The sequence below is a fragment of the Pseudonocardia spirodelae genome (assembly GCF_037727765.1).
GTDB classification, from domain to species: Bacteria; Actinomycetota; Actinomycetes; order Mycobacteriales; family Pseudonocardiaceae; genus Pseudonocardia; species Pseudonocardia spirodelae.
Window position 1 is genome coordinate 1 of sequence record NZ_JBBJUP010000005.1, and the last position, 112,708, is coordinate 112,708.

Genomic DNA, 112,708 nt, shown 5'->3' on the forward strand with positions numbered 1-112,708 from the left:
GCGACGGCCGGGGCCGTCGCGTCGGCGCCGCCGCCGCGCGCCATCTCGCGGGCGACGAAGTCCTCGATGTGGAACAGGTCGTCGCCGGCGCGGCGGACGATCGTGAGCAGCGTCGACATCGAGGCGACCTCCTCGACCTGCTCCTTCAGGAACCACTGCACGAACTGCTCGCCGAGGTAGTCGCCCTCGTCGCGGGCGGTGCGGGCGAGCGTGGTGATCTGCTCGGTGACCTGCTTCTCCTGGGTCAGCGCGAGCGACACGACCTCCTCGACGGAGGCGAAGTCGTTCTGCACCTCGCCCACCGGCGGGACGACGGCCTTCAGCTCGTTGTCCATCTGGTACTGCACCATCATCAGCGCGTGGTTGCGCTCCTCGAGGGCCTGCGCGTAGAAGTGCGCGGCCAGCTGCGGGAGGTCGGCGTCGTCGAGCCAGACGGCCACCGCGAGGTACTGCTGGCTGGCCGTGAACTCGCTCCGGACCTGGTCGCGGAGCAGGGCGTGGAACTTCGATTCGTCGGTCATGTCGTCCAGGTTAGCGACGTCCGAAATGTTCTGGAACAGCTCAAGTCCAGGTGTCCGTCTCAGTTGGACAGGGTCACCTTCGTGCTGGTGAGGGGCACTTTCCCGGTCAGAACGGGAGCACGTCGCGGAGCAGCGCGTAGCCGACGAACGCCACCACGTCGATGAGCAGGTGCGCCCCGACGAGCGGCCACAGTCGTCCGGTGCGCTGCCAGTAGCGGGCGAACACCAGGCCCATCACGAGGTTCCCCGCGAACGCACCGACGCCCTGGTAGAGGTGGTAGCACCCGCGCAGCACGGCCGCGAGCAGCGCCGATCGGTTCTCGGAGAACCCGAGCCGGCGGAACCGGGTGAGCAGGTAGCCGATCATGACGACCTCCTCCGCCCAGGAGTTGGCCGCGGCCGACAGGATCAGCACCGGGATCTGCCACCACTGCTCGGTCAGCGTGCTCGGCGCGACGTCGGGGGTGATGCCGGCCAGCCTCCCGGCCAGGTAGAGGCCCAGGCCGGGGACGCCGATCAGCGCGGCCAGCCCGGCCGCGTGCGCGGCGTCGCGCCACGGACGGCGACCGTCCAGCCCGACCCTGCGCAGCGCGATCCCGGCCCGCAGCAGCAGGTACACCGCGAGCGCGCCCCATCCGGCCAGCTGCAGGGCCCGGACCAGCTGGAACGCCAGGTCGATCCACGCGTCGGTGGACGCCGGGGCGTTCAGGGCGACCTGCTGGTCGGCCAGCGGCGCGGGATTCAGCAGCGCCTCCAGCAGCGACAGCGCGCTGCGCAGCGCCGACAGGCCGAGCGTCACCGTCAGGACGACGGCGATCTCCAGGCCGATCAGCCGCCGCTCGCGCCGGTCGGTGGCCGTGCCCGGGAACGACGGCGGTGCCGGCCGCAGCCACGCGCGCAGCGTGCTGCGGCGGGCGGGGACGCTCGTCATGCGGCGATCATCGCACCGGTGGGGGGTGGCTCCGCGCCCGCTGCCGTTCCGTCCGCCCGCTGTCGTCCCGCACCGCCCGCCGCCCCGCCCGCGCACGGCGGGCCGGTTCGCGCGCGACGTCTGCGTCCGCTCGTGCTGTGGCGTGCGCGAGGCCGGAGGTCGTGCGCGGACGACCGGTCGGTGCCGGGCCGGGGAGTGGGGACACCGGCGGGGACCGGGACGTGCGCGGTGGGTGGGTCCGGTGCGGCGCTCGTCCGGTGGTCGACGCTCGACCGGTGCGTTCGCGCGCAGATCCACCGTTCGCGCGCGCTGCAGCGCGCGCGAACACGGGATCACCGCGCGAACACGGGATCACCGGACGGGTGCCGGATCGGGGTGGGCGCCGGGTCGCGGGGCCCGGGCGGCGTGACGCAGCGCTCGCCGGGCGCGGATCCCGGGCGCGTCGCGGTGCGTACCCTGGTCGGCGTGATGCGGCTGCTGCTGTCCCCGAAGTGGATGGCCTGGCACGTCCTCACCCTGGGCGCGATGGTGGCCTGCACCTGGCTCGCCGTCTGGCAGTGGGGGCGCGCCGGGTCCGCGATGGGCTCCGCCCTCAACGTCGGCTACGGCCTGCAGTGGCCGCTGTTCGCGGTCTTCTTCGGCGTGATGTGGTGGCGGTTCCTCCGGATGGAGATCGCCGACCTGCGTGCCGCCGGGTCCCCCGCGACCACCGGCGGCACCGCGGCCGTGGAGACCGGGGCCGGCGCGGCACCGGCGTCCGAGCCGGAGCCCGCACGCGAACCGGCCGGCGGGACCGCCGTCGTCCGTGCCGTGCCCGGGCCGGAGGACGCCGCGGCGGTCCCGGAGGCGGGCCCGTCGCCGTTCACGTCCCGCCCGGCGGGCGCGGCCCCGCCCCGGAGCACCGACCCGCAGCTGCGGGCCTACAACCAGGAGCTGGCCCGCCTCGCGGCCCGGCACCGGGAGGAGTCCACCCCGTGACCGTCGCGACCGCCCTGAGGGCCTACCGCATCTCCGCCTGGGTGACCGGCGTCGGCCTGCTGCTGCTGACCTTCTACGCGATGCCGGCGAAGTACCTGTTCGGCGACCCGCGCCCGGTCGCGCTGATCGGCATGGTGCACGGCTTCCTGTACATGATCTACATCGTGTGCTCGCTGATCCTCGCCGAGCGCTGCCGCTGGAAGCCGGTGTTCGCCGTCGTCATCCTGGCGGCCGGCACGATCCCGATCGCCTCGTTCGTCGCCGAGCGCAAGGTGACCCGCAAGGTGCAGGCCGAGCACCTGGCGCCCGCCGGCCCCTGACCCTCAGGCGCTCCGGGTCCGCGGGCAGCCGACGAGCTCGGCGAACCGCACCTGGAGCTGCTCGGGGGTCGACGCGGGCGTGGAGAAGGCCAGCCGTACGTCCTGGGTACCGGTCCTGGTGGGCACCCGCACCCGCAGGCCGAACCGGTCCACGCCCACCGGGCGGACCCGGCCGCCGGTGAACCCGAGGCCGTCGGGAAGGTGGCGGCGCAGCGCGCACAGCATCTCCGGGTGCGCCCGGTCGAGGTGCTCGAGCCACGCCTGCTCGACGCGGCAGAACGGGTCGGGCTCCGCCGCGGCCAGCTCGGCCGGGGAGACCGGGCCGCAGCCCTCGGCGTCGGAGTACACCACCGACGACGGGTGCAGCCGCAGCAGCGTCGCGCCCAGACCGGCGTCGAGCAGGTTGGGGTGCGGCGCGCGCTCGGCGAGCCGCAGCGCGCGCTCCCGGCCGGTCGCCGGGTCCGGCTCGTGCAGGCTGCCGACCAGCCACAGCAGCTCGCGGACCGGCTCGTCGAGCGGGACCGGTGTGGTCCCGGTCAGCTCCAGCATCACCGGCAGGCCGTCGATGCTCAGCCGGGCCCGCTCCCGGAGGACGTGGTCGTCGGGCAGCAGCACGTCGGTCGTGCCGTCGGGCCACGCGTGGTGCATCAGCGGCGCGCACGGCTCCGGCTCCCCGGTACCGACGATCGCGGCGCGTCCGCCCCGGGTGACCAGGCTGCGGGCGCGCTCGGCGACGGCGGGCGTCGGGGGGCGGCGCACTCGGGTCGTTCCCACTCTCACCTCCGGTTAGGTAACCCTCACCTAATCAGCAGTGAGTACCGCCTGTCCAGTGCGCCGCGACACAGTGGGGAACCCCCTCTGCGGGGGTCCCGTGACCCGACCGTTAGCGTCTGTCGGCGTGATGACCGTGCCCTCGGGTTCCTCAGCCGACCCGTGGCCGATCCGTCCGCTGCTCGCCGCGCTGGTCGACGACACCAGCCTGCTGCAGCCGAGGACCGTCGCACCGGGCGTCGACGCCGTCGTGTCGCGCTACCTCGCCGCCCGCGACGGCCACTACGGAGGCCTCGTCGGACGGCTGGTCTGCCCCGCGTCCCAGCTGCCCGCCGTCGTCACCGAGCTCGCGCGCTCGGCGCCGAGCCGGCCGGCGGAGCTGGCGCTCGTCGTCGACACCGGCCTCGGCGCCGTCCCGAAGGCCCTGTCGACGGTGTTCTCCCGCTCCAGCCTGCTCACCCCGAGCACCGTCGAGTGCGCCGCCCCGCCGGACGTCGACGGCATCTGGCTGGAGCGCGTGTCGGAGTTCGTGCCCGACGAGGTGACCCCCGTCGTCGAGCCGCGCCGCCCCGTGGAGGGCGACGAGGAGGGAACGGTCGCCTGGCTCGCCGCCGTCCGCAAGGTCGCCGAGCACGGCTGCACCCCCAAGATCCGCCTCGGTGGCCCGCGGGCGTCCGACGTGCCCGAGATCGCCGACGTCCACCGCTTCCTGCAGGCCGGCCTGGAGAGCGGGACCGGCGGGATCTCCGCGCAGGGCATCGACCGGATCGTGCGCGAGGACCCGTCGGCGTCGCTGCCGCGCGGCCGCCACGGGCTGCTCAACCTGATCGCCGCCGTCGCGCGGATGACCGGGGTCAGCGCCTCGCCCGACCCGGTCGAGGACGCTCTGACCTGCACCGACGGCGAGAAGCTCGCCCGTGAGCTCGACGAGCTGCCCGAGGCCGCCGTCGAGCAGGTCCGCACCGTCCTGCCGCGCTGCGGGGTCGACCCCGAGCCGGTGCCGATCGCGGACCTCGTCGCGCTCGGCCTGCTGGACTGAACGGGCCGCGGATGCGGATCGGGTTCCTGGGGCCCCGGGCCACCTTCACCGAGCAGGCCCTGCTGACGCTGCCGGAGTCCCGCGACGCCGAGCTGGTCCCGCTGCCGGGCGCGCCCGCGGTGCTGGCCGCCGTCCGGGACGGCTCGGTGGACGCCGGCTGCGTGCCGATCGAGAACACCGTCGAGGGCGCCGTCCCGCCGGTGCTCGACGGGCTCGTCGAGGACCCGCCGCTGGTGATCGCCCGCGAGGCGCGGATCGCCGTCCGGTTCGGCCTCATGGGCCGGGCGGGCACCGAGCCCGCCGCGATCCGGTCGGTCGCGTCGCACGGGCACGGCATCGCCCAGACCCGCGGCTGGCTCGCCGCGCACCTGCCCGGCGCCGAGGTCCGGGTCAGCTCCTCGACCGCCGAGGCCGCCGCGCAGGCGGCCCGCGGTGAGGTCGACGCCGCCGTCGCCGCCCCGCTCGCCGCGGCCCGGCACGGCCTGCAGGTCCTGGCCGACGACATCGCCGACAACCCCGGCGCCGTCACCCGGTTCGTGCTGCTCACCCGGCCCGGCCCGCCGCCGTCGCCGACGGGGTGGGACCGCACCACCCTGGCCGCGACGACGACGAACCGGCCCGGCACCCTGCTCGGGCTGCTCACCGAGCTCGCCGTGCGCGGGATCGACCTGACCCGCATCGAGTCGCGGCCGGTCAAGGACCGGCACGCCGAGTACTGGTTCCACCTGGACTGCTCGGGCCACGTCGCCGACCCGGCGATGGGGGAGGCCCTGGCCGCGCTGCACCGTCGCTGCGACCGGCTGATCTACCTCGGATCGTTCCCGCGGTCCGACGACCCGCCCGCGGCCCCGCCGGCCGGGGTGGGGAGCCCGGTGGCCGCCCTCGGAGCGGCCACCGCCGACGACTACGCCGCGTCCGAGCGCTGGCTCGACGCCGTCCGACGGGGGACCGACACGTGACCGGGCAGACCGAGCAGGCACACGACGGCGCGGCCTCCTTCGCCGCCGCCGGCAGCGGCGGCCGGACCGCCCAGGTCCCGCCCGACGACGGCGCCGTGCGGCTCGTGCTCGTGCGGCACGGCCGCACCCCGTCCAACGTCCGGCACCGCCTCGACACCGCGCTGCCCGGCCCGTCGCTCGACGAGCTGGGCCGCGAGCAGGCCGAGGAGGTCGCCGCGCTGCTCGCCGGCTGGCCGGTCCGCGCCCTCTACGCCTCGCGGGCGACGCGCGCGCAGGAGACCGCCGCCCCGATCGCCCGGGCGCTGGGCGCCGCGGTGGAGCCGCTGCACGGCCTGCACGAGGTGTTCGTCGGGCACCTCGAGGGCCGGGTGGACGACGACGCCCGCGCCGTGTTCGACGAGGTCTTCGCGGCCTGGTGGGACGGCGACGTCGACCGCCCGATGCCCGGCGGCGAGTCGGCCCGCGACGTCTGGGACCGCGCGCTGCCCGACCTCGCCGCGGCGCTCGACGGCGTGCGCTCCGGCGCGGTCGTCGTCGTCAGCCACGGGGCGGCCATCCGGATCCTGTCGCTGGCCCTGCTCGGCGGCCACGACGGCTCCGGCGACGGGCACGACGACCCCGGCTACGGGCGCGACCGCCCGGTCCCCAACACCGGCCGCGTCGTGCTGCGCCGCGACCCCGCGGGCTGGATCCCCGAGCTGTGGGACCCGATGCCGCCGCGGCCCCCGGCCGGCTGAGGGCCGTTCAGCCCCAGCCGAGCTCGTGCAGCGTCTGCTCGGGGATGCCGAAGTGGTGGGCGATCTCGTGCACCACGGTGATCGCGACCTCGTCGACGACCTGCTGCTCGTCGTCGCAGAACTCCAGGACGGCGTCGCGGTAGACGGTGATCCGGTCCGGGAGCTCGCCGGTGTAGTCCGCGGTGCGCTCGGTCAGCGCGACGCCCTCGTAGAGCCCCAGCAGGTCGGGCTCCTCGGCGTTGCGCGGCTCGACGAGCACGACGACGTTGTCCATCGCCGCGGCCAGCTCCGGCGGGACGAGGTCGAGGGCGTCGCCGACCAGCTCGTCGAACCGGTCGGCGGGCATCGCCACCGGCACGTCAGTTGCCCGAGAGGCCGGGCAGCCCGGGCGGTATGTCGAGGTCGGGCCGCCCGGTGCCCGCGTCGGGCGCCGCGGGCTGCTCGGCGTCGGGCTGCTCCACCGGGGCCTGCGAGCCGGGCGCCGGGGTCTGCCCGGCCGGGGCGGCGGGGGTCGCCGGGGTGCCCGGCGCCGACGGGGCCGCGGCCGGGGCGGGCTGCCCGGCGACGGTCAGGTTCCCCTTCACCGAGCCGGTGATCGCGGCGAAGCCGCTGTTGTCGGGCAGCAGCGTCCCGATGTTGCAGTTGACCTTGCGGCTGCCGGCCTTCCAGGACTCCTCGGACAGGTTGCCCCAGTAGACGGTCAGGCCCTTGTCGGTGATGACCTTGTCGTTGCCGGCGAAGGTGTTCGCGGCGTCGGTGCAGGCGGGCTGCAGGAACTTGTCCTGGTCCTCCACGGCGGGCCAGGCGTCGGGGAACTCGGTGCCGAGGTCGACGATGCCGACGGCCTCGACCGCGTGCGGTCCGGCGCAGTCGGTGGGGTCGCCGACGGTCCGGCCGTCGATCGCCAGGCACGTCCCGGCGGGCTGGACGGCGGACTGGTCCTGCGCGGCGACCTTGCCGGTGATCGGGAACATCGCCCCGCTGCGCGAGGCCATCTGCAGCCCGCACCGCATGCCCTTGTCGCCGCCGTCCCAGCGCTGCTGCGACGGCTTGAGCGCACCGACCCGGAACTTGCCGTCGGGGTCGAACTTGCCGTTCAGGTACTTCGTCACGACCGGCGTGCACCGGTCCGCGACGAGCTTCTGCCACGCCGCGTCGGCGGGGAAGGCGGTCTGGTCGGCCAGCGCGACCCGGCCCGTCTGCTCGAACAGGTGCGGGCGCGCGCAGTCGACGGCGGCGGTGTCGGTGGCGTCGGCCCGGGTCCAGTTCAGGCAGGTGCCGGGGGTGTCCGGCGGCGGCGGCAGCGGGGGCGCCTCCTCGGTGCGCGGCACCCCGGACGAGGCGAACGAGCCGAGCACCGGCACCTGGGCGCCGAGCAGCGAGTCCACCGAGGCCACGGTCAGCATCAGCAGCGCGCCGGCGAGGATCCCGATCCCGACCCGGCGGACGGCCGAGAGCCCGCTGCGGCCCGCCGGCGCGGCCGGCTCCGGGGCGACGAGCGCCGTCGCGTCCTGCCCGTCGCCGTCGTCGTCGGGACCGCCGTGGCGGCGCCGTGCGGGCGCGGCGGGCCGGGACAGCACCGACGTGGGCGCGCCGTGACCGGTGCGGGAGTAGCGGCCGTCGTACCCGTCGTAGGCGTCGGCCGGACCGGCGTCGTCGGGCCGGTCGGAGCCGGCGGGGGAGCGGGGATCCATGACGTCCCCATGATGCAGCCGGGCCGGGCCGGGCTTCACCCGAGCGGTGTCCCGGCGCGGTCATCGGTCGGCGGGATGCTGTGAACGTGCAGGTCGGTCCGGTGCGACGGGGTGTGGGCGACCACTCGTCCGGTGTGCGGGCGACGAACCGCGTCCGAATCGTCATCCGGGATCCGCGCGTGCCCGCCGCCGCGTCCCGGTACGGTGCCGCCCGGGGGACGCGAGTGAGGGGGGATCCACCGATGAGCGACGGACCGCGCTCCGGGGGCGGCCCGGAGGACAGCACGCCGCCGTCCGGCACGCCGGCGCAGCAGGCGGGGTCCGGGCAGCCGACGGCGCCGTGGGCGAACCCGCCCGGCGACGCGCCGCGCGGCCGGATCCGGCAGCAGGACGGCAGCACCACGCCCCGCGAGCCGACGCTCGCGGAGAAGCGGGCGCGCGAGCAGCGGCTGCGGGCCGACCGGGAGGCCGTGCGCCTCAAGGAGGCCCGCTCGAAGACCACCAAGCGGGTGCTGGTCGGCGCGGGCGCGACCGTCGGCGTCGTCGCCCTGATCGCGGCGGTCTACGCGGCGTCGGGCCCCGACGACGACGTGGTCGCCGAGGCGCGCTGCGTCGACGACCAGGGCGTCGTCGTCGACGACGACAACTGCCAGAACTCGGCAGGCCAGGGCCAGGTCTCGACTGGCGGCGGCGGGTTCGCCTTCGTCCCGATCTTCCTCGGCGGCGGCGGCCGCCAGTACCACTACAACTACGGCGGCGCCGGCGGCATCGGGCAGGTCGCCACCGGCGGCAGCGTGAACACCCCGCCCAGCGGCACCACCGTGCGCAGCGGCACCAGCGGCTCCACGATCGGCTCGACCACCCGCAGCGGGACCATCTCCCGTGGCGGGCTCGGCATCGGCGGCGGCTCGTCGTCGAGCGGGAGCTGAGGCGTGCGACGCGAGCGCGGCACCCCGCGTCCGGACTGGCAGCGCACGGTCGCCGAGCAGGGCCTCACCTTCGGCACCCCGGGCCGGGACGGCTCCGGCGGCGCGCGGCCGTACTGGGACGAGTCGGTGCACTACGTCTTCGAGATGGACGAGATCCTCTCGCTGGAGGCCGACGTCGAGGTCCTGCAGTCGATGTGCCTGGCGGCCGTCGACCACGTGGTGACCACCGAGCGGTTCCGCGACTTCGCGCTGCCCGAGTGGAGCTGGGAGGCGGTCGCGCAGTCCTGGCGCCGCTCCGACCCGCACCTCTACGGCCGGTTCGACCTGCGCTACGACGGCTCCGGCCCGGCGAAGCTGCTGGAGTACAACGCCGACACCCCGACCTCGCTGCTGGAGGCGTCGATCCTGCAGTGGCACTGGCTTCAGGACGTGCACCCCGGCGACGACCAGTGGAACTCCCTGCACGAGAAGCTCGTCGAGCGGTGGGGGGAGATCAAGGGGCTGCTGCCGTCGTCGGAGGTGCACGTCACCTGGTCCGGCGCCGAGTCCACCGGTGAGGACCACATCACCGTCGGGTACCTGCAGGAGACCGCCGCCGAGGCGGGCCTGGACACCGTCGGTCTGTCCATCGAGGACATCGGCTGGGACGTCGCGCTCGACCGCTTCGTCGACCTCGAGGAGTCCCCGATGTCGACGGTGTTCAAGCTCTACCCCTGGGAGTGGGTGCTGTCCGACGAGTTCGGCAAGCACGTCACCCGCAGCCTGCCCGAGACCATGTGGCTCGAGCCGCTGTGGAAGACGCTGCTGTCGAACAAGGCGCTGCTCGCGGTGCTGTGGGAGATGTACCCCGGCCACCCGAACCTGCTCCCCGCCTCGCTGCAGAACCCCGGCATCCTCACCGAGTACGTCCGCAAGCCGCTGCTCGGCCGCGAGGGCGCCAACATCCAGGTCGTGGCGCCCGGGTACGAGACGGCCACCGGCGGCGTCTACGGCGACGAGGGCTTCGTCTACCAGATGTTCGACCCGCTCCCCGAGTTCGACGGTTACCGCCCCTGCCTGGGCGCGTGGCTGGTCGGTGACACCTCCGCCGGTCTCGGCATCCGCGAGACCGCCGGCCTGATCACCGACGACGGCGCGGCCTTCGTGCCGCACCGCATCCCCTCCTGACGCCCCCCCGTGACCCCGCTCCCCGCCCGGAAGGTTTGACCCGTGATCCTCGCCCAGGCGCTCGACGCCACCTACTGGAGCTTCCTCGGCCGCGGTGTCGGCGCGATCCTGCTCTACGCCGTCATCGGCACCCTGATGATGCTGATCGGCTTCTGGGCGATCGACCTGACCACGCCGGGCAAGCTGCCCGCGATGGTCCGCGCGGGGCTGCCCAACGCCGTGCTGATCACCGCCGCCGGCATGGTGTCGATGGCGTTCATCATCGTCACCGCCGTCTACGGCTCGGTCGGCTCGCTGCTGCAGGGCGTGGTCTCGTCACTGGTCTTCGGCCTGGTCGGGATCATCGCCCAGGTCGCCGCGGTGCGGCTGCTGGAGTGGGTCACCGGCATCGACATCGGCGAGGTCATCCAGGCCGAGGAGCCGCGGGCGGCGGCCCGGGTCGTCGCGGCCGCGCACCTCGCGCTCGGCCTGATCGTGGCGGTCGCCGTCTTCTGAGCCAGGCCGCTCAGGCCAGGGCGGTCAGCACCTCGACCCGCGCCTGCGGCGGCGGCATCGCGGCGATCTCCGCGCGGACCTCCCGCGCGGCCGCCGCGAGCTCGCCGTCCAGGACGAGGCGGCGCAGCGCGTCGGGGCCGAACGGCCCGCCGAGGCCGGCACCGCGGGCGGCGACCAGCTCGGCGTTGTGCCGCCGGTCCCCGGGGCCGGGCAGCGCCAGCTGCGGGACGCCCGCGGCGAGCGCCGCGAGGACCTGCCCGGAGCCGCCGTCGTGCAGCACGGCGGCGCAGGCGGGCAGCAGCTCGTCGAGACCGACCCGCCCGACCGTGCGCACGCCCGGCCCGACCCGGCGCAGCAGCCGCGCCGGGGGCCGGGCCAGCACCAGCTCGCAGTCCAGGCCGTCGGCGCGGGCGGCCTCCAGCGCGCGCAGCGCCGAGGACTGCAGGTCCCCGCGCACCGGCCCGCCGCCGCGCAGCACCAGCACCCGCGGGCGCACCGACGGCCCGTCGAGCCAGGCGGGCAGCGCGCCGCGGGCGCCGTCGGGGCGGCCGGGCCGTACGGCGAGCGCGTCGCGCGCCCCGACCAGGCTCGACGGCGCGATGGTCAGCGCGATCGCGGGCGCCGGGACGCCGCGCAGCCCGTGCCGGAGCCGGGCGCGCTGCAGCGGCCGGGAGTCCAGCAGCGTGCGGACCAGCGCGAACCCGTCGAGCAGGGCGGTCTCGTGCAGCACGGCCGGGACGTCGTGGCGGGCCGCCGCCAGCGCTCCGGCGACGGCCAGCGGCTCGTGCACCACGACGTCGGGCCGCCACTGCTCGGCGACGGTCACCAGCGCGTCGGTCAGCTCCTCGTTGACCGGCCCGAACAGCGACTTCACGGCCGCGTCGCCGCCCCGCCCGGCGAGCTCGGCGCGCGCGGTCACCGGGTGCGCGACGAGCGAGCGGGCGGCGAGCCTGCCCACCCGCAGACCCCGGCCCACGTCGATGAACGGCAGCGGCCCGGACACCGGGTGCACGTCGCCGCCGCCGGCGAGCAGCACCTCGTGGCCGGAGTCCCAGAGCGCGTGGGCGAGCGGCAGGAGCGGGGTCAGGTGTCCCGACAGCGGGGCCGCCACCACCAGAACGCGCACGGTCGAAGGGTAACCGCCGCGACGCCGGTCGGGGGCGGCCTCGCGCCCGTTCCGTACGCTCACGGTGTGATCGTCGAGAACGCACCCCGCCTCGTGGCGACCGACGTCGACGGCACCCTGCTCGACGACCGCGACACCGTCACCCCCCGCACCGTCGCCGCCCTGGAGCGGGCGGTCGCCGCCGGCGCCGGGTTCGTGCTCGTGACCGGCCGCCCGCCGCGCTGGATCCCGCCGGTGCTCGCGCGGCTGCCCGCCGGGCTCGTACGGCTGTGCGTCTGCGCGAACGGCGCCGTGCTCTACGACGCCGTCGAGGACACCGTGCTCGGCGCGCACACGCTCGCGCCCACCACGATCCGCGAGCTGGCCGGGCTCGCCGGGGAGCTGTTCCCCGGCTGCGGCTTCGGGGTCGAGCGGGTCGGGGCGTCCGACGAGTTCCTCACCGAGCCCGGCTACGTCCACGCCTGGGGCGAGCACGACGGCGGCTCCACCGACCGCGAGGACCTGCTCGGCCGCCCCGCGACGAAGGTGCTCATCCGCGCGCCCGAGCTGACCAGCGAGCAGATGATGGGGGCGCTCGCCCCGAAGGTCGCCGGGCTGGCGGACCTGACGTTCTCGCACCCGTCCGGCCTGATCGAGGCCTCCGCCCCGGGGGTCACCAAGGCCACCGGTCTGGCCGAGGTCGCGCGCCGGCTCGGCGTCACCGCGGAGCAGACGGTCGCGTTCGGGGACATGCCCAACGACCGGGAGATGCTGCGCTGGGCCGGGCTCGGCGTCGCGATGGGCAACGCCCACCCCGACCTGGTCGGGCTGGCCGACGAGGTGACCACCCCGCACACCCACGACGGGCTCGCCGAGGTCCTCGAACGCTGGTTCTGACCGGGCGCCGGTACCCGTTCACCCGGGCGTCGACGAGCGGTCACGGGCAGGTCCCCGGCCCGCCCCGACCCCGCCCCGCCACCTGCCCGCGCGTACCATCACCGGCTGTCATCGCCCGCGAGCCGGGTGCCCGCGCCCGCGCCAGGAGGCCCCCACCCGTGGCTGACACGGCAGAGACCCTGGACCGTCCCGGTCCGCACCCGAGTGCCGACGTACCGCCCTCCGGGGAGGTCGCGGTCCTCGCGTCCGTGCAGGGCGCCCTCGCGACCGACGCCACCGTCCGGGTCGCGCGCGGCATGTCGCTGTTCGGCGAGCACGCCGCGGGCTGGCTCGCGATCGGCCTCGCCGGCGCGGCGCTCGACCGCCCGCGCCGCCGCGAGTGGCTCGGCTCGGCCGCGGCCGTCGCCGTCGCGCACGGGGCGTCGATCGGCATCAAGCGCGTGGTCCGCCGCCGGCGGCCCGAGCACCCCGCCGTCCGGGTCCTGGTGGGCACCCCGAGCCGGCTGAGCTTCCCGTCCTCGCACGCCACGTCCACCACCGCCGCCGCCGTGCTCTACGGCGGCCTGCTGGGCCGCCGCTCCCGCCCCGCGGCCGTGGCCGGCGTCGGGCTCATGGCGCTCTCGCGCCTGGTCCTGGGCGTGCACTACCCGACCGACGTCGCCACCGGCACCGCGCTCGGCGCGGCCGTCGCCGGTACCGCGCGGCGCGTGATCTCACGCAACCCCACCATCGGAGGGTGAGCGCATGACCAGCACCGACCCCACGAAGGTCGACCACGACGACTCCGGCACGGAGCGTGTCGCGAAGGCCGCCGACCCGGCCACCCCGGTCGTCCCGGACGTGCCCGACGACGCCGGCCCCCCCGAGGGCCACGAGGCCGACGCCGCCCCCGAGCACGCCCCGCACGTGCCGATGGACCCGTCCGAGCGCACCACCGCGATGGTCGCCCGCGGCCTGTTCAAGACGATGCGCCCGCGCCAGTGGGTGAAGAACGTCCTGGTCTTCGCGGCGCCGTTCGTCAGCGGCCAGTTCTTCGACGTCCCGGTCCTGATCGACTGCCTGATCGCCTTCGTCGCGTTCTCGCTCGCGGCCTCGGGCGTCTACCTGGTCAACGACGCGCTCGACGTCGAGGCCGACCGGGCGCACCCGACCAAGCGCCGCCGTCCGATCGCGTCCGGCATCGTCCCGGTGCCGCTGGCGTTCGCCGCCGCGGGCGTGCTCTTCGCCGCGTCGATCGCGCTGTCGTTCGCGGTCACCTGGCAGCTGATCATCGTGCTCGCCGTCTACGTCGCGGTGCAGCTGTCGTACTGCCTGTGGCTGAAGCACCAGCCGGTGCTCGACATCTGCATCGTGGCCTCCGGCTTCCTGATGCGCTCGATCGCCGGCGGTGTCGCCACGGGCATCCCGCTGTCGCAGTGGTTCCTGCTGGTCACCGGCTTCGGCTCGCTGTTCATGGTCGCGGGCAAGCGCTACGCCGAGATCAACCTCGCCGAGCGCACCGGTGCGAAGATCCGCAAGTCGCTCGAGAACTACACCGCGTCCTACCTGCGCTACATCTGGTCGCTCTCGGCCACGGTCATGATCGTCATGTACGGGCTGTGGGCGTTCGAGATCCGCGAGGACCACAACTCGGTGTGGTCGGTCCTGTCGATCGTGCCGTTCGTGATCGCGGTGCTGCGCTACTCGGTGGACGTCGACCGGGGCACCGGCGGCGAGCCCGAGGAGATCGCACTGGGTGACCGCGCCCTGCAGGTGCTGGCCGTCGCCTGGATCGCGATGCTGACGCTGGCCGTCTACAGCTGAGCCCCCGTCGCCCCCGGGCCCGGTTCCCCCGCGGAGCCGGGCCCGTGGTGTGCCGGGCTCAGCGGCCGGTGTGCCAGGCCCAGGTCGCGGCCAGGCCCTCGGCGAGCGGGGTCGGTGCGGGCAGGCCGAGCGCGGCGATCCCGCGCGTGGGGTCCAGGCAGCTGCGGCGCAGCTCCCCGGCCCGCGCCGGGGCGAACTCGGGCGCGAAGTCGGCCGGGGCGAGCCCGGCGATCCCGCCGATGGTCGCGGCCAGCTCGACGATCGTGGACTCGGTGCCGGTGCCGACGTTGAACACCTCGCCCGCGAGCTCCCCCGCGTGCAGCCGGTCCGCCGAGGCCAGCGCTGCGCGGGCGACGTCGCCGACGTAGAGGAAGTCGCGGGTCTGCCCGCCGTCGCCGAAGACGGTCGGGCGCAGCCCGGCCCGCGCCCGGTCGCAGAACAGCGAGACGACGCCCGCCCCGCCCGCCGGGTGCTGACGCGGCCCGTAGACGTTCGCGAAGCGCAGCACCAGCGCGGGCAGCCCGTGCGCGCGCACGAAGAAGCGGGTGTAGTTCTCGGCGGCGAGCTTGCTCATCCCGTACGGCGACTCCGGCCCGGCCGGCTCGGCCTCGGTCGTGGGCAGCGGTGCGCCGTCGCCGTAGATGGCGCCGCCGGTGGAGCAGACGACCACGGCGCGGGCGCCCGCGTCCCGGGCGGCCTGCAGGACGCTGAGCGTGCCGAGGACGTTCACCGAGGCGTCGTGCACCGGGTCGGCCATCGACGTGCGGACGTCGATCTGGGCGGCCAGGTGGAACACCGCGTCGGGCCGGAACGCCGTCGTCGCGCGGGCGGTGGCCGCGGTGTCGCGGATGTCGAGCTCGGTCAGGCCGGTGCCGGGCGCGAGGTTGTCGCGCTTGCCGGCGGACAGGTCGTCGACGACGAGGACGTCGTCACCGCGGGCGAGCAGCGCCTCGACGAGGGTGGAGCCGATGAACCCGGCTCCGCCGGTGACGAGCGCCCGCATGCCTGCCTCTCCTCGGGGGCGGCCGGGACGTGCTCCGGCCGCAGGGACACACGGTAACGGCGGGTCCGGGCGGGGTCTCAGCCGGTCGCGCCGACCGGGGCGGCGCCGCAGGCCGTGATCCGGTAGAGGGTGCTCCCGCCGCCCGACAGGACGGGCTCGAAGCCGGGGGCGGTGTCGACGTCGTCGATGCCCGGGTAGGTGTCGGCGCGCGGGTCGTAGGGCCACCAGGACACCGGACCGTCGATCACCCAGCGGGTGCCGGTCGCCCGCACCGCGTCGCAGACGGCGGGGTCGGCCGCGGCGTCGTCCAGCCGCCGGCGCAGCAGCTCCTGCTCCGGGGTCCACGTCCCGGACAGGTGCGGGAACAGCACCTCGCGCCCGGTCAGCGGGAACAGCAGCCCGTTGCCGGTCCACGGGTTCGCCGCGACCACCGCTCCGGGCGGGGTCTCCTGCCCGACCCGCTCCAGGAACTCCCGCTGCCCGGGCTGCAGCACCCGGCCGGTCTCGTAGCGGTAGGCGTCGGCGACGACGGCGGCGTGCAGCCCGATGCGCAGGCCGCCGGTGGCGAGCACGAGGACCGCCGCGACGAGGGCGACGACCGGCACCGCGGCGACCGGGGGGAGCCGCCGTCCGGGGTCGGTGCGCCCGCCGCGCAGCACCCCCGCGGCGCGGACCAGCAGCCCCGCGACCCCGAGCACGCCGAGCGTCGCGAGCGGCACCCCGGTGACCGGGACCATGGCGGCCAGCCGGTGCGAGTCGTTGTACCAGGCCCCGGTCAGCGCGGTGACCAGCTCGCCCTCGCGGGCCACGGCGAGGACGTAGAGGAAGGCGGACGTGAGGTGCGCCGGCACCAGCCAGGCGGTCCGTGCGCGGCGCAGCGCGAGCACCGCACCGACCACGACGAGCACCGACACGACGACCAGCTCGGGGCGCTTGTTCGTCCCGTTCCACAGCACCCCGAGCAGGGCCTCGCGGGCCCCCATCGAGGCCTTCCAGTCGAAGGCGCGCACCCCGTCCAGCAGCGGCGACCAGGCCAGCAGCCAGAGGACCGCGGCGAGCGCGGCGAGCGCCCCGGCGACCGGGGCCGCGGCGGCGAGCGGGCGGCCCCGCCGCAGCAGCCGCACCGTGGCCCGGACGGCCGCGACGGCCAGTGGGGACAGGGCGAGTACGACCAGGCTGACCGCGGCGTTGGGGTGGGCGAGACCCAGCGCGGGCACGGCGGCGACGCCCAGCAGCAGCGCCTGCACCCGACCGACCGTGCTGCCACGGGTGAGCCCCAGCACGGTGGCGACCGCGGCCAGCCCGGCCGGGACCAGCGCGAGCCCCAGCAGGTTCGGCCAGAGCACCCCCCAGTTCAGCAGCAGCCACGGCATCGCCGTGAACGCCGTCGCCAGGACCGGGGCGACCAGGACGGCACCGGGCCGCGGCCCGGCGACTTGGCGGACCAGCAGCGTGCACGACAGCGGCCACACGACCGCCGCCGCGGTGAACGCGGCGATGTTCGACGCGACCGGCACCGAGGCGCCCGTCCCGAGGACGACGAGCGAGACCAGGTCGTGCCACGCCGCCGGGTAGGCCGAGGGCCGGCCGGGGTTGTTCAGGGCGCCGAGGGTCAGCGACGACGCGTCGCCGGTGAGCAGGATCCGGGCGACGGCGCTGTAGTGGTAGATCGCGTCGTAGGTGGGGGACACCGCGTCGACCGCGCCGAACGCGAGCATCACGGTCAGCCAGCCGATCGCCACGGTGACGACGAGCCCCACCAGCAGCGCCGGACCGGCCAGCGGGCCGTCCGGGCCGCCGCGCAGCAGCCGGGCCCACCACCGGTCCCGCCCGTCGGCCGGCCCCGCTCCGCCGGACGCCCGGCGACGGCGCCACGGCGTCCGCACCGCCAGCGCCACGGCGGCGACCAGCACCGTCACCACCAGCACCGGCAACGCGCCCCACGGCACACCGGCCCGTCCGGCCAGGACGGCGGTCGTCGCGACCAGCGCGACCGAGACCAGGGGCGCCGCGCCCCAGCAGGAGACGCCGCGGATCCCCGCCGCGCGCGCGACGAGCGCCCCGGGCAGCACGCACCACGCGGCCGCCACCAGGGCGACCGGCACGGCGGCGGCCCAGCTCATGCGCGAGCCCGCTCCGCTACGGCCCGGGCGCCGTCGCCCCGGGCGCCGATCGGACGCCGCATCCGGCGGAGCATACGAGCACCGGGGCCGCGCACCGGCCGCGCGGGTGCCGTGTCACCGGGGGCGACACGATCGGGTGGCGGCACGCGGACGGGCTTCAGTTCCCGGCCGGGCGCGCCGTCCCGACCTCGTCGGACGCCGGTCCGCCCGCGGCCGGCCGGTGCCCGTTGGTCCCGGCCGCGCGCTGCTCGAGCGCGTCGAGCCGCTGCTCGAGGTCCTCCTCGCGGCGGGTCAGCTCCGCGTCGCGGACGGCGATCTGGCGGGCCAGGTTCGTCAGGTGCTGGCTGATCTCGCGGTCGCGCAGGTAGGTGTTGAGCATCCCGAACACGAACGACACGACGAGCAGGTAGACCAGCAGGTCGGTGCCGCGGCCGATGCCCAGCGCGCGGGCGAGGAAGGTGACGTCGTCGGGCCGCAGGATCGCGTAGATGTTCAGCACGATGAACGCGCCGAAGGCGATCCGCTTGCTCGCCCGCACACCGACGCTCTGCCCGCTGCGCACGAAGTAGACGAGTGCACCGACCGCGGCGGCCAGGAGCAGGATCTGCAGGATCACGGTGTTCGCCTCCTGGGTCATCGCTGTCGTACCGACAGGTCGAACAGGATGTTGACCCCGTTGAACAGCGACTGGCCCTTGGATCGGGAGTACTCGGTGTAGCGGATGGTCACCGGGACCTCGCGGATCCGCCAGGACGACCGGGCCAGCGACGCGACGATCTCCGACGCGTGGGCCATCCCGTTCATGGTGATCCGCATGTCCTCGACGACCGCGCGGTTCAGCGCGCGCAGGCCGTTGTGGGCGTCGGTGAGCTTGAGCTTGCGGCTCGCCGGGGACAGGGCCGCGACGGTCCGCAGGACGAGCCGCTTGAGCGCCGGGACCGGTTCGGTGGACTCCAGGAACCGCGACCCGAGTACGACGTCGGCCTCGCCGCTGCGCAGGATCGCGGCCATGCGGGCGGCGTCGTCGACGTCGTGCTGGCCGTCGGCGTCGAAGGTGACGATCCGCTCGGCGCCGCGGCGCAGCGCGTAGTCGATCCCGGTCTGCAGCGACGCTCCCTGACCGAGGTTGATCGGGTGGCGCACCAGGTGCGCCGGGGTCGAGGCGATCCGCTCGGCCGAGGCGTCGCGGCTGCCGTCGTCGATGCAGACCACGTGCGCGAACCGGGTGAGGACCTCGGCCACGACGTCGGCGATGACGGTCTCCTCGTTGTACACGGGGATCACCACCCAGGTGCCGGTGTCGGCGACCACGTCCACTCCCTCGTTACGCCCGTGGCGTTCACAGATGCGTCACAGAGGCTATCGCCCCGGTGACGGCGGCGGCCGGACGGTGGGTGCCGATCCGGGCGAAGGTGAGTATCCGTACCTTCGCGAGAGTGGATCCGAGGACGTTGCTCGAACTCATGCTCGCCGACCTGGACACCGCGCCCCAGGAGTACCGGCCCACGAACTTCTGGCGGACCGGGCTGGAGAAGGTGGTCGCCGACCTGCGCGACCGCGGCTTCGCGGAGTTCCGCCGGCACCCGTCGGCGACCTACTTCTACGCCCCGCGCTACGCGCCGGTGTCCCGCCCGGCCGCCGCTCTGTCCCGCGCGTTCGGGCTCGTCGGCGGGCCCGGCACCCTGCTGCGCGAGCGCATCGACCAGGTGCCGGTGGCGCGGTCGCACCACGCCCTGGTGACCGCGCTCGACCCGGCGGACCGGTCGCCGTCGCTGAGCGGGTTCTCCGAGTCGACGGCCGGTGGCCCGACCGAGCAGCTGGTCTTCGACGGCCGCCGGTTCAGCCGGTCCTCCCTGAACTACCTGCGCGGCCTGGTCATGCTCAAGCGTGCGGTGCCCGACCTGGACGTGTCGACGGTCCTGGAGATCGGCGGCGGGTTCGGGACGCTGGGGGAGATCCTCGTCCCGCGCAACGAGGGCGTGCGCTACGTCGACGTCGACATCCCGCCGGTCGCCGCCGTCGCCACGCACTACCTGCGCGAGGTGCTCGGTGCGGACCGGGTGCTCGACTACGCGGCCACCCGCGAGGCCGAGAAGATCGAGCTCGGCGCGATCGAGGAGCCGGCCACCGTGCTGTGCTCGTGGCAGCTGCCGCGGCTGCAGGGGACCGTCGACCTGTTCGTCAACTTCATCTCCTTCCAGGAGATGGAGCCCGAGGTCGTGCAGAACTACGCGAACCTGGTCACCGACCTCGGCGCGCGCTGGCTCCTGCTGCGCAACTCCCCGACCGGCAAGCCCGACGTGCGCGAGCCGATGCTGCGCCACCGCTACCTGGAGATGTTCGACCGCTTCGAGCTGGTCGACTCCGACGCCGGGCTGTACGGGCAGGACTCCGAGGGCACGGTGTCCGAGGTGATGGTCCTGGCCCGCCGCTAGCCTCGGGGCCATGCGCACCCCCGATCCGATCCAGATCGACGGCCACCGCGTGGGCCCCGGCGAGCGGCCCTTCGTGATCGCCGAGGTCTCCGGGAACCACAACGGCTCCCTGGACCGCGCGCTGGAGATCGTCGACGCGATCGCCGGGACCGGCGCGCAGGCGGTGAAGTTCCAGACCTACCGGGCCGACACGATCACCATCGACGCCGACGGCCCGGCGTTCCGGATCCGCGACGACCACGGCCTGTGGGGCGGCCGGAACCTCTACCAGCTCTACGAGCAGGCCCACACCCCGTGGGAGTGGCACGAGCCGCTGTTCGCCCGGGCCCGTGAGCACGGCCTGGTGCCGTTCTCCAGCCCGTTCGACCCGACCGCGATCGAGCTGCTGGAGTCGCTGGACGCGCCGGCGTACAAGGTCGCGTCGGCGGAGCTGGTGGACCTGCCGCTGATCCGGGCGATGGCGGCGACGGGCAAGCCGATGGTGATCTCCACCGGGATGGCGACGCTGGCCGAGATCGACGCCGCCGTCGCCGCGGCCCGCGACGGCGGCGCCCGCGAGATCGTGCTGCTGGCCTGCACGGCGTCGTACCCCGCGGACCCGGTGGACGCGAACCTGCAGACGATCCCGGCGCTGCGCGAGGCGTTCGGCGTCCCGGTCGGGCTGTCCGACCACACCCCGGGCATCGGCGTCCCGGTCGCGGCGGTCGCGCTCGGCGCCGTCGCGATCGAGAAGCACGTGACCCTGCAGCGCGCCGACGGGGGCGTCGACTCCGACTTCTCGCTGGAGCCGCACGAGCTGGCGTCGCTGGTGACCGAGACCGACGTGGCCCGCCGCGCGGTCGGACCGGCCCGCTTCGGGCCGCGGGAGTCCGAACGCGACACCCTGGCGCTGCGCCGCTCGCTGTGGGTCGTCGCCGACGTCGCCGCGGGGGAGAAGGTGACCGCGGAGAACGTGCGGTCGATCCGGCCGGCCGGCGGGCTGCACACCGATGCGATCGGCACCGTCGTGGGCCGGACCTTCACCCGCGACGTCGCCCGCGGCACCCCGCTGACCTGGGACCTGATCTGACCGCGCCGGCCCCCGGGCGGACCGGGGCCGGCGACGGCTCAGTGCAGCGTCCCCAGCGCGGCCTTGCCGAACGGCACCAGCTCGGACTCGCGGCCCTCGAGCACCTTCCGGGCCCACTCCGGGTCCGCCAGCAGCGCGCGCCCGACGGCGACGAGGTCGAACTCGTCGTCCTCCAGCCGGTCGAGGAGCTTCTCGACGCCGCTGACCCCGGCGTGCGCGTCGCCGCCCGCGAACATCTCCGGGGCGAAGACCTGGTCGAGGCCGACCGAGCCGACGGTGATCGTCGGCAGGCCGGTCACCTTGCGGGCCCAGCCGGCGACGTTCAGCTCGGCGTCCCACTCCGGGAACTCCGGCTCCCAGTAGCGGCGCCCGGACGCGTGGAACGCGGTGACCCCGGCGTCGGCCAGCGGGGTGAGGACGGTACCCAGCTCGTCGGGGGTGTGGGCCAGCTTCGCGTCGTAGTTGCCGCCCTTCCACTGCGAGAACCGGAACACGACGGGGAAGTCCGGCGAGACCTGCCCGCGCACCGCGGCGACGATCTCGGCGGCGAACCGGGCCCGCTCGGCCGGGCCGCCCGCGTAGTCGTCGGTGCGGCGGTTGGTGCGCTCCCACAGGAACTCGTCGATCAGGTAGCCGTGCGCGCCGTGCAGCTCGACGCCGTCGAAGCCGATCCGCTCGGCCTGCCGTGCGGCCTCGGCGAACGCGCCGATGATCCGGTCGAGCCCGGCCGCGGTCAGCGCCTCGCCCGCGCCCTCGGTGCCGTCGAGCCCGATGCCCGACGGGCCGACCGACGGGGCCTCGGGGAACGGCGGCCTGCCCGCCTCGCGGGTGATCCCGACGTGCCAGATCTGCGGCATGATCCGGCCGCCCGCCGCGTGCACCGCCGCGACGACCTTCGCCCACCCGGCCAGCGACGCGTCGCCGTGGAAGCGCGGGACGGCGGCGACGTCGCCCGCGGACGGGTCGTCGACGTAAGTGCCCTCGGTGATGATCAGACCGGTCCCGGCCGCGGCGCGGCGCGCGTAGTAAGCCGCGACGTCCTCGCCGGGGACGCCGGCGGGCGAGAACGCCCGGGTCATCGGGGCCATGACGATCCGGTTGGGCAGCTCCGCGGAGCCGAGGGAGTAGGGACGGCCGAGAAGCCGTGCGGCACGCGTGGACACGGGACGCTCCTGGGTGCTGGACGCCTCCGGGCACGTCGGCGGGTCCGGGCGGGCGGTCGAATAGGTACCCGTCAAAGATACATATGCGGTGGCGAACTGCAACAGTGACGGGTACTTTTACGGTCGTCGGTAGGATCCACCGGGACCGCAGGGGGAGGGGCGCGTGCTCGACATCCGGTTCTCCAGCGTCCTGCGGGCGATGCTGTACCTCGCGGCCGCCGCCGAGGGCGACGAGCCCACGGTCAGCTCGGGCCGGCTCGCCGACGCGCTGGACACCAACCCCAGCCTGGTCCGCAAGCTGCTGGTCCCGCTGAACGCCGGCGGGCTCGTCGAGTCGACCCGGGGCCGCAGCGGCGGTGCCCGGCTCTCCCGCCCGGCCGCGGAGATCACCCTGGCCGAGATCTACCGCTGCGCGGTGGGGGAGAAGCCGCTCTGGGCGTGCCGCCCGGAGAGCGAGCACGTCTGCCCGGTGACGACGAACGCCGCGGAGTACTTCGCCCGGCTGACCGCCGAGGTGGAGGGGGCGGTGCTGCAGTCGCTGGGGCACCGGACCCTCGCCGACGCGCTGCGCGAGATGCGGGGCCTGGACCGCACTCCCTAGCGAGGTGGGACGTGCAGATCGCCCTCGGGGCGGGGGATCACGTGCTCGCGCAGTGCCGTCATCGGTCGTCGTCCTCGTCGCCCCACCCGCGCGCGGCCAGCGCCTCCCCGAGCGCGTCCGCGTGGCGCAACGTCCGCACCAGGAACGGCACGGCGAACGCCGTCGGGGACCGGTCCGCCCCGCGCGCCTTCGCCGCGGCCCTGACCTGCCCCGCGATGCCGGACAGGGTCCCGATCGACTGCATCGTCAGGCCGACGAGAAGGCCGAGCTGGGCCGGGTCGACGCCGAACCGGCGCAGCGGGCCGAGCCCGCGTTCCACCGCGCCGACCAGGTCGTCCACCCGCGTGGTGAGGGTGAACAGCGTCGCTGCGCCGAGGGCGGAGACCAGCCGCAGCACGACCACCAGGGTCCGCTCCGGGCCGATCAGCCACCACTGCACGGCCCCGAGCAGCACGGCCAGCGCGACGAGCATCCGCAGGACCGGCCACACCCGTCGCCACGGGATCCGGGCCACCACCCACCCGGCGGCGACCAGCGCGCAGAGCCCGCCCAGCACCCGCGGGTCGTCGGTCAGGACCGACCCGGCCGCCAGGGCGACCACCGCGAGCAGCGACGCCCCGGGCGGTGCCCGGTGCAGCGGGCTGGTGCCCGGCTCGTAGAGCCCGAGCGGGGTCACGAGCAGAGTGCCCGGTAGTACGCGACGGCCGGGCCCGGCTCGTCGTCGGCGACGACCCGGCCGCCGTCGAGCACGACGACGCGGTCGAACCCGTCGAGCAGGTCCAGGTCGTGCGTGGCGAGCAGCACCTGCTGGCGCAGCCCGGCCAGGCGCTCGGCGAAGGCCCGCTTGTTGCGCAGGTCGAGCAGGGTGGTCGGCTCGTCGCACACCAGCACGTCCGGGTCGAGCACGAGCACCGCGGCCAGCGCGAGCAGCTGCTTCTGCCCACCGGAGAGCTGGTGCGCGGGGTGCTCGACGTGGTCGCCCAGCCCGAAATCGGCGAGCGTCGCGGCGGCGAGCCGGGCCCGCTCGGCGCGGTCGCGCACGGTCCGGCGCAGCGAGAACGCGACGTCTTCGCCGGCGGTCGGCATCACGATCTGGGAGTCCGGGTCGGAGAAGACGAACCCGACCCGGCGGCGGACCGCGGCGCCGTCGCGGACCGGGTCGCGGCCGTCGACGCGGACGGTGCCCGAGCTCGGTGCGACGAGTCCGTTCACCGTGCGGGCCAGCGTGGACTTGCCGGAGCCGTTCGCCCCGACCAGCGCGACCCGGGGCTCGGCGAGGGTGAGGGTGACGTCGTCGAGGACGGTGCGCTCGCCGTAGCGGTGCCCGACCCGGCCGAACTCGATCACCGGACCACCCGCCAGCTCGTCGCGACGCCGAGACCACCGCCGGAGGACAGCGCGGCCAGCCCGGTCTCCCCGCGGCCCTGCACGACGAGCCGGTGGAACAGCCGCACCACCAGCACCGCGCCCGACGCGCCCCACGGGTGGCCGAGCGCGATCGCGCCGCCGTCCGGGCTCACCCGCTGCTCGTCGATGCCCGCGGCGTCCAGGCAGGCCAGCACCTGCCCGGCGAAGGCCTCGGTGAACTCGACGGCGTCGGGCGCGGCGGGACGCTCGCGCAGCGCGGCCAGCGCGGGGACCGCGCCGAGACCCAGGTCCGCGGGCGGGCAGCCGCGGGTGGCCGCGGAGACCAGGGCGAGGCCGGGCACACCCAGTTCGCGGCGCCGCCGTTCCGGAACGAGCGCGACGGCGGCGGCGCCGTCGTTGACGCCGCAGGAGTTCGCGGCGGTGTGCACGCCGCCGTCGGTGAACGCGGGCCGGAACCGGGCCAGCCGCGCGGGGGTGAACCGGTCGCGGGGCCGCTCGTCGATGGCGATCCCGCCGATCCCGACGGTCTCGGCGTCGAACCGGCCCGCGTCGCGCGCGGCGACGGCGCGGGCGTGACTACGGGCGGCGAACGCGTCGAGCCGCCCGCGGGTCAGCCCGGCGCGGGCGGCGACGTCGTCGGCGGCCGGGCCCATGTCCGGGTCCGGGTCGCCGGCGGGGGCGAACGGTGCGCGGGTGTAGGACGTGCCGTCGGACCGGGTGCGCACCGGTGCGGTGGACGGCGACTCGGCGCCGCCGGCGAGGTACAGCGTCCCCTCCCCGGCACGGACCGCCGCGGCGGCGGCCAGGATCGCCGACAGCCCGCTCGCGCACTGGCGGTCCACCGTCATGCCCGGCACCCCGTCGCCGAGACCGGCGGCCAGCGCCGCGACCCGGGCGGGGTTGCCGCCGGGGCCGAACACGTTGCCGAGCAGCACGTCGTCGACGTCCGCGGACCCGGTGTCGCGGGCGAGCGCGGCCAGCACCGGCGCGGCGAGCGCGTCGACGGTGTGCCCGCGCAGCGCGCCGCCCGCGGTGCCGATCGGGGTGCGGCGGGCCGCGATCACGACCGGGGTGCTGTCGGCGGGGGCGCTCACTCCGGCTCCCCGAGCGGGACGGCGTCGAGGGTGCCGTCGCGCAGCCCGCCGGCGATCTCGGCGCGGGCGGGCTGCCCCGATCCCAGCCGCGGCAGCGCGCGCGTCAGCAGCCAGCGGCGCGGGCGCTTGGCCGGGGACAGACCGTCGCGGGCCGCGGCCCGCAGCGCCCGCCGGTCCGGGCCGCCGTCGCGGGCCTCGACCACGGCGGTGACCAGCATCCCCAGCGTCGCGTGCGGCGTCCCCGCGACGACGACGTCGGTGACCCCCGGCACCGCGCGCAGCACCTGCTCGACCTCCTCGGCGGCGACCAGGGTGCCCCCGGTCGAGACGGTCGCCGCGGCGCGGCCGAGGACGATCAGGCCGCCGTCGGCGGTCAGCTCCGCGCGGTCCCCGACGGTCGTCGGCCCGGGCCCGGACGGGTGCAGGACGCCGGCCCCGAAGCGGCCCAGCACCGACTGCGGGCTGTCCACCCACAGCAGCCCGTCGCGGACGGTGAGCCGGACGTCCTCGACCGCGCGCAGCGGGCCGTCGTCGCGCCGGGTCGCGATCAGCGAGTGCTCGGCAGAGCCGTAGTACTCGAGCAGCGTGGTCCCGGGCAGCAGCCGGGCGCAGCGCTCCCGGACCGCGGGCGCCACGTGGGCGCCGCCGCAGACGACCACCCGCGGGACCGGGCCGCCGGGCCGGCGCTCACGGTCGTCGAGCAGCGCGCCGAGCTGGGCGGGCACCACGTGCACCGTCCCGCCGTCGGGCAGGTCGGCCGGGTCGAGCCGGCCGCGGGTGTCCAGGCCGAGGCCGTGGTGCAGGGCGTGCAGCGCCCCGAACAGGTAGAGCGTCGACGACGGCGGTCCCGGCACCAGGACCGGCCCGGGCAGCGCGCCCAGGGCGTCGAACCCGAGCCGCCAGGAGCGCCGGTCACGGGCCAGCACGGCGGGACCGCCGGTGCTGCCCGAGGTCGTCGGGAGCAGGAACACCCCGGGGGTGCGCGGGCCGCCCGGTCCCGTCGCGGCCCCGCCGTCGGTGCCGACGACGTGGTGCGGCGCGGTGTCGGCGAGGACCGCGTCCCGCTCGCGGACCGTCCAGCCGGCGTCGGCGACCAGCGACGCCGCGCCCAGCCGGTCCGCCGCGAGCAGGTACGGCAGCACCGCCCAGCGGGCCCGGGTGGGGGTGTCGAGGACGACGCGCTCCCCGGCGCGCACCCCGAGCCGGGCCAGGCGCTCCCCGGCCGCGGCGACGGCGTCGGCCAGCCCCCGGGGCAGCCACGGTGCCGGAACGACGGGCGCGGAGGCGTCGGCGTCGCTGGCGTCCGCGGCGTCGGCGCGGGCTCCGCTCACCGGACCCGGGGCTCGCCCGCCGCCGGGCGGACGGGCAGCAGGTCCGGCAGCGCGCGGTGGACCAGCGAGGCGATCAGCGCGGCCAGCACGACCTTGACCAGGTCGCCGGGCACGAAGACCAGGGACTGCACGATCCCGCCGGTGACGTCGCCGATGTAGACGCCCAGCCAGGGCATGCCGACCACGTAGGTGCCGAGCAGCCCGGCGAGGCAGGCGAGCAGCAGCACCGGCAGCGAGCGGGACCGGGCGCGCTGCACGATCAGGCCCGCGACCAGCGCGGACAGCAGCCAGCCGATCAGGAAGCCGCCGCTGGGCCCGAAGAACGCGGCCCCGTTGCGCCCGCCGGACAGCAGCGGGAGCCCGACCGCGGTGAGCACCAGCAGCAGCGCGACCGAGGCCGTGCCGAGGCGCCAACCGAGGATGACGCCCGCCAGGATCGGGCCGACGTTCTGCAGGACGATCGGGACACCGGCCACGCCGGCGAAGCCGGGGAAGAGCCCGAGGACGGCGATGAACGCGGCGAACACGACCACGCGGGCGAGGTCGGCCGCGGGGAGTGCGGGGCGGGATCCGGACACGCGCGAAGGGTAGGTCACCGCACGTCGCCGGAGGGGTGTCGTGCGGGTTGCATCACGGCACCCGAACGGTCACAGCGTGCGGTGCAGTGTCCGGAACCCGTCGGCGTCGGGGCCGCGGCCGTCGTCGGCGTACCCGGCGCGGGCGAACAGGTGCGCCGAGGCGTCGTTGGCCCCGTGCACGACGGCGGTCACCGGCGTCCCGGCGCCGGTCCGGGCCCGCAGCGCCGCCTCGCCGGCACGCAGCAGGGGGACGGCCAGGCGCTCCCCGCGGCGCTCCGGCGCGACGGTGACGGAGACCTCCCAGCCGTCGGGGTCGCGGTCCCAGCGGACGGTGCCGACCGGCCCGCGGTCGTCGGCGACGACGAGCAGCAGCCGGTCGTCGCGGTCGAGGGAGGCGGCGAGCCAGCGACGGTGGTCGTCGGGGGCGACCTCGCCGTGGCTGCGCGACCAGCGACGCGTGTCGGGGTCGTTGCGCCAGGCCAGCAGCAGCCCGGCGTCGCCGGTCCGGGCCGGGCGGGCCCGCAGCTCCCCGGCGGGCCGCTCCCGCCCGGCGGCGGCACCGGCGGCCGCGGCGACGGCGTCCACGACCCGGCCCGCCCCTGCGCCGTCCACGACCCGCGCGGCCCGGGCGGCCAGCGCGCCGCGGGCCGCCGGGTCGGTGAGCAGGTCGCGCAGCACCGCGGCGGCCCCGTCCGGGACGGCGAGGTCACCGGTCCCGCCCAGCCCGGCGGCGGCCCCGGCGGCGACGACGGTCCGGTAGCCCTCGGCCTGGTTGTCCGCGGCCCGGACCAGCGCCATCGGTACGCCGACGCAGCACAGCTCCCACACCGTGGTCCCGGCCGCGCTGACGACGAGGTCCGCGTCGACCATCGCCGCCGGCAGGTCCGGGACCGGCGGTACCGCCCGGAACCGCACCGGCCCGGCCCCGGGCAGCACGAGCGACTCCCGGGCCCCGGCGGGGACGACGACGTCGACCTCGGCCGGGACACCCGCGGCCGCCAGTGCGGCGACGACGCGGGGCAGCAGGCCGGCCGCGTCGGTGCCGCCCATGACGACGAGGACCCGCGGCGCCCCGTCGCCCGCGACCCGGGTCGCGCGACGGTCGCGGGCCCGGCGCGCCGAGGCCCGCAGCGGGGCGTAGGCGGGTCCGCGGAGCAGCAGGCCGGAGCCGTCGTCGGGGCGGGAGTGGTCCCCGGCGCCGAGGTTCGGGTCGACGACCACGTCCCCCGGCCGCCGCCCGGTGGTGAAGTCCTCCACCGTGGACAGCACGACCCCGGCCCCGGCGAGTGCGGGGAGCAGGTCGGGGCCGAGCAGGTAGTGGTCGACGTGCACGGCGTCGATCCGGTGCGCGCGGGCCAGCGCGACGAGCTCGTCGGCGGAGTCCGCCGGGGCGAGCACCGTGCCGGGCGGCCCGTCGCCCCGCCCGGGGGAGGGCGTGAGACCCGCCCACAGCCAGTCCAGCCCGTCCAGGCGGCCCGACCAGAACACCTCGTGCCCGGACAGCAGGGCCGCCTCGGCGACCGCCGCGCACCGGACGGCGTGCCCCACCCCCGTCGACGGGCCGGCGTCGCAGCGCAGGAGCAGACGCATCCCGCTCACCCCTCGGCGAGCGACTTCTGGCGGACGTGCGCGTTGCGCCCCACCAGGTCCGGCCGCGAGCGCAGCACCGCGACCACCGACCGCCAGCCGGTGCGCCCGCCCAGCGCCTCCACCAGCCCCTGCAGCGCGTACAGGTCGTCGGGGGTGTCCAGGGTGACGCGCAGGTCGTCCGCCGCGGGTGCGACGACGACACCCAGGCAGCGGAACCGGTCCGGGTCGCCGTAGAGGCCGGACGTCACGTGGATGCGGTCGTACCCGGTCGCGGTCCCGGCGAGTGCGCGCAGGGCGTCGACGCGGGCGAGCTCGACGTCGAGGCCGCGGGGCAGGGTGCGGACCAGGGTCGTGGCGACGTAGTCGTGCCCCGGTGCGCTGCGCCAGGTCGCCGCGACCAGCGCGACCAGCTCCGGGTCGAGCAGCGGGCAGTCGGCGGTGAGGCGCACCACGGCGTCGCAGGGGTGCTCGTCGACGACCTGCACGAAGCGGGCGAGCACGTCGTCCTCGGAGCCGCGGACCACCGGCACGCCGATCGCCGCGGCGCGCTCGGCCACCGCGTCGTCCCCGCCGGCGGTGGACGTCGCGACCACGACGGAGTCGACGCCGTCGGCGGCGCGGGCGGCGGCGACCACCCGGTCCAGCACCGGCGTACCGCCGAGGTCGGTGAGCACCTTGCCGGGGAGCCGCGTCGACCCCGTCCGCGCCTGGATGACCGCGTTGACCCGCACCCGTACCTGCTTCGATTCGTCCGGTTGAGCGCGTGCCATCATGCCGGGCGGGAGAAATTCCGTGGATGTGGAGGCGTGATGTCGGTACTCAAGGGCTCGTCGGTCCTGGTCACGGGCGGGACGGGGTCCTTCGGGAAGGCGTTCGTCCGCACCCTGCTCGACCGCTACGAGCCGCGGCGGCTGGTGATCCTGTCGCGTGACGAGCTGAAGCAGTACGAATGCCGGTCGCTGTTCGAGAACGACCCGCGGCTGCGCTGGTTCCTCGGCGACGTCCGGGACCAGCCGCGCCTGCGCCGCGCGATGCACGGTGTCGACTACGTCGTGCACGCCGCCGCGCTCAAGCAGGTCGACACCGCGGAGTACAACCCGTTCGAGTTCATCCGGACCAACGTCGAGGGCTCGCAGAACGTCGTCGAGGCCGCGATCGACGCCGGGGTGAAGAAGGTCGTCGCGCTGTCGACGGACAAGGCGTCGAGCCCGATCAACCTCTACGGCGCCACCAAGCTGTGCGCCGACCGGCTGTTCGTGTCGGCGAACCACTACGCCGCCGCGTACGAGACCCGGTTCTCCGTGGTCCGCTACGGCAACGTGCTGGGCAGCCGCGGTTCGGTCGTGCCGCTGTTCAAGCGCCTCGCCGCGGAGGGGCAGTCGCTGCCGATCACCGACAAGCGGATGACCCGGTTCTGGATCACGCTGCCCGACGCCGTGCAGTTCGTCATCGACTCCTTCGACGCGATGCAGGGCGGCGAGCTGTACGTCCCGCGGATCCCGTCGATGCGGATGACCGACCTCGCCGAGGCCATCGCCCCCGGCGCCGCGACCCACGAGATCGGGATCCGGCCGGGCGAGAAGCTGCACGAGGAGATGATCGCCGCCGACGACTCGCGGCGGACCCTCAAGCTGGCCGACCGCTACGTCGTCGAGCCCTACATCGCCGGGTGGGGCTACACCTCCCCGGCCGACGGCGAGCCGGTCCCGGACGGGCAGGCCTACCGCTCGGACACCAACGACCTGTGGCTGTCCCCGGAGCAGCTGCGCGCGATGGTCGAGGCGCTCGACTGATGCTCCCGTACGGCCGGCAGTCGATCTCCGACGACGACGTCGAGGCCGTCACCGCGGTCCTCGGCACGGACTGGCTCACCACCGGCCCGGCGGTGACCCGGTTCGAGGACGACCTCGCGGCCGTCACCGGGAACCCCGCGGTGGCCGTCACGAGCGGCACCGCGGCGCTGCACGTCGCCTACGCGGCGGCCGGCGTCGGGCCGGGGCAGGACGTCGTCGTGGCCCCGCTGACGTTCGTCGCGACCGCGTCGGCCGCCGCGCTGCTCGGCGCGAACGTGGTGTTCGCCGACGTCAGCGAGGACACCGGCAACCTCGACCCGGACGCCGCGGGGGCCGCGCTCACGCCGGCCACGACCGTCGTCGCCGGGGTGGACTACGCCGGGCACCCGATCGACGCCTGCCCGCTGCGCACGCTCGCCCACGACGCGGGCGCGCTGCTACTGGAGGACGCCGCGCACTCCGTCGGCGGCACCTGGCACGGCCGTCCGGTCGGTGACCTCGCCGACCTGACGACGCTGAGCTTCTTCCCGACCAAGAACCTCACCACGGCCGAGGGCGGCGCCGTCGTGTCCCCGCGTGAGGACCTCGTCGCGGGCGCCCGCTCGTTCCGCAACCACGGCCTCGTCCGGGACCGGGTCGTGCAGCGCTTCCCCGACGAGGGACCGTGGCACCAGGAGGTGCACGCGTTCGGGCTGAACTACCGGCTGCCCGACCTGCTCGCCGCGCTCGGGTCGTCGCAGCTGCGGCGCCTCGACGCGTTCCGCCGGCGCCGCGCGGACATCCACGCCCGCTACGACGCCGCGTTCGCCGACGTGGCCGAGGTCCGCACCCCGGCGCGGCGCGACGGCGCCGACCCGGCCTGGCACCTCTACCCGCTGCGGGTGCTCGACGGCCGTCGCCGCGCGCTGTTCGAGCACCTGCGCGCGAACGGCATCGGGGTGCAGGTCAACTACATCCCCGCGTACTGGCACCCGGTGTTCGCCGACCTCGGGTACCGGCGCGGGCTGTGCCCGAACGCCGAGGCCTACTACGCCCAGCAGCTCTCGCTGCCGCTGTTCCCGGACCTGACCGACGCCGACGTGGACCGGGTCGCCGCGCTGGTCCGGGAGTTCCTCGGACATTCGGTGTGAGCGTGGACGCCAGCCGCGAGGTCCTCGGGCGCGGTTCGCTCTACACCCTCGGCAGCGTGGCGCCGATCCTGGCGAACGTGCTGGTCACGCCGTTCGTGACCCGGCTGCTGGGCGGCCCCGAGTACGGCGTGGTCGCCGTCGGGCTGATCCTGGTGCAGGTCGGCGCGATGGTCGCCGGGTTCGGGCTGGCCTCCTCGATCACCCGCCACGGCATCCTGGAGAGCTCCGGCACCGACGGTGCCCGCGCCCTCGTCCTGCAGGGCAGCGCGCTGTCGCTGGCCCTCGTCGCCGTCGCGGTGCTGACCGGGCCGTGGTGGAGCGGCCCGGTGCTGGCGGTGCCGTGGCGCGCGGGGCTGGCCTTCGCCGGGCTGGCGGCCGCCGGGTTCGTCGTCGTGCTCAACGCGCAGGCGTTCCTGCGGGTGCAGGACCGGCCGGTCCCGTTCGTCGTCATGTCCGGGGTGGCGACGCTCGGCGGCCCGCTCGCCGGGCTGGCCCTGGTGGCGTGGCGGGCGAGCGACGCCGACGACTACCTGTTCGGCCTGTTCCTCGGCTATCTCGCCGCCGCCCTGACCGGTCTCGTGCTGGCCCTGCGGGGCGGGCGCCCGCGCACGGCGCGCGGGGACTTCGTCCGCGCCCTGCGGATCGGGCTGCCCGCGGTCCCGCACCTGGTGGCGCTGCTGCTCGTGCAGAACGCGCTGGTCCTGATCGTGAACCGGCACTTCGGGATCGCCGACGGCGGCCGCATGCAGGTCGCGCTGCTGCTCGGCTCCGCCCCGGCGATGATCGTCTCGGCGCTGAACAACGCCTGGGCGCCGGTCATCTACCGCACCGCCCCCGAGCAGCGCGGCGCCGCACTGGAGCGCACCGCCCGCGACGTCGCCGTGGTCACCGCCGCGCTCGCGGGCGGGGTCGCGCTGCTGTCCCCGTTCCTGCTGCGGATCCTGGCGCCTGCGTCGTTCGAGCCGTCCCTGCTGGTGCCGGTCGCGGCGGTCGCGACGCTCGGCGCGGTGGTCAGCGTCGGCTACCTGGCGAACGTGCACCTGGTGTTCGCGTCCGGACGCAGCGGCGGGCTCGCGTTGGCCAGCCCGGTCAGCCTCGTGATCGGGGTCGCGGCCGCGGTGCTGCTCGCCGGGACGGGCTCGCTGACGGCCGTCGCCCTCGGCTTCCCGCTGATCTACCTGGCGCTCGCGGTCGGGACGTCGCTGCTGCGGCGCCGGGTCTCGCCGACGCGGTGGCGCGAGGCGGTGCTCGCCGGCCCGCTCGCCGCCGGGGTCGTGGTGTGCGGGGCGGGCGTCCTGCTGCCCGCCGACGGGGTGCTGTGGCTGTCGGTGCGGTTCGGGCTGGCCGCGCTGCTGGGTGTGGTCCTGCTCGTCCTGGTGCGGCGGATCTTCGCTCCCGCCAGGGGGTGACCGTCAGCCGCCGGACGGATCCGCGTGCTGCTCGGCGGCGTGCCACTCGTCCACGTGCGGCGGCTCCTCCGTCGCGACCGGGACCGCCAGACCCTGCGGCAGCGGCCGGGGAAGGGCCGCGAGCGGGTTGCGCAGCCACAGCATCGGGTTCGTCGCGATGCCGCCCTCGGTCATCGCCTTCCGGCTGGCCTCCGAGCGCTTCGTGAGACCCAGCACCATCGCGGCCTTCGCCAGCGGCGAGGCGGCGTAGTACTGCAGGCCCGGCCCGAGGCTCGGGGTGCGGCCCCAGCCGAGCACCCCCCGCAGCGCGTCCGGGTCGAGCAGGTGCTCCGCACCGAGCTCGCGGCGGGCCAGGGCGGTGGCGGCCGTGTCTGCCTCGGCGGCCCCCTCGACGGGCCGCGACCCGTCGTCGGGGTCGGAGGTGTGGAACTCGGGCCACGTCGACCGCAGCTGCTCCACGGCGGTCGAGGACTGGGCACCGAACGTCAGGGGGTCACCCCACACCGCGGCGGGGGTGCCGACGGCGGCGGCGTACAGCACGGCCGTCGACAGCCGGTTGGACGATACCCGGCTCGCGTTCCCCACCAGATGCATGATGCGCAGCAGGAACCGGGGGTCGTTGCGACGCCCCGCCGTCACCAGGGTGTGCCCGGCGTCGGCCCAGGCCGAGGTGATCTCCGGATCCGAGAGGTCCTCGTGGTGCATGCACACCGTCGAGGGGCCGTCGACCTTCGCGACCTGGCGGGCCAGCTCGCCGTGTGCACCGGTGACCCGGGCGAGGCGGGTGCCGTGGAACGGGACGAAGACTGGACCCAGCCGCTCCGACCGCGTCCAGCCCTGCGACCGCAGCTGCCGCTCGAGGTACAGCAGGGGCGCGCCGATCGGCGTGGTCTCGCGGTCCTCGTCGGAGGGGGACCAGCCCCGGCAGCCGTGCGACCACACCAGCAGCCGGCGCTGCCGGGGGTCCGTTCCCACCCGCGGGAAGTCGGCGAAGTGCGCCGGGACCGGCGAGCTCGCGGTCCAGCCGTGCTGCAGCAGGCCTGCGATGTGGCGGGGCCGGCGCAGCCCGGCGTAGGCGGCGAGGACGGCCGAGTGACCGTAGTAGTGGTTCTGGATGTCCAAGGCCGTGCTCCGGATCGCTGCGGGCGTCGCCCCGTTCGAGGCCGGGCGATCCTAGCGGGACGGGCGGTCGCTACCGTCGGCGTGTGCGTGCGCCGACCGTCGACGTGATGCTCCCTTTCTACGGCGACCCCGAACTCCTGCAACGTGCGGTGCGCAGCGTCCAGCAGCAGCACCGAACCGACTGGCGACTGACCGTCGTGGACGACGGCTACCCGGACGAGTCCGTCGGCCGCTGGTTCGACGCACTCGGTGACGACCGCGTGCGCTATCGGCGCAACCCGGAGCGCCTCGGCGCGCAGCCCAACAACCGGTACTGCATCGACCTGGTGGAGCTGCCGTACTTCGTGATGATGGGCGCCGACGACCTCATGCTGTCCGACTACCTCGACACGGTGCTCGGCCTGCACGAGCGCTGGCCGGCCGCCGCCGTCGTCCAGCCCGGTGTCGCGGTCATGGACTCCGACGAGCGGCCCGTCCGCCCGCTCGCGGACCGGGTGAAGGCGATGATCGCGCCAGGTGGGACCGGGCCACGGCTGGTCTCCGGCGAGGATCTCGCGGTTCGTCTGCTGCGGGGGAACTGGCTCTACAACCCGTCGCTGTGCTGGCGGACCGACGCGGTCCGCGCGGCCGGTGTGCCCGAGTCCGCGGACGTGTTCGACCTCGCCCTGCCGGTGGACGTCGTGGTGGCGGGCGGTTCGATCGTGGTCGACGACCACGTCTGCTTCCGCTACCGGCGCCACCGCTCCAGCGACTCCGGCTCCGGCGCGGCCGCGGGCAACCGCTTCGCCGAGGAGCGCCGCTACTTCCGCGCCGAGGCCCTGCGGATGGATGCGCGAGGGTGGCACCGCGCCGCCCGGGCGGCCCGCGGGCACCTGTCCTCGCGCCTGAACGCGGCCGTCCAGCTGCCGGGGGCGCTGGCCCGGCGTGACTCGGCCGCGATGCGCGCGCTCGGCGGGCACCTCCTGACCCGGTGACCGGCCCGCGTCACCCGAACAGGCGGTCCAGCCAGCGGCCGTAGGTCTGGTCGTACCGGCCGTCGGTCACCGCCGCACCCTCGGTGAGCCGGCGTCCGATCGTCGCGCGCAGCTCCGGGGCGACGTCCCGGTCGGCGTAGACCTGCTCGTAGTAGTCCGGCCGTACCCGGGCGACGGCGACGAGCTCGCGGTCGCCGACGACGCGCGGCAGGTCGGTACCCCAGGTCGTGCGGGGCATCTCCGGAGTGGGACCCGTGGCGACGACGACCGTCGGCCGGTCGGCGAGCAGGGCATCGGTCGCGCTCGTCCCGTGGGCGATGCGCTCGTCGTTCAGGCCGATGTAGTCGGTCGCCCGCCAGCCGGAGAAGTAGGGGACGGCACCGGCGTCGGTCATCGCCACGGTCCGACGGTCCGGGGCGAGACCGGCGTCGGCGAGGCCGAGCCCGATGGCGATGTGCGCCCGGCGCAGGTCCTGCCCGTAGTTGACCATGCTGGGCCCGTTCGGGTGGAGGAACCCCGCCGTGCAGGTCCAGGCGACGGCGAGCACGGCCAGGACCGCGGCGACGACCCGCTGCCGCACGGAGTCGAGTGCCCATCCCGCGGCCAGGCACAGCAGCGGGAAGCCGTGCCACGCGAAACGGGACAGGTAGTCCATCGCCGGCGCGGTGATGGCCGGGACGGCGTAGAGGGCGAGGCAGCCGGCGAGGGCCAGCAGCGCCGACGTCCTCGTCGCACGCGGTACGACCGCCCCGGCGGCCAGGAGGATCAGCGGGAGCAGGAGCAGGCCGGTCGTCGTGATCCAGCGCAGGTCGGTTGCCGCCTCGACCCCGACCTTCACGTAGAAGGTGTTGGGGAGCGGATGACCGAAGTAGGACCACCGCCAGGCGGTGTAGGCCACGCCGACGACGAGGGCCGAACCCAGGCAGAGCCAGGTGCCCGGGTGTCCCCGGCGCCGCACGGCCCAGACCAGCAGCGGGGGAGCGAGAGCCAGGATGCCGTCCGGTCGCAGCATGCCGGCGACCAGGAACAGGAGCGGCGGCTCCCACGGGCGCACGGGGGTGTCGTCGTCGCGCAGCAGCCGCGCTGACAGCACCACCCCGCGCAACACCACCAGGGCGAAGGGCGCCGTCTCCAGCCCCGCGTCGACGTGGATCCAGGTGGGGAGGAACAGCACGAAGGCGCCGACCGCGACCGCGGCCCCCGCCCTCGTCCGTGGCTCCGTGACGAGGATCCACCCGATCAGGGCGGCGCAGATCGCCGAGGTCACCTTCGAGACCAGCGGCAGCGGGACCCCCAGCCAGACCCACGGGACGTGCCAGAGCATCCAGAGGAAGTTCGTGTAGCCCTCCACGGGGTCCTGGCCGGGGTTCCACGTCGGCCCGAACCCGTGCGCGAGGTTCGCCGAGTAACGGTAGGTGATGTAGGCGTCGTCGACGGTCACCGACCAGCAGGCCCACAGCCCGGCTCCGAGGACCACCAGGGCCGCGACGAACGCCGGACGCCGGCCACGGGGCCGCCCGGGACGCGCATCCGTGGCGGGTCCCGCATCCACGGCGGGTGCACGCAGCATGCCGACAGTGTTCCCCGAACGGGTGGTCGCCGGGAGCCCGCCGCGGTCGGCGTCACACGGTCAGCCCACGAGGTGGCGGCTCAGTGCCCGCAGGTCCGACGAACGGCCCGTCCGCAACGCCACCGGCATGAGGCTCGCCGCGTTCAGCCGGGAGGTAAGGTGCCGCCGGGCCGCGCGGCCCGCGCGGTGCCAGCCCCGCTCGTCCATCTCGCGTGCCGTCGACGCGAAGAACGCTCGTTCCTCGGCGAATCGGGTGCCGTCGAGGGCCCTCACCGCGGAGTCGCTGCCGGTGTGCCTGCGGTACCGGAAGCAGGGCCGGTCGTCGAGCACCATCGACCAGCCCGCGCCGACCACGTCCAGGATCATCGCCAGGTCCTGGACCACGTCCAGGCCCCTCCGGAACCCGTGTTCCGGCAGCGCCGACCTCCGCCAGCACAGGGACGGGAAGTAGGTCCAGTTGGCCCGGAGCAGGCTCGTGGCGAGCTCCTCGCCGCGGAGCTCCGTGCGGCCCCGGTGGCGGGGCCGGTAGTACGCCTTGATCCGGTCCGCCAGCGGGACGACGTCGCGTCCGTGCTCGTCGATGACGGTGACGCCCGGCTGGACGATCCCCGCGTCCGGCGCGGCGGCGATCGCCTCCTTCACGACGTCGAGGTAGTCCGGCGCCATGACGTCGTCGGCCCCCATGACGGTGAACCAGTCGTGGGTGACGTGGGACAGGCAACGCCGGTAGTTCGCGTTGGCCCCCTGGTTCGTCTCGTTGCGCAGGACCCGGATGCGGGGATCGCCGACGTCGGAGATCCAGGAGCACGCCGACGGATCGGGGTAGGCGTCGTCCACCACCAGCAGCTCCCAGGCCGGGTCGTGCTGGGCGCGGACGCTCTCCACCGCGAGTCGCAGCAGCCGGGCGTCCCCGTAGAAGGGCAGCAGGATGTTCAGCGTCATCGGTCCCCGTCTCCTCGCCGATCTTGGCGATACCCTGTCCAGAGTCAACGAGGTCTATCGCATCCCGATGCGGCGAACTGACGAGAACGCCCGGCGCGTCCGGGTGAACGGCGGTGTCGCTCCGCAACGATGAGTTCCGCGGGCCCGGCCGGTCGGATCCGGCATGAGCACCCCCACGCAGACCCCGACCACCCTCAACAACATCGGCGTCGTCATGTTCACCGTCGCCGACCAGGACGCGGCGCTGGACTTCTACACCCGCGTCCTCGGTTTCGAGGTGCGCAGCGACACCCGGTTCGGCGAGAACGGCGAGCACCGCTGGCTGGAGGTCGCCCCGCCCGGCTCGACCGCCCGCCTCGCGCTCAACCCCCCGATGTACGACGAGCCGGGCGGCAGCGCGATCGGCGTCGAGACCCCGGACCTGGCGGCCGAGCACGCCCGGCTGACCGGGCTCGGCGTCGCGGACCTGGAGCCGCTGCCGGCCGCCGACGACACCCCGGGCGTCCCGCGGCTGTTCATGCTGCGCGACCCCGACGGCAACGTGATCACCGTCGTCGAGGTCTGAGCCTCACGGCACCGGTGCGACGCCGGCCCGGACCAGCACCGCGTACGGGCCGACGTCGCGGCGCTGCCAGGCCGGGTCGTCGAACAGCTGCGGGGCGAACACCGCCGGCGCGGCACCCTGCCGCGGGTCGGGGAAGCGGTCCTCGGCCAGCGGCAGCCGCAGCGTCCCGTCGGCGGCCCGCTCCAGCACGAACACCGACGGTGCGCGGGCGGGCCCGCCGTCGAGCGCGGCCAGCAGGGCGCGCGGGTCGCTCGCGGCCGCCCACCGGCGCACCTGCGCGGTGCGGGCCGGGAAGTCCGCGAGCGGGTTCGCGTACTGCGGCTGCGACGCCTGGTAGGTGAAGTACGGCGTGTAGGTGGGCAGCGTCCGGTTCGCGCTCGCGACGACGACCTCCCGCGGCGTGCGCCCGGTCAGCCCGTCGATCGTGGCGCGCAGCTCGCCCAGCCAGGCGTCGGCGTCGGCGGGGTCGCGGCTGCCGTCCGGGCGGGTGCCGTCGGGCCGGTAGTCCTGGGCCGCACCGGCCCAGGCGTACTGCTGCGGGACGGCCTGGACCTGCCCGACCACCACCGCCGCGGCCAGCACCGTCACGACGGCGGCCGGCGCGGCCGCGGCCCGCAGGTCGAGGGTGCGCAGCCACCGGCACAGCTCGGCGGCGCCCCACACGGCGCCGCAGGCCAGCGCCGCGGTGAGGATCGGCTGGATCCGGAAGGCGAGCAGCGTGGTGCCGGCCGCGAGCGCCACGGTCGACAGCAGGTACCAGGCGTAGCCGCAGGCCGCCGTGAGCCCGAGCGCCCGCGCGACGGGCGAGCTGCGGAACCGCACCACGATCCACACCGTGCCGAGCAGGCACAGGGCGCCGAGCGGTGTCGCGTCGAGCATCGGCAGCGGCCAGCGGGACCCCGTCTCGGCGAGGAAGTGCTGTCCGGCGCCGTAGGTGGGCCGCCCGGCCGAGGCCAGCAGGTACGGCAGCCAGTGCACCAGCGTCAGCGGCAGCGCGGCGACGAGCACCACGGCGACGGTCACCGCGAGCGACGCCGGCCGGGCCCGCCGGGTGAACAGCCCGTCCGCGGCGAGCACGGCGAGCACGAACCCGGCGAACACCAGGATCTGGGTGTGGGTCACCGCGGCCAGCCCGAGGACCAGCCCGACCAGCACCGCGGTGCGCACCCACGGGCCGCGGCGGCGGACCAGCCGCAGCCCGAGCACGGCCAGCGGGGGCACCAGCGCCGCGGTCAGCCACGAGTACGGCGAGTACGCGGCCTGGGTCGCCAGGCCCGCCAGCGCGGTCGCGACGCCGGCGCCCAGCGCCCGCCGCCGGGTCGTCACCAGCGCCCACAGCGCGTACGCGAGCACCGCGGTGACGGCCAGCGTCGCGATCGAGTACGCCTTGTGGACCTCCCACCCCTCGACACCGGCCAGCGCGGCGACCCGGCCCCCCACCCAGAACCACGCCGCCGGGTAGTACGGCGGCAGGTCGGCGTAGGCGAAGTCGGCGAGCCGGGCGGAGTCGGCGAAGCGGGTCAGGTACTCGACCCGGAACTGCTGGTCGCCTCCCACCCCGAACAGGTAGTGCGGGGTGTTCACCAGGAACAGCGTCAGCGGCAGCGCCGGGACGGCGGCCAGCCCGGCCCAGGCCAGCGGCGCGGCGAGCGCGGTGCGCCTGCTCCAGGCCGCCGCCACGAGCACCGCGGCCACCAGCGCGCCGCCGGTCGCGGTGAGCGCCAGCCCGACGTTCGACCCGGCCGGGACGGGGATCCGGGCCGCGAGCACCTGACCGGCGGCGACGACCGCGACGGCCACGACCGGGCCGAGCACCAGGTCGGCCACCGCAGCCGTGCGACGCGGGCCGGGCACCGTCAGACCGGCTTCTTGACCGCGACGACCAGGAACGCCTTCGAGATCGCCCACAGTGGGGGGAACCGGCGCAGCGCCGCCACACCGAGCGTGTACAGCGCGGAGCCGCCGCCCTCGGCGAGGCTCACGTCCCCCGGCACGGTGAACCGGGCGTCCAGCTCGGGGCGCTGCGCCAGGAGCCGGCGCATCCGCAGGTAGCCGGGGGCGTAGCTGGCGTCGGTGTAGTCGTCGCCCCGCCCGGACAGGCGCAGGTAGCGGTTCGCCAGCGGCAGCGGCAGCCAGGCGAGGAACGGCAGCGAGTAGTGCGCCTCGATCGGCCACCACCTGTTCGGCACGAGGATGTAGGCGACGCCGCCGGGCCGCAGGCAGGAGGCGATCCGCTCCAGCGCGTCGGGCTGGTCGTCGAGGTGCTCCAGGACGTTGTCGAGCACCGCGACGTCGAACGCGCCGGCGTCCTCGCCGTGGCCGAAGTCGCCGATGCCCTGGACACGGAACGTGAAGTTGTCCGCGCCGCCCTCCTCGGCCAGGCGGGTCGCCTCGGCGGCCAGCGCGGCGTTCGGCTCGATGCCCACGACCTCGCGGCACAGCCCGGCGAGCTCGAGCGCGGTGTAGCCGTAGCCGCACCCCAGGTCGACCACCCGTGCGTCACGGAACGGCAGGTCGAGGGCGGGTCCGGTGGTCAGCGCGATCTGCTTCGCGAAGCCGGTCGCGAGCCGGCGCCGCTCGACCATGCGCAGGGAGCGTTCGTACTCGGGGAGGTCGGTCACGTGGGGGCTCCGTGGTGGCGTCGGGGGGTCACCCACCGTACTGGTGATCAGGGCACCGCGACCGGGGCGGTCGGGGCCGTACCGTCCAGCGCCTGCGCGTCGGGCAGGGCGGGCGGACCGGGTGTGCAGGCGGTCAGGCGCCACAGCTCCTGACCCCCGCCGGTGGCGACGAGCTCGAATCCCGGCACCGGCGCGATGTCGTGCAGCCCGGGGTACCAGCGGGCGCCGCCGTGGTTCGGCCAGAACGTGATCGGGCCGGTCAGCAGCCAGTCCACCCGCAGGTCGGCGGCCGCGGTGCAGATCGTGGGGTCGGTCCCGACGTCGCGGAACCGGGTCGCCAGCAGGGTCTGCTCGGGCGACCAGTTCCCGATCAGGTGCGGGAACAGGACCTCGCGCCCGGTCAGCGGGTAGAGCAGTGCGTTGCCGGTGAACGGGTCGGCCGCGACGACGTCGTCGGGGCCCACGATCGTGGCCACCTGCTGCAGGAACTCGCGCTGGCCCGGCTCCAGGATCGCGTCCGACGGCCGCTGGTACGGCCCGGCGAGCACGTCGGCGTGCGTGCCGACCGACAGCCCGCCGGTCGTCGCGAGCACCACGGCGACCAGCGCCGCGGCCAGCGCGGGCAGCACCCCGCGGCGGCGGGCGGGCCCGGCGGCGGACGGGATCCGCAGCGCCACCCGGCGCAGCAGGCCGGCGACGCCGCACAGCCCGACGGCGGCCAGCGCCACGCCGGTCACCGGGACCATCGCCGCCAGCCGGTAGGAGTCGTTGTACCAGGCACCGGTCAACGCGGCGGAGGCCGAACCGTCGTCGGCCGCGGCCAGGACGTACAGCGCGCCGGAGACCAGGTGCGCGGGGACCAGCCACGACGTCGCGACCCGGCGGAGCGCGACGACCGCGCCGATCACGACCAGCGCCGACAGCACCACGAGATCGGGACGGCCGTTGCTGGCGTTGGCCAGCACCTGCAGCACTGCGGTCGGGACGTCGGTGAACGCGGGCCAGTCGAACTGGCGCACCCCCTCGGTCAGCGGCGAGGCCGTCATGAACCACAGCACCGTCGCGACGACCGTGACCACGCCCGCCGCGGCCAGCAGCGGCTGCCAGAACCGGCGGGTGGCCAGCCGCCGCCGGGCGAGGACCCCCACCCCCCACAGCACCGGGAACAGCCCGAGCACGGCCAGGCTGAACAGCGCGTTGGGGTGGGCGAGCCCCAGCGCGGGCAGCGTCAGCACCAGCGTGACGGCGGCGCCCGCCGGCCCGATCGCGCTGCGCGCGGCCACCCCGACCACGGGCAGCAGCAGCGCGAGGTACCCGGGCAGCAGGGCCACCCCGAGCAGGTTCGGCCAGAGCACGCCGAAGGACATCAGCGCCCACGGCAGCGCGGTGAAGCCGGTCGCCAGCACCGGCGTGACCAGGGCGGACGCCGCGGACGGACCGGTCACCTGCCGGGTCAGCGCGAGCGCCGAGAGCGGGAACACGACCCCGGCGACGACCCAGGCCGTCACGTTGGTGGCGACCGGGACGTCCGCACCGGAGAGCATCGCGACCAGCGAGACGAGGTCGTGCCAGCCCGCGGGGTAGAGCGCGAGCGCCGAGGTCGGGTTGGTCAGCGACCCCAGCGTCAGCGACGACGCGTCGCCGGTGTGCAGGATGTGGGCGACCGCGTTGTAGTGGAAGACGGCGTCGTAGGTGGAGGACAGGCCGTCCACCGGGCCGAAGCCCTGCACCACCGTCAGCCAGGACAGCCCGGCCGCGACCGCGACGCCGAGCGCGGCGGCCGCACCGGCGCGGCGCCCGTCGAGCCCCTCGCGCTGCGCGGAGGTCCGCCACACCTGCGGCAGCGCGGTCGTGAGCGGGTCCGGGGTCCGTGCGAACCGTCCGCGGGGTGTCCGCACGCGCTGCAGTGCCGCGCGCAGCCGGCGACCCGGTGTCCAGGAGCGCAGCGCGGTCCGCCACCCGCGGTGCAGGGCGCTGCCCGCGGGGCGGCGCGCGACGAACGCCCGGAACAGCACCGCGACGAGCGCGATCACGACGGCTACCGCGACCGGCGCCCACGGCCCCCACGGCACCCCGGCGGCCGAGGCCAGGACCGCGGAGGAGGAGATGGTCGCGGTCGACACGACGGGGGCGAGACCCCACGTCAGCAGGCCGCGCACACCGGCCGCCCGCAGGACGACGGCGCCCGGTCCCACCACCCAGAGCACCGCCCCGAGGGCGGTGGGCAGGGCGGACAGCCAGGTGGGTCCGGCCATCGAGGTCGCGGCTCCTTCCCCGGCTCCGGACCCCGGTGCCGTCGACGGCCCCGCCGGTCCGTCCCCGGCGCTGGCCGGAGAGGAAGCCTACCGGCGCTCCGGCGGCGCCGCCGGGCCCGTGCCCGTCCGGGTGATCACGACCCCACGACCCGCCCGGCGTCGCAGGCGGTGATGCGCCACAACGCGTTCTCGCCGTCGTCGGCCAGGAGCTCGAACCCGTCGGCGTCGGCGAGGTCGTCCAGCCCGGGCCACTGCTCGGAGAGCGGGTCCGGCTGCCAGAACGTCGGCGGCGCGGTGAGCACGTACCCGACCCCGGTCTCGGCGACGGCCGCGCACACCGCCGGATCGTTCGACGCGTCCCGCAGGCGCTCGGCGATGATCTGCTGGTCCGGCGACCAGACGCCGGTCAGGTGCGGGAACAGCACCTGGCGGTCGGTCAGCGGCCACAGCATCGCGGTGCCGGCCCACGGGTTCTGGGCGACCACGGCGTCCGACGGCAGCAGCTCCCCGGCCTCGCGCAGGAACCGCGCCTGCTCCGGGCCGACCAGGACCTCCTCGGGCGTCTGGTAGATCGACGCCAGCGCCTCGATGTGCGCGCGCTGGTAGAGCCCGCCCGAGGTGACGACGACGGCGATCACCCCGGTCGCGACCAGCAGCGCTGCCCGCGGGCGGGGCAGTACCGCGACGCCGGGCGCCGCCCTGGTCAGGCCGTCGCGCACCAGGCAGGCGGCCCGGCGGGCCAGCGAGCACAGCGCGACCAGCCCGAGCGCGGCCAGCGGAGCGGCGGTCACCGGGACGAGCGCCGCGATGCGGGGCGCGTCGTTGTACCAGACCCCGGTCCACACCGAGGACCACGTGCTGGCCCCCACCACGTACAGCGCGCACACCAGCAGGTGCGCCGGGACCAGCCACGACGTGCGGACCCGGCGCAGCGCCCAGACCGCGCCCGCCACGGTGAGCACCGCGACCGACCACGCGGGTGCGTTGCCGTCCGGGCTGTGCAGCACCGCGTTCCACACCGCCTCGCCGGTGGTGACCTCCGGCTCCCAGTAGTAGCCGCGGATGCCGTCGAGGGCGGGGGAGACGAACATGAACCAGCCGACGCCGCCGAGCGCGGCCAGCACGACGGGGACCGCGGTGAGCGCCCGCAGCGCGCCCAGGGGCCCGGCCCGCAGCCCGCGCCGCACCGCCCCCGCGAGCCCCCACAGGATCGGCGGGGCGGCGACGACCACGGCGCCGAACAGCGCGTTCGGGTGCGCGAACCCCAGCGCGACGACGGCGGCCGCCGCCGGGAACCAGCGCGCCACCCGTCCCGGCGACCCGGGCCCCGGCCGGGCCGGCGACGCCGGGTCCGGGCCGGCGCCGGGCCGGGCGGCCAGCGCGGTCGCCGCCAGCGCTGCCGGGACCAGCGCGACACCCAGCAGGTTCGGCCAGAGCGCGCCGTAGGTCACCAGCGTCCACGGGAACGCGACGAACCCGAGCGCCAGCACCGGCGCGGCGAGCGCGGCGCCCGCGGAGCGCCCGACCAGCGTGCGGGTCAGGAAGAGCACCGACAGCGGCCAGACGAGCAGCGTGGTCACCAGGGCCACGACGTTCGACGCGACGACGATCTCGCCCGGCCCCGGCGTGAGCGGCACGACCAGCGAGACGACGCCGTGCCAGGCCGCCGGGTAGAAGCCGGGGGAGTTGACCAGGCCGCCGACGGTCAGCGACGACGCGTCGTGGGTCGCGAGGATGCGGGCGACCGCGTTGTAGTGGAAGTTCGCGTCGAAGGTCTGCGACAGCGCGTCCGGCCGGTCCATCCCGCGGATCGCGGCCCGGAACCCGAGCGCCCCGGCGGCCGCGAGCCCGACGAGCGCCGCCGCCCCGGTCCAGCGCCGGTCGGGCCCGCCGCGCAGCAGCGTCGCCGTCGCGGCGGTGGCGCGGGCGCGCAGCAGCGACGGGCGCGGCAGCAGGGCGCGGCGCAGCACCAGCCGTCGCGCGCCCACCACGACCAGGGCGAACACGGCGGCGGCGACGGCCGGGACGGTGCCGTCCCACGGCCGCCCCAGCAGGCTCGCCCCGACCGCCGAGCCGGCGATCACGCCCACCGACAGCATCGGGGCCGCGCCCCAGGCGGCGGTCCCGCGCAGCCCCGCGGCCAGCCCGACGACGAGCCCGGGCAGCGTGACCCAGGCGGCGGCGACGGCCACGAGGGGCAGCGCGGACAGCCAGCTCACGCCATCGTCTCCTCGGGGCCACGGTAATGCCGGATACGTCCGCTTCTCCGGTCTGCCCGCGAGGGTACCGAAGCCGCCGGGTGCCCCCGATCACGCCTGCCCTACCCTCGACGGCCGTGAGCCTCGAAACCGTCAGCCTCGACAGCAGGGACCTGAACGGCTACGACCTGGTCGTCGTCGGGTCCGGGTTCTTCGGCCTCACGGTCGCCGAGCGCGTCGCCGAGGGCCTCGGCAAGCGGGTCCTCGTGCTGGAGCGCCGCGACCACATCGGCGGCAACGCCTACTCCGAGCCCGAGCCCGAGACCGGCATCGAGATCCACCGCTACGGCGCGCACCTGTTCCACACCTCCAACGAGCGCGTGTGGGACTACGTCAACCGGTTCACGAGCTTCACGAACTACCAGCACCGCGTGTTCGCCCGGGTCGGCGAGCAGGTCTACGCGTTCCCGATGAACCTGGCGCTGATCAACCAGTTCTTCGGGCGCGCGCACACCCCCGACCAGGCGCGCGACCTCATCGCCGAGCAGGCCTCCGAGGTCGACACGAAGGCGGCCGCGAACCTCGAGGAGAAGGCGATCTCGCTGGTCGGGCGCCCGCTCTACGAGGCGTTCGTCAAGGGCTACACCGCCAAGCAGTGGCAGACCGACCCGACCGAGCTGGACGCGTCGATCATTACCCGGCTCCCGGTCCGCTACACCTACGACAACCGCTACTTCAACGACACCCACGAGGGCCTGCCGGTCGACGGCTACACCGCGTGGCTGGAGCGGATGGCGGACCACGAGAACATCGACGTCGTGCTCGGCACCGACTACTTCGCGGTGCGCGAGCAGTTGCCGGCCGGGGTGCCGGTCGTCTACACCGGGCCGCTGGACCGCTACTTCGACCACGCCGAGGGCGAGCTGGGCTGGCGCACCCTGGACTTCGAGATGTCGGTCGAGCCGACCGGCGACTTCCAGGGCACCTCGGTGATCAACTACAACGACGCCGACGTCCCCTTCACCCGGATCCTCGAGTTCCGCCACATGCACCCGGAGCGCGACTACCCGAAGGACCGGACGGTGATCGTGCGCGAGTACTCGCGCTTCGCCGAGTCCGGGGACGAGCCGTACTACCCGATCAACACCCCCGACGACCGGGCGAAGCTGGAGCGCTACCGCGAGCTGGCCCGCAAGGAGACCGCGAACCGGGGTGTGCTCTTCGGCGGGCGGCTGGGCACCTACAAGTACCTCGACATGCACATGGCGATCGGGTCGGCGCTGACGATGTACGAGAACCGTCTCGTCCCGCACCTCACCGACGGCCGGCCGCTGTCGGGGACCGAGTCCGAGGACTGAGCCGAGGACTGAGCCGAGGACCGAGCCCCGGGCGTCCCCGGGCCGCGGCTCACGCCCCCGCGCGGGGCGCGGCACCCGGGGACCAGCCCAGCTCCGCGGAGACGGCGGCCGCCGCCGCGGCCACGGCCCGGCCCACCTCGTCGAGCCGGTCGGCGACCCGCCCGGTCGGGCCGGACACGTTCAGCGCGGCGACCACCCGGCCCCGGAAGTCGCGGACCGGGGCGGAGGCCCCCGCGACGCCCGGCTCGAACTCGTCGCGGGAGCAGGCCCAGCCGCGTTCGGCGGCCTCGCGGACCGCCCGCCACAGCTGCGGGACCGTGTGCACCCGCGACCCCGGGTAGTCCGGGACCAGGTCCTCGACGGCCCCGAAGCGCACGAACAGCTCGTCCGGCGTCGCGTCGGAGAGCAGCACCCGTCCCGCCGACGTGCACGGCAGCGGCGCGCGGCGGCCCTCCCAGCCGGTCGTGCGGTAGGAGTGCCCGGACACCGTCCGGACGGTGAGCAACGCGTCGTCGCGCAGCACGCACAGGTGCACCGTCTCCTCCAGCTCCACCGCGAGCCGGTGCAGCACCGGTTCGGCGACGGCGCCGAGCCGGCTGTCGGACCCGCGCGCGACCAGCGAGAACAGCCGCCATCCGAGCCGGTAGACGAGCGTGTCGGCGTCGCGCTCGACCAGGCCGTGCCCGGCCATGGCCTGCAGCGCCCGCGACACCTGGCTCTTCTCCCGGCCGGTCGCCCTGGCCAGCGCGGCGACGCCGAGACCGCCGGTGCGCCGGGCCTCGTCCGACGCGAGCGCCTCCAGCAGGGCGATGTCGCGGCCGAGCCCGTAGCCGGTGTGCATCCCGCAACGGTAGCGACGACGGTTGCCGTGAGCGCAACCCCGATCTCGATCGGGGCCCACGGCTGGCCGCCCCGCGCCCGCGTTCCTACATTCGTCGATCAACCGGCCCGGGACGCGTCTCCCCCCGACCGCGTCCCGGGCCGGAACCAGCTCCCCGCCGCCGACCCACGGACCCATGAGGATCACCGACATCACGCTGGACCGGCTGCGCCTGCCGCTGGAACCGCCGCTGCACGCCGCCTGGGATCCCGCGCCCCGCACCGTCTTCGACGCGACCGTCGTGCGCGTGCACACCGACGAGGGTGTCGTGGGCATCGGCTCCGGCGACACCATGGACGGCTTCGACGCCTACCGGCACCTGTTCGTCGGCACCGACCCGCTCGCGATCGCCCGGCACGTCCGCGTGCTGGAGACCTGCGCCCTGCACGGCGGCTTCTACTGGCCGCTCGAGGCGGCGCTGTGGGACCTGGTCGGCCGGGTCGCCGGGCTGCCCGTCGCGACGCTGTTCGGCGGGACGTACGACGCGCTGCCGGCCTACGCGTCGTTCTGCGTGCTGCGCCCGCCGGCCGAGCGCGCCGAGGTCGCGCTGCAGGTCGCCGCCGAGGGCTTCCGCGCGTGCAAGATCCGCATCGACCGCGACCGGGTCGACGAGGGCGTCGCCGCGGTCGCGGCGGTCCGCGAGGCGCTCGGGCCCGGCTTCGCGATCATGGTCGACCTGAACCAGGCCTGGCGGATGGCCGGCGACGTCGCGCCCGCGACCGACCTCGCCGCGACCCGGCGCCTGGTGCGGCGCCTCGCCGAGCTCGACGTGTTCTGGGTCGAGGAGCCCCTGCCCTACGCCGACGCCGACGGCATGCGCACCCTGCGCGCCGACAACCCCGGCCTGCGGATCGCGGCGGGGGAGATGCAGCGCTCCTTCGGCGAGCTGCTGCGCCTGCTCGACGACGACGTCCTCGACGTCCACCAGCCCGACGTCGTCCTCGCCGCCGGGATGAGCCGGGTCCGCACCCTGGCCGAGCTGGCCCTGCTGCGGCACCGCGCGTTCACCCCGCACAGCTGGACCAACGGCATCGGCGTGCTCGCGAACCTGCACGTCGCGGCCGGGGTGGGCGGCGGGCCGTACTTCGAGTTCCCCTACGACCCGCCGGACTGGACGCCGGCACGGCGGGACTTCCCGATGTCGGCGCCGCTGACCGTCGGTCCGGACGGCACGCTGGCCGTGCCCGCCGCACCCGGGCTCGGCCTCACCCTCGACGAGGAGGCGATCGCACGGTGGCGGGACCGGTGAACGGGTTCACGGTCGAGGCGACCTGCGCGGTGGAGTTCGGCCCCGGCGCCGTCGCCCGGGTCCCCGCACTGGTCGACGGGCTCGGCGCGACCGCGGCGTTCGTGGTCACCGACGCCGGGCTGCGCGCCACCGGCATCGTCGACCGCGTCGTCGCCGGCCTGCGCGCGGCCGGGCTGTGGTCGGAGGTGTTCGACGGCATCGGCCCCAACCCGTCGACCACGGCCGTCGAGCACGGCGCGACGGCGCTGCGCGCGTTCGGCGGCTGCGTGGTCGTCGCCGTCGGCGGCGGCTCCGTCCTCGACGCGGCCAAGGGCATCGCGCTGCTCGCCACCCACCACGGCGCCCGCGCCACCGACGACCTGTGGTCCTCGCCGACCCCGGGGCTGCCGCTGATCGCCGTCCCGACGACGGCCGGGACCGGCGCGGAGACCAACGGCTTCGGCGTCGTCGAGGACACCTGCGCCAAGCGCAAGGTCTACCTCGGCCACGCGTCGGTACGGCCGCGGGTCGCGGTGCTCGACCCGGAGCTGACCGTCGGCCTGCCCCCGGCCGCGACGGCCGCGACCGGCTTCGACGCGCTCGTCCACGGCGTGGAGTCGCTCGCCTCCCGCGGCGCGAACCCGATCTCCGAGGCCGCCGCCGCGCAGTCGGTCGCGCTGGTCGGGCGCTGGCTGCCGGTCGCCGTCGACGACGGCACCGACCTCGAGGCCCGCGCACGGCTGCTGCTCGGCGCGCACCTCGCCGGGCAGGCCCTGACCGTCTCCGGGCTCGGCCTGGTCCACGGCATCGCGCACGCCGTCACCGCGCACACCGGCACCCCGCACGGTGTCGCGCTGGCCGCGGTGAACGAGCAGGTCATGCGCTGGAGCGCGGACGCGGCGGCCCCCGCCTACGCCCGCGCCGCCGCCGCACTGGGCGTGTCCGACGCGGTCGCGGGGACCGCCTCGCTCGTCGACGGCATCCGGGTCCGCCGCCCGCTGCGCGAGCTCGGGGTGGACCGCGACCTGCTGCCGGTGCTGGCCGCCGCGGCCGTGCGGGACCCGGTGACGGCGAACGCGCCGCGGACCCCGACCGGGGACGACGTGCGGCAGATCCTCGACCAGGCCTGGTAGGGCGCCGCAGGCGTGGGCCCGCGGCGGCGACCGCGTCGAGATCCCCGCCGCGCCCGCCCGCCTCCCCGGCCCCGCACGGCCCGCGGCTACGCTCGGGCCGACTCCACCCGGCCCGGGCGGACCGGCAGTGCCGCCGCCCGCGACCACCGCGAACAGAGGCAACTCCTGCGATGACCACGACGGACCAGCGAGGTCAGGTGTCCCCCACCACCCCGGCCACGACCAGCGGCGAGACGCTGCTGCAGCGGGTGGTCCTGCCCCGCCCCGCCGACCCGACCGCCGTCCGCGCGCTCTACCTCGACGAGCGTCCCGGCACCACGCTCGCCCCCGTCGAGCCGCTGCCCGGCGAGAAGGACCGGCCGCTGTCGCTGACGGTCTCCACGATCGGCGGCCGCCGCACCCGCATCCTGGACCGCACGGGCGTCACCGTCCCGGCGGCCAACGAGGTCTCCTTCGGCGCCTACTTCAACGCCTTCGCCGCCGGCTACTGGCGCGCCTGGTCCACGCTGACCGCCGTCGAGCTGCGGCTGGACCTGGAGGGCTCCGGTCGCGTCGACGTCTACCGCACCAAGGCCGACGGGTCGCAGATCGTCGTCGCCGGCGAGGTCGTCTCCGGGCGCCGCCGGGTCACCCTCGAGCTGGACCTGCGCCCGTTCGAGGACGGCGGCTGGTACTGGTTCGACCTGTCCACCGACGACGCCGAGCTCACCCTGCACGGCGGCGGCTGGCACGCCCCGCACGACGCCCCCGGCCGGGCCGCCGTCGTCGTCGGGATGCCGACGTTCAACCGGCCCGCCGACTGCGTCGCCACGCTCACCGCCCTGGGCTCCGACCCGCAGGTCCTCGAGGCGGTCACCGCGGTGATCCTGCCCGACCAGGGCACCCGCAAGGTCCGCGACGAGACCGGCTACGAGCAGGCCGCGGCCGCGCTCGGCGACCGCCTGCGGATCATCGACCAGCCCAACCTCGGCGGCTCCGGCGGCTACGCCCGGATCATGTACGAGGTCCTGCACGGCACCGGCCCGCACGCGGGCGGCATCGACTGCGAGCAGGTCCTCTACATGGACGACGACATCCTGCTCGAGCCCGAGTCGGTGCTGCGCGCCGTCGCGTTCAGCCGGTTCGCCCGCGAGCCGATGCTCGTCGGCGGCCAGATGCTGTCGCTGCAGGCCCGCTCGCAGCTGTCCACGATGGGCGAGGTCGTCGACCGCAACCAGTTCCTGTGGCGGCCCGCCCCGGACACCGAGGCCCACCACGACCTCGCCGCCCGCACCCTGCGCCAGACCCGCTGGCTGCACCGCCGCGTCGACGTCGACTACAACGCCTGGTGGATGTGCCTGATCCCGCGCCGCGCCGCGGAGCAGCTGGGCCTGCCGCTGCCGCTGTTCATCAAGTGGGACGACGCCGAGTACGGCCTGCGCGCCCGCGCGGCCGGGTTCCGCACCGCGACCGTCCCGGGGGTCGCGATCTGGCACATGTCCTTCATCGAGAAGGACGACTCCTCGGACTGGCAGGCCTACTTCCACTACCGCAACCGGCTCGTCGCCGCCGCCCTGCACGGCCCCGACGACCCGCGCGCGATGCTGAAGGAGACCTTCAAGCGCACGCTGCGCCACCTGATGCTCATGGAGTACTCGGCGGTCGCGCTGCAGATCAAGGGCTTCACCGACTTCCTCGCGGGCCCCGAGGCGCTGTTCCCGAAGCTGCCGGTCGTGCTCGACGAGATCCGGGCGCTGCGCGCGCAGTACGACGACGGCCGCCCGCTGGACTCCGCGACCGAGGTCCCGCTCGCCGACCTCGACGCGCTCGGTGCGCAGCTGTTCCCCGAGCCCCCCGCGGGCCGGGTGAGGGCCGCGGTCGGGCTGGCCCGCGGGGTCCTGCGCAACCTGCGCACCCCCGACCCGTCGCTGCGCGACCGCCCGCAGCGCAACGTGCCGTGGCGCAACGCCCAGTGGTTCGTCCTCGCCGGCCTCGACTCCGCGACCGTGTCCACCCCGGACGGGCGCGGTGTCACCTTCCGCCGTCGTGACCCGGCCATGTTCCGGCAGATGGTCGCCGAGTCGTTCCGGCTGCACCGCGCCGTCGCCGCGGACTGGGAGGGCCTGCGGGCCCGCTACCGCGCGGCCGCACCCACGCTGACCGGCAAGGACGGGTGGAAGCAGATCTTCGAGTGAGCTCCGCCCGCCGGGGCCCGCTGCTGCTCCTGCTCGGCGTCGTCACCTGCCTGCTCGGCCTTGCGGCCGCGCTCGCACCGGTCGACGCCGAGGACCCCGTCGTGACCTGGCCGCGGGCGGGACAGGCGCCGGCGTCGACGGTGCTGCCGCTGTCGCCGTACCGGCCGCTGCAGTTCGCCGCGACCGTGCCGTGCGCCGCCGCGGCCGCGCTCGGTGAGGGCGACGTGCTCCGCACGATGCCGGCCGCCGAGGAGAACCCGGTGACGGCGCCGGGCTTCGTCGCGAGCGTGTCCGGCGGGACGCTGACGCTGCGCACCGGCGACCGGGTGCTCGCCACCGCGCCCGCCGCGTCGGGGTGCGTGTTCGAGGTGAGCTCCGCCCCCGGTGGCACCGTGCTCGCCCGCGACGGCGCGATCCTCGCCGAGCGCCTCGACCTCCCCCCACCGCAGGTCGCGGAGCTCGCCACCGACGTCACCGGCCCCGCGGCGGCCGGGCTCGCCGTCACCCTGCACACCGACGCCCGCTACGAGTCCACGCCGACGCCGCTGAAGACCGCGCTGCTCCTGGCCCACCTGCTCGCGCTGGCCGCGACGCTGGCGCTCGCCGTCCGGACCTGGACCGGCACCCGGCCGGTGCTCGCCGCCCCGGTCCGACCCGGGATCGCCGACGTCGTCGTGCTGCTCGTGTCCGCCGTCTGGGCGGTCCTCGGACCGCTGAACATCGACGACTCCTGGTACGCGCTGATGGCCCGCCAGGGCGCGGCGACCGGGACGATCGGCAACGCGGTCTACCAGCTGAACGTCACCGAGGCACCGTTCGTGACCAGCCAGTACCTGCTGCAGGCCGCCGGGTCCGTGCTCGGCTGGGGGCTGGGCCCGCTGCGGGTCGTCCCGGTGCTGCTGGGCCTGCTGACCTGGGTGCTGCTGCGCTGCACCCTCGCCGTGCTGGCGGGGCGGGCCGGCACCCGGCCGGGCGTGGTCGCGGCGCTCGCCGTCGCGCACCTGGCGTGGTTCCTGCCCTACGGCATCACGCTGCGCCCGGAGCCGGCCGGCACCGCCGCGGCCGCCGGGGTGCTGCTGCTCGTCGCCGCCGCCCGGCGGACCGGGGCGGTCGGGCTGCTGGCACCGGCCGTGGTCGTCGCCGTGCTGGGGGTGACGACGGCGCCGACCGCGCTGGTCGCCGCCGTCCCGTTGCTGCTGGCACTGCCGCTGGTGTGGTGGCACCTCGTGCACGCGCCGTGGACGACCCGGCTCGCCACCGTCGCGGTCGCGCTCGCCGCGGCGAGCGTCGTCGTCCCGCTGGGGCTCGCCGACCAGACCCTCGCCGACGTGCGCGAGTCCTTCGCCGTGCACCGCTGGTACTACTTCCAGTACCAGTGGTACTCGGAGTACGTCCACTACGCCAACCTGCTCGGACCCGACGACCAGGGCACCTGGGGACGACGCCTGCCGGTGCTGCTGACCGTCGCCGTGCTGGCGCTCGGCGCGGTACGGCTCGCGACCCGGCGCGGGGCCCGCGGCCCGGTCGGCGACGCGCTCGGGTTCGCACTCGCCGCGACCGCGCTCGCCCTCGTCGCGGTGGCGGTCAGCCCGACCAAGTGGGTCAACCACTTCGGCGCGGTCGCCGCGCCCGCGACGCTGCTGCTCGGCATCGCGCTGGCCCGCGGGCCGCTGCCGCGCCGCGCGCCCGCCCGCCTCGTCGCGGCCGGGACCGCGGTGCTCGGCCTCGTCGCCGCGGTGGTCTACGCGGGCCCGAACCTCTGGCGCCCGGTCTCGGACTGGGGCCAGCCCTTCGGCGACCACGCGGTCGTCGACGCCCCGATCCACCAGCAGGTCCTGGCCCCGCACCTCGGGCCGCTGTACCTGCGCAACCCGCTGCTGTGGCTGCTCGTCGCCCTGGGCGCGCTGTGGTGGGCCCGGCGGCGCGGCCGCACCGCCCGCCCGGACCGCACGGTGCTGCGCACCGCCGCGGCCGGCGGGGTCGCGCTGATGCTGGTCGTGTTCGCCGTCGCCCCGGTGCAGCAGGCGCCGGGGGCGTCGGTCGCGTCGATGAACCTCGCCATGCTCGCCGGCGACGGCTGCGGCCTGGCGGGCGCGGTGACGGTCACCGTCCCCGACGGCGCCGCCGCGCTCCCCACCGAGCCGCCGCGGCTGACCGGGGTGATGCGGGAGGGGCAGGCGCCGGACCGCCCGGCGCTGCCCGGGCCGGTGTGGCACACCGACGACGCCGGCACCGGCACCCTCGACGCCGGCTGGTTCCCGCTCCCCGCCGGGACCACGCAGCTGCTCGTGCCGGCCACGGGCGACCTGCGCGACGGACAGACGGTCCGCGTGCAGACCGCGGCCGGCACCGTCGCGGCCACCCTGCCGGGGGAGAAGGTCGCCGACTGGCGCGACCTGCGGGTCACGCTGCCCGCCCCCGCCGACCGGGCCCGGCTGCTCGTCGACGACACCCTCGACGGCGCCGACACCTGGCTGGCCGTCGGTGCCCCGCACGCGGCCCGGGACCGCGTCGCCACCGCCGTGCTGGGCGGGGACCCCGTCTTCGCCGACCAGGCAGCGGCGCTGCTGTGGCCGTGCCAGGACCAGATCGTGGTCGCGCACGGGATCGCGCAGGCACCGCGGTGGCGCCTGCGCACCGGGGACGACCTCGAGGGCGCCACCGAGGCGAACGCCTTCCTCGCCGCGAACGGCGGCGTGCTCGCCGGGATCGGCCGCACCGCGACGTTCGACGAGCTGCCCTCGCGTCTCGACCCGCCCGCCGGGCGCGCGATGTTCGACTGGGGCCACGTCGAACGCGTCCGCTACGCCCACCCGACCGACGGCTGGGACCTCACCGTCGGGACGCAGCGGCGGTGGGGCTGGGAGCGGCTGCCGACCCTGGCCGACAGGGACTACACGGGGCGGGACTTCCTGGGCTGAGCCGGGGGAGACCCCGAGGCCCCGGCGGGCCGGAGCCGGTGGACTCGGCCCATGCCCACGACGACGACCTGGCGCCGCATCACGGTCTGGCTGCACGTGCTCACCTCGGTCGGGTGGGCGGCACTGGCCGCCTCGCTCGCCGTCCTGCAGGTGTCCGGCGCCGACCCCGCCGACCGCGGCGCCGCCCTCTCCGGTGCCCACCACCTCGACAGCGTGCTGCTCGCGCCGCTCGCCGCCGGGTCGGCGCTGACCGGCATGGTGCTGGCCGCCGCGACGCCCTACGGCTTCCTCCACCACCGCTGGGTCGCGACGAAGCTCGCGATCACCCTGGTCCAGCTCTACCTGGGGATCGGGGTGATCTCGGTCCGGCTCGACGCGGCGCACGCCGACCCGGCCGGGCCGCTGCCCCCCGAGCTGCTGCCGCTGACGCTGCTCATGGTCGCCGCGATCGCGTTCCAGGCGTGGCTGTCGGTCGACAAGCCGTGGGGCCGGACCCGCTGGTCGGCGGGCCGGCCGCGGCCGGTGACCGGGCCGCGGTGGATGTTCGCGGCGGCGAGCGCGGCCGTCGTCGCCGACCTGGTCGCCGGGTTCGCCCTGGGGCACCCGGCGCCGGTCGCGTCGGTCGTCGTGCTCGTCGCGGTGCTGGTCGGCCGGACCCGCGCGACCCTCAGCCGAGGTCGTAGAGCCGGGTCCACGTCTCCCGCGACGTGAGGCGCGGCTCGGCGGCCTTCCACTCCCGCGCGACCTGCGGGCCCTCGTGCCACAGCCGCCGCACCGTCCGCACACCGCGGGTGGTGAGCTCGTGCAGGCGCTCCCGGTCGCGGGTGCGGATCCGGACGCCGGTCTCGGCCATGTCGGTGACGATCGCGCGCTCGAACAGCGAGACGTGCCACCAGTGGGCCTCCCCGGCGGGCACCATGCCGGACCGGATCGGGGTCCGGCCGGTGGCCTGCAGCAGGGCCCGCTTCACCCAGGTCCGCACGATCCTCGACGGCTTCCCGCCGGCCAGGTGCACGACCGACTCGCGCACGTCGAGCCCGGCCCGGTTCAGCGGCACCGCGACCGTCTCGGGGTAGGCGGCCCGGATCCGGCGGATCTCCGCGGCGGCGGCCGCCGAGCCGTCGTCGAGCACCTCGGGGCCGCGCAGGAAGTCGTCGACCGCGGTCAGCAGCGTCGCGGCGAGGCCGTACTGCATCGCGACGAGGTACTGGGCCAGCAGCTCGACGACCGTCGCGGCCACGGTGCGCCGGTCGAACCCGGTCCGCAGCGCTGCGGTGATCAGGCCGTTGCGCTGGTTGAAGTAGCGGTGCCACTCGTCCCAGTCCTTCCAGCCGAAGTCGGCGTGCCACACGCCGGCGCCGGGCAGGGAGACGGTGGCGAAGCCGCGCTCGCGGGCGCGGTAGCCGAACTCGACGTCGTCCCACTGGAAGAACAGGGGCAGCGGGTAGCCGATCTCGCGCACGATCGCGGCCGGGATCAGGCAGGACCACCAGCCGTTGTACTCGGTGTCGACGCGCTGCTCCTGCACGATCGGCAGCAGCCGCTCGTCGCGGCCCAGGAGGTACCCCTCCTCCAGCGCGCCGGGGACCGGCCTGCCGACGCGGAGCTTCTCCGGCTCGGCGTACTCGGCGGTGATGTGGACGTGCCCGGGGTGGAGCAGGTTCAGCATCTGCCCGCCGACGATCGTCGGCGCCGTGGTGCAGGCGGCGAACCCGGTCAGCCGGACGACGATCTCCGGGTCGAGCAGGACGTCGTCGTCCATGAGCAGGACGTCGTGGTCGTCGGCCGGGTCCCCGGCGGTCGCCTCGTACAGGCCGCGGGTGAACCCGCCGGCCCCGCCGAGGTTGGGCTGGCGCAGGTAGGCGAGCCGGTCGCCGAACGCGGCGGCCAGCGGGGCGAACCGGTCGCGCGACTCCAGCGGGTCGCTGCCCTGGTCGACCACCCGCACGGTGGCGACGCGGGCCAGTGCGGCCGCGTCGTCCAGCAGCGCCTGCAGGGTGTTCAGGCAGTCCTCGACGCGGTTGTAGGTGCAGATCGTGATCGAGGTGGGCCGGGCCGGGCGGGGGACCGCGACGGTCCACTCGACCCCGGACACGGTCATCCCGGCGGTGTCGGTGGCGAACTCCAGCCACAGCCCGCCGCCGTCGACGAAGCGGTCGACCGCCCCGGTCAGCTCGACCGTGGACTCGCCGTCCACACCCGCGGTGTCCACGGCGCGGGCGACCTTGTTGGTGTCCGACGCCATCAGCCAGACCCGCCCGCGGCCCGAGGCGCGCAGCGTCACCCGCACCTCGGGCACCGCGGTCCAGCGCTGCCAGTAGGTGGCGTGCAGCCGGCCCCAGTAGGTGTTGGTGGTGACGTGGGTGGCGGGGGTCAGCTCGATCCGGTCGCGCTCGCGGCGCGCGGCGCCGCGCAGGACCTCGGCGTAGAGGGCCTCGGGCACCAGCGGCGTCGGGCCGGTGAAGGGGCCACGCTGCACGACCAGCCGCCCGGGACGGGAGCCGTCGCCGGTGTCGGCGGCGGGGGCGGTCGCGCCCCCGCGGGCGGGTCGGGCGGTGTCGAGCATCGTTCTCGCCTTCGGTGTCGGATCGGACACGACTGAGTGTGCCGCCCGGTCAGCCCGGCAGCGGCGCCGGGTCCGACGAGGGGTCCCCGGCCCGGCCGACCTGCTGCCAGCCCCACATGGTCCGGGTGCCGTCCTGCACGGGGGCCGGGACCGCCCGCGGGTCGTAGGGCTCGACGAGCCGGATCTGGCCCCAGTCGAAGTCCCACTCGCCGGGCAGGTAGCTGGGCACGAAGCGCTGGGCGCCGGTACGGACCAGCCAGCCCTGCGGACCGCCGGACCGGCTGCGGCCCCACTCGTCGGCAACGGTGCGCTGCTGCGGGTCGGCGAGCATCCGGAACGCCGGGACGTCGGCGATGCCGCGGTGCACCCCGAAGCGCTGCAGGCACGGGTGCACGAACGAGGTCGCCCAGTCCAGGTAGGTCGTGCGGCCGGCGGCGAGCGCGGTCAGCGGGGTCAGCCGTGGCACCCGGGGCTGCGCGACGGCCACCCACGAGCTCGGGCCGATGCCGACGTCGGTGACGACGACGCGCACCCGGTCGGCGTCGGCGGCGGGACGCCCGGTCAGGTCGAGGCGCAGGTCGCGCCAGCCCTGGCCGCCCGAGGCACCGCCGGAGTAATCGGAGGTCGTGGTGACCGCGCCGCCCGGCTCGACCTCGTCGACGATCCCGCCGTCGCGGGCGAACTGCAGGGTGACGGTGTTCCCGCCCCCGACCGTCCCGCCGACGCCGAGCACCAGCGGGGCGCTCCCGTCGCGGGCCGCGGCGGGCAGGGCGTACCAGCCGGACCGGTACTCGCCGACGTTCTCCGGGTTCGGCGACCAGCTTCCGGTCACCGGGCCGCCGAGCGGGCCGGTTCCGGTGACGCCGGGACGGTCGTCGCCGTCGCCGGTGTTGTCGCGCAGCGACCCCGGGCCGGTCGGCGGCAGGCCCGTGGGGGAGAAGCCCACGGCGAGCGGGCCCGCATCGGGCACCCCGGCCGGCTCCGGGGCGGGCGGCAGGACGTTCGCGTCCGGGTCGGTCTCGACCCGGATCCGCCCGGCGAGACCGCAGTCCGCACCGGTGGGGTCGGTGAGCACGTCGGCACCCAGGGAGTACGAGCCCGCCTGCTTCTCCATGCCCTTGGCCAGCGACGCGATCTGGAACAGCACCATGAACGCGCACATCACCGCGATCGGCGCGGACCCGAGCCGCACCGCGTGCGCGGTGCGGATGCGTCCGGTACGGCGTCCGAGGGTCCGGCGCACCGGGCGCGGCACCCCGGAGGTCGAGCGCAGGTGCTCCACCCCGGCGACGACGAGCGACACGAACGCCAGGACCAGCAGCAGTGTCGTCGCCTGGACGCCGTTCACCGAGACGGGTTTGTCGAACCACGGCACGCCCCAGTTGGAGACGTACCACCAGGTGTTGGGCCCGCGGAACGCCAGCGCGGTCACGGCGAGCACGGCGGCGAGGAACAGGGCCTGGTTGCGCCGCGAGCGCAGCACCCCGGTACTCGTCGCGAGCGCGGCGAGCGCGGCGACGCCTGCCGCGAGCGCGGCGAACGCCCCGAAGTGGTGGGTCCACTTGGTGGGGGTCAGCGCGAGCACCGCGAACGACAGCGCGGTCGAGGTCAGCAGCCGCCGGGAGAAGCCGAGTGCGGCGCCCGGGATGCGGCCCCGGCGCAGCAGCACGATCGTGCAGACGATCATGCACAGCCACAGCAGCAGCACCGGGAACCGGCGCTGCATCGAGCCGTCGCGGCTGTCGCTGAATAGCAGGTCGTAGCGGGCGAGCTCCTGGTACCAGGGCAGGTTCGGCCCGATCTCCTGCCGGACCCGGGTGGCCTCGGCGACCGTGGCGACGGTCTGGTCGCCGAACACCGCGGCGAGCACGATGAGCCCGGCGGCGAGCAGCGGGCCGAACGTGGCTGCCCAGCCGCTCCTGCGGACCCGCTCGGTGAACAGGCGCAGCAGCGGGCGCGCCGCGGCCAGGAACGGCGCCAGCGCGATCAGCCCGGTCGGGGTGGCGGCGACGGCGAACGCGCCCGCCACCAGCGCCCCGGCGACCGGGAGCAGCCGCCGCGTCGCCAGCGCGCGTTCCAGCATCACGAACGACACCAGTGCCGCGATCACCACGACGGTCTCCGGGCGCAGCCCGTTGTTGAACGGCAGCCAGAAGCACAGGAACACCCCGGCCGCGGCCCAGCCGGCCGAGCGGCTGCGCCGGACCCGGGTGCCGAGGCGGGGCAGCAGCGCGCGGCTGATGAGGAACCAGGACGCGACGCCCATCGCCAGCGCCGGGACGCGCAGCCACAGCACCGACTCCGAGACTCCGCTCCAGAGCGAGTACAGCTGGTAGAACCAGCCGAACGGGGCCTCGGGGACGTCGAACCAGCGGTGGTAGTTGCCGATGTAGCCGGCGGTGTCGTTGCCGCGGGAGATGTCGAGGATGTAGCCGTCGTCGCTGGTCATCGAGCCGATCAGGGCCCACGCCACGAGCACGGCGACGACGACGGCGTCGCGCGCGGTGTCCCGGCCGCGCAGCCCGACGGCGAGCCGGCGCCCGTGCACGACGCGGCGGGCGTCGGCGTCGTCGATGCGGCGCAGGAGGAACAGCGAGCCGAACAGCGCGACGATCGCGAGGCCGCCCGCGACGAGCTTGAGCACCGAGGCGTCGGAGTCGTAGCGGTTGTCGGTGTCGAACCGCACGCTCGTCGCACCCATCGGGTCCAGACGTTCGTCGAGGTCGGAGTAGAGGCCGGTGACCTGCGGGCGGCCGTCGCCGGCGAACTCGTACAGCGAGGTCCCGGCCAGGGTGGCCGCGGTGGCGTCGGAGTCGGAGGTGACGCGCAGCGCGCACGCCCCGCCGGGCGGGGGCAGCGGCGCGGTCGCGATGCGCTGACCGCGGTTGTCCAGCGTCAGCGTCCCGTCCGCGACGGCGACGCGCAGCCGGACGGTGTCGCCGTCCGGGGCGCCGACCGGCGTGGTCGACAGCACGGTCGCGCCGCCGGGCGTCCGGTCGTCGAGGCTGCGGATCGCGGCGCAGTCGATCGTCGCGTCGAGGCGCTCCGGGCGGTAGGCGACCAGCGGCGCGTTCACCGGGGCGGTGCCGGTCACGGCGTTGGGCCAGGACACCGTCGCGGTGTTCTGGACGACGGGCAGGAACGGGATCGCGATCGCCAGGACCGCGGAGAGCAGGCCCAGGCCGGCGGCGAGCAGACGGTCGGTCGGACGCGACCGGCGTTCGTGGGGTCCGGCCCCGCTGCGGGGATCGGCCTCCGGGGCGTCGGTCAGCACCCGACCGAGGCTAGACGGCACCCCGTGATCATCCGTGACACCCCCGTGACCACCGACCGCTCACCCGTCCGGCCCAGTTCCCCCTCTCGGGGTCTCAAGTCCGGTCACTCCGGGTTCTGGTCACTCGGAGTAGCCAGTTGCGACATTCGGGCGCTGTTCGGGTGTCACCGGTGACGGTGGTGATCGTCTCTCGTTGGCCCCGTCGTGAGCATCTGCACCGCATCGCACACGACGGCCGCCGACCCGGCCGCCGTGGCGTCCGTCATCGACGGGAACGCCCCCGATCAGCGGGGTTCGTCCGTCCGATGTGGAGATGGCGGCGGCGGTGAGGTGCTCGCGCTGACCGGTCTGCGGATCGTCGCGGCGCTCTGGGTCGTGGCGTTCCACTTCCACTTCACGCCGATGGCGGGCGTGGAGCGGGTGAACGACTGGCTCGGCCCGTTGGTCACGCAGGGTGCTCTCGGGGTGGACCTGTTCTTCGTCCTGAGCGGCTTCGTGATCGCCTGGACCTACCTCGACCAGCTCGGCCCGCGGCTGCGCGCCGGCGACGCCGGACGGTTCGTATGGGCCCGCGCGGCCCGCATGTGGCCGGCCTACGCGGTCGTCTTCCACCTCTTCGGTGTGTGGCTCGCCGCGCGGATGGTGTTCGGCTCGACCACCGACGTCGCGTACCAGGCCGTCCAGCCGTCCTACGGTGTCGCTGCCTGGCTCGAGCAGCTGGTCCTGGTCCAGATGTGGACCGAGCCCTACCTCGACGGCGCATCCTGGGTCGGCCCGACGTGGTCGATCAGCGCCGAGTGGCTGGCCTACCTGCTGTTCCCGGTGCTCGCGCTGGGCTTCTTCCGGCTGCGGAACCTGCCGTTCGCGGTGCTGGCGGCGGGCTCGCTGCTGTGCGTCGCGCCGGTCGCCGCGGCCTTCCTGGTCGTCGGCTCGCCGTACTACCCGTACAGCTGGCTCGTCCGGATCCTCGGCGGGTTCTCCGCCGGTGTCCTGGCGATGCTCGCGGTGCGACGGCTGCGCGACACCGAGCGGCTGCGCGCCACGGCGTCCTCGGCGGCGACGTTCGCCGCGGTCGGGGTCCCGTTCGTGCTGCTCGCGGGGACCGTCGCCGGCGGCGGGCTGCACGGCCTGGCCGTCCTGCTGTTCCCGGTCCTGGTCGGGGCCCTCGTGCTCGCCGACCGCGGACCCGTGCACCACCTGCTGACCCGCGGACCGATGGTGCACGGCGGGCGCATCTCCTACGCCCTCTACCTGGTCCACATCCCGCTGTTCGAGATCTTCTGGTTCCTGAGCGACTCCGGTGTCCTCCCGCGCGGCGGGGAGACCGGGCACCTGATCGCGCTCACCGTCTTCGTGGGGACTCTGCCCGTGGCACACCTGCTCTACTCGCTCGTCGAACGCCCCGCCCGCCGCTGGATGCGTGCCCGCCCGCCGGTCCGCACGGAGGACCCGCGCACCGAGGCCCCGCACGTCCCGGCCGCACCGCCCGTGCCCCCCGCGCCCCGCTTCGTCGACACCGACGAGGCCCGGCGCGACCCGGAGACCTCGGTGCTGCCGGTCGTCGCCGCCGAGCCGGTCACCTCCGTCCTGCCGGTCGTCCCGGCCGCCCCGGCGGTGCGGTCCGCCCCGGTCGAGGACGTCCTGCCCGAGACCGAGGCGCTGCCGGTGATCCCGCGGCGCCGCGTCGCGGGCCCGGCCGTCGCGACGTCGTCCGGGTGGACGCCGTCCGCGGCGCCGCTGCCGGCCCCCGGCGGCGACGCCGACACCCTCGCGATGCCGGTGGTCCGCCGCGCGGAGCCCGCCCCGGCCGTCGCCGCCCCCGCGGCCCCGGTCGCCGAGCCCGAGCCGACCGCGCCCGCCGCGGCGCCGGCGCCGGCCGAGCCGGTCGTCGTCCCCGCCCCGGCGACGCCCACCCGGGCGCCGCGCCGCACCGAGGAGGCCCCGGCCGAGGTCCCCGCCGCCGCGGAGGCCCCCGCCACCGGGGTCGAGGTGCCCGCCCCGACCGGCTCCGCGCGCTGGGTGCTGGAGCGCCTGGCCGCCGCCCGGGCCGCCGACTTCGACGGCGCCGGCGGCACCGACGTCGCGGCCGACCTGGTCGCCGTCGCCCGGATGCGCAGCGGGGGGCCGGGCACCGGCACCGAGCTGTTCACCCCGCTCGTCGAGAACCCCGGCGGACCGTCGGGTGTCGCCCGCATGGAGCGTCTGCGGTCGCTGCAGCTCGCCGCCCGCGAGCTGGCCGACGACCGCGGTGTCGTCCCCGCGCCGCGGGCGATCCGGTCCGCCGCGGCGCTGCCCGGCAGCCGGACGGGCGCCGAGCACTGCGGCCGCGGCGCCCGCCGCCGCGACGACGCCCACGCCAGCGCCGCGACGCCGATCGTCGCCGCCTCCGGTGCCGCCGCGCGGCGCCGCCGCAAGAAGCCCTCGCACGGGGCCTGACCGACCACCGCTGGGGAGCGGGGAACACGACCGTGCCCCGGGCCGCGACCGCGGTCCGGGGCACCGTCGCGTCACGCGGGCGGTCGTCGGCGACAATGGGGACCCGAGCCGTCCCCGCGACCCGATGGACCGATGATCCCCACGACGCCACCCCGCGCCGAGCTGCCCGACCCCGCGACCACCGCGCCGCCCGAACGGGCCGCGCTGCAGTGGTACCTGCGCCTGGTCCGTCACCACCTCGGGCGCGGCCCCTACCTCGACGTCGCGGGATCCGGTGGCGCGCTGCTCGCCGGCCTCACCCGGCTCGGCCCGGCCTCCGGCCTGGCCGGTTCGGACGCCGAGGCCGACGCGATGCGGCACGGCGCGCCCGGCTGCCCGGTCTACCGCGGCGTCGACGCGCTGCCGGCGCCCGCCGCGTCGCTGACGGCGGTGGAGGTGCTCGACCGCCTCCCCGACGCCGGGCTGGACGGCGACACCGGCCCGGGCGGCTGGTTCCGCGCGCTCGAGCCGGGCGGGCACGCGCTCGTCGTCGCGGCCGACGCGGAGGGCCGCGGCCGGCAGCTGTCCGGTGCGCGCTGGGTGCCGCCCCGCGTCCCGCGCGGGCACGTCCGGATCCGGGAGATCCTCGTCGAGGCCGGGTTCGAGATCGTCCGCGAGGGCTCCGACGGCCTGACCCGCGGTCCCTACGGCGGCGTCCCGGCCTGGGCCGACCCGCGCACCGCGCCCGCCCGCGCGCAGCGGTCCGCGGGCCGTCTCACCCTGGAGGCCGGGGCCGGTGAGCGCGCGGTGATCATCGCGAGGCGGCCCCGCCCGTCGTAACGTGCAGGGCATGAGCGACGTACTCCCCCTCGGCCCCGACGAGCTGCTCACCACGACGCGGTCGGTCCGCAAGCGCCTCGACCTCGACCGCCCGGTCCCGGTGGAGGTCGTCCGCGACAGCCTCGAGGTCGCGCTGCAGGCCCCCAGCGGATCCAACCAGCAGGGCTGGCACTGGATCGTCCTCACCGACCCGGAGAAGCGCCGCGCGGTCGGTGAGTACTACCGCAAGGCGTTCACCGCCTACCGCAGCTCCTCGCTGTACCCGACCACCCGCAGCAGCGGCGACGCCGACCGCGACGCCACCCAGCACCGCGTCGCCGACAGCGCCCAGTACCTCGCGGACCGGATGGGCGACGTGCCCGTCCTGGTCATCGGCGCCCTGACGGCGAAGGCCGAGCTGCCGGCGTCGAACCAGGCCGGGATGTGGGGCTCGCTGCTGCCCGCCGCGTGGAGCCTGCAGCTCGCGCTGCGCGCCCGCGGCCTGGGCAGCGCCTGGACGACGCTGCACCTGCAGTACGAGAAGGAGATCTCCGAGCTGCTCGGGATCCCCGACGACGTCCGCCAGGGCGTGCTGCTGCCGGTCGCCTACTACACCGGCGACACGTTCAAGCCCGCGAAGCGCCAGCCGCTCGACACCGTCCTGCACGTGGACGGCTGGTGAGGACCTAGATCGGCAGCTTCCGGAAGAGCGGTCGGGGCACGTGGCGCAGGGCGCTCATCACGAAGCGCATCGGCGCCGGTGCCCAGACCAGCTCCTTCTGGTTGCGCACCGCGTCGACGATCACGTCGGCGACGGCCTGCGGGGTCGTCGCCAGCGGGGCGGCGTCGAGGCCCTCGGTCATCTTCGAGTGCACGAAGCCCGGGCGCACGATCGTCACGGTCACGCCGTGCTCGCGCAGCGCCTCGGTGAGCCCGGTGTAGAACGCGTCCATCCCGGCCTTGGTGGAGCCGTAGACGAAGTTCGAGCGGCGCGCCCGCTCCCCGGCCACCGAGGAGATCGCGACGATCGAGCCGTGCCCCTGGGCCCGGAAGCGCTCGGCGAGCGCGACGCCGGTGGAGACCGTCGCGGTGTAGTTGACCTGGGCCAGCTCGACGGCGTGGTCGACGTCGTTCCAGGCCTTCTCGTTGTCCCCGAGCAGCCCGAACGCGACGACCGCGACGTCGATGTCCCCGCCCGCGAACGCCTTCTTCACGACCTCGGCGTGGGTCGCGATCTCCTTGGCGTCGAACTCGAGGGTCTCGACACCGCAGCCGAGCGCCTCGAGCTCGGTGCGGGCGGCGTCCAGGCGGGGGCCCGGGCGGGCCGCCAGGACCACCCGCAGCGGGCGGTCGGCGGCGAAGGCGCGCACGGTGGCGAGGCCGATCTCGGAGGTGCCGCCGAGCAGGAGGATGCTCTGCGGGTTGCCCACGGCGTCGATCATCGGGTAACAGAACTCCAGGTCAGAGGGTCAGGCGCAGGCGCCGGGACATGTCGGAGGCGAAGACGCCCGCCGGGTCGGCGGCGTCGCGGATCGCCTTCCACTCGGCGAAGTGCGGGTAGCCGGCGGCGAAGGCCTCCGGGGAGGTCCGCGACTCCTTCGCCAGGTAGAGCCGCCCGCCGGCGGCCAGCACCATCTCGTCGAGCTCGGTGCAGAAGCGCGACAGGCCCGGTGCGATCGGGAAGTCGACGGTGATCGTCCAGCCCTTGGTGGGGAAGGACAGCGGTGCGTCGTTGCCCTCACCGAAGCGCTTGAACACGTTCAGCCCGGACTTGTGCGGGGACTGCGCGATCCGCTCCACGATCCGGCGCAGCGCCGCCTCCTCGCCCATCGGGACGACGAACTGGTACTGCAGGAAGCCCTTGGAGCCGTAGACCCGGTTCCAGTCCCCGAACACGTCGAGCACCTGGTAGAAGGCCGTGATGTTCTGCACCGAGCCGCGCTGGCGCCGGGGAGCCTTGCGGAACCACAGCTCGGAGAACGCGGTCAGCGACAGCTTGTTGGCCAGCCCGTTCGGGAAGACGTCCGGGAAGGTCAGCAGCTGCGGCGCGTCGAACTTCAGCGGGTCGGCCCGCAGCTTGTCCGGCAGCTGGTCGACCGTCGCGAGCGAGCCGCGGGTGAGCACCGAGCGGCCCATCCGGGCGCCGGTCGCGGTGGTGTCGAACCACGCGGCGGAGTAGCCGTAGGTGTCGTCGGAGCCGTCGGTGAGCAGCTCCAGCAGCCCGTCGAGGTCGTCGGTGCGGTCGGTGTCGACGACGAAGTACGCCGACTCGGTCCGGTGCAGGCGCACCTTCGCCCGCACGACGACGCCGGTCAGGCCCATCCCGCCGACGGTGGCGCGGAACAGGTCCTCGCCTGGGGTCAGCTCGCGCACCGAGCCGTCCGCGGTCACCAGCTGCAGCCACTCGACGTGGTCGCCGAAGCTGCCCTTGGTGTGGTGGTTCTTGCCGTGCACGTCGGCGCCGATCGCGCCGCCGATGGTGACCTGGCGGGTGCCGGGCAGCACCGGGACCCACAGGCCGAGCGGCAGCGCGGCGCGCATGAGCTGGTCCAGCGAGACGCCGGCGTCGACGTCGGCGACGCCGGTGTCGGGGTCGATCGCGTGGATCCGGTTCATGCCCGGCATGTCGAGGACGACGCCGCCCGCGTTCTGCGCGGGGTCGCCGTAGGACCGGCCGAGCCCGCGGGCGATCACGCCGCGCTCGCCCGCGGTGCGGACGGCCTCGGCCACGTCCTCGGCGTCACGGGGGGTGAGCAGCTGCGCGAGGGTGGGCGCGGTCCGCCCCCAGCCGTGCAGGGACGCGGTCCGGCGCGCCGGGGCGTCGGACCTGGTGCTGGTGGGAACGGTCGTGTCCGTCATCCCGGCCAGGGTAGCGAGACCCCCCGACCGTGACGGGTGCGACCCTGGGCCCGTGCTCGACGAACGGCACGTCCGCCTCCCGCTGCCGCCCGCGCAGCGCCGCGGTGCGACCGCGGGGTGGTACGTGCTGCTCGGAACGGCCTACCTGCTCGGGTCGCTCTGGCTGCAGCGCCGCGTGCTCGCCGACCCGGCGGGGCTGCTGATCGGGCACGTCACCGCCGACGCGGACATGTTCGCGTGGTGGCTGAACTGGTTCCCGTTCGCCGTGACGCACGGCGAGAACCCACTGGTCACGGACTGGATGCACTGGCCGTACGGGCTCAACGCGATGTGGAACACCGCGGTCCCGCTGCTCGGCCTGGTGCTGTCGCCGGTCACCGCGGCGGCGGGGTCCACCGCGGCGGTCAACGCGGGCCTGGTGCTCGGGCCGGTCGTGTCCGGGCTGCTGCTCGTCGCCGCGCTGGGCCCCTGGGTCGGCGGCACCGGCCGCGGGTGGACGGCCCGCGCCGCGGCGGGGGCGCTGTACGCGTTCTCCCCGTTCCACCTGGCGCACGCGATCGCCGGGCACCTCAACCTGACGTGGTCGGTGCTGCCCCCGGTGCTGCTCCTGCTGGCGCACCACCTGTTCGCCCGCGGCCCGCTGCGCCGGCCGTGGCTGCTCGGGGCGCTGACCGGGCTCGCGCTGGCCGGGCAGCTGGTGCTCTACACCCAGACCCTGGCCGTCGGGGTGATCATGCTGGTCCTCACCGCGGTGGTGCTCGCGCTGCGCTTCCCCGGCCGGGTCCGGGCGCAGCTGCCCGGTCTGGTCCGCGCCGGCCTCGCCTGCGTCGGGGTGTTCCTCGTGCTCGGCGCCTACCCGCTGTACCTGGTGCTGGCCGGGCCGAGCCGCCCGCGCTCGGCGATCCGCAACGTGCACGCCACCGGCGGGGACCTGGCGAACCTGCTGGTCCCGACCCGGCTCACCGCGCTGCGCCCGGTCCCGGACGGCACGGGGGAGCACCTGTCCGGCCACATCGGCGAGCAGGGCGGCTACGTCGGGATCGCGCTGCTGGCGCTGGTCGTCGTGGCCGTGGCCGTCGTCCGGTCGACGACGCTGCGGGTCGTCGCGGTCGTCGGGCTGCTGTCCTGGGTCGCCTCGCTCGGCACCTCGGTGGTGGTGCTCGGGGAGTACACGCAGGTCCCGCTGCCGTGGCTGGTGTTCGCCGAGGTGCCGCTGCTCTCGGAGATCGAGCCGGTCCGCATCCAGGTGGTGACGGCGATGTGCGTCGCCGTCGTCGTCGCGCTGTGGATCGACCGGATGCCGCTCGACACCCCGGCGACGCTGGTCGGGGCCGTCTCGCTGACGGCGCTGGCCCTGCTGAGCTGGCTGCCCGCCGACGCGCAGGAGGTCCGGCCCGCGCCGGTCCCGGCGTTCTTCGCCGCGGGGGCGGCCCCGCTGGGCCCGTCCGACGTCGCGGAGATCTACCCGCGGATCACCGCCGCCTGGGACGACGGCGCCCAGGGCCTGCGCTGGCAGGCCGCGTCCGGGCCGGCGTTCCGGATCCGCGGGGGCTACTTCATCGCCTCCGACCCCGACGACGACGTCGTCCTGCAGTCGCGCTGGAACCGCTACCAGGTCGGGGCGCAGTGGGTGGCCGACGGCAAGAACGACCCCAGCGACGCCTACACCGCCGCGGCCCGCCGCGAGCTGGCCGACCTCGGCGTGACCGCGGTGGTGTTCGTCCCCGGGTACGCCGGCGGCGACGAGGCCCGCGCGCTGGCCTGGACCCGCCGCGTCACCGGCGACCCGGGGACGCCCGACGGCGGCGTGCTGCTCTTCCGGCTGCCCGCCTCGGCCCCGGTGGGCTGACCGATCTACCCTGGTCAGGTGACCGGTCCGCGGAGCCCCGAGATCAGGATCTCCGACGCCGACCGCGAGCGTGCCGCGGAGCGCCTGAACCGGGCGATGGCCGAGGGCCGCATCTCGGTCGACGAGCTCCAGGAGCGCCTGTCGGTCGTCTACGGCGCCCGGTTCGGCTCCGACCTGCTGCCGGTGCTGTCCGACCTGCCCGGCGACCCGCTGAACCTGTCCGCGGACGTCCTCGCGACCCCGGTCGGGCCGCCGACGGTGCTGCGCGGCGGCGTCGGCGGGGTCAAGCGCCGCGGCGACTGGGTGGTGCCCGCCCGGCTGCGGGTGCAGACGTCGTTCGGCGCGGTCCTGCTCGACTTCTGCGACGCGCGGCTGCCGATGCCGGTCGTCGAGGTCGAGCTGGAGCTCGGCGCCGGCTCGGCCCGGGTGCTCGTCCCGGAGAACGCCACCGCCGACGTCGACGGGCTCGTCTCCCAGTACGGCTCGGTGCGGTCCAAGGTGCCCGGCCGCTCGGTGCACGGGCGCCCGCACTTCCGGATCTACGGCCGCACCGCGGCCGGCTCGGTGACGGTGCGCACCCGCTACACCTTCGCCGGCCGCCACTTCTGAGCGCTCACCGGAAGCGGCGGCCCTCGTCGCGCCGGTAGGCCCAGCCGACCAGCAGCGCCAGCCCGGCCGTCCACACCACGAACGCGCCCACGGCGAGCCCGCTCGGCGCGCTCCCGCCGAGCGCCCACAGCAGCAGGTCGCGCGCCCCGCGCGTCGGGAGCACCTCGGTCGCCCGGGCCAGCCAGGACGGGAAGATCTCCGGCGGCAGCAGCAGCCCGCCGCCGAAGGCCATCGGGAAGAACGCCAGCTGGGTCACCGGCAGCGCGGCCTTCGTCGGCAGCGAGTAGCCGATCGCGAGCCCGCCGAACAGGAACGGCAGCCCGCCGACCAGCAGCGCCGCCACGGTCAGGGGCAGCCGCGCCGGCGCGACCGTGGCGGGCGTGAACAGCGCCCCCAGCACGATCACCGGCAGCATCCCGAGCAGCGCGAACAGCGCGCCGACCGCGAGCCGGCCCACCACCCGGGCCGACGCCGGCGCGGGCAGGGTGCGCAGGTAGGGGTCCCACGGCTTCTCCCGGTCGTCGGCGACGCCGACGCCGAAGGTGAACAGGAACCCGCTGAGCACGCCGAACAGCGCGAGCTGCGCGACCGATCGCGTCACCTGGACCGGGTCGGAGCCCCAGTCGAACGGCAGCACGAAGAACACCAGGGTCAGCGCCGGGAACAGGGCCGTGGACAGCACGGCCACCGGGATCCGGAGCTGCTCCAGGACCAGGTACCGCGCGTGGGCGGCGGTGATGCTGCTCATCGGGTGCCTCCGGTGAGGGTCAGGAACGCGTCCTCCAGCGAGGCGCGGGCGACGCCGAGGTCGGTGAACGGCACGTCGTGCCGGACCAGGGCGCGGACCAGGGCGTCCGGGTCGGTGGTGTGCAGCACGACGCGGTCGCCGTCGCGTCCGGCGTGCTCGACGCCCGGCAGGTCCGGGACGGCGACGGTGGTGCGGAAGCTGACCCGCCCGGCCCGGACGGCGCCGCGGACGGCGTCGACGTCGCCGTCGGCGCGGATCCGCCCGCCGGCCAGCACGACGACGCGCTCGGCCAGGGTCTCGATCTCGTCGAGGTAGTGGGTGGTGAGCAGGACGGTCCCGCCGTCCTGGTGGAAGGCGCGCACCGCATCCCACAGCGCGCGGCGGCCCTCGACGTCGAGCCCGGTGGTCGGCTCGTCCAGCAGCACCAGCCGCGGCCGGCCCGCGAACGCGAGCGCCAGGGCGAGCCGGCGCTTCTGCCCGCCGGACAGCCCGCCGGCCTGACGGCGCCATAGCCCGGACAGGCCGAAGCGTTCCAGCAGCTCACCGGCCGGGACGGGATCGGGGAAGTGCGCCCCGACGAACCGCACGATCTCCCCGACGCGCAGCGTGTCGGGCAGCCCGGTCTGCTGCGGGGTGGTGCCGAGCGCGACCCGGTTCGCGGCGTCGCGCGGGTCGCCGCCGAAGAGCCGCACGGTGCCGTGGTCCGGGCGGCGCAGGCCGGAGACCAGGTTGACCAGCGTCGACTTGCCGGCGCCGTTCGGGCCGAGCAGGCCGGTGAGGCTGCCGGCCTCCAGGTCGAGGTCGACGTCGTCGAGGGCGACGGTGTCGCCGTAGCGCCGGGTGACGCCGCGCAGCTGCACGGGCGCGCTCACGACCCGACCTCCGACGCCGTCGGGTCCAGCAGGGCCCGCAGCGCGGCGGTGTAGTCCTCGAACGCCCGCCGCCCGGTCCGCGTCAGCTCGACGTAGGTCACCGGGGTGCGGCGCTGGTGGGTCTTGGTGATGACGACGTAGCCGGCGTCCTCGAGCTTGCGCAGGTGGGTCGACAGGTTGCCGGCGGTCATGTCGAGCAGCTCCTGCAGCCGGGGGAAGCTCATGCGGTCCCCCTCCTCGAGCGCGGCGAGGGTCGCGGTGACGCGCAGCCGCGCCTGGGCGTGGATGACGGGATCGAGCTCGGTCATCGCCGGCCCCGCCGCAGCAGCCCGGCGACGACCAGCGACCCGCCGCCGCCCACGGCCATGACCAGGTTGTTCCACGGCAGCGGCGTGAACACCGTGGCCACCGCGACGACCTGCAGCGCGATCCCGAGGCCGAAGTCGGGCCGCGAGCGCCACAGCGCCCCCGTCATCATGTAGATCACGCCCACGACCAGCACGAACAGTGTCGGGAACAGGGCGGCGACGACCGCGGACCCGGGCTCGGTGAGCCGGACGACCCCCACGGCGACCGCTCCGGTCGCGGCCATCGCGACGACCCAGCCGACGCCCAGGCGCGCACCGGCGGTACGGCTGGGCCCGGAGACCCCGCGGTCGATCCGGGACCCCAGCACCGCGCTCACCACCATCCCCCCGGCGACGGCGACCGCCGTGACGATCCCGGCCACGGCGGCGGACCACAGGCCCGAGCCCGAGCCGAACCAGGCGAGCCCGATGGCCACCCAGGCGAGCCCCCAGAGCACGAAGAACGGCGCGAGGTCCGGTGCGTGCCGGGCCTGCTCCCGCTCGACGATCGCGAGCGCCTCGGCGGGCGAGGACGGCGGCTGCTCGTCGAGGTCGGTGGACCTGCGGTCGATCATGGTTCCCCCTGCGAAGTGGTTTGCGTGTGTATCTAGTTTGTACCGCAAAGTGCTTGGCGACGCCAGTGCGCGGGTCCGCGGCCGCCCCGGGGGGAGGGACGCCCCGGCCGTCGCTACCCTCGACGGGTGACCGCCACCGAGCCCTCCCGGGCCGAGCCCCCGGCCGCCGACGCGGCCGACGCGGCCGGCGCGCCCGTGGGCCACGGCCTCGTCCGCCAGCTGGGCAGCTTCGTCGCGATCGGTGTGCTCGCCGCGGTCGTCGACTTCGGCGTCTACCACCTGCTCCTGAACGCCGGCCTCTGGGTGCCGGTGTCGAAGGGCATCAGCTTCATCCTCGGCACGACGACGGCGTACCTGCTCAACAAGCGCTTCACCTTCACCGGTGCGAACACCGGCGGGAGGGCGCGGTTCGCCGGCTTCGTCGCCCTCTACGGCACGACGTTCGCGGTCAACGTCGGCATGAACTCGCTGGTGCTGCACCTGCTGCCGCCGCTGACCTACGACACCAGCCTGGCCTGGCTGGTCGCGCAGGGCACCGCCACCGCGATCAACTTCGTCATGCTCCGCTGGGTCATCTTCAAGGCCTGACCCCCGCATCCACCACGGGCCCCCGGATCACGGGCCTGTTCCCGGGCGTCCACACCTGGTGCAACAGGTGTGGACGGCGGTCAGGGGGTGTGGATGCTCAGGGGGCGCGGTGGAACTGTTCCCTGCGGCCCTGGCGGAGGAGGGTCAGCCAGTCGCGGAAGGCGCGGGGGTCGCGTCTCGTCACCAGGAAGTACCAGGCGAACCTCGGCAGCTCCAGGAGGCCGATCCGCCGCATCCCGGGCTGCGACATCAGGTAGCCGCGGTTGCGGTAGGTGTAGTAGCGCTTGGTCTCGTCGCCCGGGTCCTGCGCGTGCAGCCGCCCGCCGAGCATCGGCTTGAACTCGTCGGAGCCGTAGGGGTGCAGGTAGGTGGCCTGCAGCGCGGTGCCGAAGGGCAGCCCGGAGCGGACCATCCGGCGGTGCATCTCGACCTCGTCGCCGCGCACGAACAGGCGCAGGTCCGGCACCCCGACGACCTCCAGCGTGGAGGCCCGGAACAGGGCGCCGTTGAAGAAGCTGGCGATCCCGGGCAGCAGGTCGTCCGCGCCCAGCGCGGAGCGGGACCGGTGCCAGGTCACGCCGCGGCGCAGCGGGAAGGCGAGCCGGTCCGGGTCGGCCTTGTCGGCGACCACCGGCGACACCGCGGCGAGGCCGTGCCGGCCGGCGACGTCGAGCAGGGTGGCGAGGGTGGACTCGTCGGCGGCGTGGCCGTCGTCGTCGGCCAGGAAGACCCACTCCGCGCCCATCGCGAGCGCGTGCAGCATGCCGAGCGCGAAGCCGCCGGCGCCGCCGAGGTTCGACCAGGAGGGCAGCCACGTCGTCGGCAGCGGGCAGGCCTCGACGGCGTCGCGGGCGGGGCGGTCCGGCCCGTTGTCGACGACGATCAGGTGCGCCAGCGGGTGCGTCTGCTTCGCCATCGCGGCGAGCGAGTCGACCAGCATGTCCGCGCGGTGCCGCGTCACGATGACGCCGACGACCGAGCCGGGCGGCAGCGGTCCGGTCACGAGTGCGTCCGCCCCTTGTAGTGGTCGAGGACCTCCTGCAGCGGCCCGTACTCCTTGATCGTCCCGTGCTCCATCCACAGCGCGGTGTCGCACAGGTCGGCGAGGAACTCGTCGGAGTGCGAGGCGAAGACCAGGATCCCGGAACGGTCGACGAGCTCGTGCAGCCGGCCGCGGGCCTTGTTCAGGAACTCGGAGTCGACGGCGCCGATGCCCTCGTCGAGCAGCAGGATCTCCGGGTCGATGGAGGTGACGACGCCCAGGGCCAGGCGCACCCGCATGCCGGTGGAGTAGGCCCGCAGCGGCATCTCGAGGTAGTCGCCGAGCTCGGTGAAGGCGGCGATGTCGTCGATCCGCGCCTCCATCTGCTTGCGTGTCATGCCCAGGAACAGGCCGCGGATCAGGATGTTGTCGTAGCCGGAGATCTCCGGGTCCATGCCGACGGCCAGGTCGAATACCGGCGCGACCTTGCCGCGGACCAGCGACCGGCCCCTCGTGGGCTCGTAGATCCCGGCCATCAGGCGCAGCAGCGTCGACTTGCCGGCGCCGTTGTGCCCGACGAGCGCGACCCGGGCCCCCTTGTCGAGGCTGAGCGTGATGTCGCGCAGCGCCTCGATGATCGGCACCTTGGACTCGGTCCCGATGCGGCCGCCCGCCTTGCCGAGCACGGCCTTCTTCAGGGAACGGGTCTTGGCGTCGAAGATCGGGAAGTCGACCGCGGCCCGGTCGATGCGGATGGTCGGCGCAGAGGACATCAGGTTCACACCCAGTAGGCGACGCGGGAGCGGTAGTTGCGCAGGCAGACCAGCGCTGCGGTCCACCCGACGACGGTGATGACGCCCGTGACCAGCCAGTACCGGCCGACGATCTCCTGGCCGAGCAGGGGCTGGCGGACGATCTCCACGAAGTGGAACACCGGGTTCAGCTCGACCAGCTGGGCGCGCTCGCGCGCGGCCGGGTTGTCGCTGAGGATGTCGACCGACCAGACGATCGGGGTCAGGTAGAAGACCAGCTGGGTGACGCTGGCGATGATCGGCGGGATGTCGCGGAACCGGGTGGCGAGGATGCCGGCCAGGATCGCGACCCAGGCGCCGTTGACGGCGAGCAGCGCGAACGCCGGGACCGCCAGCAGCGACGAGAAGCCCAGCGGGTGCGGGAACACGACCATCAGCACGACCCAGACGACCAGGTTGTGCAGGAAGAACAGCGTCTGGCGCCAGACGAGCCGGTAGATGTGCAGGCTCAGCGGGGCCGGGAGGAACTTGATCAGCCCCTCGTTGGCGATGAAGACCTCGCTGCCCTCGAGGATGCAGCCGGACACGAAGTTCCAGATCAGCAGCCCGACGGCCACGTGCGGCAGGAACGTCGCCAGCGAGATCTGGAACAGCGCCGAGTACAGGATCCCCAGGCCGAGCGCGATGACGCCCATGCTGATCGAGATCCACAGCGGGCCGAGGACGGAGCGCCGGTAGCGCTGCTTGATGTCCTGCCAGCCGAGGTAGCCCCAGAGCGGCCGCTGCCGCCAGCCCTGCGCGAGATCGGCGAACGCGCGGCGCCAGCTGCGTGGGCTCGACACCTCGGACGGGTCGACGACGTCACCCGGCTCGTTGTCGGTCACGGTCACGGCCACCCGGTGAGGGTACTCAGACGCCGTCCGCGGTCCCGGCAGGGGAGGCCCCGGCCGGGACGGCGCGAAACCGCAGGTCGTCGGCGTCTGTCAGAGGTACTGCCCGGTGCCGCGGCCCATCCCCTCGGGGACACCGCCCTGCTCGGCACCGCCGCCGATGCCCGGCGGCAGCCCGCGGCGCATCTGCTCCAGCTGGGCGCGGGCCGCCATCTGCTGGGCGAACAGCGCCGTCTGGATGCCGTGGAACAGGCCCTCCAGCCAGCCCACCAGCTGGGCCTGCGCGATCCGCAGCTCGCCCTCCGAGGGCGTCGTCCCCTCCTGGAAGGGCAGGCTGAGGCGGTGCAGCTCCTCGCGCAGCTCCGGCGCGAGCCCTTCCTCGAGCTCCTTCACGGAGTTCTCGTGGATCTCCTTGAGCCGCTCGCGCGAGGCCTCGTCCAGCGGGGCCGCCTTCACCTCCTCCAGCAGCTGCTTGATCATCGTGCCGATCCGCATGACCTTCGCGGGCTGCTCGACCATGCTCGCCGGGCTCTGGGCGTCCTCGTCGTCGTCCTGCGGGATCCTCGCCATGCCCACGGGACGGCCGTCGGCGCCGACCACCACGACCCGGTCCTCGGGCGTCTCCTGCTCGTCGCTCATGCGCGTCATTCTGGACCCGCGGGCTCAGGAGTTCACGAGGAGGAGCTTGCCGGTGACGCCGCCGGCGTCGAGCCTGCGGTGTGCGTCGGCCGCGTCGGACATCGCGAATCGCTCGAAGACGACCGGCTTCACCCGGCCTTCGGCGAACAGCGGCCACACGTTGTCCCGGACCCCGGTCACGATCTCGGCCTTGGAGTGCGGGCCGTCGACCGGGCGGCCGCGCAGGCCCATCGCCGAGACGTGCCCGCGCTTGGCGAGCAGGGCGCCGATGTTGAGCTCGGCCTTCACCCCGCCCTGCATGCCGATGATCATCAGGCGGCCGTCGCGGGCGAGCGCGGACAGGTTGCCCGCCAGGCCCTTGGCGCCCATGTTGTCGAGGATGACGTCGGCGCCGTGCCCGTCGGTGGCCTTCTTCAGCTCCTCGGCGATGTCGTCGTGGTAGTCGATGACGATGTCCGCGCCCAGGTCGCGGCAGAACTGCAGCCGGTCGGCGTGCCCCGCGGTGGCCGCCACCCGGGCGCCGAACGCCTTCGCGACCTGGATCGCGTGCGTGCCGATGCCCGACGAGCCGCCCTGGACCAGGAACGTCTCGCCCTCGGCGAGGCGGCCCTCCAGGAAGACGTTCGACCAGACGGTGCACGCGACCTCGGGCAGACCGCCGGCCTCCTCCAGGGAGACGCCGCCGGGGACCGGGAGCAGCTGCGGCGCGGGGACCGCGACCTTCGTCGCGTAGCCGCCGCCGGCGAGCAGCGCGCACACCTCGTCGCCCACCGACCAGCCGGTGACGCCCTCGCCGAGCTCGGCGACCCGGCCCGCGCACTCCAGTCCCAGGATCTCCGACGCGCCCGGCGGGACCGGGTAGTTGCCCTGGACCTGGAGCAGGTCGGCCCGGTTGACGGCCGAGGAGACGACGTCGAGCACGACCTCGCCCGGCCCGGCCACCGGGTCCGGCACCTCCGTCCAGGACATCTGCTCGGGTCCGCCGTACTCCGCCACCGTGATCGCCCACATGGGCGCCGACGGTATTCCCTGGCGCCCCCGACGGCGATCGGAGCACGATCTGCGGCCATGGACGTGCTCCCCGCGCCGATCGACCCGGTGCCCGACCCGTGGCCGATGGCCGGTCTGGTCCTGCGCACCCCGCGCCTGGAGCTGCGCATCGAGGACGACGCGTCGCTGCGCGAGCTGGTCACGGCCGTGCACGTGTCGGGGATCCACCCGGCCTCGGAGATGCCGTTCCGGATGCCGTGGACCGAGGCGGACCCGCGCTACCTGGGTCGCGGGATGCTGCAGTACGCCTGGTCGAACCGGGTGCGTGCGTCACCGGAGTGGTGGACGCTGGCGTTCGTCGTCCGTGCCGGGGGACGCGTGATCGGCCTGCAGGACGTGGTGGGCGACCGGTTCGGCGTGCGCCGCGAGGTCGCGACGGGCTCCTACCTGGTGCGCCACGCGCAGGGTCGCGGCCACGGCACCGAGATGCGGGCCGCGGTGCTGGCGTTCGCCTTCGACCACCTCGGTGCGCACTCCGCCCGGTCGGAGTACACGGCGGGCAACGGCGCCTCCGCGGCGGTCTCGGCGCGGCTGGGCTACCGGCCGGACGGGACGACCACCCTCGTGCAGCGGGGCGCCCGCGTGACCGAGCAGCGGCTGCTGCTGGAGCGCGACGGGTTCGTGCGCCCGGACTGGATGACGGCGGTCGAGGGGTACACGCCTGGTCTCGCGGAGTTCCTGGGGACGGACCGTCCCCGCGCGGACTAGCCCAGGTCGCGCGCGGCGAAGGTGTCGCAGGCGTTCGGGTCGCCGCTGCGCAGCCCGGTGGTGAACCACTTCTCCCGCTGGGCCGAGCTGCCGTGCGAGAACTGCGACTCGTCGACCTGCCCGCCGCCGAGGTTGGTCTGGATGTAGTCGTCGCCGATGCGCGCGGCCGTGTCGAGCGCGGCGTCGATGTCGGACTGCGTCAGCTCGGTGATCAGCGGCCGCCCGGAGTCGCCGGGGACGGTCGTCGCGTGGTCGGCCCAGACGCCGGCGTAGCAGTCGGCCTGCAGCTCCAGGCGGACCGAGCCCGAGGTGGGGCCGGTGTCGTTGCCGGCGCGGCGGTTGGTGCCGAGCAGGTTCTGGATGTGGTGGCCGTACTCGTGGGCCATCACGTACGCCTGCGAGAACGGGCCGCCCTGCGCGCCGAAGCGGGTCTGCAGCTCGCGGAAGAAGCTCAGGTCGATGTAGATCTCGGAGTCGGCCGGGCAGTAGAAGGGGCCGCTGTCGGAGGTCGCCGAGCCGCAGCCGCCGGTGCTCACCCCGCCGGAGAAGAAGTTCGTCCGCGGCCGCTCGAAACCCGAGGAGAACTGTCCCGCCCAGTAGTCGTCGAGGGAGTTGACGACGGCGACGACCCGGCAGTCCGTCGAGTTGTTGGCCGACTCCCCGGTCGCGCAGTTCTGGGCCAGCGACGAGTTGTCCGCCGTCTGGCCCGACCCCACCTGGTCGAGCCCGGGGTACCCGCCACCGGCGCCCATGCCGGAGACGTCGACGCCCGCGAAGTTCGACAGCAGCAGGTAGAGGATCACGCCGACGAGCCCCAGCCCGCCGCCCGCGCCCGCCACCCGGCCGCCGATCCCGCCGCCCCGGCCGCCGCCGGAGCCGCGCAGGTCGTCCACACCGGACGTGTCCAGCCGGGCGTTCTCGTCGAACCGCACGCCGACCTCCTCGAGATGAGCTCCGGCGCATCCCACCACACCCCGGCGCGTCGCACCCGCACCGACCGCACGCTCACCCGTCGGGGCGGGCCCGCCGGCGCGCGGGCGGGGCGCCGTGCGCGGTGCGGAACCGGCGGGCGAAGTAGCCGGGGTCGGGGTAGCCGACCCGTGCGCCGACCTCGGCGACGGGCAGGTCGGTCGACACGAGCAGCCGGCGGGCCTCGCGCATCCGCCGCTCGGTGATCCACTGCTGCACGGTGCGCCCGGTGCCGCGCCGGACGACCGTCGTGAGGTGGCCGGGGGTGAGCCCGACCGCGGCCGCGACGTCGCGCAGCGACAGCGGCCCCGCGAACCGCTCCTCGACGACGGCGAAGACCGCCGCGAGCAGCGGGTCGCCGGACTCGGCCGGGACGTCGTCGACGAGCCGTCCCAGCGCCACGAGCAGCAGGGTGAGGTGGGCGCGGGCGGCCTCGGCGTGGCCGTCGCGCCGGTGGGTCAGCTCGTCGTGCAGCGCGCCCAGCCGCTCCCGCCAGGCGGCGCGGTCGGCGGGCGGCACGGCGAGCCGCTGCCCGCCGCCCCGGTGCCGGCCGAGGAACGGCGCGAGCAGCGGGTGGCCCCGCCAGGACGACGGCGCCACCGCCTCGGCGGGGAAGGTGACCGACCACAGCTCACCGGGCGCGGACGCGGACTCCCCGGCGTGGTCGACCACCGCACCGGGCGCGACGACGAACACGTCGCCCTCGCCGAGCCGCCAGGTGCGCCCGTCGACCCGCTGCACGCACCCGCCGCGCACCACGTGGACCAGCACCAGGAAGTCGTGGGTGTGCGGGCCGTGCACGCGGGGCAGCTCCACCGGCCCGGTCAGGTGCCGCACGGCGATCGGCACCGGAGTGTGCTCGAAGCCGACCCGCGGCACGCCCGAGTTTCGTCCCACCACGGCCACGGATCGTTCCTTGTCCGCAGCTCGGGCGCCGGTCAGGGTGGGGAGCGAACACGAACTGCGTCCGAGGAGCACCGATGACCACCCAGGCCCACACCCCCGCGACGGTCCGGACGCGGCTGCTGCCGGGGTACGACACCGTCGCCCGGCTGGGCGGGGCCGTGCCGGTGTACTGGCGGCTGCTGACACAGGCCGGGATCGGGCCGCGGGACCGGGTGCTCGAGATCGGCTGCGGCACCGGCAACGTCGCGCTCCGCGCGGCGCAGGCCCTGCCCTCGGCGACCGTGACCGGCATCGACCCCGACCCGGAGGCGGTCGCGACCGCCCGCCGGAAGGCGGCGGCGGCCGGGCTCGCCCCGCGCCTCGAGGTGGGGGTCGCCGAACGGCTCCCCCTCGACGACGGCAGCGTCGACCGGGTCCTGTCGTCGCTGATGCTGCACCACGTCGCACCGCAGGCGCAGGTGGCGGCGCTGCGCGAGGCCCGCCGCGTGCTCGCCCCGGGTGGCAGCCTGCACCTGGTGGACCTGGACCACGACCCGCGCACGAGCGGTCGTACGGGGCCCCTGCACCGGGCGCTGTCGGCGCTCGCCCGCCTCGACGGGGCCCTGCGGTCCCGCGGAACCGGGCGGCCCGGCCACGGACCGGGCCACGGACACGCCCCGGGGCACGGCCACGGCCACGGCCACGGCCACGGCCACGGACACGGACACGGCGCGCGGCCGGTGCCGGAGCTGCTCGCGGAGGCCGGGTTCACCGAGGTCGAGGTGGTCGGGCACGGTGCGACGCGGATGGGTGCCGTCACCTACCACCGCGCGGCGGGGTGAGTGGCCGAGCACCGTTACCCTGCCCAGCGGAAGCGTGGCAGAGCGGCCGAATGCACCCGCCTTGAAAGCGGGCGTCCGAAAGGACCGGGGGTTCGAATCCCCCCGCTTCCGCCACGCCGGTCCTGCCGCTCTACGCCCCCGTGTCCGACGGCGGCCCCGCGGCCGGCCGGTAGGTCGCCAGCACCACGCCGGCCGGGGTGACCTCCGTGTCGACGAGCGTCAGGTCCGCCGGTGCCGCCGTCCCGGCGAACAGCTGCCGCCCGGTCCCCAGGACGACCGGGTGGATCATCAGGAACAGCTCGTCGACCAGCCCGTGGGGCAGCAGCGACCGGACGAGCTCGGCACTGCCCATCACGACGAGCGTCCCGCCGGGCCGGCGGCGCAGCTCCGCGACCGCGGCGGGGACGTCGTCGCCGAGCCGGACGGTGTTCGGCCAGGTCAGGTCGGACTCGGGGGCCGAGGTCGCGACGTACTTCACCGGTCCGTTCAGCCCGTCCCGGAACGGGCCGCCGGTCGCGTTCCAGTGGGACAGCATTCCGTCGTAGCTGCGCCGCCCGAACAGCCAGGCGAACTCGCCGCCCATCCGCGCACCCATCGCGGCGCCGAGGCGCTCGTCGCTGCGCGCCGTGGCCCAGCCGCCGTGGGCGAAGCCGTCGCGCGTGTCCTCGTCGGCCCGGCCCGGTCCCTGCACGACCCCGTCGAGCGTCAGGTGCTCGACCACCAGTACCCGCATGGCACTCCTCCCGGTCGCCGGTGACGACCGGGACCGGGAGCGGAACTCATCGCGCGCGGCGCGCGGCGTTGTCGTGCCTGCGGACGGCGAAGTCGTGCGCGACGTCGAGCAGCTCCGACACGAGCGGCCACGTCGTGTCCGGCTCGACGACCGCGACCCAGTGGTACGACGCGTAGACCGGGTGCGGGATCAGCACGTCGCGGGTGGCCGGGTCGGTCCCGGGGTCGGCGGGGAACAGCGCGCGGTAGCGGCGGGTCGGCAGGCCGATGTTGACCCGGTAGGCCCCGGGGCGGTCGAGGGCGGAGGCCGTGTCGTTCACGTCCGAGCGCACGACCGTCGCCCAGCCCTGCCGTGGGCGTCGCTCGTAGTCGTGGTCCGGGTCGTGGATCGCGAACGCGTCCCCGTTGCCCTCGACGATCCGGGTGCCGGGGTACCCGGCGAGTACGGCGATGACCTGCTCGGCGTCCATGGCGCCAGGCGAGCACTCTTCCATGATCATTCGTCCGGTGGGGGTGACGAGCATCACTCCGATTCGGCGACCTCGGCGAGCCGGTCCAGTGAGGCGCGCAGGCTGCCCGACGTCGTCGCGCGGGCGCGCTTCTGGCGGAACGCGTCGTCGGGGTCGAGGCCGGTCCAGTCGTAGGTGCCGGTGACCCGGGTGCGGCCGCCGTCGACGGGCTCCAGCTCCCAGCGCCACAGGTGCCCCGGCGGGGTGCCGCCGGGCTCCGACGGCAGCCACGCGATCCGGCGCCCCTCCTGGAACTCGACGATCCGGTTCTCCCGGACGCCGCCGTGGGTGAGGGTCGTCGTGAAGACGTCGCCGACGGCGCGCACCCGGCCGGGAACGGCCTCGGCGAGGTTGTCGTTGCCGTCCCACTCCGGCTGGCGGACCGGGTCGGCGACGAGCTCGAAGACGCGGTCGGGCGGGGCGGCGATCTCGCGGGCGGCGGTCACGACGGTGGGCGGGGACTCGGTCACCTCCGCAGTGAAGCACCGGCCGGCGGGTCGCGGGAACCGTCGGACCCCGCTGCCACGATCGCGTCATGACCGACCGCGCCGTACCCCCGATGCAGGCCGACGTGCTCACCACGCTGGGCGCCTGGCTGGACTTCTACCGCGCCACCCTGCTCGGCAGGTGCGAGGGGCTCGGCGAGGAGGAGCTGAGGACGGCGTCGGTGCCGCCGTCGTCGCTGACGCTGCTGGGCCTGCTGCAGCACCTGGCCGCCGTCGAACGGCACTGGTTCCGGCAGGTGCTGGCCGGGGAGGAGGTCGGGCCGCTGTACCCGCGCGATCCCGGGACCGGCCACGACGGCGGTCTGGACCTCGGCCCGGCCGGGTCCGTCCCGGCCCGCGCGACCTGGGAGGACGAGGTGGCCCGGTCCCGGGCGGCGGTGGCCGCGGCCGGGCCCGGCGGGACCGGCCTGCTCGACGGGCACCCGGTCTCGGTGCACTGGGTCCTGACCCACGTGATCGCGGAGTACGCCCGGCACGCCGGGCACGCCGACCTGCTCCGGGAGCGGATCGACGGGCGGACCGGCGTCTGACCGGGGGCGTTCCGCGGAACGCGGCTCAGCCGCCGCCGGGGTAGGTGCCGAAGGTCCAGAGGCCGCCCTCGGGGTCGGCGACCGTGCAGGCGCGGGCCGGGCCGCCCGCGGCGAACGACGTCCCGTGCGGTGCCTGCACGACCGTCCCGCCCGCGGCGGGCGTGCGGCGGTGCACCGCGTCGACGTCGTCGGCGGGACAGGCCACGTAGACGGCGCCGCTGCGCAGGCCGGCGTGCACGCCGTCGTCGTGCGCGGTGCCGCCGACCAGCACGGTCCCGCCGCCGGGGCGGGTCAGCTCGGCGTGCACGACGGCACCGCCGTCGCCGCGGACGACGACCTCGGCGGTGAACCCGCCGGCCTCGACGAGGAACCGCACGGCCGCGTCGGGGTCGTCGTAGTGCAGGACCGGCCACACCGTGGAGCGCACGGCCCGGACGGTAGCCCGCTCAGCCGAAGCCGCGGAAGATCCGGTCGGGCTGCAGCTCCGCGTGGTCGGCGTGCGCCGCGAACGCCGTCGCGGAACCGGGCAGGGCGGGGATCTCGGCCGCGGCGATGCGGAACGTGCGGCCGGGCTCGTCGCGCAGGTCGGCCGCGACCACCGGGAAACCGTGGTCGGCCAGCGCGCGCTCGTCCACCACGAACAGGAGCGGGTGGTGCCGGGCCAGCCCGTCGTCCAGCGCGGTCGCGACGACGCGCTCGACCGGCCAGCCGCCGAACAGGTCCTCGACGACGACGTCGATCCCCGCGCGCACCCGGGCGCCGTCCCGGTTCATCGGGGCGATGACCCCGAGCAGCTCGTTCCACGGTCCCTCGCCGGAGTCGGTGCAGGTCCGCACCAGCGGCGGGAGGAACGTCACGGGGAACTCCACCCCGTCATCCTCGCGTGCGGCTCCGGGCATGTGAGCAGCGCACCCGGCGGAGCTCACCCCGCGCGCCGGGCGGCGCGCACCAGCCGTCGCGCCTCCTCGATCTCCGGCGGCGCGGGCACGTCGGGCAGCACCCCGCCGGCCGCGCGCAGCCCGCGCAGGGTGAGCGTCGCCGACCAGTCGGTGGTGGGCAGCCCGGGCAGGCCGTAGAGCCGACGGGCCCAGCGGGGCAGCGTGGTCAGGGCGAGCGTCGACAGGCCGGAGATCCCCAGCCGGACCCCGAGCGGTGCCGCGCCGTGCGGCGCGAACAGGTTCCCGGCGGCGCGGCGGGCCTCGTCGGTGAGCCGCATCCGGGGCCGGACGCGCGCCATGTACGCGGCCATCTCGGCCACCGACGCCGGCACGGCCGCCGGGTCCAGCCCGACCACCTCGGCCGCCCGCACGCTCTCGGCGACGTAGGCGTCGGCCTCGGCCGCGTCGAGCAGGCCGGACCGCCGGGCGACGTCCAGGTAGGACTCGATCTCGGCCGCGTGCACCCAGAGCAGCCCCTCGGGGGCGTCGATGCGGTAGGTCTCGCCGCTGTCCGGGTCGTGCCCGCGCAGGCCGGCGTGCAGGCGCCGGACCCGCGCTCCCGCCCGGTCGACGTCGGGCAGCGGGCCGAAGGTGCGGGTGCCGACGAACTCGACGGTGCGCTGGAAGCGCGCGTAGGACTTCTTCGGGTCGAACAGCGCCGAGTTCTGGTACGTCCCGCGCATGACCCGCGGGTCCAGCGACTGCAGCAGCAGCGCGCGCATCCCGGCGACCCACATGACGGGTTCGAGGTGCACCCGCCAGGTCACCGAGTGCGGCCCGAACAGCCCGTGATCCGCCATGCGCTCCAGGACACCCCGTCCGGGCGCGGGCCGCACGTCGATCACCGGAACCCGGGGGCGCCTCCGGGAGAACCCCGAGGGCAACCCGCACGATCCGGGCATCCTGGAGGCATGCTCCGCCTCGTCCTGAACGTGATCTGGCTGGTCCTGTCCGGCTTCTGGCTCTTCCTCGGCTACATGGTCGCCGGCGTCGTGGCCTGCCTGCTGGTCGTGACCATCCCGTTCGGGATCGCCGCGTTCCGGATCGGGCTGTACGCGCTGTGGCCGTTCGGCCGCGAGGTCGTGCGCCGCCCCACGGCGGGGGCGGCGTCGACCATCGGCAACGTCCTGTGGATCGTGCTGTTCGGCTGGTGGCTGGTCATCGGCCACATCGGCACCGCGATCGCGCTGGCGGTCACGATCGTCGGGCTGCCGCTGGCCTGGGCGAACCTGAAGCTGATCCCGGTCTCGCTGGTGCCGCTGGGCTCGCAGATCGTGGACTCCGGCCGGTACGTGCCGGCCGGTCGTCTCATGTGACGCGGGCGGCCGCCTCCACCGACTTGTCGGCCGTGCGCGGGGCGCGCGGCACGAACACCAGCGCCACGAGCGACACCACGCAGCACCCGACGATGTACCAGCTGATCCCGGTGCTCGACCCGGTGCTCTGCAGGATCGCGGCCGCGATCAGCGGGGCGGGCCCGCCGGCCAGCACGGAGGCGAACTGGTAGCCGATCCCCGCGCCGGTGTAGCGGATGTTTGTCCCGAAGCTCTCCGCGATCAGCGCGGCCTGCGGGCCGTACTGCATGTCGTGGAAGACCAGCGACAACACGATCGCGAGCACCACGAACCCGCCGACCCCGGTGTCGAGCAGCCCGAAGTAGGGGAACGCGAACAGGCCGGTGCACACGATGCCGATGCCGTACATCAGCCGCCGCCCGATGACGTCGGACAGGTGCCCGAACAGCGGCACGCTGACGAGCCCGACCGCCGACGCGACCAGCGTCGCGTTCAGCAGCTGGCCGCGCGGCAGGTCCAGCTGCTTCGTGCCGTAGGTGAGCACGAACGTGATGAACAGGTAGAACGGCGCCTGCTCGGAGATCCGGACGAACGCCGAGGTCAGGATCTCGCGCCACTGCCCGCGCAGCGCCAGCGTGAACGGGTTGCGCACGACCTCCCGCTTCTCCCGGACGGCGGCGAACTCGGGGCTCTCCAGCACCCGCAGCCGGACGTAGAGCCCGACGGCGACGAGCACCAGGCTCACCAGGAACGGGATCCGCCAGCCCCACTCCAGGAACGCCGGCCCGGTCGCCGCCGACGTCACCTGCACCACGGCGGTGGACAGCAGCAGACCGAGCGGCACGCCCATCTGCGGCCAGGACGCGTAGAACCCGCGCCGGCGCACCGAGCCCCACTCCATCGCCAGCAGCACCGAGCCGCCCCACTCGCCGCCGACCGCGATGCCCTGGGCGATCCGCAGCACGGTGAGCAGCAGCGGCGCGGCGACGCCGATGGCGGCGTAGCCCGGCAGCAGGCCGATCAGCGCGGTCCCGATGCCCATCAGCAGCAGCGTGACGATCAGCGACGACTTGCGGCCGAGCCGGTCGCCGTAGTGCCCGAAGACGGCGGCGCCGATCGGGCGGGCGGCGAAGCCGACGAACTGCGAGCCGAAGGCCAGCAGGATGCCGGCGAACTCGTCCTCGCCGGGGAAGAACAGCTGCGGGAACACCAGCGCCGCGGCCGTGCCGTAGAGGAAGAAGTCGTACCACTCGATGGTCGTCCCGACGGTCGACGCGAACACCGCGCGCCGCCGTTGCGACCGTTCGAGATCCGTTGCCTGCGCCATCCGTGTGCCCCCGGTCCCCGGCCCCGTTGCCGACGGCGAGCACTGTCACCCGGAAGTGTTGCGCGAGTCAACGTTTCGACGGGCAACGAACGGGTCTCAGTCCGCGTCGGTCAGGAACGCCACCCCCGCCCGGGCGAGCAGGCCGGGGTCGTGCACCCCGCAGAGCTCGCGCGCGGAGTGCATCGACAGCACCGGGATGCCGACGTCGACGGTCCGGATCCCGAGCCGGGTCGCCATGATCGGCCCGACCGTCGAGCCGCACGGCACGGTGTTCTTCGAGACGAACACCTGGTTCGGCACGTCCGCGGTGCGGCAGGCCCGCTTCCACGCGGCGGCCCCGGGCGCGTCGGTGGCGTAGCGCTGCACCGCGTTGACCTTCAGCGACGGCCCCTGGTTGGGCACCGACAGGTGGTCCGGGTCGTGCTTGTCGAGGTGGTTCGGGTGCGCCGCGTGGGTCACGTCCACCGACAGGCAGCGCGAGCGGGCGAACACCGCGTGCCGCGCGTCGAACCCGCCGGCGAGGCGGGTCAGCACCGTCTCCAGCAGCGGGCCCGCGGCACCGGTCGCGCTGGCCGACCCGATCTCCTCGTGGTCGAAGCCGACGAACACCGGGACCGTGTCCGGCGCCCGCTCCACCGCCGCGAGCAGCGCGCTCACCCCCGCGTGCACCGAGGCCAGGTTGTCCAGGCGCGGCGCGGCGAGCAGCTCGTCGTCGCGGCCGAGCGTGGCCGGCGGGGTGAGGTCGTAGGTGAACAGGTCGTGCGCCGCGACGTCCTGCGGGTCCTCCCCGGCCCGCACCGCGAGGAACTCGACGAGGTCCCCGCCGTCCGGGTCGCCCAGCCCCCACACCGGCAGCAGGTGGCGCTGCGGGTCGAGGGTCAGCCCCTGGTTCACCCCGCGGTCGAGGTGGATCGCGAGCTGCGGGATCCGCAGCAGCGGCCGGTCCACCCGGACCGGGACGACGCGGCCGTCGTAGAGCGCCAGCCGCCCGGCCAGGCCCAGGTCGCGGTCGAGCCAGGAGTTCCACAGCGCGCCGCCGTAGACCTCGACGCCGACCTGGCGCCAGCCGGCCGCTCCCACGTCGGGATTCGGCTTGACCTTGAAGCCGGGGGAGTCGGTGTGTGCCGCGAAGATCCGCAGCGGCGCGCCGGCCCCGGACCCCGGCTCCCACCAGGCCAGGACCGTGCCGTCGCGCACCAGCCAGCGCCCGCCGGGCCCGTCCGCCCACGGCTCGTCCTCGCGCTGCTCGGTGAACCCGGCGGCCGCCAACCGGCGGACGGCCTCGGCCACCGCGTGGTACGGCGACGGGCTCGCGGTCAGGAACGAGGCGAGATCACGTGCAGCGTCGGTCACGTGGGGCATCCTGGCACCGATGACCGACAGCTTCGACGTGGTGGTGGTGGGCGCGGGGTCCGCCGGCTGCACCCTGGCGGGCAGGCTCGCCGCGCGCGGGGTGCGGACGGCGCTGGTCGAGGCCGGGGAGGTGGTCGTACCGCCGGACTCCACCCCGATCGCCTCGCTCGCCGCGACCGCGCCCGGGCACGTGCTCAACTGGGCCTACCGGGCGACGCTCTGCCAGGGACGCGAGTGCACCGTCCCCCGTGGACGGGTGCTGGGCGGCTCCGGCGCCATCAACGGCGGCTACTTCGTCCGCGCGGTGCCCGCCGACTTCGCCGACTGGGCCGTCCCCGGCTGGTCCTACGACGACGTCCTGCCCCACTACCGGCGCCTCGAGCGCGACCTCGACTTCTGCACGTCCGACCGGCACGGCGACGCCGGACCGCTGCTGATCTCCCGGCCCGCGGGGCGGCTGCGCGCCGCGGTGACCGACCCGTTCCTCGCCGCCTGCGTCGCGCTCGGCCACCGCGAGGAGCCGGACAAGAACGCCGGCGGCCCGCCCGGTGCCGGACCGATCCCGACCAACGCCGTCGACGGCCGCCGGGTCAGCGCGGCCACCGCGTACCTGCCCCCGCCCTGGGGGAACGCGGAGTGGCAGGACTCGCTGACCGTGTTCGGCGGGACGCCGGTCGAGCACCTGGTCCTCGACGGCGACCGGGTCACCGGGGTCCGGGCCGGCGGGCGCGTCCTGCACGCGGGCGAGGTCGTCGTGACCTCCGGTGCGGTCGGCAGCCCGGCGCTGCTGCAGCGCTCGGGGATCGGGCCGGAGGACACGCTGCGGGCCGCGGGCGTCGCCGTCCGGCACGAGCTGCCCGGGGTCGGGCGCGGCTGGTCGGACCACCCGTCGGTGTTCCTGCCGCTGCGCAGCGGGCTGCCCGACCCGCCCGCCGACGCCGTCGCCGCGCAGGCCGCGCTGAACCTCGACTCGGGCAGCGACCCGGCCGGGGACCTGGAGATCCTGCTGTTCGCGCACCCGTTCGCCCCCGGCGGGCCCGCGCACCTGATGTGCGCGGTGCAGCACCCGGACAGCCTCGGGATGCTCGCGATCACCTCGCCCGACCACGACGACCCGCCCCGGCTCGACTTCCGCTACCTGCGCACGGTCTCCGACCGGCACCGGATGCGGGCGGCCGTGCGGACCGGGGCGGAGATCCTGCGGGCCGCCGGGTGGGACCGCGCCGGCCCCGACGACGGCGGCCCCGCCGGCTGGGAGCTGGGCAACGACGCCCGGCTCGACGGCTGGATCCTCGACCACCTGACGACCTCGGTGCACCTGTCGGGCAGCGCCGCGATGGGGACCGGGCCGGACGCCGTCGTCGGGCCGGACCTGCGGGTGCACGGCCTGGCGGGCCTGCGGGTGGCCGACACCTCCGTGCTGCCCCGCGCGCCGCGGCGCGGTCCGGCCGCGACCGCGATCATGATCGGGGAACGCGCCGCCGACCTGGTGTGCGGCGCCGAACCGGGAGGTACCGATGCGTGACGAGGTCACCGTCCACATGCGCGCGCCCGCGCAGCGGATCTGGGAGCTGGTCTCCGACGTCCGCAACACCGGGCGGTTCTCGCCCGAGACCGTCGACGCGCAGTGGTGCGACGGCGCGACCGGCCCCGCCGTCGGCGTCCGGTTCCGCGGGAAGGTCGTGCGCAACGGCCGCGGCCCGACCTACTGGTCGCAGTGCCGGATCACCGCCTGCGAGCCGGGGGCCGAGTTCGGCTTCGTCGTGCTGCTGCCGGGCGGGCGTCCGGTCAACCACTGGCACTACCGGTTCGTCCCGGCCGGGGACGGCACCGACGTCACCGAGTCGTTCCGGATGGAGGCCTCGCTCGGCACCCGGATCTACTGGGCACTGGCCGGGTGGGCCCGCGGGCGCACCAACCGCGAAGGGATGCGGAGGACCCTGGAGCGGATCCGCGAGGTCGTGGAGGATCCCGGGGCATGATCCGAGCCGCCCGCGTCACCGACGTCGCCGCCCTGCGCGCGATCGAGCGTGCCGCGGGCGAGCCGTTCCGGGCGATCGGGCTCGACGTCGTCGCCGACGACGAACCGCCGCCCGCCGCCCTGCTGGCCGCGTACGTGGCGGCCGGCCGGGCCTGGGTCGACGAGCGCGGCGGCCGCCCCGTCGGGTACCTCATCGCCGAGGTCGTCGACGGCTGCGCGCACGTCGAGCAGGTGTCGGTGCTGCCCTCGGAGCGCGGGCGGCGGATCGGGGAGGGGCTCGTCGAGCACCTCGCCGGCTGGGCCCGCGACCGCGGTCTGCCCGCCCTGACCCTGACCACCTACCGGGACGTGCCGTGGAACGGCCCGCACTGGGTACGGCTGGGGTTCCGGGAGCTGGTCGTGCTCGGCCCGGGGCTGCGGGCGATCCGCGAGCAGGAGGCCGCCCGTGGGCTCGACGTGTGGCCGCGCCTGGCGATGCGCCGCGAGCTGGCCGGTTCCTGACGGTCCCCGGCCGTAGGGTCGCGACCATGAGCAACCCGTTCCTGGCCCTCAGCGCGCTGCCGTGGGGCCTGCCCGACACGACCGCGATCACCGACGAGCACTACCTGCCCGCGTTCGAGGCCGGGACGGCCGAGCAGCGCGCCGAGGTGGCCGCGATCGTCGACGGCGGGGAGCCGACCTTCGAGAACACGGTCGTCGCCCTGGAGCGGTCCGGGGCGACCCTGGACCGGGTCGCCCGGCTGTTCTTCACCCGGGTCTCGGCCGACTCCTCGCCCGCCGTGCGCGAGATCGAGGCCCGCGTCGCGCCGCTGCTCGCCGCGCACGCCGACGCGATCGCCCTGGACCCGGGCCTGTTCGCCCGGGTCGACGCGCTGCACTCCCGGCGCCACGACCTGGGGCTCGACGCCGAGTCGCTGCGCCTGCTGGAGCGCCGCCACCGCGACATGGTGCGCGCCGGGGCCCGGCTCGGCGGGGCCGAGCAGGCCCGGCTGCGCGAGCTGAACGGTGAGCTGTCCGCGCTCACGACCGCGTTCGGCGCGGCGCTGCTGGCCGGGGCGAACGCCGCGGCCGTGCACGTCACCGACCGGTCGCGGCTCGGCGGCCTGTCCGACGACGCGGTCGCCGCCGCGGCGGCCGCCGCCACCGAACGCGGCCACGACGGCGGCTGGCTGGTCACGCTGGTCCTGCCGACCGCCCAGCCGGTGCTGGCCGTGCTCACCGACCGCTCGCTGCGCGAGGAGATCTTCCGGGCCTCGACGACCCGCGGCCAGGACGGCCCGCACGACACCCGGGCCACCGTCCTCGCGATCGTCCGGCTGCGCGCGGAGCGGGCCCGGCTGCTCGGCTACCCCGACCACGCCTCCTACGTCATCGACGACGCGACCGCGGGCTCGGCGGCGGCCGCCGTGCAGATGCTGGAGTCCCTGGTCCCGGCCGCGGTGGCGAACGCCGACCGGGAGGCCGCCGAGCTGGGGTCCGGGCTGGAGCCCTGGGACTGGGCCTTCGAGGCCGAGCGGGTCCGCCGCGAGCGCTACGCCGTCGACGACGCCGCGCTGCGCCCGTACCTGGAGCTGGACCGGGTGATCACCGACGGCGTGTTCCGTGCCGCGTCCGGGCTCTACGGGATCACCTTCACCGAGCGCACCGACCTGCCCGCCTACCACCCCGACGTCCGCTGGTGGGAGGTCCGCGACGCCGACGGCGCCGAGCTCGGCCTGTTCGGCGCGGACCTGTGGGCCCGCCCGTCCAAGCGCGGCGGGGCGTGGATGAACTCCCTGGTCGACCAGTCGTCGCTGCTGGGGACGAAGCCGGTCGTGCTGAACACGCTCAACCTGAACAGGCCGCCGGCCGGGGAGCCGGCGCTGCTGACCCTCGACGAGGTCCGGACCCTGTTCCACGAGTTCGGCCACGCGCTGCACGGGCTGTTCTCCGCCGTGGCCTACCCGACGTTCTCCGGGACCTCGGTGCCGCGCGACTTCGTCGAGTTCCCGAGCCAGGTGAACGAGATGTGGCTGGAGGACCCGGGGATCCTGGCGTCCTTCGCCCGCCACCACGTCACCGGCGAGCCGCTGCCCGCCGACCTGCTGGCCGCGTCGCAGGCGGCGCGCGGGTACGGTGAGGGCTTCGCGACCACGGAGTACCTGGCCGCCTCGCTGCTGGACCAGGCCTGGCACCGCCTCTCGCCGGAGGAGGCCGCCGGGGTCACCGACGTCGTCGCGTTCGAGCAGCAGGCCCTGGAGGCGGCCGGCGTCGCGCACCCGCTGGTCCCGCCGCGCTACCGCACGACCTACTTCAACCACGTGTTCGGCAGCGGGTACGCGGCCGCGTACTACTCCTACATCTGGGCCGAGGTGCTCGACGCGGACACCGTCGCCTGGTTCGGCGAGCACGGCGGGCTGCGCCGGGAGAACGGCGACCGCTTCCGGCGCGAGGTGCTCTCCCGCGGCGGTGCGGTCGACGCGATGGAGGCCTACCGCTCCTTCCGGGGGCGCGACCCGGAGATCGCGCCGCTGCTGGAGCGCCGCGGCCTGACGGTCTGAGGCACCGCGACCGCCCGCCGTCCGGTGGGGAGCGCCGGGCGGCGGGCGGTCGGGTGCGGTGGCGCTACTTGTACTGGCGCATCCAGGCGACCCGCATCTCCGACGGCTCCGGCGAGCCGCCGTCGGGGAAGTAGTCGAGCTGGATGGTGGCGTGCATGGGACCCGGGGGCAGGGTCTGCGGGTCGGTCGACCGGAACCACTCGACGCCGTCGATGTAGCCGACGATCGCGTCCGGGGTCCACTCCACGGCGTAGTTGTGCCACTGGGTGATGTCGATCTGCTTCTTCGCGTCCTTCTGCGAGTTCGAGCTGCCGTAGTGCAGGAAGAAGGACACGTCGTCCGCGGCGCTGTTGGTCTCGGCGAAGTCGATCTCGCCGCCCTCGGGCCAGGACACCTCGCTGGGCCACAGCAGCAGTACCGGGTGGTACTGCTTGTCGCCCTTGGGGAACTGCGCGCGCATCTCCCACTTGCCGTACTTCTGCGGGGTGCCCCAGGCCATGCCGCCGGTGTTGCCCTGCGAGTCGCCGCGGATGACGAGGTTGCCGTTCTCCACCGTGATCGCGTCCGGGGTGCGGCGGCCCTGGCCGTCGTGGCCCGGCCCGTCGTAGGCCGACCAGCCGCCGCCGAGGGCGGAGCCGAGGAACTCGTCGCCGCCGATGGCCTGCCAGCCCATCTTCAGCGCGGCCTGGACGCCCTCGCCGGCGACCTGCACGGCGCCCGCGACCGGTCCGGCGGACCCGGCGTCGGAGGAACCGGCCGAGCCCGCGGTGCGGGCCCGCTCCGCGGCCGCGCGACGGCGCTCCTCGGCGCGGCGCTCGGCGGCCTCCTGTGCGGCGAGCGCCTGCCCGATCTGGCCCGAGGCGCCCTGCGCGGCGTCGCCGAGGGCCGAGCCGCCCCCGTTCGCGAGCACCGGGCCCGCGGTCAGCGCGGTGTCCGAGGACGACCGGCGCGACGAGTCGTTCACCAGCGCGGCGGACAGCGACGGGTCCTCGGTGCCGGGCTGCAGCAGCGTCAGCACCATCGCCGCGGCCATCACGGCGGCCGCGCCGATCCCGAGCGGGGCGAAGCGGCGGACCCGCGAGCGCGGCGCGGCGCCTCGGTCGACCACGACGACCGACCCGGTGCCGGAGAGCTCCGTGTCCTTCTCGTGCAGGCCCGCGATCGCACCGCCGGTGATCTCGGTGCGCGGGGCGGGCACTGCGGCCGTGCCGCCGGTGCCGGTGGCGGGGGCCGCCTCCGCGCCGCCGAAGAGCTCCACACCGGACAGCGGGAGGCCGGATCCGCCGTGGCGCGGCGCCCACGGGCTCGGGTCGGCCGCGGCCGTGCGGTCACCGGCGGCGGGGGAGCCGGCCACGACGCCACCGGTGGGGGAGCCCGCCGCAGCGGCACCGGTGGTCGTCGTGGTCGTCGGGGGTGGCGCCGTGCGCCGGTGGGAGCCGGTGCCTCCGGTGGTGTCGGCCGGGATCTCCCCGGCGGCCTCGTGGGCGCGGTGCCGCCCGGAGGCGGTCACCCGGCCCTCCAGCAGGGTGGCTGCGGGCACGGCGGACCGGGCCGCGTCGTCCGCGGGGGCGGACGGCACGGCGTGCCTGCCCCGGGGAGACGGCACAGAGGGGGAGCTGTGCTCGGCGGCGAGTCGCGCGATCAGGTCGCGGGGGTCGACCTGATCAGCCGCAGCGGAACTCTTCCGTCGCATGAGGAGGGACTCTAGGTAGGGTGACCGAGTGTGAACACCCTCGCTGAGAAGGGTGGTTGCGCCTCCGCGCCGACAGGTCGTCGGGGAGCGCCGACGAGCATGATCCCGCCATTTCGGCAGTAATGCTGCGCCGAACGGAGCATCAAGGTTCTCAGCATCACTCGTTCGGAGTACATGCACGCACCGCGTCGCACCGTTAGCCGATTGTGACCGGCTGCCCGTCGCGCAACAGTGGTCGCGCTCCCCCGAGCTCCCCGCTCCCCGAACCCCCGCAGGACCTGTGAACGATCACGCTCCCCCCGTCGTCCCGTCCCTCCCCATCCCCGCGCCCCGGCGCGAGGTCCGCCCGCTCGGCGTCCTGCTGGCGCTGTCGCCGTCGCCGGGCACCGTCGCCCTCGGCCGCGGGCTGCGCCAGGACCTCGCCGTCGAGGGCGTGGACCTCGTCGTCGCCGCCGACGGCATCGAGCTGCTGGACACCCTGCGTGCCCGCGGCGCGGACCTGCTCGTCCTCGACATGGAGCTGCCCGGCCCCGAGCCGTCCGTGCTGCTCGGCGCCGTCCAGTCGGAGTCGCCGCACACGCCGGTGATCACCGTCGTGCCGCGCGAGCGGCGCGCCGGGGTCCTCGGCATGCTGCGCGGCGACCGCGACGACTTCCTCGTCCGCCCGTTCGTCCCCGACGAGCTCGCCGCCCGGATCCGGCTGCGGCTGCGTGCCGCCGCGGGCCTGCCCGCGCCGACCGTGCTCGGGCACGGCGGCCTGTCGGTCGACGTCGACGCCGGGCAGGTGCTGGTCGACGGCCGCCGGGTCGCGCTGTCGCCGACCGAGTACGCCCTGCTGCTGGCCCTGGCCGAGCACGCCGGCGAGCCGGTCGCGCTCGACGACCTCGCCCGCCGGGCCTGGTCGGAGCCGGTCTCGGCGAACCTCGTGCAGGTGTACGTGTCCTACCTGCGCCGCAAGATCGGGCCGGAGCGGATCCGGACGATCCGCGGGCACGGCTACCAGCTCGACGGCTGAGCGCTCACCCGAGCGGGAACGACGAGGCCGCGTCGAGCAGCAGGTCGTTCTCCTCCGGCGTGGACACGGTCACCCGCACCCCGTCGGAGGCGAACGGACGCACGATCACCTTCCGCTCGCCGCAGTGCGCCGCGAACTCGGCGGACCGCCCGCCGAGCGGCAGCCAGACGAAGTTGGCCTGGCTCCCGGGCACCGTGAGGCCGTGGCCGCGCAGCCCGGCGGCGACCCGGTCCCGCTCGGCGACCACGGCGGCGCAGCCGGCGAGGATCTCCTCGCGGTGCTCCAGCGCGGCGATCGCGCCCGCCTGGGCGACCGAGCTGACCCCGAACGGCGGCGCGACCTTGCGCAGCGCCGTCGCCACCTCCTCCGAGGCCAGCGCGTACCCGACCCGCAGCCCGGCCATCCGGTAGGCCTTGGAGAAGGTGCGCAGCACGACCAGGTTCGGGTGCGAGTCGAGCAGCGGCCGCCCGCTGACGGCGTCGGGGTCGGTGACGTACTCGGTGTAGGCCTCGTCGAGCACGACCAGCACGTCGGACGGCACGGCGCCCAGGAAGCGGACGAACTCGTCGCGGTGCACGGCCGGACCGGTCGGGTTGTTCGGGCTGCACACGAACACCACCCGGGTCCGCTCGGTGACCGCGGCGGCCATCGCGTCCAGGTCGTGGCGGAAGGCGTCGTCGAGCGGGACGGTCCGGATCTCCGCCCCGCCGATCTGCGTCACGATCGGGTACGCCTCGAACGACCGCCAGGCGAACAGCACCTCGTCGCCCGGGCCGAGGCAGGCGACCTGCACGAGCTGCTGGCACAGGGTGACCGACCCGCAGCCGACGGCGACCCGCCCGGGGGCCAGGTCGTGCAGCTCGGCTATCCGTGCGGTCAGCTCGACCACGCCCAGATCGGGGTACCGGTTCCCGCCCGCGGCGGCGCGGGCGATCGCCTCCAGCACCGCGGGGGCGGGCGGCTCGGCGACCTCGTTGCTGGCCAGCTTGATCGCCCCGGGGACCGTGCGGCCCGGCACGTACGCGGGCAGGGTGTCCAGATCGGGACGGATCAGCGTCATGACGGCAACGGTAGCTCCCGGGGGTCGAAACGCGGGGCCCTGCTCTGGTTGAGTGACGCCATGACGACGACCGCTGTCCGGACCGAGGGCGTCCTGCTGACCGACGGGGGCGAGCTGCGCCTCACCGTGGCCGACCCCGACGGTCCGGTCCGGGGCGGGGTCGTCGTGCTGCAGGAGGCCCGCGGGGTCACCGACTCGATCCGGCTGCTGGTCACGGGCCTGGCGGCCGACGGCTGGCTGGCCGTCGCCCCGCACCTCTACCGCGACGCACGCGACGGCGGCGACCTCGCGGGGGGCTCCGACGCCGAGGTCGCCGAGCACGTCGGCAGCCTCGACCCGCGCCAGGTGATGGACGACTGCGACACCGCGTTCGGCTGGTTGGGTGACAACGGCATCGAGGCCGACCGGATGGGCGTGCTCGGGTTCGACCTCGGCGGCACGGTCGCGCTGCACGTGGCGGCCAACCGCACGCTGGGTGCCGCCGTGACCGTGGCCGGTGGGGCCATCGAGACCTCGCCCTGGTCGAGCCTGCCCGCGCTGGTGCGGACCGCGCCCGAGCTGACCTGTCCCTGGCTGGGCATCTACTCCGAGGACGGCGACACCGCGGCCGTCGCCCGGCTGCGGGAGGCGGCCACCTCGTCGGGGGTGGCGACCGACGTCGTCGTCTACCCCAGCACCGGCTACCGCTTCGACGACGACCCGGACGCCGCGGCCGAGGCCTGGCAGCGGGTCCTCAACTGGTTCGACGCGCACCTGCGCTGACCGGGGCGGCGAAGGCTCCGGCCCGGGCCGCGGCCGCGGCCACGAGGGCCGCGCGACGCGCGTCCGCGACGCCGGGCTGCTCCCCCCGGGTGAGCAGCTGGTGGTACAGCGGGGCGGACACGGCGCGCACGACCGCGGCCGCGTCGGTGTCCGCGGGCAGGTCGCCGCGCGCGACCGCGTCGGTGACGCACGGCTCCCAGACGGCGGTGCGCGCGTCGTAGAAGCGGCGCAGCGCGCGTGCGGTCCCGGCGTCGTCGACGGCGGCGCAGATCAGCGCGGTGAGCAGCCGGCCCTGCCGCGGGTCGGTGAGGGTGGACCGGACGAGCCCGGCGTTGGCGAGCAGGTCGTCGTCGAGGTCGCCGGTGTCGGCGCGCGGCGCCGAGGTCTCGACCATGTCCGACACCAGGTCCTCGAGCACCGCGGCGACGGTGCCCCAGCGGCGGTAGACGGTCGTCTTCCCGACCCCGGCGCGGCGCGCCAGCCCGGCGAGGTCCAGGCCCGGCAGCCCGAGCTCGATCAGCGCGTCGCCCGCCGCGGCCAGTACGGCGGCCCGGACTCGCGCCGTCCGGCCGCCCGGCCTGCTCATCTCTGGTGCCACATCCCGACTCTAGCCCCCGTGACGGGACCGGGGTTCCGTTTGGCTGCCGTGAGGGATACCTTCTAACGGAACCATAGAACCGTTAGGAGCGTGGCATGGAGTACCGACGACTGGGGCGCAGCGGCCTGCAGGTCCCCGTCCTGAGCCTGGGCGCGGGCACGTTCGCGGGCCGGGGCGCGCTGTTCGGGGCGTGGGGCTCGCTGGACGTCGCCGGCGCGCGCCGGATGGTGGACCGGTGCCTCGACGCGGGGGTGACCCTGTTCGACACCGCCGACGTCTACTCCGACGGGGCGTCGGAGGAGGTGCTCGGGGCGGCGCTGCGGCACCGCCGCGACGAGGTCCTGATCTCGACCAAGGCCGGCCTGCCGACCGGGCCCGGGCCGAACGACGGCGGCACCTCGCGGCACCACCTGGTCCGCGCCGTCGAGGACGCGCTGCGCCGGCTGGGCACCGACCACATCGACCTGTTCCAGCTGCACGCCCACGACGCGGGCACCCCCACCGAGGAGGTCCTCGCGACCCTCGACGGCCTGGTCCGGTCCGGCAAGGTCCGCTACACCGGCGTCTCGAACTTCCCCGGCTGGCAGCTCATGCGGTCGGTGCAGCTCGCCGACCGCCACGGCTGGCCGCGCCCGGTCGCGCACCAGGTCTACTACTCGCTGGTCGGGCGCGACTACGAGTGGGACCTCATGCCGCTGGGCCACGAGGAGGGGGTCGGGGCGCTCGTGTGGAGCCCGCTGGGCTGGGGGCGGCTGACCGGCCGCATCCGGCGGGGCAGCCCGCTGCCCGCCGGGAGCCGGCTGCACGCGACGGCCGACGCCGGTCCGCCGGTCGCGGACGAGCTGCTCCACGACGTCGTCGACGTGCTCGACGAGATCGCCGCCGAGACCGGCCGCGCGGTGCCGCAGATCGCGCTGAACTGGCTGACCACCCGGCCCACCGCCGCGTCGGTGATCGTCGGGGCGCGCGACCCGGAGCAGCTGGAGCAGAACCTCGGCGCCGTCGGGTGGCGGCTGGACGACGACCAGCTCGCCCGGCTCGACGCCGTCTCGCGCCGGCCTGCGCCGTACCCGCACTTCCCCTACGAGCGGCAGGAGGGCTTCGCCCGGCTGGCGCCGCCGATGGCCGGCCGGACGGCCTGACACCCGCCCGCCGCCCGCCGCCGCCCGCCGGTGGTGTGGCCGCCCGCCACCGGGGTCCCGGCCGGGTGTCGTCACATCACTGGTGCGGGGGCGGCCCGGTCGGGGAAGCTGAGGCCATGTCGTCAGTGCAGACCGTGACCGACCCGGACACCCCCGAGCTGCTGTGGAGCCCGGACCCGGAGCAGGTCCCGCACACCGAGATCGTGCGGTTCGCGACCTGGGCCCGCGACGAGCGCGGGGCGCCGCTGTCCGACGTCACCGACTACGCGCAGCTGCACGAGTGGTCGGTCACCGACCTCGAGGGGTTCTGGGCCGCGGTCGCGGAGTACTCCGGCGTGCTGTTCCACGACCGCCCGACGGCCACGCTCGCGTCGCGGGACATGCCCGGGGCGCGGTGGTTCCCCGGCGCGACGCTCAACTACGCCGAGCACGCCCTCACCCCCGGCCCCGGCCGCGCCGACGACGACGTCGCCGTCGAGTTCGTCCGCGAGGACGGCCTCGAGCGCACCGTCACCCACGCCGAGCTGCGCGACCAGGTCGCGCGCGCCCGCGCCGGGCTCGTCCGGGCCGGGGTCGGGCAGGGCGACCGGGTCGTCGCGCTGGCCCCCAACAGCGTCGAGACGCTCGTCGCGTTCCTGGCGACGGCCAGCCTCGGCGCGATCTGGTCGTCCTGCTCGCCGGACTTCGGCGCGCGCGCCGTGCACGACCGCTTCGCCCAGATCGAGCCGGCCGTGCTCGTCGCGGTCGACGGCTACCGCTACAACGGCAAGGGCTTCGACGTCCGCGAGAACGTCGCGAATCTGATGCGCCAGATGCCCTCGCTGCGCGCGACCGTGCTCGTCGGCTACCTCGACGAGCAGGCCACGCTCGACGGCACCGTCCCGTGGGCGGAGTTCACCGCGCAGGCCGCGCCGCTGGAGTTCACCGCCGTCCCCTTCGACCACCCGCTCTGGGTGCTCTACTCCTCGGGCACCACCGGCCTGCCCAAGGGCATCGTGCACTCGCACGGCGGCATCGTCGTCGAGCACCTCAAGGCGATGCGCCTGCAGCACGGCCTGGGGCCGGGGGAGCGCTTCTTCTGGTTCACCACGACCGGCTGGATGATGTGGAACTTCCTGGTCGGCGGCCTGCTCGTGGGCGCGACCATCGTGATGTTCGACGGCAGCCCCGGCCATCCCGACCTCGGGGCGCTGTGGGCGCTGGCCGCGAAGCACCGGGTCACCCTGTTCGGTGTCTCCGCCCCCTACGTCCAGTCCTGCATGAAGGCCGGCCTGCGCCCCGGCGACGACCACGACCTCTCCGCGATGCGCGCGCTCGGCTCCACCGGCGCCCCGCTGTCGGTGGAGGGCTTCCGCTGGATCGGCGACGCGGCCGGGTCGCACATCCAGATCTGCTCGGTCTCCGGTGGCACCGACGTGTGCGCCGCCTTCCTGACCAGCGCCCCGACGGTGCCGGTGTGGCTGGGGGAGCTGTCCTGCGCGGCGCTCGGCGCCGACGTCCGCTCCTGGTCCGAGGACGGCTCCGACCTGCTCGACGACGTCGGCGAGCTGATCATCACCACGCCGACGCCGTCCATGCCGGTCATGTTCTGGAACGACCCCGACGGCACCCGCCTGCGCGAGTCCTACTACGAGGACTTCCCCGGCAACTGGCGCCACGGCGACTGGGTCCGCCGCACCCCGCGCGGCTCCTACGTCATCTACGGCCGCTCGGACTCCACGCTCAACCGGGGCGGGGTCCGGATGGGCACCGCGGACTTCTACTCGGTCGTCGAGAACTTCGAGGGCGTCGCCGACTCCCTGGTGATCGACACCACCGCGCTGGGGGCCCGCGAGGAGGGCGCGCTGCTCTGCTTCCTCGTGCTCGACGACGGCGTCTCCCTCGACGACGTCGAGCCCGCGCTGCGCACGGCGCTGCGCAAGGAGCTCTCGCCGCGGCACGTCCCGGACCGCTTCATGGTCGTCGACGCGGTGCCGCGCACGCTGAACGGGAAGAAGTGCGAGGTGCCGGTGAAGAAGATCCTCTCCGGGGCCGCCCCGGAGAAGGCGGTCTCGGCCGGCGCGCTGCAGAACCCGGACTCGCTGGCCCCGTTCGTGGCGCTCGCAGGCTCCTGACCTGCGACGGACCGGGGCCCCGCCGGTGCGGGGACCCCGGTTCGATGGCGGGGGAGTGCCCGTGTACTGTTGTCCTCGCTGGTGGCCGTCAGGCACCGGGGAGGCTTCGCCTAGTCTGGTCTATGGCGCCGCACTGCTAATGCGGTTTGGGGTAACCCCCCATCCCGGGTTCAAATCCCGGAGCCTCCGCACCGGCACGGCGGCGGGTAACCGGTCGCCGGCCGACAACTGAACACTGCTAGGCTGAACATCAGCTACTGCGCCCGTAGCTCAACGGATAGAGCATCTGACTACGGATCAGAAGGTTAGGGGTTCGAATCCCTTCGGGCGCACAACAGAAGCCCCCGGTGATCACTCACCGGGGGCCATTCTCGTGTGCGGCGATCCGGGCGACCGCGTCGACGGCACCCGTCCGGTGGACATCGACCTGCGCTCGTGACCCCGCCGGGAGCCCTAGGGTGGGTGCTCGACAGGCCACGGGCAGGAAGGACGTCCATGTCGTACCCCACCCCTCCGTCCCGGTCGGCCGGGGACGGCCGGATCGCGGCGATCCTGGCCCACCTGTCCGCGCCGATCGCGGCCGTGTTCAGCGCGGGGCTGCTCAGCCTGCTCGGGCCGCTGATCGTCTGGCTGGTGAGGAGGGACGACCCGTTCGCCCGCCGGGCCGCCGCCGGAGCGTTCAACTTCAACCTGACGTTTTGGGCGCTCTACGTGCTCAGCTGGATCCTCATCGCGACCCTGTTCGGTGCCGTCATCGGCATCCCGCTGATGATCATCCTGTTCGTGGTGTCCGCGTGGTGCCACGTCAAGGGTGCGCTGCGGGCGTCGCGCGACCGGGTCTACGACTACCCGTTCCAGATCCACGTCCTGTCCTGACCCGGGCGTCGGTGGCCACCGGCATGCGGTTCGCCCGTGTCCCGGGGATCCTGACCGCGTGCCCGGACGAGGTCGCGACCCCGCCACCGCGCAGCCGGTCGGCCGGCGGGTGGTCGCCGGTGCGCTCCTCGCCGTCGCCCTCGTCGCGTGTGCCCCGGGACCGGCGGAGCCTGCGGCCGGTGGTGCCCCCGCGGAGCCCGCGTCGGTCCGGATCCTGCAGGCCAACCTCTGCAACAGCGGCATCGCGGGGTGCTACACCGGTCGCTCGGTCGAGGCCGCGGCCCGGGTCCTTCGCGCCGACCCGCCCGACGCGGTGACCCTGAACGAGGTGTGCCGGGCCGACGTGGTGGCGCTGCAGCGGGCGCTCGGCGCCGGCGCGACCTCGGCGTTCCAGCCCGCACGCGACCGCGCCACCGGAGGGCCCTACCGGTGTGCCGACGGCGACGAGTACGGCATCGGGGTCCTCGCACGGTCGTCGTCGTCCGTCGTGAGCACCGGGATACATCCGACGCAGGACCCGGACGACCCCGAGGAACGCGCGTGGCTGTGCCTCGACACCGCGACCGCGGGCGGCCCGCTCGGTGTGTGCACCTCCCACCTGGCCTACACCGACCGTGCCGTCACGCTCGCGCAGTGCCGGTACCTGTTCGGCACCGTCGTCACCGGGCTGCGGGACCGCCGGGACGCCGGTCCGGTCGTCGTCGGAGCGGACCTCAACCTCGGATCGGCGGACGATCCCGGTCTGCGGTCCTGCGTACCGGCCGGGGCGGTGCCGGCCGCCGAGGACGGGGTGCAGCACGTCGTCGTCATCCCCTCGGTGGCGGCGGCCCGGTCCCGCACGGTGGACCTGGGCGGGACCACGGACCACCCCGCCCTGCTGGTCACGGTGCGTCCCTCCGCGCAGCGCCGCCGTTCCGCTGCTGCGTAGCCCTGCGGATCCGCCCGCGCCACCCGGGATGGGACGGTCCCGGTGACACGGGAGGGGTGGTCGCGGTGGACGGGGACCTGACCGTCGGCTCGGTCCTGGGCTGGTTCGAGATCCTGGGCCGGCTGGGTGCGGGCGGGATGGGTGTCGTGCTGCGGGCGCACGACCGACGTCACGGGGGAGAGGTCGCGCTCAAGGTGCTTCCCGGGCATCTGGCCGGGGACCCGGTCGTGGCCGAACGGTTCCGGCGGGAGGCCCGCGCCGCGTTCGAGCTGCGCGACCCGCACGTCGTGCCGGTCCACGGCTTCGGTGAGGTCGACGGCCGTCTGTACCTCTCGATGCGGCTCGTCGACGGTGAGGACCTCGCCCGGGTCCTCGCCCGCCACGCCCCGCTGCCGCCGCGCCGGGCCGCGGGCATCGTGCGTCAGGCCGCCCACGCCCTCGACGCGGCACACGCCGCCGGGCTCGTGCACCGCGACGTCAAGCCGGCGAACCTGATCGTCGTCGAGTCCCGCGACGACTTCACCGTGCTCACCGACTTCGGCATCGCCCGCGCGGTCGGGCCCGCCCCGGACACCGCGCTGACCGAGACCGGGGCGACCGTCGGCACCCTCGCCTACCTGGCCCCTGAACGGCTGTCGGGTACCGGCGCCGTCGACGGTCGCGCCGACGTCTACGCCCTGACCTGCGTCCTGGTCGAGATGCTGACCGGGTTCACTCCGTTCCCCGAGGCCGATCCGGCCGCCGTGCTCACCGCGCACCTGATGTCACCGCCGCCCCGGGTGTCGCACCGACGTCCCGAGCTCGCCACCGGGTGGGACGCGGTCGTGGCCCGCGGGATGGCGAAGGATCCGGCGGACCGCTTCGCGACCGCGGGCGCCCTGGCCGCGGCGGTCACCCGGCTGATCGCCACCGGGGCCGCCGACACCGGGCCGCGTCCCGCGCCGACCCCGCCCGCGACCGCGCCCGGTGTGCCCCCCTCCCCGGCCGTGGCCGGTGCGGACGGCAACGGGGCGGGACGGGCCGGCCGCGCCCGGCGGCTCCCGGCCGTCCTCGGCGCGGCCGTCGCCGCGTCGGCGGTTCTCGTCGCGTCCTGGACACTCCCCGGTGGGACCGCGGCCCCGCCGGAGGTCGCCGGACAGGGCGGCGCCACCGGCGCCGTGCAGCCCGCCGAGCTCACCACCGCCGATCCGGTCACCGGCGACCTGCGGCTCGACCGCCCGATCGCGCCGGTGTCCTGCACGGGACCCGCGTCGAGCCTGGTCGTCGTCGGTTCAGGGGTCGACCCGGCCCGCCACCGCGAGGACGTCGCCCGGCACCTGCGCGACCATCCCGGGGCGCGGTACCTGCTCGCGGGGGACAGCTGCGTGCCGTTCCGGGCCCGCACCGTCGACGGTGCCCCGATCTACGTGACCTACCTGGGCCCGTTCACCGACCGCTCCGACGCCTGCGCGGCGCTGGTCCGTGCGGGTGGCGACGCCTACCTGCGGCCGGTGTCCGGGCCGGCCGGGATCGTCCGCCGCTGCTGAACCGACGGGCCCCGGTGAGGGGTCCGGACCGTCGGCGCTACCGCACCGTCCCGGCCCCGTCGAGCAGCGCGTCGGCGGTCGCCGCGTCGCACACCAGCGTCCCCACCAGCCCGGACCGCAGCACGGCCGCCGCGGCGGCGGCCCGGCGCGGGTCGCGCACCAGGGCGACGACGTCGCCGGCCGCCCGCAGCTCCGCCTCCCCGACAGCGACGAGCTGGTGCGCGGGCCCGTGGTCGAGGACCCCGCCGTCGGCGTCGACGAGCAGGCCGACGACCTCGCCGACCGCGCCCCGGGCCGCCAGCCGTCGCCGTTCCGGCCCGGTCAGCACGTCGTGCACCGTGGAGTGCCCCGGCTCCCACGCCCCGACCGCGACGACGGCGGTGTCCAGCGCGGCGCAGCGGGCGAGCGCGTCGGCCACCCCGGGCTGGGCCCGGACCGCGGCGGCGGTGGCGGCGTCGGGCAGCAGCAGCGGCGCGTAGACCGGGTAGGCGTCGCCGCCGCACAGCGCGGCGGCGCGGAACACCGCGGTCGCCGAGCCGTCGCGCCGCCACGGCAGCGAGTAGGCCCCGCAGAGCTGCACCACGGTGCAGCGGGCCAGCCGCGACAGGTGCCCCACCACGTCGTTGACGGTGCGCGACCAGGCCAGGCCGAGGACGTCCCCGGTGGACACCGACTCGGTGAGCAGCGCGGCGGCCAGCGCGGCCACGCCGTCCCCGCCGCCGGTGCCGACGAGCGCGCGACGCAGCCCGAAGGCGTCCCGGACGGCGGCCGAGCGGGCCGCGTCGACGTCCGGGCCGGGGGAGACCTCGACCCGCACGAGGCCCCGTTCACGGGCCGCCTCCAGCAGCCTGGCCACCTGGAAGCGGCTCAGCCCGAGCTCGGCGCCGACGGCGATCTTGGACTGGCCGCGCAGGAAGAAGCGCTCGGCGACCTCGGCGGCCAGGGCCCGGCGGGCCGGACCCCACGTGTCCCGCTCGGACTCGTCCGCGCTCATATGAGCAGCGTAGCCGGGCCATCCGGCGACCGCGTTGACCTCTGCGACGCGAACACCGTCTACTCGACCCGTGATCTGCGCTCAGATGAGTGGTAGACGGGTGGGAGGCCGACGATGACCGTCACGACCCCGGACACGACCCGCGGCGACGCGGGGAGCCCCGCACCGGTCGCGCGCCAGCTGCTCGTCGGCCGCGACGACGGCTACGGCGACCTCACCCTGGAGCGGTTCGGCCTCGCGCCCGGTGCCGGCCCCTGGCACGCGCCCGGCGGTCCGCGCGACCGCCTGCTCGTCGTGCTGGCCGGCCGGGCCCGGGTCGCGGTCGACCCGGGCGGGCCCTCGGTCGAGCTGGCCGCCGACGAGGTCGTCCACGTCGGACGCGGGCACGCGCACCGCGTGGAGCTGCTCGGCGCCGGGCCCGGCGGGCGGCTGGAGTGGATGCTGCTCGACGGGCCGGGCGGGCCGGCCTGACCGGTCTCAGTCCGGCAGCGCGGGCGGGGCGAGCTCGGCGAACCGGTCGCCCGGGCCGGGGTTGTCCGGCGGGGTGGACCCGCCCAGGTGCGTGACGATCCCCCACACCGCGTTCAGCGCGGTCTGCACCGCGCCCTCGGCCCAGGCCGGGGTCCAGGACACGTCGTCGCCGGCCATGAAGATCCCGCGCTGGGCGGGGGGCAGGTCGTCCTGCACGAAGTGGCAGTACATCCGGCGGTTGTAGCGGTAGTGGCCGGGCAGCGCCCCCTTGAACGCGCCGAGGCTGTGCGGGTCGGACTCCCAGGTCACCGTGATCGGGTCGCCGATCACGTGCGAGGCGACGTCGACGCCGGGGTAGATCCGCCGCAGCGCGGCGAGCGCGAGCGCGACCCGCTTCTCCACCGGGTAGGGCAGCATCTTGAGCGAGTCGCTCATCCACGAGTAGGACAGGCAGATCACCCCGGGCCGGCCCGGGCCGTTGTCGAACAGGTACGTGCTGCGGGTGAGCCGGTCGGTCAGGGTGGTGCTCATGACCTCGCGCCCGGTCGCCGGGTCCACGTCGCGCCAGAACGGCCGGTCGACCATCACGAACGTCTTGGTCGACTGCATGTAGCGGGTCCGGTCCAGGGCCATCCACAGGTCCTGGGCGAACAGCGACTCGTCGGTGTCGATCTGGGTGGACAGCAGCCAGCTCTGGCACGTCGTGAGGACCGCGGGGACGTCGCGGGTGCCGCCGTAGACGTCGGTGACGCGGATCGTGTCGTCGTCGACGCGGTGGATGCGGGCCACCCCGGGCCGGGTGCCGCCACCGTGCAGCGACGCGAGGCTGGTCCCCGGGGGCCAGTGCACGAGATGGTCCGGCGAGCGCGACCACAGGCCCTGCGGGACCTGCTCCACCCCGCCGACGACGAGCACCTGGTCGTCGTCGCACCCGGTCAGGACGACCCGCAGGATCTCCAGCATCGAGTTCGGGAAGTCCGAGTCCCAGCCGCCGGTGCCGAACCCCACCTGGCCGAACGCCTCGCGGTGGGCGAAGGACAGCTCCGAGAACGCCTTCGAGGTCGACACGAAGTCGTAGAACGTCCGGTCGTCCCAGACCGGGACGAGCTCGGCCCACAGCGCCCGCACCCGCGCGGTGTCCCGCTCGCGGATGGCCTCCTGCAGGTCGGAGAAGCCGGCGCCCTCCTCCAGTGCGCTCGCCCAGGCGTCGGCGACCTCGGTGAAGAACGGCGGCAGGTCGGCCAGGGTGCGGCCGTAGTGGGTCTCGCCGTGCAGGTCGATCACCGTGCTGCCGGCGGCCTCGGTGAGGGGGTTGGGGAACGGCTCGGTGCGCAGGCCGAGCAGCTCGACGTAGTGGTGGAAGGCCGTCGAGGACCGCGGGAAGCGCATGCCGCCGAGCTCGGCGACGATCCCGTCGGCCCCCTCGAACGGCTGCGACCGCAGCCGTCCGCCCAGGTGGGAGGACTCGTACACCACCGGACGCAGGCCCAGGCGCATCAGCTCGTACGCGGCGACGAGCCCGGCGATCCCGGCCCCGACGACCGCGACCTCGGTGCCGAGCCGCTCGGGCGGCACGCGGCCGAGGCCGCCCGGGTGGGCGAGCCACTCGTCGTAGGGGAAGGGGAAGTCGGGGCCGAACGCGGTGACGGGGGGCAGCTCGGGGGGCATGGGTGGGCTCCTCGGGTACGACGGCGGGGGTCACCCGGCGGGGTGACCCTAGTCATCCCGGGCCCGCCCGTGGGCCCGGGCGGCCGCACACCCGGCGCGACCCCTGCTCGCATGTGACGATGCGGACGCACCGGCACCGACGACGGGAGGCCACCGTGACCGCCGACCTCTTCCGGCTCGACGGCCGCTCCGCGCTCGTGACGGGCGGGGGCAGCGGGATCGGGCAGCGTCTCGCCGCCGGTCTGGCCGAGTTCGGCGCGGACGTGTCCGTCGTGGACCTGCCCGCCCGGGCCGACGGCGTGGCGCAGACCCTCGACCGGGTCCGCGGACAGGGCCGGCGCGCGGTGTCGCTGCCCGCCGACGTGACCGACCCGGACTCGGTGGAGGCCGCCGTCGCCGCGCACGGGGCGGAGTTCGGCGGCCTCGACATCGCGGTGAACTGCGCCGGGGTGAACCACGGCGGGGCCGCGGAGGACCTCGACCCCGCCGACTGGCGGCGGGTCCTGTCGGTCAACCTCGACGGCGTCTACTACTGCTGCCGGGCGCAGGGCCGCCGGATGCTGGCCGCCGGGCGCGGCGCGATCGTCAACATCGCCTCGATGTCGGCGACGATCGCCAACCGCGGACTGCTGCAGGCGCACTACAACGCGTCCAAGGCGGGGGTGAAGCACCTGACCGCGACGCTGGCGACCGAGTGGGCGCCGCGTGGCGTGCGGGTCAACTCGCTGAGCCCCGGCTACATCATGACGCCGATGATCAGCGGTCCGGAGTGGGCGGACCGGGTCGCCGGCTTCACCGACCAGACGCCGATGGCCCGGCTCGGCACCCCGGAGGACCTGGTGGGACCCACGGTCTTCCTCGCGAGCGACGCCGCCGCCTTCACCACCGGGGCCGACCTGCTCGTCGAGGGCGGGTTCACCAGCTGGTGACCGGGGCTCAGCCCCGCCGCGAGCGGACCACCCCGGTGACGATGCGCTGGTAGGCCGTCGGCAGCAGCCGCACCATCGAGTCGATCGCCCACGCGTCGGGTCCGATGAGGACACGGCGCCGGTCGCGCCGCACACCGTCCAGGATGGTCCGCGCGGCGCGGTCGGGGGTCGTGTTCAGCATCCGCTCGAACTCGGCGGTGGCCGCGGCGGCGGGCTTGCCGGTCGCGGCCGCGACGCTCTCGTCGACCCGGGCGGCCTTCGCGATGTTCGTCCGGATGCCACCGGGGTGCACGCACGTCGCCGAGACCGGCGAGCCGGTCAGCTCCAGGTCCTGGCGCAGCGACTCGGTGAACCCGCGGACCGCGTACTTGCTCGCGTTGTAGCCGCTCATCAGCGGCTGCGCGGCGACCCCGAAGATGCTGGACAGGTTGACGACGTGGCCCTCACCCGCCGCCTCCAGGTGCGGCAGGAACGCCTTCGTCCCGTACACCACGCCCCAGAAGTTGATGTCCATGATCCAGCGGTAGTCCTCCAGCGACAGGCCGCCGACCGTCCCGGACAGCGCGACACCGGCGTTGTTGACGACCAGGTGGACCGCGCCGTGGTCGGCGACGACCGCGTCGGCCCAGGCGTAGACCGCCTTCTCGTCGGCGACGTCGAGCTCGGTGGTGGTGACCCGCACCGACGACCCGGCGAGCGCGGCGGTCTCGGCGAGGCCCGCGGCGTCGCGGTCGGCCAGGGCCAGGTGGCAGCCGTCGGCGGCCAGGCGCAGCGCCAGTGCGCGGCCGATGCCCGAGCCGGCGCCGGTGACCGCCGCGGTGCGGCCGGAGAAGGACTTCATCGTCGGGCTCCTCACGAGGGTGGACGGCGCGCGGGCGCGGAGCCCGCGCGACGCGGCGACCCTAATCCGGTGACGGCCGACTCCACATGACGGGGTGACCGGTGTCTCCCGCCGGGGAGTGACCGTCCCGACACGCCTACGTCGTACGGGTGATTTCGACGCGACGGCCGGTCGCGCTCCGGGCGGCGTCGAGAAACGGTCCGGGTGCCCGCATCGGCCACGCGCGGTGACCGGATCCTGCCGCCGGCAGGGCTGTCCACCTGCGTGTTCGGGTGGTCGGCGACGGTCCGATTTGCTTTTGGCGTGACGCGCGTCGCACCCTGAAACCGTCACGCATGACCGGAAGTGCGGCCGGATGCGGCGGTCGAGGGCCCCGCATCCCCCGGTACTTCCGTGTCGTTGCAGGGACACGCACGCACCGATGGGGATGTCGGTACGTCGACCTCGAGGAGGAGGACGATATGGCGGAGACCGCCAGCCGTATTGCCTTCATGCGCCGCTGCGACTCCGGTGACCGGTGGCCCGGACAGGGCCGCAGGATGCCCCGCCCCCAGTCGTCACGGGTGGTGGACGTCCTGCTGGCCGCCCGCAGGCTGGTCGACGACAGCCGGCTGCCGCACCCCGAGCACGTCGTCGACCTCGGCTCGGCGCGCGCCGTGCTGCGCGCCGTGTGGGCCGAGGCCCTCGCCTCGCTCACCGGCGGCGGCACCCCGTCGCAGGAGCTCGTCTCCCTGCTCGCCGAGACCAAGGCGCTCGACGAGCAGCTGCTGCTCGACCAGCTCGCCCACCAGGACCGCGCGCTGCAGCGCGTCCGGAGCGCGCTCGGCCGGCTCGGGGAGGCCCGCACCAGCACCGCGCTGCTCGACACGGCGGCCTCGACCGCCTGCAGCATGGGTTTCGACCGGTCGATCGTGTCCCGGGTCGCGGGCTCGCTGTGGATCCCCGAGCGCGTCCACGTCGAGCGCGACCCCGCCTGGGCCGAGGAGATCCTCGCGCTGGGCCGGACGCACCCGCAGAACCTCGACGGCCGGATCGTCGAGACCGAGATGGTCCGCCGCCGCACCTCGCTGCTCGTCGACGAGGTGCAGGAGCGCCCCGGCGTCAACAAGCCCATCGCCGACGCCTCGATGTCGCGCAGCTACTGCGCCGCGCCGATCGTGGTGCACGGCGTCGTCGCCGGGTTCGTCCACGTCGACTGCTACTACCAGCAGCGCAACGTCGACGTGCTCGACCGCCACCTCGTCACCCTCTACGCCCAGGGACTCGGCCAGGCGCTGTCCCGCACGATGGTGCTCGACGAGATGGACCAGATCCGCGCCGACGTCGACCGGCTGGCCCGGCGCGTCACCGACGCCCGCGAGGGCGACCTGGGTGACGGCTGGTGGGGCCACGGCGAGAACGGGCGGGTCACCGAGGGCGATCCGGCCGCCCACGCGGTCGCCACGCCGCAGCGCAGTGTCGTCGACGGCTTCCTGCGGTCGGCCCCGGTCGACCCGTCGCTGACCCGCCGCGAGGTCGAGGTCCTGCGCCTGATGGCGACCGGGGACACCAACGCGCGCATCGCGACCCGCCTGGTCATCAGCGAGGGCACGGTGAAGTCGCACGTCAAGCACATCCTGCGCAAGCTCGGCGCCGCCAACCGGGCGGAGGCCGTCTCGCACTGGCTGCGCGCCGAGCACGACCGGGCCGGGCGGGGTGCGTCCGGCCCGGCCGGACACCGGTGAGCACCGTCGCCGCGTCCGGGCGGGGCGCGGTGCCCGCACCGCTGCGCGACTACCTCCGCCGGCTCGACGACGCCGCCCGCGACCTGCCGTTCACCGAGCGCCAGGACCTGCGTTCGCGGGTGTGGGCCGACGTCGCGCGGGCCACGGGCCCGGCGCCGACGCACGAGCGGCTCCTCCGTGCGCTCGACGATCTCGGCCCGCCCGAGGGCCTCGTCCCCGCCCCCGCGGGGACCCCGCCCCGGACGCTGCGCGACCCCGCGGTGGTGCACCTGCTCGGCTGTTCCCTGCTGACCGTGGGGGTGTCCGGGCTGGTCGGCCTGGTGCGCGTCTGGCGCGCGCCGACCTGGCCGCGGCGCGACGCGCTGGCCGCCACCGTCCTGGTGGTGGCGGGCGCCGTGGCCCTGCCGGTGGCGACCGGGGTGCACCCGGTCGCGGCCGCGCTGCTCGGCGGCCTCGGGGCCGGTGCCCCGCTGGCCGCGCTGGTCCTGGGGGCGGTGCTGCTGATCCAGCGCCGGGCCCACCGCAGGGCACTCCGTTCGGAGCAGGACACGGGCCCGGGGACGGGGGAGACCGATACCCCCCCAGGGGGAGGTTGATCCGCCCCCCACGGGAGGTGTGATCGCCGTCCCACGGATCGAGACTGCTGTCCGGTGGATCCGGATCCTCGCCGGCCCCGCACTCGAAGGAGAGTTATGACCACGCCTGGGACCCTCACCCAGTCGCCCGACGAGACCGTCGAGGTACCGCGCAGGACGGCGGGCGCCGGCGGGCCGGGCGTGCTGAGGAAGGTCGCCGAGCCGTTCGTCACGGCCGGCGAGATGTGGCAGCTGATGGTGAAGGTGTTCGTCCTCGCCGTCCGCAAGCCGGTCGGCTTCTGGGGTGACACCCGCGACCAGTGCTACGACATCCTCAAGCTCACCTGGCTCCCGATGTCGCTCGCGGCGTTCGGGTTCGGGTTCGGTGCGCCGGGCCTGACCGGTGGCGCGATCTTCTACACCTTCGGCATCCCGTACCGGCTCGGGGCGTTCTTCGAGTTCGCCTCGGTGCGCGAGTTCGCGCCGTTCATCAACGGCATGGTCGTCGCCGGCGTCGTCGGGACGGCGATCACCGCGGACCTGGGCGCCCGGCGCATCCGCGACGAGATCGACGCCATGGAGGTCCTCGGCGTCGACCCGATCCGGACGCTGGTGCTGCCCCGCGTGCTCGCCTGCACGATCATGACCGCGGTCCTGGACATCCTCGCGCTGGTCGTCGGCCTGGTCAGCGGCTACGTCGCGGCCGGCCCGATCTTCGACGCGAGCTACGCCGGCTACTACGGCTCGCTGTTCGACCTGCTCAACACGGTCGACCTCTGGGGCAGCGTGGCCAAGTGCGCCCTGTACGGCCTGATCATCGGCGTCGTCTGCTGCTACGTCGGCCTCAACGCCAAGGGCGGCGCGATCGGCGTCGGCCGGGCGGTGAACCAGGCCGTCGTCATCTCCTTCGCCGGGGTCTGGGTCATCAACTTCGTGTTCACGCTGACCATGCTCGGCCTGAACCCGCAGATGAGCGTCTACAAGTAGGGGAGGGTGACATGACACAGCTCGACGACCGCGGTCCCGGCCGCGAACCCGAGGAGCTCCGGGCTCCCGAGAAGCAGGGCGTGGACGTCAGCTTCTCCTCGATCACCGGGAAGCTGAAGCAGGGCCTGAACGAGGCCGGCGACATCGGCCGGTTCACCGCGGACACCGTCCGGGACTTCCCGGACATGTTCCGCCGCTACGTGCCCGAGGTCTTCCGCCAGGCGGGCATCCTGATCTTCAGCTCCGCTCTGATCATCTGGTTCATGATGTTCATCATGGGCGGGCAGTGCGGCCTGGAGGCCAGCTACACGCTCAAGCAGATCGGCGCGCCGCTGTACTCCGCGGTGTTCGACGCCTACTGCGGCCTGCGCGAGCTCTCGCCGTACATGTGGGGCTGGATCCTCGCGGCGAAGGTGGGCTGCGGCTACGTGGCCGAGATCGGCTCGATGCGCATCTCCGACGAGATCGACGCCATGGAGGTCATGGGCATCAAGTCCAAGTCCTTCCTGGTCGGCACCCGCATCGCGGCCACCGTGATCGCCGTGCCGTTCATGTACTTCGTCGGCCTGGCCATCCTCTACCTGGCGATGTACCTGGTCACGGTGGTGAACCTGGGCGGCGTCTCACCCGGCGGGTTCCTGTACCTGTTCTGGCTGTACCAGAGCCCCTACGACATGCTGGCCGCCCTGTCGAAGGTGATGGTCGAGTCCATCGTGATCGTCGGCGTGGGCCTCTACTACGGCTACAACGCGACGGGCGGGTCGGTCGGCGTCGGCCGGGCCACCGCCAAGTCGATGATCATCAATCTGGTGCTGATCTCCGCGATCGGCGCGATCGGCACCCTGGCCTTCTGGGGGCTCGACACGAACTCCCCGATCGCCA

107 protein-coding genes and 3 tRNA genes (1 of these 110 cut by a window edge) are annotated in these 112,708 nt (G+C 75.2%); 55 read left to right on the top strand and 55 right to left on the bottom strand.

The genetic code is table 11. From position 1 onward, the window contains the following. The coding region (locus WJX68_RS07150; RefSeq protein ID WP_340287256.1) for a ferritin at positions 1-521 on the bottom strand (521 nt) is incomplete at its 3' end. A gap of 106 nt (positions 522-627) precedes the next feature. Further along, complete coding sequence (locus tag WJX68_RS07155) at positions 628-1,452, bottom strand: CPBP family intramembrane glutamic endopeptidase (RefSeq protein WP_340287258.1); 825 nt, start codon at positions 1,450-1,452, stop codon at positions 628-630. 468 nt (positions 1,453-1,920) lie between these two features. Here WJX68_RS07155 and WJX68_RS07160 point away from each other — a divergent pair, with 468 nt between their 5' ends. Beyond that, a complete protein-coding gene (locus WJX68_RS07160) occupies positions 1,921-2,430 on the top strand; it encodes a hypothetical protein (RefSeq protein WP_340287260.1) in 510 nt (169 codons plus the stop codon). Then, a complete protein-coding gene (locus WJX68_RS07165; RefSeq protein ID WP_340287262.1) occupies positions 2,427-2,750 on the top strand; it encodes a DUF3817 domain-containing protein in 324 nt (107 codons plus the stop codon). The genes WJX68_RS07160 and WJX68_RS07165 overlap by 4 nt, the downstream gene beginning before the upstream one ends. A gap of 3 nt (positions 2,751-2,753) precedes the next feature. Here the strand turns inward: WJX68_RS07165 and WJX68_RS07170 are convergent, their stop codons facing one another. Then, positions 2,754-3,509: a DUF2470 domain-containing protein gene (locus tag WJX68_RS07170; protein WP_340287264.1), complete on the bottom strand. Its 756-nt coding sequence runs from the start codon at positions 3,507-3,509 to the stop codon at positions 2,754-2,756. 142 nt (positions 3,510-3,651) lie between these two features. Between WJX68_RS07170 and WJX68_RS07175 the strand changes: the two genes are divergently transcribed. The 3 genes from WJX68_RS07175 to WJX68_RS07185 are packed head-to-tail and all read left to right on the top strand — an operon-like array spanning position 3,652 to position 6,256. Beyond that, positions 3,652-4,560, top strand: coding sequence for a hypothetical protein (locus WJX68_RS07175; protein ID WP_340287266.1), 909 nt, complete (start codon positions 3,652-3,654; stop codon positions 4,558-4,560). Positions 4,561-4,571: 11 nt separating this feature from the next. After that, positions 4,572-5,519 (top strand): prephenate dehydratase, encoded by a 948-nt coding sequence (pheA, locus tag WJX68_RS07180; RefSeq protein ID WP_340287268.1) that lies wholly within the window; start codon positions 4,572-4,574, stop codon positions 5,517-5,519. Then, positions 5,516-6,256, top strand: a complete 741-nt coding sequence (locus WJX68_RS07185; RefSeq protein WP_340287270.1) for a histidine phosphatase family protein — start codon at positions 5,516-5,518, stop codon at positions 6,254-6,256. Before pheA ends, WJX68_RS07185 begins: the two co-directional genes overlap by 4 nt. A gap of 7 nt (positions 6,257-6,263) precedes the next feature. Here WJX68_RS07185 and WJX68_RS07190 read toward each other — a convergent pair whose 3' ends face one another. Then, positions 6,264-6,614 carry a metallopeptidase family protein gene (locus WJX68_RS07190; RefSeq protein WP_340287272.1) on the bottom strand — a complete coding sequence of 117 codons (351 nt, stop codon included), beginning with the start codon at positions 6,612-6,614 and terminating at the stop codon, positions 6,264-6,266. A 1-nt stretch (position 6,615) separates the two neighbouring features. After that, positions 6,616-7,950: a septum formation family protein gene (locus tag WJX68_RS07195; RefSeq protein ID WP_340287273.1), complete on the bottom strand. Its 1,335-nt coding sequence runs from the start codon at positions 7,948-7,950 to the stop codon at positions 6,616-6,618. Positions 7,951-8,192: 242 nt separating this feature from the next. Between WJX68_RS07195 and WJX68_RS07200 the strand changes: the two genes are divergently transcribed. The 3 genes from WJX68_RS07200 to WJX68_RS07210 are packed head-to-tail and all read left to right on the top strand — an operon-like array spanning position 8,193 to position 10,541. Next, positions 8,193-8,879, top strand: a complete 687-nt coding sequence (locus WJX68_RS07200) for a hypothetical protein (protein WP_340287275.1) — start codon at positions 8,193-8,195, stop codon at positions 8,877-8,879. A 3-nt stretch (positions 8,880-8,882) separates the two neighbouring features. Continuing rightward, complete coding sequence (locus WJX68_RS07205) at positions 8,883-10,046, top strand: glutathionylspermidine synthase family protein (protein ID WP_340287277.1); 1,164 nt, start codon at positions 8,883-8,885, stop codon at positions 10,044-10,046. 42 nt (positions 10,047-10,088) lie between these two features. Next, complete coding sequence (locus tag WJX68_RS07210; RefSeq protein ID WP_340287279.1) at positions 10,089-10,541, top strand: DUF350 domain-containing protein; 453 nt, start codon at positions 10,089-10,091, stop codon at positions 10,539-10,541. 10 nt (positions 10,542-10,551) lie between these two features. On the opposite strand, the gene WJX68_RS07215 is transcribed toward WJX68_RS07210, so the two are convergent. Continuing rightward, positions 10,552-11,667 (bottom strand): nucleotide disphospho-sugar-binding domain-containing protein, encoded by a 1,116-nt coding sequence (locus tag WJX68_RS07215; RefSeq protein WP_340287281.1) that lies wholly within the window; start codon positions 11,665-11,667, stop codon positions 10,552-10,554. Between the two features lie 66 nt (positions 11,668-11,733). Between WJX68_RS07215 and WJX68_RS07220 the strand changes: the two genes are divergently transcribed. The 3 genes from WJX68_RS07220 to WJX68_RS07230 all read left to right on the top strand — a co-directional run bounded on the left by WJX68_RS07220 (position 11,734) and on the right by WJX68_RS07230 (position 14,346). Next, a complete protein-coding gene (locus tag WJX68_RS07220) occupies positions 11,734-12,543 on the top strand; it encodes an HAD family hydrolase (RefSeq protein ID WP_340287283.1) in 810 nt (269 codons plus the stop codon). Between the two features lie 158 nt (positions 12,544-12,701). Beyond that, the gene (locus WJX68_RS07225) at positions 12,702-13,283 is read left to right on the top strand and encodes a phosphatase PAP2 family protein (protein WP_340287285.1); all 582 of its coding nucleotides are present in this window, start codon (positions 12,702-12,704) and stop codon (positions 13,281-13,283) included. Between the two features lie 172 nt (positions 13,284-13,455). Further along, the gene (locus tag WJX68_RS07230) at positions 13,456-14,346 is read left to right on the top strand and encodes a decaprenyl-phosphate phosphoribosyltransferase (RefSeq protein WP_422785673.1); all 891 of its coding nucleotides are present in this window, start codon (positions 13,456-13,458) and stop codon (positions 14,344-14,346) included. 58 nt (positions 14,347-14,404) lie between these two features. Here WJX68_RS07230 and WJX68_RS07235 read toward each other — a convergent pair whose 3' ends face one another. The 4 genes from WJX68_RS07235 to WJX68_RS07250 all read right to left on the bottom strand — a co-directional run bounded on the left by WJX68_RS07235 (position 14,405) and on the right by WJX68_RS07250 (position 18,783). After that, on the bottom strand, positions 14,405-15,349 hold the full coding sequence (locus WJX68_RS07235; protein WP_340287288.1) for an NAD-dependent epimerase/dehydratase family protein: 945 nt from the start codon (positions 15,347-15,349) through the stop codon (positions 14,405-14,407). Positions 15,350-15,426: 77 nt separating this feature from the next. Continuing rightward, positions 15,427-17,472 carry a DUF6541 family protein gene (locus WJX68_RS07240; protein ID WP_340287289.1) on the bottom strand — a complete coding sequence of 682 codons (2,046 nt, stop codon included), beginning with the start codon at positions 17,470-17,472 and terminating at the stop codon, positions 15,427-15,429. 157 nt (positions 17,473-17,629) lie between these two features. Then, positions 17,630-18,109 carry a DUF2304 domain-containing protein gene (locus tag WJX68_RS07245; protein ID WP_340287291.1) on the bottom strand — a complete coding sequence of 160 codons (480 nt, stop codon included), beginning with the start codon at positions 18,107-18,109 and terminating at the stop codon, positions 17,630-17,632. Continuing rightward, complete coding sequence (locus WJX68_RS07250) at positions 18,106-18,783, bottom strand: glycosyltransferase family 2 protein (protein WP_340287293.1); 678 nt, start codon at positions 18,781-18,783, stop codon at positions 18,106-18,108. The genes WJX68_RS07245 and WJX68_RS07250 overlap by 4 nt, the downstream gene beginning before the upstream one ends. A 125-nt stretch (positions 18,784-18,908) precedes the next feature. On the opposite strand from WJX68_RS07250, the gene WJX68_RS07255 reads away from it, so the two are divergent. Then, positions 18,909-19,907, top strand: a complete 999-nt coding sequence (locus WJX68_RS07255) for a putative sugar O-methyltransferase (RefSeq protein ID WP_340287295.1) — start codon at positions 18,909-18,911, stop codon at positions 19,905-19,907. Between the two features lie 10 nt (positions 19,908-19,917). After that, positions 19,918-20,976 carry a pseudaminic acid synthase gene (gene pseI, locus WJX68_RS07260; protein ID WP_340287297.1) on the top strand — a complete coding sequence of 353 codons (1,059 nt, stop codon included), beginning with the start codon at positions 19,918-19,920 and terminating at the stop codon, positions 20,974-20,976. A 38-nt stretch (positions 20,977-21,014) separates the two neighbouring features. On the opposite strand, the gene WJX68_RS07265 is transcribed toward pseI, so the two are convergent. Then, on the bottom strand, positions 21,015-22,139 hold the full coding sequence (locus tag WJX68_RS07265; RefSeq protein ID WP_340287299.1) for an NADH:flavin oxidoreductase: 1,125 nt from the start codon (positions 22,137-22,139) through the stop codon (positions 21,015-21,017). A gap of 163 nt (positions 22,140-22,302) precedes the next feature. On the opposite strand from WJX68_RS07265, the gene WJX68_RS07270 reads away from it, so the two are divergent. Continuing rightward, positions 22,303-22,740, top strand: coding sequence for an RrF2 family transcriptional regulator (locus tag WJX68_RS07270; protein WP_340287301.1), 438 nt, complete (start codon positions 22,303-22,305; stop codon positions 22,738-22,740). A gap of 58 nt (positions 22,741-22,798) precedes the next feature. Here WJX68_RS07270 and WJX68_RS07275 read toward each other — a convergent pair whose 3' ends face one another. From WJX68_RS07275 to WJX68_RS07305, 7 genes are all read right to left on the bottom strand, one after another. Next, positions 22,799-23,416 (bottom strand): energy-coupling factor transporter transmembrane component T family protein, encoded by a 618-nt coding sequence (locus WJX68_RS07275; RefSeq protein WP_340287303.1) that lies wholly within the window; start codon positions 23,414-23,416, stop codon positions 22,799-22,801. Continuing rightward, on the bottom strand, positions 23,413-24,087 hold the full coding sequence (locus WJX68_RS07280; protein ID WP_340287305.1) for an energy-coupling factor ABC transporter ATP-binding protein: 675 nt from the start codon (positions 24,085-24,087) through the stop codon (positions 23,413-23,415). The genes WJX68_RS07275 and WJX68_RS07280 overlap by 4 nt, the downstream gene beginning before the upstream one ends. Further along, positions 24,084-25,202 carry a thiolase family protein gene (locus tag WJX68_RS07285; protein WP_340287307.1) on the bottom strand — a complete coding sequence of 373 codons (1,119 nt, stop codon included), beginning with the start codon at positions 25,200-25,202 and terminating at the stop codon, positions 24,084-24,086. The genes WJX68_RS07280 and WJX68_RS07285 overlap by 4 nt, the downstream gene beginning before the upstream one ends. Next, the gene (locus WJX68_RS07290) at positions 25,199-26,533 is read right to left on the bottom strand and encodes an AMP-binding enzyme (RefSeq protein WP_340287309.1); all 1,335 of its coding nucleotides are present in this window, start codon (positions 26,531-26,533) and stop codon (positions 25,199-25,201) included. The genes WJX68_RS07285 and WJX68_RS07290 overlap by 4 nt, the downstream gene beginning before the upstream one ends. Beyond that, entirely contained in the window at positions 26,530-27,111 is a 582-nt protein-coding gene (locus WJX68_RS07295; protein WP_340287311.1) for a biotin transporter BioY, read from the bottom strand. The genes WJX68_RS07290 and WJX68_RS07295 overlap by 4 nt, the downstream gene beginning before the upstream one ends. A gap of 69 nt (positions 27,112-27,180) precedes the next feature. Then, positions 27,181-28,701 (bottom strand): GNAT family N-acetyltransferase, encoded by a 1,521-nt coding sequence (locus tag WJX68_RS07300; protein WP_340287313.1) that lies wholly within the window; start codon positions 28,699-28,701, stop codon positions 27,181-27,183. Between the two features lie 5 nt (positions 28,702-28,706). Further along, positions 28,707-29,432 (bottom strand): cytidylyltransferase domain-containing protein, encoded by a 726-nt coding sequence (locus WJX68_RS07305; protein ID WP_340287315.1) that lies wholly within the window; start codon positions 29,430-29,432, stop codon positions 28,707-28,709. Between the two features lie 78 nt (positions 29,433-29,510). Between WJX68_RS07305 and pseB the strand changes: the two genes are divergently transcribed. From pseB to WJX68_RS07320, 3 genes are read left to right on the top strand one after another with little or no spacing between them, the layout of a single operon-like run. Continuing rightward, positions 29,511-30,494 (top strand): UDP-N-acetylglucosamine 4,6-dehydratase (inverting), encoded by a 984-nt coding sequence (pseB, locus tag WJX68_RS07310; RefSeq protein ID WP_340287317.1) that lies wholly within the window; start codon positions 29,511-29,513, stop codon positions 30,492-30,494. Next, complete coding sequence (locus tag WJX68_RS07315; RefSeq protein ID WP_340287319.1) at positions 30,494-31,624, top strand: DegT/DnrJ/EryC1/StrS family aminotransferase; 1,131 nt, start codon at positions 30,494-30,496, stop codon at positions 31,622-31,624. The genes pseB and WJX68_RS07315 overlap by 1 nt, the downstream gene beginning before the upstream one ends. A gap of 2 nt (positions 31,625-31,626) precedes the next feature. Next, entirely contained in the window at positions 31,627-33,033 is a 1,407-nt protein-coding gene (locus WJX68_RS07320) for a lipopolysaccharide biosynthesis protein (RefSeq protein ID WP_340287321.1), read from the top strand. A 3-nt stretch (positions 33,034-33,036) separates the two neighbouring features. Here the strand turns inward: WJX68_RS07320 and WJX68_RS07325 are convergent, their stop codons facing one another. After that, on the bottom strand, positions 33,037-34,155 hold the full coding sequence (locus tag WJX68_RS07325) for a hypothetical protein (RefSeq protein ID WP_340287323.1): 1,119 nt from the start codon (positions 34,153-34,155) through the stop codon (positions 33,037-33,039). A gap of 107 nt (positions 34,156-34,262) precedes the next feature. On the opposite strand from WJX68_RS07325, the gene WJX68_RS07330 reads away from it, so the two are divergent. Then, on the top strand, positions 34,263-35,129 hold the full coding sequence (locus tag WJX68_RS07330) for a glycosyltransferase family 2 protein (protein ID WP_340287325.1): 867 nt from the start codon (positions 34,263-34,265) through the stop codon (positions 35,127-35,129). 10 nt (positions 35,130-35,139) lie between these two features. Here WJX68_RS07330 and WJX68_RS07335 read toward each other — a convergent pair whose 3' ends face one another. Continuing rightward, entirely contained in the window at positions 35,140-36,699 is a 1,560-nt protein-coding gene (locus WJX68_RS07335; RefSeq protein ID WP_340287327.1) for a hypothetical protein, read from the bottom strand. Between the two features lie 60 nt (positions 36,700-36,759). After that, the gene (locus WJX68_RS07340; protein WP_340287329.1) at positions 36,760-37,641 is read right to left on the bottom strand and encodes a glycosyltransferase family 2 protein; all 882 of its coding nucleotides are present in this window, start codon (positions 37,639-37,641) and stop codon (positions 36,760-36,762) included. Positions 37,642-37,804: 163 nt separating this feature from the next. Here WJX68_RS07340 and WJX68_RS07345 point away from each other — a divergent pair, with 163 nt between their 5' ends. Further along, positions 37,805-38,206 carry a VOC family protein gene (locus tag WJX68_RS07345; RefSeq protein ID WP_340287331.1) on the top strand — a complete coding sequence of 134 codons (402 nt, stop codon included), beginning with the start codon at positions 37,805-37,807 and terminating at the stop codon, positions 38,204-38,206. A 3-nt stretch (positions 38,207-38,209) separates the two neighbouring features. Here the strand turns inward: WJX68_RS07345 and WJX68_RS07350 are convergent, their stop codons facing one another. From WJX68_RS07350 to WJX68_RS07365, 4 genes are all read right to left on the bottom strand, one after another. Continuing rightward, positions 38,210-40,060 (bottom strand): arabinofuranosyltransferase, encoded by a 1,851-nt coding sequence (locus tag WJX68_RS07350; protein WP_340287333.1) that lies wholly within the window; start codon positions 40,058-40,060, stop codon positions 38,210-38,212. Positions 40,061-40,062: 2 nt separating this feature from the next. After that, on the bottom strand, positions 40,063-40,827 hold the full coding sequence (locus tag WJX68_RS07355) for a class I SAM-dependent methyltransferase (protein ID WP_340287335.1): 765 nt from the start codon (positions 40,825-40,827) through the stop codon (positions 40,063-40,065). 47 nt (positions 40,828-40,874) lie between these two features. Beyond that, positions 40,875-43,082, bottom strand: a complete 2,208-nt coding sequence (locus WJX68_RS07360) for a DUF6541 family protein (protein WP_340287337.1) — start codon at positions 43,080-43,082, stop codon at positions 40,875-40,877. Positions 43,083-43,216: 134 nt separating this feature from the next. After that, positions 43,217-45,301, bottom strand: coding sequence for a DUF6541 family protein (locus WJX68_RS07365; RefSeq protein ID WP_340287339.1), 2,085 nt, complete (start codon positions 45,299-45,301; stop codon positions 43,217-43,219). Between the two features lie 116 nt (positions 45,302-45,417). On the opposite strand from WJX68_RS07365, the gene glf reads away from it, so the two are divergent. After that, a complete protein-coding gene (gene glf / locus WJX68_RS07370; protein ID WP_340287341.1) occupies positions 45,418-46,638 on the top strand; it encodes a UDP-galactopyranose mutase in 1,221 nt (406 codons plus the stop codon). 49 nt (positions 46,639-46,687) lie between these two features. On the opposite strand, the gene WJX68_RS07375 is transcribed toward glf, so the two are convergent. Beyond that, the gene (locus WJX68_RS07375; RefSeq protein WP_340287342.1) at positions 46,688-47,479 is read right to left on the bottom strand and encodes an IclR family transcriptional regulator; all 792 of its coding nucleotides are present in this window, start codon (positions 47,477-47,479) and stop codon (positions 46,688-46,690) included. A 175-nt stretch (positions 47,480-47,654) separates the two neighbouring features. Here WJX68_RS07375 and WJX68_RS07380 point away from each other — a divergent pair, with 175 nt between their 5' ends. The 5 genes from WJX68_RS07380 (at position 47,655) to WJX68_RS07400 (ending at position 55,685) form a co-directional block, all read left to right on the top strand. Next, the gene (locus WJX68_RS07380) at positions 47,655-48,767 is read left to right on the top strand and encodes a mandelate racemase/muconate lactonizing enzyme family protein (protein ID WP_340287344.1); all 1,113 of its coding nucleotides are present in this window, start codon (positions 47,655-47,657) and stop codon (positions 48,765-48,767) included. Then, a complete protein-coding gene (locus tag WJX68_RS07385) occupies positions 48,764-49,879 on the top strand; it encodes an iron-containing alcohol dehydrogenase family protein (protein ID WP_340287346.1) in 1,116 nt (371 codons plus the stop codon). The genes WJX68_RS07380 and WJX68_RS07385 overlap by 4 nt, the downstream gene beginning before the upstream one ends. Positions 49,880-50,076: 197 nt before the next feature. Continuing rightward, positions 50,077-52,053 (top strand): glycosyltransferase, encoded by a 1,977-nt coding sequence (locus tag WJX68_RS07390; protein ID WP_340287348.1) that lies wholly within the window; start codon positions 50,077-50,079, stop codon positions 52,051-52,053. Next, entirely contained in the window at positions 52,050-54,974 is a 2,925-nt protein-coding gene (locus tag WJX68_RS07395; protein ID WP_340287350.1) for an arabinosyltransferase domain-containing protein, read from the top strand. The genes WJX68_RS07390 and WJX68_RS07395 overlap by 4 nt, the downstream gene beginning before the upstream one ends. Before the next feature lie 51 nt (positions 54,975-55,025). Further along, positions 55,026-55,685 carry a hypothetical protein gene (locus WJX68_RS07400; protein ID WP_340287352.1) on the top strand — a complete coding sequence of 220 codons (660 nt, stop codon included), beginning with the start codon at positions 55,026-55,028 and terminating at the stop codon, positions 55,683-55,685. On the opposite strand, the gene WJX68_RS07405 is transcribed toward WJX68_RS07400, so the two are convergent. Continuing rightward, positions 55,642-57,540, bottom strand: a complete 1,899-nt coding sequence (locus WJX68_RS07405) for a glycosyltransferase (RefSeq protein ID WP_340287354.1) — start codon at positions 57,538-57,540, stop codon at positions 55,642-55,644. The two genes, WJX68_RS07400 and WJX68_RS07405, sit on opposite strands and share 44 nt — an antisense overlap. 49 nt (positions 57,541-57,589) lie before the next feature. Further along, a complete protein-coding gene (locus tag WJX68_RS07410; RefSeq protein WP_340287356.1) occupies positions 57,590-60,814 on the bottom strand; it encodes an arabinosyltransferase domain-containing protein in 3,225 nt (1,074 codons plus the stop codon). Between the two features lie 330 nt (positions 60,815-61,144). Between WJX68_RS07410 and WJX68_RS07415 the strand changes: the two genes are divergently transcribed. The 3 genes from WJX68_RS07415 (at position 61,145) to WJX68_RS07425 (ending at position 64,730) form a co-directional block, all read left to right on the top strand. Continuing rightward, positions 61,145-63,250 carry an acyltransferase family protein gene (locus tag WJX68_RS07415; RefSeq protein ID WP_340287357.1) on the top strand — a complete coding sequence of 702 codons (2,106 nt, stop codon included), beginning with the start codon at positions 61,145-61,147 and terminating at the stop codon, positions 63,248-63,250. 132 nt (positions 63,251-63,382) lie between these two features. After that, the gene (locus tag WJX68_RS07420; RefSeq protein ID WP_340287359.1) at positions 63,383-64,069 is read left to right on the top strand and encodes a class I SAM-dependent methyltransferase; all 687 of its coding nucleotides are present in this window, start codon (positions 63,383-63,385) and stop codon (positions 64,067-64,069) included. A gap of 10 nt (positions 64,070-64,079) precedes the next feature. After that, complete coding sequence (locus tag WJX68_RS07425; protein WP_340287361.1) at positions 64,080-64,730, top strand: nitroreductase family protein; 651 nt, start codon at positions 64,080-64,082, stop codon at positions 64,728-64,730. Positions 64,731-64,734: 4 nt separating this feature from the next. Here the strand turns inward: WJX68_RS07425 and WJX68_RS07430 are convergent, their stop codons facing one another. Continuing rightward, positions 64,735-65,490 carry a decaprenylphospho-beta-D-erythro-pentofuranosid-2-ulose 2-reductase gene (locus WJX68_RS07430; protein ID WP_340287363.1) on the bottom strand — a complete coding sequence of 252 codons (756 nt, stop codon included), beginning with the start codon at positions 65,488-65,490 and terminating at the stop codon, positions 64,735-64,737. A gap of 19 nt (positions 65,491-65,509) precedes the next feature. Then, positions 65,510-66,907, bottom strand: coding sequence for a decaprenylphosphoryl-beta-D-ribose oxidase (locus tag WJX68_RS07435; RefSeq protein ID WP_340287365.1), 1,398 nt, complete (start codon positions 66,905-66,907; stop codon positions 65,510-65,512). A gap of 52 nt (positions 66,908-66,959) precedes the next feature. On the opposite strand from WJX68_RS07435, the gene WJX68_RS07440 reads away from it, so the two are divergent. Together WJX68_RS07440 and WJX68_RS07445 are read left to right on the top strand one after the other, a co-directional pair. Further along, on the top strand, positions 66,960-68,756 hold the full coding sequence (locus WJX68_RS07440; protein ID WP_340287367.1) for a hypothetical protein: 1,797 nt from the start codon (positions 66,960-66,962) through the stop codon (positions 68,754-68,756). 18 nt (positions 68,757-68,774) lie between these two features. Next, positions 68,775-69,365 (top strand): DUF1707 domain-containing protein, encoded by a 591-nt coding sequence (locus tag WJX68_RS07445; protein WP_340287369.1) that lies wholly within the window; start codon positions 68,775-68,777, stop codon positions 69,363-69,365. A 4-nt stretch (positions 69,366-69,369) separates the two neighbouring features. Here the strand turns inward: WJX68_RS07445 and WJX68_RS07450 are convergent, their stop codons facing one another. Genes WJX68_RS07450 through WJX68_RS07465 form a run of 4 tightly spaced genes read right to left on the bottom strand, consistent with a single transcriptional unit; the run spans position 69,370 to position 71,907 of the window. After that, on the bottom strand, positions 69,370-70,113 hold the full coding sequence (locus WJX68_RS07450) for an ABC transporter permease (RefSeq protein ID WP_340287370.1): 744 nt from the start codon (positions 70,111-70,113) through the stop codon (positions 69,370-69,372). Next, a complete protein-coding gene (locus WJX68_RS07455) occupies positions 70,110-70,985 on the bottom strand; it encodes an ABC transporter ATP-binding protein (RefSeq protein WP_340287372.1) in 876 nt (291 codons plus the stop codon). The genes WJX68_RS07450 and WJX68_RS07455 overlap by 4 nt, the downstream gene beginning before the upstream one ends. Continuing rightward, complete coding sequence (locus WJX68_RS07460) at positions 70,982-71,293, bottom strand: transcriptional regulator (RefSeq protein ID WP_340287374.1); 312 nt, start codon at positions 71,291-71,293, stop codon at positions 70,982-70,984. Before WJX68_RS07460 ends, WJX68_RS07455 begins: the two co-directional genes overlap by 4 nt. Beyond that, a complete protein-coding gene (locus WJX68_RS07465) occupies positions 71,290-71,907 on the bottom strand; it encodes a hypothetical protein (protein ID WP_340287375.1) in 618 nt (205 codons plus the stop codon). Before WJX68_RS07465 ends, WJX68_RS07460 begins: the two co-directional genes overlap by 4 nt. A gap of 126 nt (positions 71,908-72,033) precedes the next feature. Here WJX68_RS07465 and WJX68_RS07470 point away from each other — a divergent pair, with 126 nt between their 5' ends. After that, the gene (locus WJX68_RS07470; protein WP_340287377.1) at positions 72,034-72,495 is read left to right on the top strand and encodes a GtrA family protein; all 462 of its coding nucleotides are present in this window, start codon (positions 72,034-72,036) and stop codon (positions 72,493-72,495) included. Positions 72,496-72,592: 97 nt separating this feature from the next. Here WJX68_RS07470 and glfT1 read toward each other — a convergent pair whose 3' ends face one another. The 5 genes from glfT1 to WJX68_RS07495 all read right to left on the bottom strand — a co-directional run bounded on the left by glfT1 (position 72,593) and on the right by WJX68_RS07495 (position 76,769). Continuing rightward, the gene (glfT1, locus tag WJX68_RS07475; protein WP_340287379.1) at positions 72,593-73,498 is read right to left on the bottom strand and encodes a galactofuranosyltransferase GlfT1; all 906 of its coding nucleotides are present in this window, start codon (positions 73,496-73,498) and stop codon (positions 72,593-72,595) included. Next, the gene (gene wzt, locus WJX68_RS07480; RefSeq protein ID WP_340287381.1) at positions 73,495-74,250 is read right to left on the bottom strand and encodes a galactan export ABC transporter ATP-binding subunit Wzt/RfbE; all 756 of its coding nucleotides are present in this window, start codon (positions 74,248-74,250) and stop codon (positions 73,495-73,497) included. Before wzt ends, glfT1 begins: the two co-directional genes overlap by 4 nt. Positions 74,251-74,255: 5 nt before the next feature. Then, positions 74,256-75,125, bottom strand: a complete 870-nt coding sequence (wzm, locus tag WJX68_RS07485; RefSeq protein ID WP_422785668.1) for a galactan export ABC transporter permease subunit Wzm/RfbD — start codon at positions 75,123-75,125, stop codon at positions 74,256-74,258. A gap of 87 nt (positions 75,126-75,212) precedes the next feature. Then, positions 75,213-75,767 (bottom strand): bacterial proteasome activator family protein, encoded by a 555-nt coding sequence (locus WJX68_RS07490; protein ID WP_340287383.1) that lies wholly within the window; start codon positions 75,765-75,767, stop codon positions 75,213-75,215. Between the two features lie 15 nt (positions 75,768-75,782). Continuing rightward, the gene (locus tag WJX68_RS07495) at positions 75,783-76,769 is read right to left on the bottom strand and encodes an NAD(P)H-quinone oxidoreductase (RefSeq protein WP_340287385.1); all 987 of its coding nucleotides are present in this window, start codon (positions 76,767-76,769) and stop codon (positions 75,783-75,785) included. 57 nt (positions 76,770-76,826) lie between these two features. On the opposite strand from WJX68_RS07495, the gene WJX68_RS07500 reads away from it, so the two are divergent. Further along, a complete protein-coding gene (locus tag WJX68_RS07500) occupies positions 76,827-77,516 on the top strand; it encodes a GNAT family N-acetyltransferase (protein ID WP_340287387.1) in 690 nt (229 codons plus the stop codon). On the opposite strand, the gene ypfJ is transcribed toward WJX68_RS07500, so the two are convergent. Together ypfJ and WJX68_RS07510 are read right to left on the bottom strand one after the other, a co-directional pair. After that, positions 77,513-78,448 carry a KPN_02809 family neutral zinc metallopeptidase gene (gene ypfJ / locus WJX68_RS07505; protein ID WP_340287389.1) on the bottom strand — a complete coding sequence of 312 codons (936 nt, stop codon included), beginning with the start codon at positions 78,446-78,448 and terminating at the stop codon, positions 77,513-77,515. The genes WJX68_RS07500 and ypfJ overlap by 4 nt on opposite strands. Positions 78,449-78,521: 73 nt before the next feature. Next, complete coding sequence (locus WJX68_RS07510; RefSeq protein ID WP_340287391.1) at positions 78,522-79,385, bottom strand: AraC family transcriptional regulator; 864 nt, start codon at positions 79,383-79,385, stop codon at positions 78,522-78,524. Positions 79,386-79,465: 80 nt separating this feature from the next. On the opposite strand from WJX68_RS07510, the gene WJX68_RS07515 reads away from it, so the two are divergent. Then, positions 79,466-80,212, top strand: a complete 747-nt coding sequence (locus tag WJX68_RS07515; protein ID WP_340287393.1) for a class I SAM-dependent methyltransferase — start codon at positions 79,466-79,468, stop codon at positions 80,210-80,212. Positions 80,213-80,240: 28 nt separating this feature from the next. Next, positions 80,241-80,326: transfer RNA gene (locus WJX68_RS07520), tRNA-Ser, on the top strand. A 16-nt stretch (positions 80,327-80,342) separates the two neighbouring features. Here WJX68_RS07520 and WJX68_RS07525 read toward each other — a convergent pair. The 3 genes from WJX68_RS07525 to WJX68_RS07535 are packed head-to-tail and all read right to left on the bottom strand — an operon-like array spanning position 80,343 to position 81,923. Then, positions 80,343-80,945 (bottom strand): dihydrofolate reductase family protein, encoded by a 603-nt coding sequence (locus WJX68_RS07525; protein WP_340287394.1) that lies wholly within the window; start codon positions 80,943-80,945, stop codon positions 80,343-80,345. Between the two features lie 46 nt (positions 80,946-80,991). After that, positions 80,992-81,414, bottom strand: a complete 423-nt coding sequence (locus WJX68_RS07530) for a DUF6194 family protein (protein ID WP_340287396.1) — start codon at positions 81,412-81,414, stop codon at positions 80,992-80,994. Between the two features lie 53 nt (positions 81,415-81,467). Then, entirely contained in the window at positions 81,468-81,923 is a 456-nt protein-coding gene (locus tag WJX68_RS07535; RefSeq protein WP_340287398.1) for an SRPBCC family protein, read from the bottom strand. A gap of 65 nt (positions 81,924-81,988) precedes the next feature. Here WJX68_RS07535 and WJX68_RS07540 point away from each other — a divergent pair, with 65 nt between their 5' ends. Continuing rightward, positions 81,989-82,489, top strand: a complete 501-nt coding sequence (locus WJX68_RS07540; RefSeq protein WP_340287400.1) for a mycothiol transferase — start codon at positions 81,989-81,991, stop codon at positions 82,487-82,489. A gap of 25 nt (positions 82,490-82,514) precedes the next feature. On the opposite strand, the gene WJX68_RS07545 is transcribed toward WJX68_RS07540, so the two are convergent. Genes WJX68_RS07545 through WJX68_RS07555 form a run of 3 tightly spaced genes read right to left on the bottom strand, consistent with a single transcriptional unit; the run spans position 82,515 to position 84,227 of the window. Then, positions 82,515-82,916: a VOC family protein gene (locus WJX68_RS07545; protein WP_340287402.1), complete on the bottom strand. Its 402-nt coding sequence runs from the start codon at positions 82,914-82,916 to the stop codon at positions 82,515-82,517. 19 nt (positions 82,917-82,935) lie between these two features. Beyond that, the gene (locus WJX68_RS07550) at positions 82,936-83,358 is read right to left on the bottom strand and encodes a DUF6924 domain-containing protein (protein ID WP_340287404.1); all 423 of its coding nucleotides are present in this window, start codon (positions 83,356-83,358) and stop codon (positions 82,936-82,938) included. Between the two features lie 53 nt (positions 83,359-83,411). Continuing rightward, positions 83,412-84,227: an oxygenase MpaB family protein gene (locus WJX68_RS07555; protein WP_340287406.1), complete on the bottom strand. Its 816-nt coding sequence runs from the start codon at positions 84,225-84,227 to the stop codon at positions 83,412-83,414. Between the two features lie 111 nt (positions 84,228-84,338). Between WJX68_RS07555 and WJX68_RS07560 the strand changes: the two genes are divergently transcribed. Beyond that, positions 84,339-84,743 (top strand): YccF domain-containing protein, encoded by a 405-nt coding sequence (locus WJX68_RS07560; RefSeq protein WP_340287408.1) that lies wholly within the window; start codon positions 84,339-84,341, stop codon positions 84,741-84,743. Here WJX68_RS07560 and WJX68_RS07565 read toward each other — a convergent pair. Together WJX68_RS07565 and WJX68_RS07570 are read right to left on the bottom strand one after the other, a co-directional pair. Continuing rightward, positions 84,736-86,049 carry an MFS transporter gene (locus WJX68_RS07565; RefSeq protein WP_340287410.1) on the bottom strand — a complete coding sequence of 438 codons (1,314 nt, stop codon included), beginning with the start codon at positions 86,047-86,049 and terminating at the stop codon, positions 84,736-84,738. The genes WJX68_RS07560 and WJX68_RS07565 overlap by 8 nt on opposite strands. Positions 86,050-86,145: 96 nt before the next feature. After that, on the bottom strand, positions 86,146-87,402 hold the full coding sequence (locus tag WJX68_RS07570; protein WP_340287412.1) for a M18 family aminopeptidase: 1,257 nt from the start codon (positions 87,400-87,402) through the stop codon (positions 86,146-86,148). 19 nt (positions 87,403-87,421) lie between these two features. On the opposite strand from WJX68_RS07570, the gene WJX68_RS07575 reads away from it, so the two are divergent. From WJX68_RS07575 to WJX68_RS07590, 4 genes are read left to right on the top strand one after another with little or no spacing between them, the layout of a single operon-like run. Beyond that, the gene (locus WJX68_RS07575; protein WP_340287414.1) at positions 87,422-88,927 is read left to right on the top strand and encodes a GMC family oxidoreductase; all 1,506 of its coding nucleotides are present in this window, start codon (positions 87,422-87,424) and stop codon (positions 88,925-88,927) included. After that, the gene (locus WJX68_RS07580; RefSeq protein ID WP_340287416.1) at positions 88,920-89,384 is read left to right on the top strand and encodes an SRPBCC family protein; all 465 of its coding nucleotides are present in this window, start codon (positions 88,920-88,922) and stop codon (positions 89,382-89,384) included. Before WJX68_RS07575 ends, WJX68_RS07580 begins: the two co-directional genes overlap by 8 nt. Continuing rightward, positions 89,381-89,884 (top strand): GNAT family N-acetyltransferase, encoded by a 504-nt coding sequence (locus tag WJX68_RS07585; RefSeq protein ID WP_340287418.1) that lies wholly within the window; start codon positions 89,381-89,383, stop codon positions 89,882-89,884. The genes WJX68_RS07580 and WJX68_RS07585 overlap by 4 nt, the downstream gene beginning before the upstream one ends. 26 nt (positions 89,885-89,910) lie before the next feature. Continuing rightward, a complete protein-coding gene (locus tag WJX68_RS07590) occupies positions 89,911-91,923 on the top strand; it encodes a M3 family metallopeptidase (protein WP_340287420.1) in 2,013 nt (670 codons plus the stop codon). 64 nt (positions 91,924-91,987) lie between these two features. Here the strand turns inward: WJX68_RS07590 and WJX68_RS07595 are convergent, their stop codons facing one another. Then, entirely contained in the window at positions 91,988-93,463 is a 1,476-nt protein-coding gene (locus tag WJX68_RS07595) for a glycoside hydrolase family 16 protein (RefSeq protein ID WP_340287422.1), read from the bottom strand. Between the two features lie 433 nt (positions 93,464-93,896). Here WJX68_RS07595 and WJX68_RS07600 point away from each other — a divergent pair, with 433 nt between their 5' ends. After that, positions 93,897-94,631 (top strand): response regulator transcription factor, encoded by a 735-nt coding sequence (locus WJX68_RS07600; RefSeq protein ID WP_340287424.1) that lies wholly within the window; start codon positions 93,897-93,899, stop codon positions 94,629-94,631. 4 nt (positions 94,632-94,635) lie between these two features. Here WJX68_RS07600 and hisC read toward each other — a convergent pair whose 3' ends face one another. Next, positions 94,636-95,691 (bottom strand): histidinol-phosphate transaminase, encoded by a 1,056-nt coding sequence (hisC, locus tag WJX68_RS07605; RefSeq protein WP_340287426.1) that lies wholly within the window; start codon positions 95,689-95,691, stop codon positions 94,636-94,638. A gap of 60 nt (positions 95,692-95,751) precedes the next feature. Between hisC and WJX68_RS07610 the strand changes: the two genes are divergently transcribed. Continuing rightward, on the top strand, positions 95,752-96,453 hold the full coding sequence (locus WJX68_RS07610) for a dienelactone hydrolase family protein (protein WP_340287428.1): 702 nt from the start codon (positions 95,752-95,754) through the stop codon (positions 96,451-96,453). Here the strand turns inward: WJX68_RS07610 and WJX68_RS07615 are convergent. Continuing rightward, on the bottom strand, positions 96,425-97,051 hold the full coding sequence (locus WJX68_RS07615) for a TetR-like C-terminal domain-containing protein (RefSeq protein ID WP_340287430.1): 627 nt from the start codon (positions 97,049-97,051) through the stop codon (positions 96,425-96,427). The genes WJX68_RS07610 and WJX68_RS07615 overlap by 29 nt on opposite strands. A gap of 95 nt (positions 97,052-97,146) precedes the next feature. On the opposite strand from WJX68_RS07615, the gene WJX68_RS07620 reads away from it, so the two are divergent. The 7 genes from WJX68_RS07620 (at position 97,147) to WJX68_RS07650 (ending at position 103,637) form a co-directional block, all read left to right on the top strand. Further along, positions 97,147-98,193: an aldo/keto reductase gene (locus WJX68_RS07620; RefSeq protein WP_340287432.1), complete on the top strand. Its 1,047-nt coding sequence runs from the start codon at positions 97,147-97,149 to the stop codon at positions 98,191-98,193. Between the two features lie 116 nt (positions 98,194-98,309). Beyond that, on the top strand, positions 98,310-100,307 hold the full coding sequence (locus WJX68_RS07625; protein ID WP_340287434.1) for an acetoacetate--CoA ligase: 1,998 nt from the start codon (positions 98,310-98,312) through the stop codon (positions 100,305-100,307). Positions 100,308-100,406: 99 nt separating this feature from the next. Then, positions 100,407-100,496: transfer RNA gene (locus WJX68_RS07630), tRNA-Ser, on the top strand. A 70-nt stretch (positions 100,497-100,566) separates the two neighbouring features. Beyond that, positions 100,567-100,639: transfer RNA gene (locus WJX68_RS07635), tRNA-Arg, on the top strand. 163 nt (positions 100,640-100,802) lie between these two features. Then, complete coding sequence (locus tag WJX68_RS07640; protein ID WP_340287435.1) at positions 100,803-101,183, top strand: DUF4870 domain-containing protein; 381 nt, start codon at positions 100,803-100,805, stop codon at positions 101,181-101,183. 58 nt (positions 101,184-101,241) lie between these two features. Next, complete coding sequence (locus tag WJX68_RS07645) at positions 101,242-102,111, top strand: endonuclease/exonuclease/phosphatase family protein (protein ID WP_340287437.1); 870 nt, start codon at positions 101,242-101,244, stop codon at positions 102,109-102,111. Positions 102,112-102,176: 65 nt separating this feature from the next. After that, entirely contained in the window at positions 102,177-103,637 is a 1,461-nt protein-coding gene (locus WJX68_RS07650; RefSeq protein WP_340287439.1) for a serine/threonine-protein kinase, read from the top strand. A 37-nt stretch (positions 103,638-103,674) separates the two neighbouring features. Here WJX68_RS07650 and WJX68_RS07655 read toward each other — a convergent pair whose 3' ends face one another. Beyond that, complete coding sequence (locus WJX68_RS07655) at positions 103,675-104,631, bottom strand: sugar-binding domain-containing protein (RefSeq protein ID WP_340287441.1); 957 nt, start codon at positions 104,629-104,631, stop codon at positions 103,675-103,677. A gap of 114 nt (positions 104,632-104,745) precedes the next feature. Between WJX68_RS07655 and WJX68_RS07660 the strand changes: the two genes are divergently transcribed. Further along, positions 104,746-105,102 (top strand): cupin domain-containing protein, encoded by a 357-nt coding sequence (locus WJX68_RS07660; protein WP_340287442.1) that lies wholly within the window; start codon positions 104,746-104,748, stop codon positions 105,100-105,102. Positions 105,103-105,108: 6 nt separating this feature from the next. On the opposite strand, the gene WJX68_RS07665 is transcribed toward WJX68_RS07660, so the two are convergent. After that, positions 105,109-106,770 carry a flavin monoamine oxidase family protein gene (locus WJX68_RS07665; protein WP_340287444.1) on the bottom strand — a complete coding sequence of 554 codons (1,662 nt, stop codon included), beginning with the start codon at positions 106,768-106,770 and terminating at the stop codon, positions 105,109-105,111. 155 nt (positions 106,771-106,925) lie between these two features. Here WJX68_RS07665 and WJX68_RS07670 point away from each other — a divergent pair, with 155 nt between their 5' ends. Next, positions 106,926-107,699 (top strand): SDR family oxidoreductase, encoded by a 774-nt coding sequence (locus WJX68_RS07670; RefSeq protein ID WP_340287446.1) that lies wholly within the window; start codon positions 106,926-106,928, stop codon positions 107,697-107,699. 7 nt (positions 107,700-107,706) lie between these two features. Here the strand turns inward: WJX68_RS07670 and WJX68_RS07675 are convergent, their stop codons facing one another. After that, a complete protein-coding gene (locus WJX68_RS07675; protein ID WP_340287448.1) occupies positions 107,707-108,540 on the bottom strand; it encodes an SDR family NAD(P)-dependent oxidoreductase in 834 nt (277 codons plus the stop codon). A gap of 539 nt (positions 108,541-109,079) precedes the next feature. Between WJX68_RS07675 and WJX68_RS07680 the strand changes: the two genes are divergently transcribed. The 4 genes from WJX68_RS07680 to WJX68_RS07695 form a co-directional block, all read left to right on the top strand. Next, a complete protein-coding gene (locus tag WJX68_RS07680) occupies positions 109,080-110,264 on the top strand; it encodes a LuxR C-terminal-related transcriptional regulator (protein ID WP_340287450.1) in 1,185 nt (394 codons plus the stop codon). Continuing rightward, entirely contained in the window at positions 110,261-110,860 is a 600-nt protein-coding gene (locus WJX68_RS07685; RefSeq protein ID WP_340287452.1) for a hypothetical protein, read from the top strand. Before WJX68_RS07680 ends, WJX68_RS07685 begins: the two co-directional genes overlap by 4 nt. A gap of 96 nt (positions 110,861-110,956) precedes the next feature. After that, the gene (locus tag WJX68_RS07690; RefSeq protein ID WP_340287454.1) at positions 110,957-111,826 is read left to right on the top strand and encodes an MlaE family ABC transporter permease; all 870 of its coding nucleotides are present in this window, start codon (positions 110,957-110,959) and stop codon (positions 111,824-111,826) included. Between the two features lie 11 nt (positions 111,827-111,837). Beyond that, positions 111,838-112,708 carry the 5' portion of an ABC transporter permease gene (locus WJX68_RS07695; protein ID WP_340287456.1) on the top strand. It continues 5 nt past the right edge of the window, so the window shows 871 of its 876 coding nt (coding positions 1-871); the start codon lies at positions 111,838-111,840; its stop codon lies beyond the right edge, outside the window.

What these genes read in the sequence shown, in the direction of transcription:
- WJX68_RS07155 (WP_340287258.1), bottom strand. Translation starts at nt 1,452, where the DNA reads ATGACGAGCGTCCCCGCCCGCCGCAGCACGCTGCGCGCGTGGCTGCGG.
- WJX68_RS07160 (WP_340287260.1), top strand. Translation starts at nt 1,921, where the DNA reads ATGCGGCTGCTGCTGTCCCCGAAGTGGATGGCCTGGCACGTCCTCACC.
- WJX68_RS07175 (WP_340287266.1), top strand. Translation starts at nt 3,652, where the DNA reads ATGACCGTGCCCTCGGGTTCCTCAGCCGACCCGTGGCCGATCCGTCCG.
- pheA (WP_340287268.1), top strand. Translation starts at nt 4,572, where the DNA reads ATGCGGATCGGGTTCCTGGGGCCCCGGGCCACCTTCACCGAGCAGGCC.
- WJX68_RS07195 (WP_340287273.1), bottom strand. Translation starts at nt 7,950, where the DNA reads ATGGATCCCCGCTCCCCCGCCGGCTCCGACCGGCCCGACGACGCCGGT.
- WJX68_RS07200 (WP_340287275.1), top strand. Translation starts at nt 8,193, where the DNA reads ATGAGCGACGGACCGCGCTCCGGGGGCGGCCCGGAGGACAGCACGCCG.
- WJX68_RS07230 (WP_422785673.1), top strand. Translation starts at nt 13,456, where the DNA reads ATGGACCCGTCCGAGCGCACCACCGCGATGGTCGCCCGCGGCCTGTTC.
- WJX68_RS07235 (WP_340287288.1), bottom strand. Translation starts at nt 15,349, where the DNA reads ATGCGGGCGCTCGTCACCGGCGGAGCCGGGTTCATCGGCTCCACCCTC.
- WJX68_RS07240 (WP_340287289.1), bottom strand. Translation starts at nt 17,472, where the DNA reads ATGAGCTGGGCCGCCGCCGTGCCGGTCGCCCTGGTGGCGGCCGCGTGG.
- WJX68_RS07245 (WP_340287291.1), bottom strand. Translation starts at nt 18,109, where the DNA reads ATGACCCAGGAGGCGAACACCGTGATCCTGCAGATCCTGCTCCTGGCC.
- pseI (WP_340287297.1), top strand. Translation starts at nt 19,918, where the DNA reads ATGCGCACCCCCGATCCGATCCAGATCGACGGCCACCGCGTGGGCCCC.
- WJX68_RS07300 (WP_340287313.1), bottom strand. Translation starts at nt 28,701, where the DNA reads ATGCGTCTGCTCCTGCGCTGCGACGCCGGCCCGTCGACGGGGGTGGGG.
- pseB (WP_340287317.1), top strand. Translation starts at nt 29,511, where the DNA reads ATGTCGGTACTCAAGGGCTCGTCGGTCCTGGTCACGGGCGGGACGGGG.
- WJX68_RS07315 (WP_340287319.1), top strand. Translation starts at nt 30,494, where the DNA reads ATGCTCCCGTACGGCCGGCAGTCGATCTCCGACGACGACGTCGAGGCC.
- WJX68_RS07330 (WP_340287325.1), top strand. Translation starts at nt 34,263, where the DNA reads ATGCTCCCTTTCTACGGCGACCCCGAACTCCTGCAACGTGCGGTGCGC.
- WJX68_RS07335 (WP_340287327.1), bottom strand. Translation starts at nt 36,699, where the DNA reads ATGCTGCGTGCACCCGCCGTGGATGCGGGACCCGCCACGGATGCGCGT.
- WJX68_RS07340 (WP_340287329.1), bottom strand. Translation starts at nt 37,641, where the DNA reads ATGACGCTGAACATCCTGCTGCCCTTCTACGGGGACGCCCGGCTGCTG.
- WJX68_RS07345 (WP_340287331.1), top strand. Translation starts at nt 37,805, where the DNA reads ATGAGCACCCCCACGCAGACCCCGACCACCCTCAACAACATCGGCGTC.
- WJX68_RS07360 (WP_340287337.1), bottom strand. Translation starts at nt 43,082, where the DNA reads ATGGCCGGACCCACCTGGCTGTCCGCCCTGCCCACCGCCCTCGGGGCG.
- WJX68_RS07375 (WP_340287342.1), bottom strand. Translation starts at nt 47,479, where the DNA reads ATGCACACCGGCTACGGGCTCGGCCGCGACATCGCCCTGCTGGAGGCG.
- WJX68_RS07380 (WP_340287344.1), top strand. Translation starts at nt 47,655, where the DNA reads ATGAGGATCACCGACATCACGCTGGACCGGCTGCGCCTGCCGCTGGAA.
- WJX68_RS07400 (WP_340287352.1), top strand. Translation starts at nt 55,026, where the DNA reads ATGCCCACGACGACGACCTGGCGCCGCATCACGGTCTGGCTGCACGTG.
- WJX68_RS07405 (WP_340287354.1), bottom strand. Translation starts at nt 57,540, where the DNA reads ATGCTCGACACCGCCCGACCCGCCCGCGGGGGCGCGACCGCCCCCGCC.
- WJX68_RS07420 (WP_340287359.1), top strand. Translation starts at nt 63,383, where the DNA reads ATGATCCCCACGACGCCACCCCGCGCCGAGCTGCCCGACCCCGCGACC.
- WJX68_RS07425 (WP_340287361.1), top strand. Translation starts at nt 64,080, where the DNA reads ATGAGCGACGTACTCCCCCTCGGCCCCGACGAGCTGCTCACCACGACG.
- WJX68_RS07430 (WP_340287363.1), bottom strand. Translation starts at nt 65,490, where the DNA reads ATGATCGACGCCGTGGGCAACCCGCAGAGCATCCTCCTGCTCGGCGGC.
- WJX68_RS07435 (WP_340287365.1), bottom strand. Translation starts at nt 66,907, where the DNA reads ATGACGGACACGACCGTTCCCACCAGCACCAGGTCCGACGCCCCGGCG.
- WJX68_RS07450 (WP_340287370.1), bottom strand. Translation starts at nt 70,113, where the DNA reads ATGAGCAGCATCACCGCCGCCCACGCGCGGTACCTGGTCCTGGAGCAG.
- WJX68_RS07460 (WP_340287374.1), bottom strand. Translation starts at nt 71,293, where the DNA reads ATGACCGAGCTCGATCCCGTCATCCACGCCCAGGCGCGGCTGCGCGTC.
- WJX68_RS07465 (WP_340287375.1), bottom strand. Translation starts at nt 71,907, where the DNA reads ATGATCGACCGCAGGTCCACCGACCTCGACGAGCAGCCGCCGTCCTCG.
- wzt (WP_340287381.1), bottom strand. Translation starts at nt 74,250, where the DNA reads ATGTCCTCTGCGCCGACCATCCGCATCGACCGGGCCGCGGTCGACTTC.
- WJX68_RS07490 (WP_340287383.1), bottom strand. Translation starts at nt 75,767, where the DNA reads ATGACGCGCATGAGCGACGAGCAGGAGACGCCCGAGGACCGGGTCGTG.
- WJX68_RS07495 (WP_340287385.1), bottom strand. Translation starts at nt 76,769, where the DNA reads ATGTGGGCGATCACGGTGGCGGAGTACGGCGGACCCGAGCAGATGTCC.
- WJX68_RS07500 (WP_340287387.1), top strand. Translation starts at nt 76,827, where the DNA reads ATGGACGTGCTCCCCGCGCCGATCGACCCGGTGCCCGACCCGTGGCCG.
- WJX68_RS07515 (WP_340287393.1), top strand. Translation starts at nt 79,466, where the DNA reads ATGACCACCCAGGCCCACACCCCCGCGACGGTCCGGACGCGGCTGCTG.
- WJX68_RS07525 (WP_340287394.1), bottom strand. Translation starts at nt 80,945, where the DNA reads ATGCGGGTACTGGTGGTCGAGCACCTGACGCTCGACGGGGTCGTGCAG.
- WJX68_RS07530 (WP_340287396.1), bottom strand. Translation starts at nt 81,414, where the DNA reads ATGGACGCCGAGCAGGTCATCGCCGTACTCGCCGGGTACCCCGGCACC.
- WJX68_RS07540 (WP_340287400.1), top strand. Translation starts at nt 81,989, where the DNA reads ATGACCGACCGCGCCGTACCCCCGATGCAGGCCGACGTGCTCACCACG.
- WJX68_RS07555 (WP_340287406.1), bottom strand. Translation starts at nt 84,227, where the DNA reads ATGGCGGATCACGGGCTGTTCGGGCCGCACTCGGTGACCTGGCGGGTG.
- WJX68_RS07560 (WP_340287408.1), top strand. Translation starts at nt 84,339, where the DNA reads ATGCTCCGCCTCGTCCTGAACGTGATCTGGCTGGTCCTGTCCGGCTTC.
- WJX68_RS07565 (WP_340287410.1), bottom strand. Translation starts at nt 86,049, where the DNA reads ATGGCGCAGGCAACGGATCTCGAACGGTCGCAACGGCGGCGCGCGGTG.
- WJX68_RS07575 (WP_340287414.1), top strand. Translation starts at nt 87,422, where the DNA reads ATGACCGACAGCTTCGACGTGGTGGTGGTGGGCGCGGGGTCCGCCGGC.
- WJX68_RS07580 (WP_340287416.1), top strand. Translation starts at nt 88,920, where the DNA reads ATGCGTGACGAGGTCACCGTCCACATGCGCGCGCCCGCGCAGCGGATC.
- WJX68_RS07585 (WP_340287418.1), top strand. Translation starts at nt 89,381, where the DNA reads ATGATCCGAGCCGCCCGCGTCACCGACGTCGCCGCCCTGCGCGCGATC.
- WJX68_RS07590 (WP_340287420.1), top strand. Translation starts at nt 89,911, where the DNA reads ATGAGCAACCCGTTCCTGGCCCTCAGCGCGCTGCCGTGGGGCCTGCCC.
- hisC (WP_340287426.1), bottom strand. Translation starts at nt 95,691, where the DNA reads ATGACGCTGATCCGTCCCGATCTGGACACCCTGCCCGCGTACGTGCCG.
- WJX68_RS07610 (WP_340287428.1), top strand. Translation starts at nt 95,752, where the DNA reads ATGACGACGACCGCTGTCCGGACCGAGGGCGTCCTGCTGACCGACGGG.
- WJX68_RS07620 (WP_340287432.1), top strand. Translation starts at nt 97,147, where the DNA reads ATGGAGTACCGACGACTGGGGCGCAGCGGCCTGCAGGTCCCCGTCCTG.
- WJX68_RS07625 (WP_340287434.1), top strand. Translation starts at nt 98,310, where the DNA reads ATGTCGTCAGTGCAGACCGTGACCGACCCGGACACCCCCGAGCTGCTG.
- WJX68_RS07640 (WP_340287435.1), top strand. Translation starts at nt 100,803, where the DNA reads ATGTCGTACCCCACCCCTCCGTCCCGGTCGGCCGGGGACGGCCGGATC.
- WJX68_RS07655 (WP_340287441.1), bottom strand. Translation starts at nt 104,631, where the DNA reads ATGAGCGCGGACGAGTCCGAGCGGGACACGTGGGGTCCGGCCCGCCGG.
- WJX68_RS07660 (WP_340287442.1), top strand. Translation starts at nt 104,746, where the DNA reads ATGACCGTCACGACCCCGGACACGACCCGCGGCGACGCGGGGAGCCCC.
- WJX68_RS07665 (WP_340287444.1), bottom strand. Translation starts at nt 106,770, where the DNA reads ATGCCCCCCGAGCTGCCCCCCGTCACCGCGTTCGGCCCCGACTTCCCC.
- WJX68_RS07675 (WP_340287448.1), bottom strand. Translation starts at nt 108,540, where the DNA reads ATGAAGTCCTTCTCCGGCCGCACCGCGGCGGTCACCGGCGCCGGCTCG.
- WJX68_RS07680 (WP_340287450.1), top strand. Translation starts at nt 109,080, where the DNA reads ATGCCCCGCCCCCAGTCGTCACGGGTGGTGGACGTCCTGCTGGCCGCC.
- WJX68_RS07690 (WP_340287454.1), top strand. Translation starts at nt 110,957, where the DNA reads ATGACCACGCCTGGGACCCTCACCCAGTCGCCCGACGAGACCGTCGAG.